This window comes from Sphingobium sp. AP49 (assembly GCF_000281715.2).
Taxonomy (GTDB): domain Bacteria; phylum Pseudomonadota; class Alphaproteobacteria; order Sphingomonadales; family Sphingomonadaceae; genus Sphingobium.
On record NZ_CP124576.1, the window covers coordinates 3,644,867 to 3,750,000 of the forward strand.

A 105,134-nucleotide genomic window follows, 5' to 3' on the forward strand; every position below is an offset into this window, starting at 1 on the left:
GAGGGATTGGAGATGCCGGCGCCGATACCGCGCAGGTTGATCGAGCCGCCGACCTGATTCTGCGATTCGGCGATGACCAGTTGCGGCACCTGCTGGCTGATCGCCTGGAAGCTGGTGGTGGCATAGCGTTCGATCTGGTCGGTCGAGAGGGCCGAGACGGCAACCGGCACATCGATCAGCCGTTCGTCGCGTTTGCGGGCGGTGACAATGATCTCGCCCGCCCCGGCATCGGTCACAGCCGTCGCAGGGACAGCATCCTGCGCATCGGCCGCCGGTATGGCGAACGGCAAGCCGATGGCAACAGTCGTCAAGATACGGCAGAGCAAGGCCTGCTTCATAACATCCTCCCTTATGTCGCAATCCGTCAGCACACAGCGGATGCAATCATCTTAGGCAGAGGATTATGGGAGGAAGGCACAGACCAAGCAAATCACCGAAAAGGCCATCCATGGCCATGAAAAGCCCAGGCAAGGGCTAGAACCGACCCGATGGTTACTTTCCATAACCGTAGAAAACCCCCGAGTTCAGGCGATTTTGCCTGAACTAACAAACATGATGTTGACTTCATGATGGCGGCGAAATTCAGCACATCGCTTTGACGATATTCACAACATACAGAAAAAGGGGCCGCCGGGCAGGCGACCCCTTTCCTATTCCGCCACAGCGCCCCGCGTGCGAGGGCGCTATGTCGTCCGATCAATCGGCCTTGTTCTGCAGGTTGACGGCGGCATATTTCCCGCGACGGTCAACTTCCAGCTCGAAATCAAGACGATCGCCCTCATTGAGGGCCGCCATACCGGCGCGCTCGACGGCACTGATATGCACGAAGGCATCGGGCTGGCCATCATCGCGCTGAATGAAGCCAAAGCCCTTCATCGCGTTGAAGAACTTGACCGTGCCGCTCGCGCGTTCACCGGTCAGTTGACGCTGCGGTCCACGCTCGGGGGCGCCACCAAAGCCACCAGCGCGCGGTTCGCGCGGTTCACGCGGCGGACCACGGTCGGTGACCGGAAGCGGTTCGCCATCGATCACCAGATCGGTTGCCGACACCTTGCCGCCACGATCGACCAGCGTGAAGCCAAGCGGCTGGCCTTCAGCCAGACCGGTCAGACCAGCCTGCTCGACCGCACTGATGTGCACGAACACATCTTCGCCGCCGTCTTCACGAACGATGAAGCCGAAGCCCTTCTGTCCATTGAAGAACTTGACGACACCCTTGCCTTCGCCAACGACCTGGGCGGGCATGCCGCGACCACCGCCGCCGCCGCCGCCAAAACCGCCGCCGCCGCCGAAGCCGCCGCGACCACCGCCGCCGCCGCCAAAGCCGCCGCGGTCACCGCCGCCGAAGCCGCCACGATCGCCGCCGAAGCCGCCACCGCCGCCGCCAAAGCCACCCCGGTCACCACCGAAACCACCACGATCGCCGCCGAAGCCACCACCGCCGAAGCCGCGGCTGCCCTGATCATAGAAATTATCGTCGCCGAAACCGTCGCGCTTGTCCTTGCCGCGCCCGCCGCGGCGCCCTCTGTCAAAACTCATGCCCTGTTAGTCACTTTCGCTTCGCCCCAAGACACACGGACACAACATGTCGGGCGAATGACATGCACAATCCACCGCAAAGTCGCGGTTTGGGAATCACTATATCAACTTTTCCGGGCAGCGCGAATGATTTTACATATCAGCCCAAAAGGAGCCCCCACGCCCCGTTGCAAAGGCGATACCAGCCAAAGCGTCGATTGCGGTATCCCCCGTTTGCCCATAGAGGGAAGAGCATGACCGTTCATTTTCATGAAGAAGACCTGCCCGAAGGCGTATTGGCCCCCGGCCCGATCGCCGTCGACACCGAAACCATGGGGCTGATCACGCCCCGCGATCGCCTGTGCGTCGTCCAGATCAGCGATGGCAAGGGCGACGAGCATCTGGTGCGCTTCAATCCGGGCAGCGACTATGCCGCCCCCAATCTGAAGGCGGTGCTGGCGGACCCGGCGCGAATCAAGCTCTATCATTTCGGCCGCTTCGACATCGCCGCCCTGCGCCATTATCTGGGCGTGGTGGCAGCCCCGGTCTATTGCACCAAGATCGCGTCCAAGCTGGTCCGCACCTATACCGACCGTCACGGCCTGAAGGAACTGGTCCGCGAATTGCTGGGCCAGGACATCAGCAAGCAGCAACAGTCCAGCGACTGGGGCGGCCCCGTCCTGTCGGACGCACAGAAGGACTATGCGGCGTCGGACGTCCGCTATCTCCATGCGCTGAAGGCGGAACTGGACAAGCGCCTGGTGCGTGAAGGCCGTATGGAACTGGCCCAGGCCTGCTTCGACTTCCTGCCGCATCGCGCCGAACTCGACCTGGCCGGCTGGCCCGAGATCGACATCTTCTCGCACATGTAAGGGCGGAACCACAGGCAGCATGTCCATCCAGGCCGATCAGCAACGCCATGCGCGCCACCATTGGGCGCGTCCGGGCGGCCGCCATGACCGGCTGGTGCGTACGCTCAAAAATTATCTGCCCGTGGCGGTCGGCGCGCTGACCGCCCTGCTTGCGACCGCCCCCTTCACCGGCGGCGACAAGGTCAGCTTCGTGCTCGACAAGAACAAGGTCGAAGTGGCGAAGGAACGGATGCGCGTATCCGAAGCGCTGTATCGCGGCCAGGACAGCAAGGGACAGCCCTTTTCCCTGCGCGCCGGTTCGGCGGTCCAGAAGAGCTCACGCGAACCGATCGTCGACCTGCGCGACATGTCCGCGCGCATCCTGTTGACCGAAGGCCCCGCCGTGCTGAATGCGCAGAAGGGGCGCTACGACATGGCGACGGAGCGAGTCGCGATCGTCGGGCCGGTCCAGTTTGAAGCCGCGGGCGGCTATCGCCTGGTCACCCGCGATGTCGGCATAGACCTGCAGACCCGACGAATGAAAAGCGCCGGCCGGGTCGACGGACGCATTCCGATCGGTACGTTCAGCGGGGATCATCTGGAAGCGGACATGAATGCCCGCACGGTCACGCTCAACGGCCGGGCGAGCTTGCGCATCGAGCAAAATGGCCTCAAAGGGCAGAACTGATGAAACGCACCCTCATCCTGCTGTCGACCGTCGCGCTGGGCGCGACCGGCCTCTTCATTGCCGGCGCGGACGCGCAGGTGTTCAAAAATCATGACAGCAATGCGCCCGTCAACTTCACCGCCGACCGAATCGAGGTGCAGGATCGCGCCGATCGCGTCGTGGTGTCGGGCAATGTCGAGGTGACGCAGGCCGGCATGACGCTGAACGCGGCCCGCATGACCGTTGCCTACAAGCAGCAGCCGAACGCCGCTGCGAACACGGGCAACGGCGTGGAGGTCCAACGCATCGACGCTTCGGGCAATGTCGTCATCACCAAGGCCGACCAGACCGCCCGCGGCAATGTCGCCATCTACGACCTCAACAGCCGCCTGATTACCATGCTGGGCAATGTGTCGCTGACCCAGGGCGTGAACCGCCTGACCGGCGGACGACTGGTGATGGATCTCAACAGCGGACGCACGACTGTCGATGGCCGGGCCACCGGTGGTACGGCAGGAACAGCGACCAGCCCGAGCGGCCGCGTATCAGGCACCTTCTCCGTTCCCCAGCGCAAGGGCAACTGAACCAGCAGCGATACGGATCTGCCTGCTATTTCCCTGGAAAAAGCAGGGTGAAGACCATCCGGATGCCCCATTCGGGACCGCCCGCCGGTGCTTGCGCATAATATTTTCCGCCCAGGCCGACCTGCACGCGCTGGCTGCCGATCTTGGTCAGTTGCGATACGGCGACATTGACCGGCACCAGCCAGTTCTTCCCCTTCCAGTCATAGCTGGTTTCGGTGTTCAGGCTGAACGTCGTCGCATGCTTGGTGGTATAGCTGTAGAAGGGCTGCAGGAATGTAGCGCTGACATCCGACCGGTTGTCCTTGCCGGCAATCGACCAGATATGATTGGCCAGGATGCCGACCGTGTTGGGACCGATCTGCTTCAGCAGCAGGCCGGTCGGCCCCGCCCCCCATTTGCCGCCGCCGATATAGCGATCCGTCGCCGTCGGATAGAGGATCGCAGGCCCGACACCCCAAATGATGCCGCTCGACTTCTTGGGCGAAAAGAAGAAGCTCTGGGTCGTATCGCCAAGGCCGAAGGCATCGGTGCCCGGCCCCTGGAAGCTGTTCTGTGTCACCACCGGCAGGATGGTCCGGATGATGACGTTCCAGTTGTCCCCGACACCGACCGGAATGACGGGCTGGATGTTGAGCGTCGATTTGATGCCATCATTCCCTGCACCAAAGTCGAGATTTTCCTGAAAGGGTACGCTGATCAGCGAAGCCACCGGATTGGAGAGCTGCTGGGCCAGGTCCTGCTCCCCGCCACCGGCGGGTGGCGGGCCGGGCGCGATTGGCTGTACAGGCGCATCCGAAGCCTGCGCGTGCGCCACCTGAGGCAGCGCCAATATGGCCGTCATGGCCGATGCAACCATCAGGGACTGGCGCCCCCGAACGGCGATTGGATGCTTCCCCTTGACCATCGCGTACAATCCTCCAACTGGCGCAGCCAGTATGTCGGTGGAGGTCTGCACTGCCAATGGCGGCATTTCGGTAGATGCGGTGGGGACGATTACCTAGGTTCCAGCGATCCAGCCGTCAGGGACGCTCGTCCCAGCGCAGCAGGCGCACCGTGCCATCCGCGTCGACCGCCAGCTCGCCAAAGGCCCCGGTCCGCAATTTCAGCGATGCCGGGGACAGGCCCAGCGCCAACAGGGCAAAGCGCGCGGCACCGTTGCTGGTGACCAGCAGGTCCGTGCCCGATCCACCCCGACCGAACCAGGCATGCCAGGCCGCGATGCGTGCCGGACCGTCCACGACCCAGCCATCGGGCACGATGCCGCGCGCATCCCAATCCGCAATCGCGGCCGCACCGATCCGTGCGGTGACGGCGGCTTCGGGCTGCCCTTCATCCGGGCCGTGATCGATCTCGTCCAACCATGCCAATATGCCATCCGACGGTTGCCCCAGTGCGGCGGCAATAGGCTGCGCCGTCTGTCGGGCACGCTGTAATGGGCCGGAAAAAAGGCGAATCCCGATCAGCCCCTGGCCCGCAAACCATGCGCCCAGTCGCCTGGCCTGGACCACGCCGCTCTCCACCAGCGGGATGTCGGTCCCGGCACCGATCCGGCACGCCTGCGCGCTGTCGACGAACGTATTGCCGTGGCGGATGACGAAGATGCGGCGCGTCATGGCAGCAGCGGCGTGGGATCGCCATGGGCGGCGATCAGCGCTTCGACCCTGGTGATATCGGCTTCCGTATCGATCCCCGAACTGTCGAAGCGCGGCGGATCCACCGGCACCGTCAGGATCGGGATGCCCAGCTCCAGCAGCCGCAACTGCTCCAGCCCCTCCAATTGCTCCAGTGCCGTGGGCGCCGCCGCCTCAAACCGGGCGAGCGCATCAAAGGCATAGCCATAGAGGCCGACATGGCGCCATATCGGCGAACGCGGCTGCGTCGCGCGCAACCGCTGTTCGTCGCGAATGGCCGGAATGATCGTCTTGGAAAACCAGAGCGCTTGCCCGTCGGATGCACGGGCGCACGTCGTTCCACTAAATGGCGAGCGACATTTATGGTCACGCAGCGCATCGAGCGCGGGCCAGTCGAGCGCGATCACCGGCGTGGCGACCTGCGCGCCCGATACCAGCGCAGCGATGACGGCCGCCAGCGCACCTGCCGGCTGGAACGGCGAATCGCCCTGAAGATTGACGACGAAGCGCGGCGGCACCGGACAGGCGCGCGCAGCGGCCAGGGCACGTCCCGATCCGGTCGCAATCGCGCTGTCGGTCATCACCGCCGCGCACCCCGCTTGCCGGGCATGGTCGGCAATCTCGTCATCGTCGGTGGCGACCACCAGATCGACATCGCCCTGCCCGCCGATCGCCGCGCGCGCCATGGCAATCGTTCGATGCAGCAGCGTCCGCCCCGCGATCAGGCGCAGCGGCTTGCGCGGCAGGCGGGACGACCCCGCCCGCGCGGGAATGACGACCAATATGTTCAGGCGACCCCGGCGTGCAGCAAATCGTGCATGTGCAACGCGCCCAGCAGCCGCTCCTTGTCGCATACGAACAACAGCGTGATGTTGCGCTCGTGCATGATGCGCAAGGCTTCCGATGCCAGTTCGTCGGGGCCGACGGACTGAGGCGTGACCGTCATGAAGCGGCCCACCGCGTCGGTCAGATTCTGCTTGCCGGTGACGGCACGACGCAAATCGCCATCGGTGAAGGCACCGATCAACTGGCCCGCATGATCGACGACCGCCGTGCCGCCCAGTCGGGCGCGGGTCATTTCGATCGTGGCGTCAAGAAGCGAAGCATTCTCGTGCACCTTGGGGACATCATCCCCGGCCGACATCAGCTCACGCACCTTGACCAGTTGCGCACCCAACCGGCCATTGGGATGAAATTTATGGAAATCGTCAGCCGAAAAGCCCCGCATTTCCATCAGCGACATCGCCAGCGCATCGCCAAAGGCCATCTGCAACGTGGTCGAGGTGGTCGGCGCCAGCATGTTGGGACAGGCTTCGCGCACGGCGGGCATCATGATGCAGATATCCGCCGCCTCCGCGACGGTGCTGTGCGCCTGTGCCGTCATCCCCAGCAGGGGAATGGCGAAGCGCTTGCAATAATGGATGATCGGCCCCAGCTCAGTCGATTCGCCCGAATGCGACAACATCAGCACGACATCGTCCGGCGTCACCATGCCAAGGTCGCCATGCCCCGCGTCGGCCGGATGCAGGAACAAGGCCGGCGTACCGGTAGAGGTCAACGTTGCCGTCATCTTGCGCGCGACAATGCCGCTCTTGCCGATGCCGGTCACGATCACGCGCCCGCGAACATTCATGATGACGCCGACCAGGCGCAGGAAGTTAGCCGTAAATTCCCGATCGGCGAATTTGGCTTCGAGAATATTGAGCCCCCGCGCGGCCAGGGACAGGCTGCTGCAAGCCGTCTCCACAATACGCCCACCGGAGCCGAACGGTACGATCTTTGAAACTGTCGACACGCATTTGCCCTTTTTTCCGCGCATCGCTGCCGGCATGCTCCGGCTGACGTACGCGGCGTCGCTGCACCCTATAAGGCGCAACGTCCATCCCTTGTTCCGCGACCCCGCCGATTTCGCAACCAGCACCACTAAACTGTCTACGCCGTTTCAGGCACTTATGGCAATCCATTTCGCAATTGCGGAACCGGCTTTCCACCCGTGCGCGCGCGCCAAATTTTCCCGGATGCGCGACGAGACGCCTATTTTTAGCGATGAATTGCGGAACCTTTTCCCAGCGCCTGACGCCGCGCGAGATCAAAACAGGCGATGATAGTCACGATACCAGGATACGAATCGGGGAACCCCCGACTCGATGCTTGTCACCGGGGCAAAACCAATATCCTGGGCAATGGCACTGATGTCGGCAAAGGTCGCGGAGACGTCGCCCGGCTGCATCGGCTGGAAATCGATCTGCGCCTTGCGACCGATCGCCTCTTCCAGCACGGCAATCAGGTGCATCAACTCTTCGGGTCGGTTGTTGCCGATATTGTAGAGCCGGTGCGGACTGCGGCTTCCCCCCGCCTTGGTCGCGCCATCATCGACCGGCGGCGCATCCAGGCACCCGATCACGCCCGCGACTATATCGTCGATGAACGTGAAGTCACGCTGCATCCGGCCATGGTTGAACACCGGGATGGGTTCTCCGGCCAGGATTTTCTGGGTGAATATCCACATCGCCATGTCCGGCCGGCCCCAGGGGCCGTAGACGGTGAAGAAACGCAGGCCCGTCATCGGAATGCGGAACAGATGGGCATAGGTCTCGCTCATCAGCTCATCCGCGCGCTTGGTGGCAGCATAAAGCGAGACGGGATGGTCAGCCCGATCCTCGACCCGGAAAGGCAGCACATCATTGCCGCCATAGACCGACGAGGAAGAGGCATAGACCAGGTGCCGCACCCTGCGTTCGCGCGCCAGTTCCAGCATATTGACATGGCCCGCCAGATTTGACCGGACATAGGCCTGCGGGTTGATGAGCGAATAGCGCACGCCTGCCTGAGCGCCGAGATGGACGATCGCCTCGATCCCATGGTCGGCCAGGACCGCCTTCAACGCATCCATGTCGGCAAAATCCAGCTCTGCGAAGGTAAAGAGCTTGCCGTGACGTTGTGCCAGCGCATCGATCCGGTCGCGCTTGAGCGAGACCTGATAATAGTCGTTGAGATTGTCGATGCCGATGATCGCCCGGCCGTCTGCCAGAAGGCGGTCGGCCACAGCCATTCCGATGAAACCGGCCACACCGGTAATCAGGATCGTCACGCGTTCATACTCCATGATCGGGCGAACCGGTCCTTCGCCCCGTTCGTCCCGAGGGACGGTCAAGGCTGCGCCCCTGCCAGTTCACAGACAATCCACCGCATGATGTAAAGCACTTTCCCCTGCGGCGGGTTATGTGCATCATCCCATGCGACCAAATGCTTAGGCATTCCCTAATCTTTCCTGTCTAAGGCGAGCCGATGGACATGGCATCGCACCCGTCTCCCCTGACTGCGCCGGGCGCCCTGATTCTGGAGGGGCAGCGCGCACGTTGGGCTGCGCTGGCAAATGCGTGTGCCGAACCCAACGCCTTCTATGCCGTCGACATGCTGGGCGCGGCGATCGACCATCTGGCGGTGAGCGGCACGGTGCGCGTGATCGAGGCACAGGCCGATGGACAGTTGATCGGCCTGCTTCCGGTGACCATCTCCGCCCGCCATGGACGGCTGCCGATCGGATGCGTGTCCAACTGGATGCACGAACATTGCTTCTTCGGTGCGCCGCTCATTCGCCGGGGCCAGGAAATGGCGGCCTGGCGCGGCCTGCTGGCGCAACTGGACGAGGCGGACTGGGCGCCCAATTTCCTGCACCTGCGCGGCCTGGACGCGGCGGGCGTCAATGCCGCCGTGCTGGAGGCCCTGTGCGTCGAGGACCGGCGTGGCCGGCGTGAGGTGCATCGTTTCGATCGCGCCATGCTACGCTCCCCCCTGAGCGCCGACGCCTATTGGGAAACCCATGTCCGCGCCAAGAAGCGCAAGGAAATCAGGCGCCTGCAGAAACGCCTTGCCGAACTGGGCACGATCAGCCAGCGCGTGCTGCGCGACGGCGGGGAATTGTCGCGCTGGTGCACCGACTTTCTGGAACTGGAAGCGTCGGGCTGGAAGGGGCGGGAAGGCACTGCCCTGTCCTGCAGGCCGGCCGAGGCGGCTTTTTTCCGCGCCGCATGCGCCGCCGCCTGCGATGCTGGCCGGCTGCATTTCCTGCGGATCGACCTCGACCAGCGGCCGATCGCCATGCTGGTCAACTTCCGGCACGGGGAAGGCGCCTTTTCCTTCAAGATCGCGTTTGACGAGACGATGGGCCGCTTTTCCCCCGGCGTGCTGATCGAGATCGCCAATCTTCAGGCGGTGCAGGACGATCCGGCGATCAGCTGGATGGACAGTTGCGCCGCCGCCGACCATCCGATGATCGACAGCCTGTGGGCTGAACGACGCAGTATCGTGCAATATCGTATCGCGCTACGCGGCCAGGGCGCCGCGCGCTGGCGGCGCGCGACGGCCTTTGCGCTTGCCAACGGGATCGAACAGATCGCCAGCCGCATGAAAGGACAGGGATGACCGTGCACAGCCCGATCGCATCGACGGACATGCAGCCGATTTTCGCCGAGCGCGCCCGCGCCGCCTTCGCCTCCGCCTATCCAGACCAGCCGGTGAAGCTGGAGCATGGCCTGGTCGGCCATCCGCTGTTGACGCTGGACGGCCTGGCCGCCCTGGCCGAACGGATGCCGGCGGAGCGGGTCGAATATAATCTGGGCAAGCTGCCGCTGGGCCTGCGGCCCGAAGATACGCCATCCAATGGCCTGACGCTGGGCGAAACGATCCGCACGATCGAAACCAATGGCAGCTGGGCGGTGCTCAAGAATGTCGAGCAGGACCAGGCCTATGCCGTGCTGCTGGACGCGGCGCTGGCCGAGTTGGAACCGGCCGTTCTGCGCAGCACCGGCCCCATGCTGAACCGGGAAGCCTTTATCTTCCTGACCTCGCCCGACAGCATCACGCCGTTCCATATGGACCCTGAGCATAATATCCTGCTGCAGATCATGGGGACAAAGACGATGACCGTCTTTCCGGCCCGCGACGAAGAGCTGGTGCCCGCGCAGAAGAGCGAGGCATTCCACGGCGGCGGCCACCGCAACCTGGTCTGGCAGGATGGATTCCGCGCGCGCGGCACCCCCTTTGCACTCGTGCCGGGCGATGCCGTCCATGTGCCCGTCAAGGCGCCGCATTTCGTCGAAAACGGACCGGCGGTCTCCATCAGCCTGTCGGTCACCTGGCGATCGGACCGCAGCGTCGCGGAAGGCGAACTCCACAGTTTCAACGCCTTGCTGCGCAAACGCGGCCTGCCGACCGGCCCGGTAAGCGAACGCCCCGAAGAACAGGGCGTCCGTCGTTTCGTCTACAGGGTCATGCGGAAGCTGGGCGCTTAAGCAGCGCGCGCAACAGAGCCTCCGCCTCAAGCCGGGGACTGAAGCGTTCGATATGCCACCATTCCAGCGCCTCCTCGCGCGTGGCGAGGCTCTGCTTGTAACGATCCTTCCCCGCGAGAAGGGAATAGAGGGCCAGGCCCCGATCGGCATAATGGCCCACCGCCGCCGCGTGACAGAGCAGACCCGGCTTGTCCTTGGTGGTACGCGGTGCGGCAAAGGCCGACTGATAGTTCATCGCCTGCCCGTCCTGCACGAAATTGACGAGGAGGCCCACCACCCCGCCCCCATCCGTAAACCGCAGCAGTTCAACCGCGCCCGAAGCCATGCCCCGTGCCGCTATGGTGCTTACGAACCGGCGAAACCCATCGTCATCCCAGGCATTGTCCGCATGGCGCCCCGCGTTGAGCGCCGCCATCGCGTCGAGCCAGGGGGCGATATCATCCAGCCCCCCGACTGTTATGTCGGGCAGCGGACCGCCATGATCCTTCATCGCGCGCCGAATCTGGCTGCGGGTATTGGCACTGAGTAGCGAGAGATAATCGCCCTGCGCATCGCGCACGGCGGCCAGATCGACCTGATAGACGGGCGCGGCATCGACACGCTGCTTGCGACGGGCCGGCAGACCGAGCAGCGGCGAGCCGGGTACCACGCCACTGATCCGCAGCACCCGCCAATCCCGGCGGCGCTGCAGAGCGTCCAACGCGGCGGCAGCCGCCGCCCCTTCCTGGCCGCGCCTTGCCAGCAGGCCGTTATATTCGACATAGGGTCGATCTGCGCCCGGATCGCCCGACTGGTTGAGGCTGAGCGTGGCGACCGCCCCCAAAAGACGCGGGCGCAGCCTGTGGCCGACCAGCGCCAGCGCCACATCCTGCCCCGCATCATCGGTTATCGCCAGCAATTCCGGGTGCACACCATAGCTGTCGAGCCAGGCCCCGACCCATGTCCAGCGCAGGAAGAAGGATGCGTCCGAACGCCCCTCCAGCGCCTGCCAGCGAGCAGCCAGGGCCGCCCTGTCGGGCAGCCGGTGAAATTGCGCAGAGAGCCCCATTGCCAATCCTTGTGGCAGAGCGCCGCCTGGGGTCAAGCGGTTGCCGCGTCAGGCATGCAGACGCCGGGCCGGATCGACGGTGCCATCGGCGCGCACGCCGGCGCGCGCCAGATCACGGCCCATGCGCCCGGTCAGGAAGCGGTACCACATCACGAAATCAGCCCGCAGCGACCAGAATGGATAGCGGAAGGTGGCTGGCCGATTATGCTCGATCAGCATATGGCCGAGCCAGGCGAAGCCATAGCCCGCCACCGGCACGGCCGCCGCCAACCACCAGTGCCCGGAAAAAGGGGCAACAACGGCCAGCAGGACGACCATGCTGGTGCCCGCATAGTGCATGGCACGCGTCCCGGCGCGCGCATGTTCCTGCAGATAATAGGGCCAGAATTCCCGGAAACGGGTAAAGGGCGCCACGGTCATCCTCTCTGTTTGGGATAGTCTAGCCCGGGCTTGCAGACCTGTTAAGCACGATGCGTCAAACCGTTCGCCGCTTCGGGGCGAAGAGGAAATAATCATAAGCGGCGCGTGCCGCCTCCGCCATGATCCGGTCGCGCGACACATGGCCCCTGCTGTCTTTCATCACAAAGACCGTGATGGCAAATCGGCGCCCGTCCGGCAGGTTGATGATACCGACATCATTGCCGATACCGTTGAGCGATCCGGTCTTGTGCGCAATCGCGGTACCGGGCGGCAACATGCCGGCCAGACGGGCCTTGCCGGTCTGGCAATGGCCCATGATGGTGAAGAGCAACTGGGTGCTTTCCGGTTTCAGCGCCCGGCCCGCCTCATAGGCGGCGAGCAGCGCCGTCATCGCCAGCGGGGTCGCCGTATCGCGCGGATCGAGCATGAAATCCATGTTCGGCAAATCGCGCACGTCGCGCTGCTGGATCAGGGGATCGGCCCGGCGAGCGGCATCCGCATTCTGACGGAATGTGCCGGTCAGCGGATGGATACCCATGGCGCGATAGAGAAGATGCGCGGTGTCGCTGTCGACGCGCAGGCCATGCACGCCCAGCGCTGCAACCCAGTCATTGACCGCCTGTGGCCCGCCCGCGCGCGCGACCAGCACATCGGTCGCATTATTGTCGCTGCGCGTCAGCATCAGATCCAGCAGCTGGCTGACCGGCAGAGTGCTCCCCGGCCGCGAGAACATCCACGCAATGCCGCCTTCGCTGGCCAGTGCCGGGTCCAGCGCAAGCCGGTCGTCCAGACGCAGGCTGCCCGCGTCGACCAGCGACAGGATCTTGCCGGCCACCGCAACCTTATAGGCGCTGGCCATGGGAAACAGCGTATCGCCGTTACGCGCCTGAATCTCGCCGGTCTGCAGGTCCATCGCCGCGATGCCGACGGTACCATCCGACAAGGCGGCGAAACGATCAAACTCCGCCAGGAGATGCGCCTCCGCCGTCAACTGTACCGGCGGCCGCGGCGGCGGACCAAAGGCATCGGCACTGGGCAGAGGGGCCAGGAACAGGCCAAGGGCAGCGGCGATGACGCTCATGTCACGATAGGTCGGCATGGGGGTTTCTCTCGCCGATCACCCGTCGGTAGGCAAGATGTTTGATCGCAATTCCATCCACTTCACCGCGCATCGGGCTGGGCGGTTGACGCCTCCGGCCGGCCGGTTCATCACCGCCAGCCATGAGCAATATCATCAAGCTGCACGAAAGCTGGCGCACCCCGCTGCTCGACCAGTTCGCAAGCCCCCACATGCAAGGACTGAAGCATTTCCTCGAGCAGGAGAAGGCGAGCGGCAAGCATATCTTTCCCAAGGGTAGCGAATATTTCCGCGCACTCGACCTGACCCCGCTCGACGAGGTCAAGGTCGTGATATTGGGCCAGGACCCCTATCATGGCGAAGGTCAGGCCCATGGCCTGTGCTTTTCGGTGCAGCCTGGCGTGCGTACGCCCCCATCGCTGGTCAATATCTATAAGGAAATGGAGGCGGACCTCGGCCTGCCCCGCCCGCGCCACGGCTTTCTGGAGCATTGGGCGCGACAGGGGGTTTTGCTGCTCAACAGCGTGCTGACGGTCGAAATGGGCCGGGCCGCATCGCATCAGGGCAAGGGTTGGGAAATATTCACCGATGCCGTCGTGCGTCTGGTGGCCCAGAAGGAGGAGCCGGTCGTTTTCCTGTTGTGGGGCGCCTATGCGCAACGCAAGGCCGGCTTCGTCGATGCGCAACGGCATCTGGTGCTCAAGGCGGCCCACCCTTCCCCGCTGTCCGCGCATAACGGCTTCCTGGGGTGCCGCCATTTCTCTCAGGCCAATGATTTCCTGACGGCGAAGGGGCGTGGAGCAATCGACTGGCGCCTGCCGGAGCAAGTCGATTGAGCGGGCCGGCCGTCGCCCTGTTATATCAGGCATTGCCACCGCCCGTCATCGATGGACTGCGCAAGGATGCCAAGCCTGGCGGCTATTCGGACGGCGGCGCCGATATCGGCTTTGCCCTGTCGCGCCATGGCGTGCGCGTGGTCACGCCCACCCCCTCCCCCGACCCGTCGCTGCCACTGCAATGGGTCTTTCCCGACACGGCTGAAGGCATTGCCGCCGCGATGGCAGCAGGCGCCGACACCGTCTGGGCCAATACCGTGCTGTTCGAGGGGCATCCGATCGCGGCGGTCCTCGGCAAGGTTGCGATCGTCGGTCAGACGCCGACGGCGACCCAACAATATGACGACAAGTTCGCGACCAACCGCATGCTGGAACAGGCCGGCCTGCCCGTGGCACGCGGCTTCCTGGTCGCGGACAGGGCCAGCGATGGGGTCTTCCCATTGGCGGATGTCGCAGCCGCCCTGCTGGACCATGGCCTTCCCTTCCCGCTGATCGTCAAACCCGTGCGCGGGCGCGGCAGCCAGGGCGTGACGCTGGTCCATGACCTTGCCATGCTGCACGTTGCGGCGCGCAGCCTGCTGGACCGGGCGACCTTCGGCAATGTGCTGATGATCGAGGAATATCTGGATGGGGAGGAAATGACCGTCACGGTCATGCCCCCTGCCTCTCCCCGGCCTGCGGGGACCGTGGGATCAGGCCATTGGCCATTGCGGCCTGTGCTGCGGTTCAATCAGCATGACGGCGTCGCGCCCTATAATGGCGATGTCGCGGTCGTGGAAAACAGCATTGCGATCACCGCAGATCGGCTGCACGCGCCGGCGGTTCAGGCGATGCTGGACGCCTGCGTCCAGGCCGCCCAGCTGGTGCAATCGCGCGCGGCGATCCGGATCGATTGCCGCGCGGGCACGGACGGCCGGTTCAAGCTGTTCGACCTCAACATGAAGCCGAACATGACCGGCCCCGGCCGACCGGGCCGCGACAATCAGGATTGCCTGTCCGCCATCGCCGCCCGTGCCGAGGGATGGCAATATGCCGACCTGTTGCGATCCATGCTGGCGGCCGCCTGGCGATAGGCGCGCGGCAGCCAGTCATCCCGCAATAAGCGAGGCCCGGTCCTGCTTGCGCAGGCCGGGCCTCATTCCCTCTCCAAACCGATTAGGGGCGATCAGCCGTCGTAGTCGCCGCCGATATTCTGGTTACGCGGCGGCGCGGCGGCGGTCAGGCGCAGAGCCTCTGCCGACTGCGCGATCGAGCCGATCTCATCCGGGGTGTCGTCATCATCGATCTGCACCTTCTGCAGCGAGGCGACGACCGAATCATGCAGATCAGCCGGCAGAACGGTTTCTTCGGCGATTTCGCGCAGAGCGACGACCGGGTTCTTATCGCGATCGCGGTCGAGCGTCAGCTCTGCGCCGCCGGAAATTTCACGCGCGCGCTGAGCGGCGAGCAGAACGAGATCGAAACGGTTGGTAACCTTGTCGACGCAATCTTCGACGGTGACACGGGCCAAACGGGCCTCCTGAAAAATCAATAGGGAATCTTGATTTCGCCGCCTAGCAGCGTCGATCTGGCGAGTCAATGAAAAGCCCATAAAGCCATGGCAAGCCAGCGCGAATCGCGGCATGAACAGGGCATGGCGACACGACAGCATGAAGCCCCGGCCAGACCGATCACCGTGACGCTTGATGGCAACGAACTGACGGTGATCGAAGAGGCTGCGGCCCTGCGCGTGACATTGATCGACCTGATCGACGGCGCGCGCGCCAGCGTGAAGCTCTATTATTATATTTTCGCGGATGACGAGAGCGGGCGACTGGTGTGCGAGCGGCTGGTTGCTGCGCGCGCACGCGGCGTCGCCGTGACCGTGATGATCGACGCCTTCGGGTCGAGCGACACTCCCGACAGCCTGTTTGCCCCGCTGGTTGCTGCGGGTGGGCGGTTCGCCCGGTTCGGTACCAGGCGATCGACACGCTACCTGATCCGCAACCATCAGAAGATTGCCCTGGCCGACGATGCTCGGCTGCTGATCGGCGGCTTCAATGTCGAAAACGGCTATTTCGGCATCCCGGCGGACGATTGCTGGCGCGACCTGGGGCTGTTGATAGCCGGCCCGCAGGCCAAGGCGATGGCACACTGGTACGGTCAGCTATGGCGCTGGGTATCGAGCAAGGGCCAGCGTTTCCGCAGTTTAAGAGCAATGGTGCGGCATTGGCATCCGTCCGCCCAGCATGGCCCGGCCGAACCGTTCCGCTGGCTGATCGGCGGCCCGACCCGACGCCTGAGCCCCTGGGCACAGGTGGTGAAACATGATCTGGAACAGGCGCAGCGGCTCGACATGGTCGAAGCCTATTTCTCGCCGGGCCGCGGCATGTTGAAGCGGATCGCGCGGGCCGCACGACGCGGCGGCGCCCGCATCATCCTGCCCGCCCTGTCGGACAATGGTGCGACCGTGGCGGCAGCCCGGCTGCTCTACGGCCCGCTGCTCACGCGCGGTACCGACATCCTGGAATATCAGCCCTGCAAGTTGCACATGAAGCTGATCATCATCGACAACGCAGTCTATATCGGATCAGCCAATTTCGACATGCGCAGCCTGTTCCTCAACCTGGAACTGATGCTGCGGGTGGAAGACCAGGCCTTTGCCGAGGCGATGCGGGACTTTGTCGGACGCTGCGCACGTGACAGCCGTCAAATCACGCTGGAAGAGCATCGCGCCAGCCGGACCCTGCTGACGCTGACCAAGCAATGGATCAGCTATCTGCTGGTCGGCGTGCTCGACTATACCGTGACCCGCCGATTGAACTTTCGCAATCCGGACGCCGACTGAAAAAAAGCGCCTCTTTCCAGCCTGAGCGTCCCGTCCAGACTGAAAAAGACCTGGACATAAGGCCGGTCCATCCAAGCAGGGGAGGCAGATTAAGTTTACATATGACCCGGAGCATGATTCCCTGCCTCGGACGAGAGAGGTCGAATGCGGGACAGCCTGATCAGTCTGGACGAAAATCAGCGGGCATGCCTGCGACTGGTCGCGCAAGGTTATACGTCCAAGCAGATTGCGCAGCGCATGTCGCTGACGCCGGGCACCGTGGATCAATATGTCTATCGCGCCACCGTCGCCCTAGGCGCCAGGGACCGCCGCGAAGCAGCCCGCATGCTGGCCGAGGCCGAGAAAGCGGGCACATTAAACCTATTTGAATTAAAACCGGACCGGCTTGTCGAGAACGGCGACGATGCGGAAAAGGGGGCATCGGCTCAATCGAGCCCGATCCTGGACGATCCTGACCAGGCCGGCGGATCAAGGCGATACATCGCCCGAGTTCGCAGGCTTATCACGAACATCCTGGCCACCATCGGGGGAGAACCGCATGGGCTGAACGAATGGCAGGTCCTGATCGCAATCTTCAGGGTTGCGCTCTGGGCAGGGGGAACCCTGGCAGCGCTGATTACCATCGGCTACTGGCTGAACCATCTCTTCCGCTGATGTTCTTTCCGAACAGTCCAAATCGCATGATGGGCCGGCAAGGGCGGCCCAGGGGAGCATAGACATGTCCAACGCACGTCGGGCGGAACGCGCCGCGAAGAATGAATTGCAGCTTTCGGACGATGCATTTTTCAATCTCAGCGGCCAGGTCCGCGACGCCTATGTCAAGCTGGACGACATGCTGTCGCACACGCTGCGGATGAGCGCAGACATGATCGACACCGCCCGGACGATCGGCCTGGCGCCGGAACAGGGCCAAAAACTGTTCCAGCGTTTTCATGGCTGCCTCGACACCATGATGCAAAGCCGCGAACAGTTGCTCGGCGCCCATCTGGAAGCGACCCGCATTCGCATGCGGACCAACCAGGCCGAACGCGCGGACGGCTGCTACGGCCCCTGGAACGCGCTCGACGATGGCCAGGGTGACGCCCTGCGCCTCGTCGCCTGACCGGACCGCAGCCTCAACCGGATCATAATTCAGCACCATGGAAATCTATCTCGCCTATTCCGTCGCGCTGTTGGCGACATCCATCTTCGTCGTCCGTCATGGCGGACCAGCGGGGCGATGGAGTGTGGCGGGCATATGGGCCGGGTTCATCCTGGCCCAGACTGCGGTGCTGACGGTCCGTCCAGAGGCTGCGCTTATCCGGACGATACTCGCCATCGAATGCGCCTCGCTACTGCTCAAGATCATCATTGCGCTACGCAGCACTCGTCGCTGGCCCATCATCATTGCCGCGCTTCAGTTGAACGTGACGGCCGTCCAGCTCGCGGTCATCCTCTCACCAGCCTATCTGACCAAATTCTTCTACGCCATGTCTACGGTGTGGGCGATTCCGGTTCTGATGGTGATGGCGATGGGCACGCAACTGGACAGAAAACAGGCGTTTCCCGCCTGAAAACAGGATGTTCCGATGCAGGAAATATCGTCGCCCCACCCCAATCTGCTGACCGACCGGGAGAGCCGGCTGTGAAGATGAATCCGAAACGGCGAGAGCCGCTGACACCGCCCGCCACGACGAACAGCGCCTGTCCGCTCCATGCGTCCGGCCAGGGTGAGCCCGGAAGCGACGGCACGCGCGCGCCCCTTCCCGAGATTATCGAAGAACCTGTGGTCACCGCTGCGGATTTCGTGCGCGGCTTTTCCGAATGCCGCGACCTGGCCACCAAGGTGCCGGTCTACGTCACCCATCATGGCCGCCCTACCCATGTCCTGCTGAGCGTCGACGCATTCCGCACGCTCAGGGAGACCTCTGCCCATTCCGGTCAGAAAAGCACCAACGAACGGCTCTATGCCCTGGCCGACTGGGTCGATCAGGCGGTCATCATCTGCGATCAGGATATGCGCGTGGTTTTCGTCAACCGGGTCGCGCGTGCCATTTCCAGGCGGGTGAACGGCGACATGGCGGGCCATTTGCTGACCGTCGCGCTGCCCGAAATCACGGGCAGCCTGATGGAGGTGCACATCCGCCGCACCATCACCGGCGGAGAACCGAGCGCAGCGGATATCCCGTCGCCCTTCGCCGACGGCGCCTGGCTGCGCCTGCAAAGCTTCCCGCTGGGCCACTCCACGGTCGTGATGTTTCGCGACATTACCGAAGACGTCCAGCGCCATCGCATGGCAGATGCCAAGGCGGCCCTGATCGACGCCATGACGGCGCAAGGCGATATCGGCTATGTCCGACTGTCTCCACGCGGCGCGATCGAGAAGATCGGTGCCGCATTTTCGGACATTGTGTGCCTGCCAGGCGAACGACTGACCGGCATATTGATGGCCGACCTCATCATCACCGGCCAGCGGGCAGCGTTTCGTGAGTCCCTGGAACAGGCCATGCAAGGCCAGGGCGCGCAGTGCATCAACGCCAGTTTCTTGAACAATCGCGGCGAAATCGTGCCGGCCAAGATATCGATCGTGCCGTTGCAGGGCGCTTACGGAATGGAGGGGGCCGTGATCCTGACCACCCTGCTGGATAGCCCGGGGACGTCCGCCCTGGGCGCAGCCTGATCCGACGATGTAGTCGCACAACGTCCGGCCGGGATTTTTGAGGAGGTAGCCCAGCAGGGCTTCCTCCTCCCTTGCCCGGCCCCGCCCCTTTCTGCACAGTCGCGCCGCCCGTTCGGGCCGATAAAGGGGGCGCCGCCCGGCGCCATGCAAGCAGAACAAGGAAACATCATGCCATCCCGCTACGCCAGAGCCGCTCTTTCAACCGTCGCGCTGATCGCCGTCGGCAGCGCATCGCTGCATGCCGCCACCCCGGCCGACACGCAGGCCCGTAGCGGCGAAGCGGCCTTCCGCGCGCTTTACAAGGAACTGGTCGAAACCGATTCCAGCTGGCCCGAGGGCAGTTGCACCGTCGCGGCCGAGCAAATCGCCGCACGACTGAAATCGGGCGGCTATGCCGATAGCGATGTCGCCCTGGTGGTTGACCCAACCCATCCCAAGGAAGGCAATCTCACCGCCATCCTGCGCGGCTCGGATGCCAAGCTCCCCGCCCTGCTGCTGCTCGCCCATATCGATGTCGTCGCGGCCAAGCGCGCCGACTGGACCCGTGACCCGTTCACCCTGGTCGAGGAAGGCGGCTATTTCTACGGCCGGGGCACGTCCGACGACAAGGCGATGGCCGCCAGCTTCGCCGACGCCATGATCCGCTTCAAGCAGGAAGGCTATAAGCCCAAGCGCACGATCAAGCTGGCGCTGACCTGTGGCGAGGAGACCGAAAAAGCGCTGAACGGCGTCGAATATCTGCTGAAGACCAAGCCCGAGGCGATGGCAGCCGGATGGGCGCTCAATGAAGGCGGCGGCGGATCGCTGGACGAGACGGGCAAGCCGGTCAGCCATGGCGTGCAGGCGGGCGAGAAAGTCTATCAAGACTTCACCTTCACTGCGACCGCGCCGGGTGGCCACAGCTCGCGCCAGGAGCCGCATTTCAATGCGATCGGCTGGATGGCCCAGGCCCTGGCCCATGTGAACGCCTATGATTTCCCGGTGAACCTGACCCCGGCGGCCAAGGCCTATTTCGGCGCGTCGGCGCCGCTCTATCCCAAGCTGTCGCAGCCGATGGCGGCGGTCGGCGCGGGCAAGGCGACCGAGGCGGACTATGCCGCCATTTCGGCCGCCAATCCGAGCTGGAACGCAACCCTGCGCACCACCTGCATCCCGACGCTGATCAATGGCGGCCATGCCCCCAATGCCCAGCCCCAGTCGGTGACGGCCAACGTCAATTGCCGCATCATCCCGGGTGAGGATGTTGAAGCGATCCGCGCGAAGCTGGCCGAAGTGGCGGGCGACGAAAAGGTCAAGGTGACGCTGGCCGATCCGCCGCAGCCCAAATCATCGGCGCCGCAGCTGACGCCACAGATCATGGCGCCGATCGAGGCGCTGACCAAGGAAATGTGGCCGGGCGTGCCGGTGATCCCGCGGCTGGCCACCGGGGCGACCGACGGGCGCTTCACCAATGCGGCGGGCATCCCCACCTATGGCGTGTCGGGCATGTTCGCCGACCCCGACGGTCAGGGCGTCCATGGCCTGAATGAACGCATCCGGGTCAAGTCGCTGCTCGACGGCCGCGCCTTCCTCTATCGACTGACCAAGGCCTATACGCAGTAAATGGGAAAAGGGCTGGCCCGGAGGAACCGGGCCAGCCCTGCCTCTGGGTCAGCGGCCGTTACCGGCCAGAACCCGGACCTCGCCCACCGGATAGCCCTTCTCGGCCATTTCCTTGGCATAATCGCCCCGGGCATCGGCCAGTTCGGTCCGATATTCTTCCCAGGCGTCGCGATTATCCTCCGCATCGCTGGAATGGCGCAGATCCTTGGTCAGTTCCTTGCGCGCCTCGGCCAGATCGGTCTGGTAGTTGAACCAGTAATCATTCTCGACGCCGGCGATCGGCGCCTGATAGGCTAGCTGGCTCTCGACGCTGGCCAGCTGTTCCTCATAGCTGACGGGTCCTTCGCCCAGGGCTGGCCCTCGCGGTTGGGGCTGCGCCATGGCGGCCAGCGGAGGCATGCCAAGCATGGCGACGGCGGTCAGAAGCTTCGAACGGTTCATGAGTTCTTCTCCTCTTTCCTCATCGAACATGGGCGTTCAACGCCCGACCGGGCCGCCTTTGCGCCTGAACGGATGTGCAGAATGGATGAAGTGAGGCAGGCGCACGATGGTGCGCGACCGCATCCGGCGAGGCTGCATCGTCATCCACCCCCTTCTCGCAGCTTGCAGCGCGATCAGCGGATGATCAGGTAGAAGGACACCGGGGCGCTGCCGCCATTCACAAGCTCGATGGCATAACGGTCGGTGAATAAAGGCAACCAGGCGCAATCGACCTGCGGCGCGCCGACGGCCTTGTCGCACAGGGTACCGCCCGCCCCATCGCGGACACGGATCGACAGCAGGCCCGGCGCTCCGCCGGCAACGGCAACCGAGATGCGCGCACTTTGCCCGGCCAGGAACAATTGGCGCAGGTTGAAACGACCGCCAGCGGCAAGTGAACTGCGCCGATAGGCCGGCCCCAAGGCACGCCCCCGATAGGCCAGTGCGCTCACGACCCCATTGCGGTGTGCTTCCATCATCCATAGCGCTGCCAGATCGTCCTGGCCTTCGGCCGGCACGGCGCCAAGGGTTTGCAGCATCTGCGCCGCCTGGAGCAGTGCGACATAATCCCCCGACGCCCGGGCGACATCCCCCTCCTCCAGGGTCCGCAGCAAGGCATCGGCCGGCGGGGCGCTCATCGCCGGAATATGGCAGCACAGACACAGCATCAAAAATAGGGGCGCAAGCAGCCTAGACATCCATCTCCTCCGGCTGGACCACAAAGCGGGCACCGGGCCGCGCATCGTCCACATGAATGATCAGCCCATGCCGTTCCGCGATCGCCCGCGCCAGCGCCAGTCCAAGCCCGTGGCCACCGCCTGGCGTCGCATCGAGCCGCACATAGCGCTCGAACACATGTTCGCGCGCATCGGCGGGAATGCCACGGCCATTATCCTGAACGACGATAGAGGGGCCGGGATCCAGGCTGAGCAGGACGGCGCCGCCGCGCGGGACATATTTGAACGCATTGTCGAGCAGATTGGACAGCAGGCGCGTGATCTGCATGGGATCTGCGCGGAGCAACACGCCGGGCGCGATCCGGGCGTTGAAGGCGATGCCCAGTTCCTCCGCGCTGGCGCGATAGAGATCGGCGAGATTTTCGACCACATCGCTGAGGTCGACATCGGCAAGGCCTCGCAAATCGCCACGCATCGCCTGGGTGCCGGCAATGTCGAGCAGCGAATCGAGCAGGCGAACCACGCCGCGCAGTTCATCGCGCGATCGCCCCAGCGTGCGCAGCAGGCTTTCGTCGTCGGTCCGCTCCATCGCCTTGAGGATGCGGGTGTCGAGATGCATGAGCGGCGTGCGGATCTCATGGGCGGTCTGGTCTGAAACCGCGCGTTGGGCATCCATGAGCCGCTCGACCTGATCCAGCATGGCATTGGTGTTGGCGGCCAGTTCCCCCAGTTCGTCGCCCTCCTCTGGCCCAGGCGCGCGCGCTGCGATCCGCCCGGCTCGAACGGCCCCGAAGGCTGCGTTCACCCCCTCCACCCGCCGCCGCAAGCGGCGCGCCGCGAAATGACCGGCGGCCAGGCTGAGCAACGCGACGATCGCGCCTGCCACCGCGAAAGCGCCCAGCAGGCGCCGTTGCAAGGCGCGCCCGCGATGATCGCTGCGCCCGACGATCAGCCTGGCATCAGCGCCAAGCTGGGTGGCACGCGCAAACATGCGATCACCGTCGGGCAAGCGGATCAGTCGCGCCTCCGACACTTCGGATGCGAGCGCGGGCCAATGGGCGATATTGCCGGCTATCCGCCGGCCGGCAGCGTCGGCGAACAGATAATAGGCCCGCTCGCTGTCGCCACGCTCCATCGCCAGCCGATCCAATATCCGCGCCTTCAGTTCCTCTTCGCCGCCGCTGACATAGATATCCGCCAGCCCAGCCAGATCCGTATCGACCTCCCGGCCCAGCATCATGCGGCCATCGGTGTCGACGATCTTCTGCACGACCAGGAACAGGGCCAGGGTGGAAATGAGGCTGACCAACAACGCGGAAAGCGTCACTCGGCCAAAGACCGACCGAAACAGGTCAACGCTAGCCATGGGTAGCGATCAATCGATAGCCGGTGCCCCATACGGTTTCGAGGACCGCGCTATCGAACCCTTCCTCCAGCTTGCGGCGCAGGCGACCGACATTGACGTCGACGACATTGGTCTGGGGATCGAAACTCAGTTTCCAGACATGGCGCAACAGCATTTCGCGCGTCACGACCTCGCCGGCATGTTCCATCAGGAAGCGAAACAGCGCAAATTCCTTGGGGGACAAGGGGACATGGCGGCCGCGGCGATGGGCCGTGCGCGCCTTCACATGGCATTCCAGGTCACCAAACAACAAGATCGCATCCTGTCGCCGCTGGCCAGCGCGGCGACGCAGCGCCCGCACGCGCGCGACCAGTTCGTTCGGCTCGAACGGCTTCGCCATATAGTCGTCGACGCCGCTTTCCAGTCCTTCGACCCGATGTTCGCTCCGGCCCAGCGCAGACAGCATGAGCACCGGCGCACCGATACCAGCCACGCGCATCCGGGTAACGACATCCAAGCCTGAAAGATGCGGCAACATGCGGTCGAGAATAACGACGTCATAGCGTCCAGAGCCGGCGCGTCTCAGCCCCTCCGCGCCGTCGTCGACCGCATCGACCGCCATATCGGCCCCGGCAAGGATCTCGACGATGTTCGCGCGCGCTGCCGGATCATCTTCCACCAACAATACCGAAATCGGGTCATCCTGCGCCATCATTGCCCCTTCGCGTTACAGATAACGAAAACGGCCGCCAGTGACAAAGCCTGTTAGGGCGGTCACTGGCGGCCGTCGGGGAAGCAGCCTATCGTGCGGAAGAATTTATATCTTCAGGCCGGCGCGCAGCATCAATGCGCCGATGATGAGCAGATAGACGCCGAAGATCTTCTTGAGCGGACCTGCCGGCAGGCTATGGGCGGCGGCCACGCCGAGCGGCGCGGTCAGCATCGACATGGAGGCGATGGCAAAAGTGGCGGGGATATTGATGTAGCCCAGCGACCCCCAGGGCAGCCCGCCTTCCTTGAGACCGATGATGGCGAAGCCGATGGTGGTGGGGATGGCGATCAGCGTACCGATACCCGAAGCGGTGGCGATGGCGCGGTGGATGGTGCGGCCGCACAGGGTCATGACCATGATGGCGATGGTGCCGCCGCCGATGCCGAGCAGCGAGGAGAAGGTGCCAAGCCCGCCGGCAATGCCGACCCGCAGGATGCCCGATGGCATATGGTCGCTCAGCACCTTGCCGCTGACCTTGGGCAGCAGGAAGTTGAGCGACATGAGGATGACGCCGCCGCCGAAGATCATCTTGAGCGTGGTGCCATCGACATGGCTGGCCAGCATCACGCCCGCGCCGCAGCCCAGGACGATCCAGGGCGCCCACGTCTTGAGCACTTCAAATTCGACAGCCCCGCGCTTGGCATGGGCCAGCAGCGAGCGGATCGATGTGACGATGATGGTCGCGGCCGACGTGCCGATCGCGACATGGGCGATGGCATCCTTGGTCCCGCCCAGCAGCGGCAGCACGACGAGGAGAGCAGGCACGACGACGAAGCCGCCGCCGATGCCGAAGATGCCGGCGGCAAAGCCGGCGAGTAGACCGGCCGCCAGCATGGCGACCAGCGGCACGAGCCAGGTCATGACATCACCGGACATCAGCACGCCCCCTTCTGCAGTGCGCAACAGGCGCGCAGGATGAAGCGATCGCCTTTGCGGATCAAGGCGGTGAATGTGGGGAAATCGACCATGATGTTAAGCCATGCCTCTCTTCGGCGGAACCAGGATGCATGGGGGGCATGTGGTCATGTCCCCCTGCCCGACTAGACGAACGAGGTCCCGGAACCCGCAAGAGAATCCACCCCGATTATTTGACGATCGGGAAACAATGGCATGCGATGCGGCGGCATCCGGGGCAAAATAAAAGGACGCCAGCCCCGCAAGGGAGGGCTGACGTCCTTTTGTCCGGCGGCTGTCGGGGGCGCCGGAAAACAGGGGCGGCGCGATCAGGCGATCGCGTCTTCCGCCGGGGTGTAGGGCAGGTCCAGATCCTCGGCGACGGCGCGATAGGTCACCTTGCCATCCCAGATATTGAGGCCGGCGAGCAGGTGCGGATCGCGACGCAGCGCGTCCTTCCAGCCCAGTTCGGCGATGCGCAGCGCATGCGGCAGGGTCACGTTGTTGAGCGCATAGGTGCTGGTGCGGGCGACCGCGCCGGGCATGTTGGCGACGCAATAATGGACGATGCCGTCGATGATGTAGGTCGGGTCGGCATGAGTGGTGGCGTGGCTGGTTTCAAAACAGCCCCCCTGGTCGATCGCGACATCGACCAGCACCGCGCCCTTCTTCATGGTCTTGAGCATGTCGGCGCTGACCAGCTTGGGCGCGGCCGCGCCCGGGATCAGTACCGCGCCGATCACCAGGTCGGCCTCGGCCACGCATTCGGCGAGGTTCGCGCGGTTCGAGAAACGGGTCTTGGCCCGCGCCTCGAAATACATGCCCAGCTTTTCGAGCACTTCGGGATTGCGGTCGAGGATGGTGACGTCGGCGCCCAGGCCGGCCGCCATCTGCGCCGCGTTGAAACCGACGACACCGCCGCCGATCACCACGACCTTGGCCGGCAGCACGCCCGGCACGCCGCCCAGCAGCACGCCCCGGCCGCCATGCGCCTTTTCCAGCGCGGTGGCGCCCGCCTGGATCGACATGCGCCCTGCAACCTGGCTCATCGGCTTCAGCAGCGGCAGGCCGCCGCTGGCGTCGGTCACGGTTTCATAGGCGATGCAGGTCGCACCGCTGGCGATCAGGTCGCGGGTCTGCTCGGGATCAGGCGCGAGGTGGAGATAGGTGTAGAGGATCTGGCCGGGGCGCAGCATCGCGCGCTCGACGGGCTGGGGCTCCTTCACCTTCACGATCATCTCGGCGCGTGCAAACACCTCGGCCGCAGTGGCGATGATGGTGGCGCCGGCCCGCTCATAAAGCGCATCATGCGCGCCAATGCCCTCACCCGCGCCGGTCTCGACCAGAACCGCATGGCCGTGGGCCGTCAGTTCATGGACGCTCTCGGGGGTCAGGCCGACGCGATATTCGTGATTCTTGATTTCCTTGACGGTGCCGACGATCATGAGACGCTCTCCATTATTGCGGCGGGGTAGTCTGGCCTGAAAGGACAATGCAGCCCTGCCGGTTGTGGCGCCATCATATCGCGAAGCGCGCGGCGATTGTTCCCTGATTTGCGCTTGCGATCGCCCGCATCCAGGACAATATATCGAGAAATCCAATTTTACCGGGATAACATTGCATGGATCGGTTCGACATCGCGTTGCTGGAGGCGCTGCAAAGCGATTCCCGCCGGTCGATGAGCGAACTGGGCGAACAGATCGGCCTCTCCTCCTCCGCCTGCCATCGCCGCATCCGCACACTGGAAGAGGCGGGCATGATCGAAGGCTATGCCGCGCGACTCAGCCCCGCCGCCCTGGGGATCACCCTTCAGGCGTTCGTCGAGATTTCGCTGACCAGCCAGAGCCGCGAGGCGATGGAACGGTTCGAGGCGGCGGTGGCCGATTTCCCCGAAATATTGGAATGCCATCTGATGGCGGGCCAGGCCGATTATCTGCTGCGGGTCGCCGCCGCCGACCTCAAGGGCTTTGACGCCGTCCATCGCGACTGCCTCGCCCGCCTGCCCGGCGTATCGGCGATCCGCACCAGCTTCGCCATCCGCCGCATCCGCGACTGGCGTGGATACCGGCTGCGCGACCTTCCCCTTTGATCTTTGGCCCCTTTAGGGCGCCCGACGCACCGGCACCGGCGCGTTGCACAAATCGACGCCACCCGCCGGCCGGTCGTAGAAATCATCCTTCCGGTTGGCGCGCAGGCGCAGATAGTCGGCAAAGCTGGCCGAGGTCGTATCCATCACCTGGAAATGCGGCTGCTCCGCCTGCGGCAGATCGCTTGCCAGACGCACCGAGATGATCGGCAGCTTGCGCTCGGCCTCGGTGTAGAAGCCCAGCTCGCCGCTGCCGCGCGGCAGGCTGGTGAGCGCCGACATGCCCTCGACGATGCGACCGACGACGGCGATATTGCGATCGAGCTGGCGCGGCGCCTGGCCGATCACGGTGTAGAGTTCCGCGCCGGTGCCCGCGTCCGGCGACATGTTGCGGCCGACCCCGATCATGCCATAGCAATGCGGCAGCCAGGCCCCCGCTCCCTCCCCCGACCCGTCCATCGCCACCGGCCAGCCATCGACGAAGCCGGTCGCGGGCGCATAGGGATCAGGATAAGGCAAGCGCGTCAGGCGCGCCTTCATCGCGCCAAGCGGCTGCACATAGTCGGCCGGACTGGTCGGTGCGAGCCCGCCGGGTAAAGGCTTTTTCTCGGTCGCGTCGCCCCATTGCACGACGTAATTCTCCTGCACCCGGTTGATGCTGGTGCCGTCCCACCAATGGGCCGTCGCGAGCGTGCGGATATTGGCGACATGATGCGGCCCGAACTGCGGCGCCAGCTGGATCACCAGCTTTTTGCCGCCCTCGATCGTCATCACCAGCAGATCCTGCGCCGGGATCGCGTGCCAGGCATTCGCCGGCGCCTGCGCCACCACCGCGCCAGGCGTCGCCGGCGGATCGGCCGCCTGGGCGGCGAGGGGCAGGATGGCGATCAGGGGCGCGAGCAGCGCGGCGCGGATACGAAGGGTCATGAGGCGATCAAACAGTCGCTGCGCAAGAAAGTAAAGCATCCCCTTGCCTAGTACGTTGTCGCGCGATAGGGAGCCGCCTCCAGTGCATGCGGAGCGGTGGCCGAGTGGTCGAAGGCGCTCGCCTGGAAAGTGAGTATACGTCAAAAGCGTATCGAGGGTTCGAATCCCTCCCGCTCCGCCAGACCCCTGTTCCCGGGGTCTCAAAAATCCACCGATACAGCTTTTCTTCATTTGTCCGATGCCCAGGCGCAGGCCGGCATTTGGCGAGCCTATTCACGCCGCACCGGCGTTCACTCACCGGTTCTCGTGCCCACGCTGCGGGACCCCTGGGGCGGCAATCGATTGCGCATGCGCCGCCCAAATAGGTCCATGAAAGCATCGATCTTCGCCCCCCTTCGCGCATGAAAGACAAGATCGCGCCGTAGCGCGGCGGACGACCGAACTTGCAAGCCGAGCCCATGTGTACTAAATGGTACACTTCGCCACAACGGCGACGATCCGGTGACTGAGCGTTCTCGTCTACTGCAGAGCGACACTCTCCGACGAATAAGCGATGAAGGAGGTGCCGCGTGTCGGGCACGAAAATGCACGGCCAGCCGCTGATTCGCGGTTGGCTATTTCTGTTGGGGGCGATCATCCTCGCCGCTGGACTGTTTTTCGCGATCGGCGGCGCGAAACTCGCCAGCCTCGGCGGCAGCTTCTATTTCCTGATTGCAGGCGTCGGGCTGATGGCATCGGGCCTGCTCATCGCCCTGCGCCGAGCCGTCGGCGCCCTGCTCTTCGGCATGATCTTCCTGATCACGCTTGGCTGGGCTTTATGGGAAGTCGGCTTCAGCTTCTGGCCGCTCATCTCCCGCCTGCTGGCGATGAGCGTCGGTGCGACAGTCGTTGCGCTGTCCTATCCGCTGCTGCGGCGCCGGAATGGTTCGGCGCCCGCCTGGTGGCCGGCGTTGCTGATGGCGGCGCTGGTCGGCCTCGGCTCGGCGGCCGGCGCGGCCGGCATGTTCATGGTCCATCCGACCGTGCCCTTTGCCGGGCAGGTGGCATCGCTGGTGCCGGTCGATCCGGCACGCGAGCAGAAGGACTGGACCGCCTATGGCAATAGTCCGGGCGGCAGCCGCTTCGTCGCGCTCGACCAGATCACCCGCGACAATGTGAGCAAGCTCAAGGTCGCCTGGACCTATCGCACCGGTGACGTCGCGCAGAGCGACGGCAATGGCGCGGAGGACCAGAATACCCCGCTGCAGGTTGGCGATACGCTGTTCATCTGCACCCCGCATAACAATGTCATCGCGCTCGACGCCGATACGGGCCGCGAGAAGTGGAAGACACTGATCAATGCCAAGGCGTCAGTCTGGATGCGCTGCCGGGGCCTTGCCTATTTCGACGCCCATGCGCCGATCCAGCAGCCCAGCCTGCCCGGCGCGACACCGGTGACCGCCGTGACGGTGCCGACGGGTGCAGCCTGCCAGCGCCGCATCCTGATGAACACCATCAATGCCGAACTGATCGCGCTGGACGCCGACACCGGCAAGTTTTGCGCCGATTTCGGCACCAACGGCCGGGTCGACCTGAAGGCCGGGCTCGGCAATGCGCCCGATCCCCAATATCAGCTGACCTCCGCGCCGACGCTGGCCGGCACGACCGTCGTGGTCGGCGGCCGCGTTGCCGACAATGTCCAGGTCGACATGCCCGGCGGCGTGATGCGCGGCTTCGACGTCATTACGGGCAAGCTGCGCTGGGCCTTCGATCCGGGCAATCCGGCGATCACCGGCACCCCGCCGGCGGGCAAGACCTATGCCCGCTCGACCCCCAATGTCTGGGCCGCCATGTCCTATGATCCGGCGTCGAACACCGTGTTCATGCCGGTGGGCAGCGCTTCGGTCGATCTCTATGGCGTGACCCGCAGCGCGCTCGATCACACATATGGTGCGTCGATGCTGGCGCTCGATGCCACCACCGGCCGCGAGAAATGGCATTTCCAGACGGTCCATAACGATCTGTGGGACTTCGACCTGCCGATGCAGCCAAGCTTCGTCGACTTCCCGGTCGATGCCGCGCGCAAGGTGCCCGCGCTGGTCTTCGGCACCAAGGCGGGGCAAGTCTATGTGCTCGACCGCGCCACCGGCAAGCCGCTCACCGACGTCAAGGAAGTGCCGGTCAAGCCCGCGAACATCCCGGGCGAACCCTATTCGCTGACCCAGCCCAAGTCGCTGGGCATGCCGCAGATCGGCGTGGGTCCGTTGACCGAGGCCGACATGTGGGGCGCCACCCCGTTCGACCAGTTGCTCTGCCGCATCGCCTTCAAGGGTATGCGCTATGAGGGGCTGTACACCGCGCCGGGCACCGACAAGTCGCTGAGCTTCCCCGGATCGCTCGGCGGCATGAACTGGGGCGGCATCTCGACCGATCCGACCAGCGGCACGATCTTCGTCAACGACATGCGCCTTGGCCTGTGGGTGCAGATGTTCCCGCAGACCGCGGCGCAGAAGGGCCAGTCGGGCAGCGCGGGCGAAGCGGTCAATACCGGCATGGGCAGCGTTCCGCTGAAGGGTACGCCCTATTCGGTGGTGAAGGATCGCTTCCTGTCGGCGCTGGGCATTCCCTGTCAGGCGCCGCCCTATGGCACGCTGACCGCGATTGACCTCAAGACCCGGGCCATCAAATGGCAGGTGCCGGTGGGCACGGTGCGCGACACCGGGCCGATGGGCATCCGCATGGGCCTGCCGATCCCGATCGGCATGCCGACGCTGGGCGGTACGCTGGCGACGCAGGGCGGTCTGGTCTTCATCGCCGGGACGCAGGACTTCTACCTGCGCGCCTTCAACGCGGCGACCGGCGCGGAAGTCTGGAAGGCCCGTCTGCCAGTCGGCAGCCAGGGCGGCCCGATGAGCTACAAGTCGCCCAAAAGCGGCAAGCAATATGTGGTCGTGACGGCGGGCGGCGCGCGCCAGTCGCCTGATCGAGGCGATTATGTGATCGCCTACACGCTGCGCTGAACCATGGGCGGGGCGGCCCAGCGCCGCTCCGCCTGTCTATCGTCATCATTCATGTCACCGCGCGCAGCATCGCGGCGCGGAAGGGAGGGGCTTTGGCCCATAATCTTCATCTTCATGCCCGCCTGACGCTGGCGGGATTGCTGAGCCTGCTGCCGGTCGCGGGTGCCCATGCGCAGGAGGCCACGCCGGAAAAGGCGGTGGCGGCCCCGCGCGAGACGCTGACCGGCGACTGGGGCGGGCTGCGCACGCGGCTGAAGCAGGCGGGCGTCACCGTCCGCGCGGACTATGTCGGCGAGGCCTTTGCCGCAGTCGACGGCGGCCAGCGGCGCGGCAGCGCCTACACCCAGCAATTGCGCGCCAGCCTCGATTTCGACATGGATCGGATCGCCGGCCTGTCCGGCGGCATCGTGCATGTCACGATCAACGACCGGCGCGGCGTCGGCCTTTCTTCCGACATCGTCGGCAATCGCCTGCCGATCCAGGAGGCAGCCGGCGGCAATTATACCCGCCTGTCGGAATTCAGCTACGAACAGAATATCGACAATGGCCGGCTCAACCTGCGCCTGGGCTATTTTGCCATGGGCAATGATCTGGGCGGGATGATCCTGGGCTGCAATTTCGTCAATGCGGCCTTCTGTGCCCATCCGCTATCGGAATCGGGCAATAGCGGCTGGTATAATTATCCCAATGCCCGCTGGGGCGCGGCGGTGCGCTATCGCATCCGGCCGGATCTGGCGCTGCGCACCGGCGTCTATCAGGTCAATCCGCGCCTCAACGATCCCGACAATGCCTTCCGCCCCTTTGCCGGCGGGACGACCGGCGTGCTGTTGCCGCTGGAACTGGAATATGATCCCGGCATCGCGCCGGGCAGCCATGTGCTGCCTGGTCATTACAAGATCGGCGGCTATTATGACACGTCACGCGCCGCCCGGCGCGGCGAGCAGGGCATGCTGCGGGGGCGCTATGGCGTCTATGCGCTGGCCGACCAGATGATCCTGCGCGATGGGACCGGCAATCGCGGCCTTTCCGTCTTCGCCCAATTCACCGCCAATCCGGAGGCGTCGGCCCAGATCACCCACTGGTATGCGGCCGGACTGGTCAAGACCGGCACCTTTGCCGGCCGGGACGCCGACAGCATCTCGATCGGCCTCGTCCATGCGCAGGTCAATCCGCGCCTGCGCCGCGCGGCGGCCGATGCGCAGACTATTCCCGGCGGCTATGCCGCGCTGCCGGTGGGCGAGACCGCGATCGAGATGAGCTATGGCATCCAGTTGCGCCGCTGGCTCAGCATCCGGCCGGATGTGCAATATATTCTCGATCCCGGCGCCTTTTCCTATCGCCGCACCAATGATGCGCTGGCGCTGGGCGGCCAGGTCAAGATGCAGTTCTGATCCCGCCCATGACCTTGCCCCAACCCCTAGGGATCGGCCCGGCAATAGCGCAGCACATTGTCGATCACCTGCATCCGGCGCCGGTCGGCGGCCGCCTCGCTGGTCATGTCGACGCCGAAGATCGCACTGAAACTGTGGCGGTTGGACACGAAGTAGAAGGCAAGAGCGCTGATCGTCATATGCAGGTCGACCGCGTCCAGCCCCGGGCGGAAGCTGCCATCCGCAACACCGCGATCGATCAGCGCCTGGGTCTTGGGCAGGACGATCTCGTTGCGCCCCTGCGAAATCTCGCCGACATGCGGGCCGCCCCGGATATTCTCGTCCATCACCAGCCGCACCAGTTCGGGGTGGTGGAAATGATAGTCGAAGGTGAGCGCAGTCAATCGTTCGAGCGCGGCGAGCGGGGCCAGGTCGTCCAGTTCGGCATCCAGCTCGGCCGATCTTATGCCGCGATAGGCCTCGGTCAGCACTGCGCGATACAGCCCGTCCTTGTTGCCGAAATGATAATAGATCATCCGCTTCGACGTCGCGGTCGCCGCCGCGATCTCGTCCACCCGCGCGCCGGCATAGCCTTTTTCCGCGAAATGCTGGGTGGCGATCGCGATGATGTCGCGCCGGTTGCGTTCGGTGAAATTCTGCTTGTCCACGCCTCGCTTTGCGACGCCGGGCGCCCTATTGCAATGCACAACCGGCGCGCCGGAACCCGCTCCGCCGGCTTGTCGATCGAGGAGGAATGCGCGTGATCCCCGACAAGAAGATCCAGATCGTCATAGTCGGCGGCGGTGCTGCCGGCCTCGAACTCGCGCGCAAGCTCGGCGCCCGCTACGGCCGCAAGCGGCATGACATCATCCTGATCGATCGCAATCGCACCCATATCTGGAAACCGCTGCTGCACGAGGTCGCGACCGGATCGCTCGACGCCAGCCTGGATGAGGTCGGCTATCGCAGCCACTGCCACCGCTGGGGCTATCGCTATCTCTATGGCACGCTGCAGGGCATCGATCGGGCCGCGCGGCGGGTCCATATCGCGCCGGTGTTCGATCCCAAGGGGCGCGAGGTGGTGAGCGCCCATTCGGTCCGGTACGACTATCTGGTGCTGGCCTATGGGTCGGTCACCAATGATTTCGGAACGCCGGGCGTCGCCGACAATTGCCTGTTCCTCGACAGCCGCGCCCAGGCCGACAGCTTCCGCGACCAGTTGCTCGACCATTGCCTGCGCGTGTCGCGCGCCATGTCGGCCGACCCCGCGTCGGATGCGCGGGTGCGGATCGCGATCGTCGGGGGCGGCGCCACCGGGGTGGAACTGGCGGCCGAACTCTATAATGCCGCCGATGCGCTGGGCTATTATGGGCTGGAGGTGTTCGATCGCCAGCGGCTCGACGTCACCCTGCTGGAGGCCGGGCCACGCATCCTGCCGGCCTTGCCCGACCGGCTGGCCGACGCCGCGCGGGAGGAACTGGAGGTGCTGGGGGTCAAGGTACGCGCCGGCATCGCCGTCACCGCCTCCACGCCGCAGGGAATGGAGACGAAGGATGGCGGCTTCGTTCCCGCCGATCTTCAGGTCTGGGCCGCCGGGGTCAAGGCGGCGGCGATCCGTGATGGCCTCGATGGGCTGGAACAGTCCCGCGCCGGCCAGGTGATCGTGCGCCCGACGCTGCAGAGCCTGGCCGACGACCGTGTCTTCGCGATGGGCGATTGCGCCTCCTACACGCCGCAGGGTGCCGACCGGCCAATCCCGCCACGGGCACAGGCCGCGCATCAGATGGCGGACACCGTCTTCTCCAATCTCGGCCGGCTGATGGCCGGTCGCCCGCTCAAGAGCTTCGTCTACAAGGACCATGGTTCACTGGTGTCGCTCAGCCGCTATTCAACGGTCGGATCGCTGATGGGCAAGCTGGTCGGCGGACGCATGGCGGTGGAAGGGCGGCTGGCCCGCTTTGTCTACATGTCGCTCTATCGCATGCACCTGATGGCCGTACATGGCTGGATTCGTGGCCCTGCCCTGATTTTGGTGAGCCATATCAATCGTTTCGTGCGACCGCGCCTGAAACTCCATTGAAAGGTGCGGCGGGGGGGCACCGCAGGATATCCCCCCGCCGCTTTAGGCCGTCAGCAGTCTCTCAGTTCACCTTGGCCAGTGCCGCATTCATCCGCTTGGCGGCGAACGGCGGCAGCTTGACCGCCTTGGCCGCCGTCACATCGGCCGCCGTCGGCTTGCCCACCTGGACCAGCGCCACCATGCCCATCGAATAATGGGGCATGCACTTGATGCCATAGAGGCCCGGCTTGCTGACGGTCAGCACCGCTTCCTTGTTCATCGCCCCCTTCATCGGGGTCGCGCCGGCCGGCAACATGGTGGAAATCGTCTCGGCATTATGGCTGGGGTCGGTCGGCTTGAAATGGATCACATCGCCCGGTGCCGCTTTCACGAAGGACGGCTCGAACACCATCGCGCCATCGGCGCCCTTGTTCTTCATATGGACGGTGATGTCCTTGGCCGCGGCCGGCATCGCGCCGGCCATGGCCAGGCCGCCGATGATCGCCAGCGCCGAACGATGAAGCATATATTCTCTCCCGGAAAATCACTTGTTTGGGTTGGTCCCTCAACCTGCAACTTGCCGGAAAACAGAGGGCAAACAATTGACCTTTGGTCCTATCGCCCCTCCGGCTTGCTGGGACTGAGATCCCGGCCCAGATCGCGCCAGCCGTCCGTCCCCTCGGCCAGCCACCAAATATTGCGATAGCCCATCGCCCGCAGCCGTCGCGCCGCATTCCAGCCCATCCAGCAATCCGCGCGGCAGAAGGTGATGATCATCCGGCTACGGTCTCCGCCGCTCAGCCGCGCGATCCCACGCGCGAACCAGTCCGCAATATCCGGCATCGGCGCGCCCCGCCCGCTCTCGGGAAACCAGTGGGCGCCGGGGATGCTCTCATGCGGCTGCGCCAGTTGCCAGCGTCCGTCCGCCTCGCGATGGCCGCCCTCGGCCGGCAGCACGTCGATCAGAATCATGTCGATATCCGGCCGCAGCGCGGCGATCGCGGCCGGCGCGATCCTGCCCACGCCCTCGGGCGGGCGATGCACGGGGCTGCGATAATGGGCGATGCGATAGCCCGCCGCGTCGAACAGGCCGGCCTCCTGCGCCTGCGTCACGCCCGGCACTAGCAGCGCTGCCATCAGCCCGATCCTTGCCCGCATCCCTTCGCTCCCGACGCCACGACCCAAGGTGCAATGGTAGCCACTTTCGCCCGGCGCTAGGCATGGACTTTGGGAGAAGAGGATGAACAGGCGCAAGATCCTGACAGCCATGACCGCGTCCTGCCTGCTGGCGACCGGTCACATCGCGGTCGCACATCCACCCTACCCCGCCGATCCGCTGCACTCGCCGATGTGGACCGCCCATGCGCAGACCATCTTCGGCGACGATCCGGTCCGCTTCGATCCGCGCGTGAAGGTGAATTATCCCGCGATCGCGGAAAATCAGCGCAGCTTCCCGGTCGCGCTCGACGCGCGCGGCCTCGGCCCCGTCAGGCGCATGCTGATCCTGGCCGATCTCAACCCGATCCCGATCGCCATCGACTATCGGCCCGACGGCGCCGAACCTTATGTCGCCACCCGCATCAAGCTCGACCAGCGCACCCCGGTGCGCGGCGCGGTGCAACTGGCCGACGGCCAATGGCTGGTCAGCGGCGGCTGGGTCGATGCCGCGGGCGGTGGCTGCTCTGCCCCGCCGGTCAGCCGGGTGAAGGGCGACTGGGCACAGCATCTGGGCGAGATGCGGGGCGAAGCCTGGCCGATGGCCGACGGCGCCAGCCGGCTGCGCATCACCTTCCGCCATCCGATGGACACCGGCTTCGTCGCCAATATCCCGACCTATCATATCGAACAGATGCGCGTGACCGGCCCTGACGGCCGGCTGCTCGGCGAGATGGAGATATGGGCCGCCGTGGCCGAAGACCCCGCCATCACCCTGATGCCCCGCGCCAATCCCGGCGACACGCTCTCCATCGCCGCGCGCGACACCAATGGCCGCGCCTATCTCGCCAAGGTGACGGTCGCCCGCCAGTCGCCCCTGCCCGGCACCAGCGGCGCGACCGGCCGATGATGCTCAGCCGCCGACAGGCGCTGGCCGGCATGACCGGCGCCCTCCCCCTGCTGACCGGCGCCGCACCCGACGACTATCGCATCGATCCGCAGCCGGTCGCCGATGGGCTGTGGATGATCCATGGCGCCGACGAACAGATGCTGTTCGCCAATGGCGGCGCGATCGCCAATATCGCGATCATCGCCACCCCGGCCGGGACACTGCTGGTCGATGCCGGCCCCTCGATCCGCTATGGCCGCATGCTCAGGAAAATGGCCGAGACGCTGACCGGCCAGCCGGTCGTGCGGGTCTATGTCACCCATCTTCATCCCGACCATGGCATGGGCATCGCCGCCTTCGATCCCGCCATCGTCGCCGCCCTGCCCGGCACCATAACCGACATGGAACGGGACGGGCGCGGCTTTTCCGATGCGCTCTATCGCCTGCTCGGCGACTGGATGCGCGGTACCGACCTTGTTCTGCCGGGGCGGCGGATCGACCAGCCGGCGGAGGATTTCGGCGGCCGCCGCCTGCAACTGCTGTCGCTCGCCGGTCACAGCAATGCTGATCTCGCCCTGCTCGACGAACGCACCGGAACGCTGATCGCGGGCGACCTGCTCTTCCTCGACCGCGCGCCGAGCACCCCGACCGCGAACCTCGCCCGCTGGCGCGAAAGCCTGGATGCGCTCGCCAGATTGCCGCACAAGGCGGCGATCCCCGGCCATGGCCCGTTCGACCCCGCCGGCACCCGCGCCATCGCCCAGACCCGCGACTGGCTCGACTGGCTCGATGCGACGCTGCGCACCGCCGTTCAGTCCGGCCTCGACATGGTGGAGGCCGGCACCCTCCCCATCCCCGCGCGCTTCGCCACCATCGCCGCAGCCCGCTACGAACTCCAGCGCAGCGTCGCGCACCTCTATCCCGCGCTGGAGGCCGAACTACTGCCCCGGGTGGATGTCCCGGAGGGGTGAGGCCGAAAGGCGTGGGAGAGTGAGGGGCTTCAGAATGTCGCCTTCACCCCGGCATACCAGCGGCGCGGCGCACCGGCGCCATAGGCCCTGGGATCGCTGGCGCCCGGTGCCTCGTCCAGTTCGATCTCATCCACTTCGGTAAAGGTGCCGAAGGTCGCATAATGGCGGTCGAACAGGTTGCGGACCTCGCCGAACAGGGTGACGCCGGGGATGATGTCGATGCCGGCGCGGATATTGGCGATCAGATAGCCGGGCACCTTGGCATTCTGGTTCGCCTCGTCGCCGACCAGATATTGGCCGGATCGGGCGATCAGGTCGCCGCCGACCGACCAACGGCGCTGACCGCCCAAGGTGCCGGCATAATCCAGCGTCAGGGTCGCACTATGGCGAGGGATACCGGGCAGACGATCGCCCTTGCGAACGTCGATCGTGCCATCGTCATTCGCCTCCGGGTTGGCCGGACTGCTCAGTGTCAGCGCGCTGCGATAGGTGGCGTCCGTGAAGGCATAGCTGAGGCCCGCGCTGAAACCGCCCCGCGCCGCCTTGACCGATGCCTCGACACCCTGGCGCCGGGTCTTGCCGATATTCTGGAAATAGGCCCGGCCGCGAATGTCCGACGCAATATATTGGATGTCGTCATGATTGCCGGTGCGATAGGCGGAGACCAGCCAGTCGGCGGTCCAGCCACCGACGGCGAAGCGACCCGAACCGCCCGCTTCCCAGCTTTTCGCCACCACCTGTTTCAGCGGCGGATCGGCGATGAAGAAATTGGTGAGGCTGCAGGGCGCATTCTCGTCGGCGCAGGACAGTTCGGCCGGGGTCGGCGCGCGGTTGGTCTCGGCATAGCCGACGCGCAGCGACAGTCCGTCCGAAACCCGATAATCCAGCTCCGCGCCGGGGTTCAGCCGCTGGAAATTGTGCCGCCCGTTCAGCGCCGTGCCGATCTGGTCGACCAGCTCGATCCGCGCATGATTCCAGCGCAGCCCCAGTTCCGCCGTCAGCCCCGGCGCCAGCGGCAACCGGTCCTGCACGAAGACGCCCCAATAGTCGCTATGCGCGACCAGCCCGACCGGCGCGATCGCGCCATCCGGCTGGACGATGATCGCCCCCAGCCCCTCGACGCTGCGCTCGTCCGTCATCGCGCCCAGTTCGGTCGATGTATCGAACCGGGTGCGGCTCGTGTCGTAGCTCATGCCGATCGCAAAATGATTGGTCCCGCCCATCAGTGCGCGATCGTCGATCAACTGCGCCAGCGCGCCCATCGCATCGGTCCGCGTCCGCCCCCGGTTGAGTACGCCATAGCCCTCGCCACCCAGGCTGTCGGCAATGGCATTGCCGTTCGCGTCGGTCAGGACCGCCTGCGCCTCATCGTCGTCATCATCGCCGCCCACCGTCTCCAGGCAGAGCAGCCCGGCGGCGTCCTCCTCCTCGCATCCCTCGATATCGGCGGCATCGCCATTGACCGTGCGCAAGGTCAGTCGCTGGGCATAGAGCGTTCCCTCGATCCGGGTCGTGTCGGACAGAGCGACCCAGGGGTGCAAGCTGATCCGACCATAGTGGCTGCGGCTATTGTCGGGCCAGGTGAAGACGGCGCGCCGGTCCGCCGCCAGCAGCTCGACCGGCGACACGCCATTGCCGGTCAGGTCGGTCTTTGCCCCGACCAGCTTCATGTGGAGTCCGCCCTTCTCGGTATCGAAGCCAAGGTCGGCATAGCCATTATAGAGATGCGACGGGCTATGATCGCGCCAGCCATCGTCATGACTATATTGGAAGGCACCGAAGGCGCTGAAATTGCCGCGCGCGAAGCCGCCGGCGATGCTCGCCTCGGCATAGCCGAAACGGCCGCCGGTCATGCTCGCCTCCAGCCCCGGATCGCTGCGCCCGTCCTTCGTTTCCAGCAGGATCGCCCCGCCCAGCGCATTGAGGCCATAGACCGGACTGGCATCGAGCAGGCTCAGCTTGCGGATCGCCGCCTCGGGAATCAGATCGAACTGGACGGTATCACCGAACGGCTGGTTGAAGCGGGCGCCATCCATATAGACGGCGAGCCCCTGCGATTGTCCTTGCAGCGGCGAGGCGACGAAGCCGCGATAGACGAGATTGGGCTGCCAGGGATTATTCTGCGCATCCTGCAGCGTGATGCCGGCGATATTGCGGGTCAGCGCGCCGAGCAGGTCGGGCGTGCCGCCGATGCCGATATCCCGGCCGGAAATGGACAGCGCATCATCGACATCGATCGCCCCGCCCGGCGCCGTCACGATGATCGTCTGCGCCGGACCAGCCTCCAGTTCCTCGGCCTGCGCCAATAGCGGCATCAGCGCCACGCCCGCCAGACCCGCGCAAAGCCAGCCCCTGCCCCGCATATCCAACTCCCATCTCTGTTTATGGAAAGGACGCTAGGGAGGGCTGGCCAGCGCCTCCATTATACCTTGGGTCGCATGCGATATTCAGGCGGTGACCCCGGCACGGCTACGCACCAGATCCGCGACCACGCTGGGGTCGGCCAGCGTGCTGACATCGCCCAGCGCCTGGGCCGACACCTCCCCCTCGGCGATCTTGCGCAATATGCGGCGCATGATCTTGCCCGATCGTGTCTTGGGCAGGCCCGGCGCGAACTGGATCACGTCGGGCGTGGCGATCGGGCCGATCTCGCTGCGCACCCATTGAGTCAGGGTCCGGCGCAACTCGTCGCTCGGCTGCTCGCCCACATTCAGCGTGACATAGGCATAAATGCCCTGCCCCTTGATGTCGTGCGGCATGCCGACCACCGCCGCCTCCGCCACGGTCGCATGCAGCACCAGCGCGCTCTCGACCTCGGCCGTGCCCATGCGATGGCCCGACACGTTGATGACATCGTCGACCCGGCCGGTGATCCAATAATAGCCGTCAGCGTCCCGGCGGGCGCCGTCGCCCGTGGTATATTTGCCGGGAAAGGTGGTGAAATAGGTCTGGAAGAAACGCTCATGATCGTTCCAGACGGTGCGCATCTGGCCGGGCCAGGACCGGGCGATCACCAGATTGCCTTCGCTCGCGCCATCCTGCACCACGCCATCGCCATCGACGATCTGCACCTCGACACCGGGCATGGGGAAGGTCGCACTGCCCGGCTTCAGGTCCGTGGCGCCCGGCATCGGCGCGATCATCGCGCCGCCGGTCTCGGTCTGCCACCAGGTGTCGATAATCGGGCAGCGCCCCTCGCCCGCCACGCCATGATACCAGCGCCAGGCCTCGGGATTGATCGGCTCGCCCACGCTGCCCAACAATTTGAGCGATGCGCGACTGGTCTTCGTGACATGATGGTCGCCCTCCTTCATCAGCGCGCGCAGCACGGTCGGCGCGGTGAACAGCGTATGGACCTGATGCCGGTCGACTACCTCCCAGATACGGCTCGGCGTCGGCCAGCTCGGCAAGCCTTCATACATCAGGGTCGTCGCGCCATTGGCCAGCGGACCATAGACGATATAGCTGTGCCCCGTGACCCAGCCGACATCGGCCGCGCACCACCAGACGTCACCCGGCCGATAGTCGAAGCAGAGCGCGTGGGTGAGACTGGCCCACAGCAGATAGCCGCCGCTCGAATGGACCACGCCCTTGGGCTTGCCGGTGGAGCCGGAGGTGTAGAGCAGGAACAGCGGGTCTTCCGCGTTCATCACCTCGGCCGGACAATCGGGTGCGACGCCGGCCATCGCCTCGTCATACCAGCTGTCGCGGCCCGCCTGCATCGCCACCGCCCCGCCGGTCGCCCGCACCACCAGCACGCGGCGCACGCTGGTGCAATGGTCGAGCGCCAGCGCCGCGTCGACATTGGCCTTGAGCGGTACGCGCTTGCCGCCGCGCCGGCCTTCGTCGGCAGTGACGACGATGCTGGAATCGCAATCGGTGATGCGACCCGCCAGCGCCTCGGGCGAAAAGCCGCCGAACACGACGCTGTGGATCGCGCCAATCCGCGCACAGGCGAGCAGTGCAACCGCCGCCTCCGGGATCATCGGCATATAGATGGTTATGCGGTCGCCCCGGCGCGCGCCGGCATCCTTGAGCACATTGGCGAAGCGGCAGACTTCGGCATGGAGTTCACGATAGGTCAGGCTGCGCGGGGCATCCGATGGATCATCGGGTTCCCAGAGGATCGCGGTGACATCGCCCCGCTCGGCCAGATGCCGGTCGAGACAATTGGCCGACACGTTGAGCGTGCCGTCGGCGAACCATTGGATACCGAAATCCGCTTCGTCGAAGCTGCTGTCCGACGCGCGGGTCGGCGGCGTGATCCAGTCCAGCCGCTGCGCCTGCTCCAGCCAATAGGCATCGCCGTGATCGAGCGAGCGGCGATAATCGGCGGCGCGGGCCGCCTGGTTCATGCGGGCATGGGCCGCCCAGTCGGCAGGTATCGGAAACAGGTCTTCGGACATGATGGCTCCCTTCATTGGCCGAACCGCACGCCGATCCAGAGCGTCCTGGGTGTCCCCAGGTCGATGGATCCGCCGGCATTGCGGGTGACGACATCCTCGTCGAACAGATTTTCAGCCCGCGCGACCAGGCTGATGCCATGGCCGATCGGCAGCCGGGCGATGGCGTCGAGCGTCAGCGCATCGGGCAGCACATCGCTCTGCAGATCATCCTCATATTGCTTGCCCACATAGCGCAGCGTGGCCGACAGCTCCGGCCCGGCTTTCGGCGCCCAGGCCAGGGTCGCGCTGGCCGAATGGCGCGGCACCTGCGCCGGGGCGAAGCCGTCGAACGTCATGCCCGGTGCATCCACCTTGCTGGGGCTATAGGCATAGGAAGCGAGCAGCGAGAAATCGGCCGGCAGTTGCGCGCTGGCGGTCAGTTCCACGCCCTTCGCCACGATCGCGTTCACATTCTGCCGCTTGCGGGTGACACTGTCGATGGTGACATTGGCGATCGCATCGTCGAGCCGGTTGTAGAAGAGCGTGGCGGACAGTTGCACGCCCGATGCCGGGGTCAGGTCGATGCCTCCCTCCACGCCTTTCAGCTTCTCGGGCTTCAAGGCTTCATTGGCCCGGGTGGTGATCGGAAAGACGACGAAGGGGCGATAAAGCTCGTTGAGCGTCGGCAAACGAAAGCCGCTATAGGCCGCCCCGCGCAGCGCCACCGCATCGCTGACATGGTAGAGCGCGCCTGCCCGGCCTGAGAACTCCCAGTCGGAGCGATTGGCGTAGGTGCTGTCCTGCGTCACCACGCCGACCGCACTGACCGCCTTGTAGAAGCCGTTGCGGATCGACCAGCGATCGGCCCGCACCCCGCCGGTCAGGACAAGATTCCCAATCGTCCAGTCATCCTCGGCAAAGGCGCCGGTCGTGATCTGGTCGCCGCCGGCATGGCGGCGCGATGTCAGCGGGTTGCTGGCGAGATTGGCGTTATAGGCATCCTCAAACATGTCGCCGGTGGCAAAGCGGGTGTCGACGCCGATGCGCAGCACATGGTCTTCGCCGACCGGCGGGCGCAGCTCGATCTTGCCGCCGATCCCGGTCGAGGGGGTGTTGCGCTGGTCGAGCGACTTGCGGAAGCTGGTGGAGGAGATGACGATGTTGGAGAAGTTGCGCGCCTGGAGATAGGCGAGCGCATCGACCTGCCAGCGACCGCGCGCAATATAGCGGATGCTGGCATCCTGGCCCTGGCTCATGCTGTCGGCGCCGGCAAAGCGCAGGGTGCGGTTGTCCTGGAACAGGGTGCCGCGAAACTGGATTTCCGAGGTCGCATCGATCGGCGCGACCGCGCGCAGATTGGTCGACCAGCTGTCATAGGCGGCGGGCACGGTGGCGGCGACGCGCTGGTCCCTGGGCGTGGTCTGGAAGCCGTCGCCCCGGTCCCAGCGGCCCGACAGCGACACATAACCACTGCCCAGGTCGGGCGCGATGCTGGCGGACAATTCGGTCGCGTCCTTGCTGCCATAGAAGGCGCTGGCGCCGAAGACCGGCATCTGCTCGCGGGTGGCGCTGGCCAGCTCGATCGTGCCGGCGACCGCGCCCGCGCCAAAGGCGCCACTCCCCCCGCCGCGCGTCACTCGCACCAGCGCCAGCCGGTCGGGCACCAAAGCCGAGAAAGGAATATAGCCGAAGAAGGGATCGGCGACCGGCACACCATCAAGCAGCACCAGGGTCCGGCTCGACGCATTGCCACCCAGTGCGCGCAGCGTGGCGCCCTGGTTCGAGGGATTGGACGCGCGGCTGTCGGACCGGCGGAACTGCTGGAAGCCCGCGACATCGGCCAGCACGCTCTCGATCCGCCCCGACGCCGCATCCCCCAGCCGATCCCGGTCGATCACCACCGAGCCATAGGCCGGCGTACCCGGCGGCAAGGACAGGCCGCTGCCCGTTACGATGATCGACGCGGCGGCCATCGCCTCGCCTGCGTCATCGGGTGTTTCCGCCTGCGCCGCGATGGGCGCCATAGCCATGCCGAGCGCGAGCCATTTTGTTCTGCGCATATATCCTCCCCTGCCGCCCCGTCATGCGAAGGGGCGGCATCCCTCGATAGGATGCCGCCCCTTGCCGGAACATTGGCCTTTGGGCCGATGGCCCTTCTCCCGTTCAGAAGAAGAGGATGGCGCCGGCTGCGATCGTGTCGCCCTGCGCCTCATTGCCATTATGCGCCTTGGACGTGCTGTGGATATATTCGCCGATCAGCGTCACCCAGCTGGTCAGGCCATAACGGCCCTGCCCGACCCAGCTGCTATTCTTGCGGATCAGCGTCGGGTTGGCGAGCGCATCAGCGGCATTGGCATAATGGAGATTGCTCTCGCCATAGCTGCCACCGACCGAGAATTTGCCGAAGGTCGCCAGCCCCTGAAGATAGAAGCCGTCGCTGTCACGCTTGTTGCCCACAGCATCCGTATCGAACAGGTTGAGCGCCGTCGTGCCCAGGCCCGAGCCATTATAATAATAGCCGGTGAGGACGATCGGGCCGTAGCCGATCTTGGCGCCGGTATCGAAGCCGCTGCCGGTATAGGAAATGCCATCGACGCGATTATGCCGCTGGGTGATACCCGACAGCCAGGCGCGGGCCGAAAAATCCCCGAACTTGCCGTCATAGACGATCTTGCCCTGGAAGCCGGGCGACTTGTTGCTTTCGCCCGGTCCGGTCAGCGATTCGAGCGGCTGGAACACGCCGACCGAGACCTGGAAGCCAGACAGGCTGGGCGAGGTGTACGTGATCTGCGGCTGGAAGTCGGTGTAGATATAGCCGATGCCGATGCGGCCGAGCGAAGTGTTGGACGGCGCGACATTGCCGCCGCTCGATCCGACCGACAGCAAAGTGATGTCGTTCAATATGCCTTCCGAGCCGAACAGGCCGATGTCGCGACCCAGCTTGAACTCGCCCAGCCCCGATCGGCCGATGGTCATATAGGTCTGGCGGAAATCGATGCCGGCGGTCTGTAGCGCCACCGGCCGGCCACCGGCATTGGCGCCGCCGCCAACCGAATAATCGGCACTGTTGATGCCGGGATACATGCCGAAATGGGCGCCGACGTCCCAGCCGCCCTGGTTGGTGGTGACGTCGAACTTCAGATAGCCGGGCAACAGGCCGTTGCGGATCGCCGAGCTATTGCCGCCAACCGGCACCACGCCGCCGACGACATCCGTGTTCGGCCCGGCCGCCTGGCCATTTTCATGGGTATAGAAACCGTTGACCGAGCCGGACATCTTGACCGTGACGTCGCCGACCTCAAACCCGACGCCGCTGTCGGCGACGCGTACCACGGGCTTGCCATCCGACGCGGCGGGCGCGGCGGCAGCGGCCGGCGCCGCGGCATCCTCCTTTGCCAGCTGGGCATATTCCTCGTCGGTGAGGATCCCCTTTTCATGCAGCCTTTTCAGCAGTTCGCTCGTCGTCCCGGCATTGGCCGGCGTTGCCCCTGCGACGAACAGCAACGCCATGGCGGCGCTGCCGAGGAATAGTCCCCGTGCCATCTCATCCTCCCTCTTGTGCGCCGGTCGTGCCGGCTGTCGGGAAGAGTGGGCGGCGGCGATGGCGGCCGAAATTGGACTTTGGTTCTCATCCCCTTGTCGCCGGCCGGGCTATACTTTGGGTCAGGGGGCGACGACGATGCCCCACGGCCCGGCGCCGACCGCCACCGTGCCGACGACCTTGCCGGCGGCCAGGTCGATCACCGAGACATTGTCCGAAAGGCCATTGGCGGCATAGGCCCGCGCGCCATCCGGGCTGACTGCGACATGCCAGACCCGCTTGCCGACCGGCACATAGGCGCGGACCTTGCGGGTCGCGACATCGACCAGCGCGACATGATTGGCGCGGCCCAGCGCCACCACGGCGGTCTTGCCGTCCGGCGTGAACCGGATGCCGCAGGGCAATAGCTGATAATCCTGCACGCCGGGGATAGCGAAATGCAGCGTCTCGACGATCCTGCGCGTAGCCGGATCGGCGATCTGCACCGTCCCGCCCATCTCCGCCGCGATCCACAGTTCTTTGCCGTCGGCGGTGAATTCGACATGGCGCGGGCGCTGATCGGTTTCGGTCGCATCGACCATCGTCTTGGTCGACAGGTCGATCCAGTTGACGACGCCGTCATCCTCCGAAGTCACCACCACCCATTTGCCGTCCGGGCTTTGCGCCACACCCTCGGGCTCCTTGCCAACATCGACCTGAAAGGCGACCTTGCGGCTGTCGATGTCGATCGCGGTCAGCGCGGCATTATCCTCATTGGCGACGAACAAGGTCCGGCCATCGCGCGAGAGGAAAAATTGCTCGGGATCCTGGCCCGATGGCAGGTCGGCGACGACCTTGCCGGTCGCGCGGTCGATCATCTGCACCGCATGGTCGTTGCTGGCACAGAGCAATATATATTTGCCGTCCTTCGTCACGGTAATGCCGCGCGGCCGTCCGCCCACCGGCCAGGTCGCGACCGTCTGCATCGTGGCGGCATCGATCACGCTGATGCTGTTGCCGCGCTCGTTGGAGACATAGAGCGTCTCGGCCCGAACGGACGGGATCGCCACCATAAGCGCAAGCCCTGCCACCACATGCTTCATCATGCCCGCATCCTCTCATCCTTTTGGCCTGATAGCGGATTAGCCCCCGGCCCGTCCCGGCGGGATTGTACCAATGGCCAATGGGGGCCGGTCCCACCCTTCCCTACAGTCGGCAGCGACAGGGAAGGCAAGCGGCAACACAGGCCGCAGCACAGACGAGGATTTGGGATGAGGAACTTCGGACGGATCGCATTGTTCGGCGCGGCCTGCCTGGCGGGCGGATCGATCACATCGGCCCTGATGGCGCATGGCAACGTCACGCCGCAGGCGGTCGACACGTCGGCCCTGCCGGAAATCGGCGCCGACTGGCTGCAGCATAATCCCTATCGCGGCAATGCGACGGCGGCGAAGATCGGCGAATCCGCCTATGGTCAGAATTGCGCCCGCTGCCACGGTCTGGACGCGGAGAGCGGCGGCATCGCGCCGGACCTGCGCTATCTGGAGGTCGGCGATACCGGCGACGAATGGTATATCCAGCGCTTCCAGCATGGCTCCAGCCATGACGGCAAGGTCTATATGCCGCCGATGGGCGAGGTTCTGGGACAGAAGGCCGGATGGGCGATCCGCGCCTGGCTCGAAACCAAGCATCAGGAGTGATCGTAATGGATCGCCGCGCCTTTCTGAGCAGCGTGGCGGCTGCCGCGTTAGTGGGATATGTTTCGCGTGGGCAGGTGGCAAGGGCCGCCCCGCTCGGCAAGGTCAGGGACCTGGGTGTCCTTCGGGTCGCAGTCTACAAGGACAACCGCCCCTGGTCCTGGCGCAAGGACGGCAAGCTGATCGGGATCGACGTCGACCTGGCCCAGGCGCTGGCCAAGGGCTTGGGCGTGCGCGCCGACATTGCCGAACTGGTCGCGGACGAAAGCGCCGACGACGACCTGCGCAACGGGGTGTGGAAGGGCGGCCTTCTGGGCTTCCAGCCGGCCGACATCATGCTGCACGTGCCGTTCGACCGCAGCTTTGCCGCGCGCAACGATCAGGTCGCGATCATCGCGCCCTATTATCGCGAAAGCTTTCAGTTCGCGGCAGTGAAGGGCGAGATCGACGTCAATGCGCCGCCGATCCAATATCGCGGCAAGCGGCTGGCGGTCGAGATCGATTCCATTCCCGATTTCTATCTGATCGGCACATTCGGCGGCATATTGGCCAGGGATGTCGTCCATTTTCCGGGCGGGACGGAAGCCGTCACCGCGCTGACCGACGGCCGGGCCGATGGCGTACTCGCCAGCCGGGCGCAGATCGAGGCGGTGCTGCACGACAGCGGCGCCACCAACATCGTCCGCCGCACCAGCCCCCTGCCCGCCTTTACCTCAGCCGGGTGGGATATCGGCATGGCGGTGAAGGAGAATAGCCGGAACCTGGGCGATGCGGTCGAGACCATCCTGGCCGACATGACGCAATCGGGCGCGCTCAAGGCGATCTTCGAGCGCCATGGCGTCGCCTATGCGCCGGCCGTCGCGGCGGGCTGACCGGGCGACCCAAGGTCCAATTGGCACGGCCGCCGCGCACCATAATGTGCTGCATCGACGGCGTTGATCACGCCGGAAAACAAGGGAGGATGACTATGACGGGACGTTTCACGCGTTCGTTCCTGGGGGTGGCAGCGATCGCGCTGGTCGCCGGCGCCGCGCCGCTGCTGGCGGCCGATCCCGCCAGCGGGCCAACCGATGCCGACCTGATGAACGATGCCGCATCGACTGGCGACGTGCTGACCTATGGCATGGGGCCGCAGGCGCAGCGCTTCAGCACGCTCAACCAGATCAACACCAACACCGTCAGCAAGCTGGTGCCCGCTTTCGCCTCGTCGCTGGGTGGCGAGAAGCAGCGCGGCCAGGAGTCCCAGCCGCTAGTCTATGACGGCACCATCTATGTCACCGGTTCCTATTCGCGGCTCTATGCCTTCGACTCCCGCACCGGCGAGGAGAAATGGGAATATAATGCCCGCCTGCCCGACGACATCATGCCCTGCTGCGACGTCGTCAATCGCGGTGCGGCGATCCATGGCGACAAGATCATCTTCGCCACGCTCGATGCGCGACTGGTGGCGCTCAATCGCCATACCGGCAAGGTCGTGTGGAACAAGCAGATCGCGGATTACAAGGCCGGCTACAGCGCGACCGCTGCGCCGCTGATCGTCAAGGGTATGGTCATCACCGGCAATTCGGGCGGCGAGTTCGGCATCGTCGGCGCGGTCGAGGCGCGCGACGTGGATACCGGCGAGCTGATCTGGCACCGCCCGGTGATCGAAGGCAATATGGGCACCTTGCGCGGCAAGGATAATGGCATCACCGGCAAGCTCAATGCGACCTGGCAGGGCGATCTCTACAAGACCGGCGGCGGCGCGACCTGGCTGGGTGGCACCTATGATCCGGAAACCAACCTTCTCTATTTCGGCACCGGCAACCCGGCCCCCTGGAACAGCCATCTGCGGCCCGGCGACAATCTCTACACCGCGTCGACGCTGGCGATCGATCCCGAAACCGGCGTAATCAAATGGCATTACCAGACCACCCCGCACGACGGCTGGGATTTCGACGGGGTCAACGAGTTCATCCCGTTCGACGCGACGATCAACGGCAAGCCGATGAAGCTGGGCGCCAAGGCGGATCGCAATGGCTATTTCTTCGTGCTCGACCGGACCAACGGCAAGTTCGTCAGCGCCAACCGCTTCGTCATGCAGACCACCTGGGCCAGCGGCTATGACAAGAATGGCAAGCCGATCGTGATCCCGGCCGGTCGCCCCGGCGCGCCGAGCGCGACCGAGAAGGGCAGCACCGTCTTCTCCTCGCCCAGTTTCTTGGGGGGAAAGAACTGGATGCCGATGGCCTATAGCAAGGACACCGGCCTGTTCTACATCCCGTCCAACGACTGGGGCATGGACATCTGGAACGAGCCGATCGCCTACAAGAAGGGCGCCGCCTATCTGGGCGCGGGCTTCACCATCAAGCCGATCGCCGAGGATCATATCGGCGCGCTGCGGGCGATGGACCCCAAGACCGGCAAGATCGTGTGGGAATATAAGAACAAGGCGCCGCTATGGGGCGGCGTGCTGTCGACCGCCGGCAATCTGGTCTTCACCGGCACGCCCGAAGGCTATCTGAAGGCCTTCGACGCCAAGACCGGCAAGGAGCTGTGGAAGTTCCAGACTGGGTCGGGCGTGGTCGGATCGCCAGTCACCTGGGAGCAGGATGGCGAGCAATATGTCGCCGTCATGTCCGGCTGGGGCGGCGCGGTGCCGCTGTGGGGTGGCGAAGTGGCCAAGTCCTTCAAGGACATCAATCAGGGCGGTTCGCTCTGGGTGTTCAAGCTGGCCAAATAAGGAGGCGAGGACGATGATCGTCATGGGGCGCGGACAGACTATGCACGGCGGAAATCGCGGGCAATTTGCCGCGCCCCCGCCTATGATCCATCATCATGGCCAGGGGGCGGACATGCAGGTCGAAGACAATAACGCGATGATGGAAAGGGTGCTGATCGTCGACGACCACCCGCTGGTGCGCGACGGGCTGCGCAGCGTGATCGCGGTCAGTTTCGACGGGTGCGAGATTTTCGAGGCGGCCAGCCTGGAGGAAGCGCTGGCGACGCTGGAGAAACAGTCCAATTTCGACCTGGTGCTGCTGGACCTCAATATTCCCGACGTGAAGCGGCTCGATGGCCTGAAACTGCTGCGCAGTCGCCACCCGATCCTGCCGGTGGTGATGGTGTCGGGCGCGTTCGACCGGGCGATCGTGCGCGAAGCGCTGGGCGCAGGCGCCGCCGGTTTCATCCCCAAGTCGATGAAGCGCAGCGCGATCGTCGATGCGCTGCACCGGGTGGTGTCAGGCGAAATCTACATGCCCGACGCGATCGACGAGGCGCCACAGGAAAGCGCCGAGGAAGCCGATATCCTGACCCGGATCAGCAGCCTGACGCCGCAGCAGCGGATCGTGCTGACCCATCTGGTCCATGGCCGGCTGAACAAGCAGATCGCCCATGACCTCAGCGTATCGATGACCACGGTCAAGGCGCATGTCTCCGCGATCCTGCAGAAGCTCAACGTCTTCAGCCGGACCCAGGCGGTGATCCTGGCAAACCGGGTGCATTTCGATGGCGACAATTGAGCGCGAAAATAGGAAATCCCGCGCTTAACTTCGCATATTTCCCGCACATTTCGACATTTTCGTATAAATGTTGGAAATTATGTTTCGAGCCCTGGGCACCGCACTGACACTGCTGCAAACCCTGATTTCTGCTATCATGAAATCGGATTGTAGGACAGAAAGCGCGGCCTGGCTGTGCGGGCCGCTGCCCGCGCCTTTCCCGGCATCATCCGTCAACCCCGAGCCGACGCTGGCAAGCTGGAATTCGGCGCTGGCTCTTCAGGCCAGCATGGTCCGCAGCAGCGCGCGCAGTTGGGCGGGCTTTACCGGCTTGTTGAGCAGGGGGATATTGGCGGCGGCGAGCTGGATCTTGAGCGGTTCGCCGCGATCGGCCGAGATCATGACGGCGGGTATGCGGACGCCGAAATGATCGTGCAGGCGGGTGATGACCGTATCGCCGGTTTCCCCGTCCTTGAGATGATAGTCGACCAAGATGATGTCGGGCCGGCGGTCATCGGCGAACAGGGCAGCGGCCTGGTCATAGCCGTCGGCGGTGACGACGCTGCACCCCCAACCGGTGAGCAGGGTGCGCATGCCGGACTGGATCTGCTTTTCATTGTCGACCACCAGCACCGACAGGTCGCGCATCGACCGGTCGCGGGTCGGCTGGCCGGTATCGCCATCCTCCTCGCGCTGAGGCTGGCCGAGCGGCAGGGCGATCGAGAAGGTCGCCCCCTGCCCCGGCTGCGAACGCAGGGTGATGGGGTGGCCGAGCATGTCGCTGGCGCGCTTGACGATGGCGAGGCCCAGCCCCTTGCCCTGGCTGCGGGTGTCGAGCCGGCGAAATTCCTCGAAGATCAACGCCTGCTGCTCGGGCGCGATACCAGGGCCACTGTCGGTCACGCTGATCTCCACCCGGTCGTCATGCTGGATGCAGGCGACCGAAACCGTCCCGCGCGGCGTGTAGCGGATGGCGTTGGAGATGAAATTCTGGAGAATGCGGCGCAGCAGGCGCAGGTCGGTCTCGACCCAAAGCGGTTGCGCCTCGATCCGGAAGGCAAGCCCGGCCGATCGGGCCATGGGGGCGAATTCGACATTGAGGGTCTGGAGCAACCGGTCGATGCGGAACGGGCCGATTTCCGGCTGGATGGCGCCGGCATCCAGGCGCGAAATTTCCAGCAGCGCCTCCAGCAGATCCTCGACCGAGTCGAGCGCGGTCGAGGTCTGGTTGACCAGCGCGCGGGTCGGCAGCGCCAGCCGCCGATCGCCCAGCGCCGCGACGAACAGGCGCGCGGCATTGAGCGGCTGGAGCAGGTCATGGCTGGCGGCGGCAAGGAAGCGGGTCTTGGACAGGTTCGCCTTTTCCGCGATGATCTTGGCATCGATCAGCGCCGCCTCGATCGCGCGACGCTCGGCCACTTCGCCTTCCAGCTTGCGGTTGAGGTCGACCAGTTCGCCGGTGCGTTCCGACACGCGCCGTTCCAGCGTTTCGGCGGTTTCCTGAAGGCTGGCCTGGGCGCGCAGCATGTCGGTGACGTCGGTGAAGCCGAACACCTGACCGCCATCGGCCATGGCGTTGCTGCGCAATTCAAAATGCCGGTCCCCGGCGGTGCAGAGGCAGACCATCGCCTGCTGGTCCGCGCCGCCACCGCGCCAGTCGAGACAGCCCTGATCGTCCATCGCCAGCGTCTCACGGCACCAGCGTTGCAAGTCGGCATGGCTACCCAATGCGCCGGCAAAATTTTCCGGCAGGGCCAGCAACCGGCGCAGGGCATCGTTCCAGGCGGCCAGTTGCCCGCTGCCGTCGAACACGCAGACCCCTTCCGACAGATTGTCTAGCGTCGATTGCAGCACGACATTGCGTTCGGCCAGTTCGCGGGCGCGAGCGCGGGCATCCTCCGCCTTCGCCTCGGTAATGTCGGTATAGATGCCGACGATGCCGCCCTCGCTGGTGCGCAGCTCGTTGATCTGGATCCAACGGCCATCGGCCAGCCGCTGGACCTGGCCGCCATCGGCGATGCCATGCTTGGCCAGACGATCGGACACCCAGCGATCGGGCGCGACCTGTGCCCCGGCCGGCCCTTGGCTATGCGCGGCTATGCGGGCGATGTCCTGGAACGTCAGCGGCTCGTCCAGATGCTCGGCCACCTGCGGCCAGAAGCCGAGATAGGCTTCATTATAGAGGATCAGCCGATCTTCGGCATCGAACAGCACAAAGCCCTCGTTGATCGACTCGATCGCGTCGCGCAGGCGCATCCGCGCGGCGTCGGCCCGGGCATGGGCGTCGCCCAGATCGGCATTGGCCTTGGCGAGGCGGCCCAGCGCATCCTCCAGTTGCAGCGTCCGGTCGCGCACCTTGGACTCAAGCGAAATGGCGGTTTCAAACATGGAAAAGGCATTGGCCGACATATCGGTCGAGCGTTCGACCCGATCCATCAGCGCACCGTTGATCTTGCGCAGCTTGCGCACCTCCTCGCGCAGCGCATCCAGTTCCGCGTCAGGTTCAAGGGAGGCGCGCAGGTCGCTCATGTGCCGATCGCGAGGCCGCTGAAGGTCTGGTTGACGTGCAGGGCATGATATTGCTCGCCATAGGTGTTGAAGCCGATGACGCGGTTGCGGGCATAGAGGGCCGACACATCGCGCGCGATTTGCCGCTGTTCCGCGTCGATGCGGTTCAGAACGCAATCGAAGGCGATGATCCGATCAATCTCTCCCACACGGGCATGCAGATCGGCAAAAAGCTGCTGCATGCCGGCGATCCGATCCACTGGCTCGCCGATATTGAGGACAATCCCTTCGTCGATCGCGCAATAGAAGGTCAGGCTGCCATCCGGGTTGGCGCTCTGGATCGAGCGGACATGATATTCGCCGCCAGCCCGGACCATCGGCGGATGCGCCGCGAAAAATTCCATTCCCAGTTCCTCGCCGGCATGCCCGGCCAGGCGCAGATATTCGGCGGCGGCCGGCTCGGCATTGATTTCGGTCACGATGCGTTCGTGCGGGATCGCGCCGGTAATCACCATCTTGGCCGCGCCGGGTTGATAATGCTGCGCCTTGAAGACGTGCATCGGCCGGGTCGAGGAGAGGATCGCCACCACGGCGGCGCGGGCATGGAAACGGCCGCCGTCGAAAATCGCGGTCTGACGAAAGGCGAGATCGTCACCCGACGATCCGCCGATCAGCGGAATGTCGCCCAGCGCATCCTGGATGGTCATGGTCAGCAGTTCCTCTCGATGCGAAAGGCCATCGACCAGGAAGAGCGCGACATGATTGACAACACCGCCAAGCCCGCGGCTGTCGCGATCCGCCCGCGCGGCAAGGGCGCGCACCATTTCCCGCGCGGCAACGGGATCGAAATTGTCGATGTCATCAAAACAGTGCGAGGTCATGCAGAAATCACCGGCGGGAAAGCCGATCATGGTCAGGCTGTCATGGTCATAGCCCGCATCCGTCAATTCACCCGAGCTGGTGCAGCCGATCACGATGGCGCCCTCGCTATGGCGATTGATCGCTCGGGCCAGTTTTTCCCGATCATAATGATGGGCACAAAAGACCACGGCACCGGCCAGCGGTTCGTCTCCCAGCCGGTCCGCCAGTTCGGCCATCGCCTCGAATGGATCAGCCGCGTGAGAGGATGCAAATCCTATCCCGGCCTTTACCCCTGCGCCTGTCGCCATAGTCTCTCCCCATCGCCCATTTTCTTATGCTTTAGGGCAATATCATGTAGCGGCTTCCTCCGGCCTGTCACGCGAAACAAGCCGGCTTTTAGCGCCGTGGATCAGGCGGAAAACCAGCAATGCGACGAATGGCATGGCAAGGCCCAGCAGCAGCGTCGCGGATAGGCGCGGCCACTGCTTTTCCACCGCTTTCAGTGGATAGGACAAAAGGCCCAGCGCATAATAGCTGACTGCAACGGTCGAGAGCCCTTCGACCAGTTGCTGGAGCTGAAGCTGCATTCGCACGCTGCGGTTCATCGAGGCGAGCAGGCGGCCATTCTGGTTCTCGATATGGGTCTCGATCCGGGTGCGCAGCAGCGCGGTGAACTGTGCCGCACGACCGTTGAGCAACGCGAGCCTATCGGTCAGCGCCGCGCAGGTGCGCACCGCCGGCCACAGCCGCCGTTCCGTGAAGTCGGCGAGCGAACGATGCCCGGCGATCGGCACGACATCCAGTTCAGCGAGGCGGCTGGCGACGATCCGGCCATAGGCGGCGGTCGCGCTCATCCGGTAAGCACAGCCGCTGTCGATCGACAGGAGGTCGGCCGATAAATGGGTCAACCGGTCGAGCAGCGCATCGTCGCACACATCCCCCGCTGCCAGCGTCCGGCCGACCGCTTCCAGCGCCAGTTCCAGCCGATCGAGATCGGCCCAGGCGGCGCGCGCGGGCGGCAGGCCCAGCAGTGCCAGATTGCGATAATTGCCCAGTTCCTGCAGCCGCTGGACGCAGCGGGCGAGGTCGCCGGGCAGCAGGCCGTTGGCGGCCACCACCATCCGGCCATAGCCATCGTCATGGATGCGGAAATCGGTCCAGATGCGCGCGCCGCCCCCGACATGGCAGGTGACGAGCTGGCCGGCAGGAAAACCGGCACTGGCCACCAGCGCTACGGCGGCGCCCTCATCCGCGACGATCGCCAGCCGCACGGCGCGGATCACCGCGCCCGGCAGATATTCGGCCCAGGCGATCGCCGCACGGGCGTCCGCCGCGTCGGGGAAGTCCCACCCGACCGGGTCGCTACCGCCACGCACCAGGGTGACCGTGCTGGCTTCGCTATGCTGTTCCCAGTGGAGATGGATATCGGCGCCCAGCCGGGTTTCGCGATGGCGACTATCATGGCCGGAGCGCAGATCGCCGGGCATGGCGGGTAAGGCCGCCGCCTCTACCACGCGCGCGTCCGCATCGAGCAGGCGGACAAGCTGGATCATCCGCGCCGGGACCGTCAGCGCAGGCTCGCGGCGCAACTGCATCTCGCCCACCACCTGCGGGCGCAGCGGATGTTCGGTGAAGCGTCGCTCAGCCGCCACGCGCCGGCTCTCCAGCGGCTTCCAGCAGATCGGCCTCCGCATCCGTGAAGACGCGCGAGCGGACGATGAAGCGCTGCCCCTGCGGGCTTTCGAGCGACATGCCGGCGCCCCGCCCCGGCACGACATCGATCGTCACCTGGGTATGGCGCCAATATTCGAACTGGGCTGCGCCGATCCACACCGGCACATCGCCCGCGACATGGCCCAGCAGCACGTCCTGCGGTCCGACCCGAAACTCGCCGCGCGGGAAACACATCGGCGCCGAACCGTCGCAGCAGCCGCCCGACTGGTGGAACATCAGCGGACCATGCTGGCCGGTCAGGCACGCGATCAGCATCTCGGCGGCCGGAGTGGCCAGGATGCGGGCGGGAAGATCAATCATGCTCTCCTCCTCAACGATCGAGGGCTGGCGAAACCAAAGCTGGCGGGCATCCGGGGGAGGATGCCCGCCAAAGGTGCGGAGCGCCAAGAAAGGAGAGAGAAGGGGCGCTCCGCTGTGGAACCGTCAGAAGAAGCCCAGCGCCTTGGGGCTGTAGCTGACCAGCAGATTCTTGGTCTGCTGATAATGGTCCAGCATCATCTTGTGGTTTTCGCGACCGATGCCCGACTGCTTGTAGCCGCCAAAGGCCGCATGGGCCGGATAGGCATGGTAGCAGTTGGTCCAGACGCGGCCGGCCTGAATGCCGCGACCCATGCGATAGGCGCGGCTGCCGTCCCGGGTCCAAACGCCCGCACCCAGGCCGTAGAGCGTGTCATTGGCGATAGCGAGCGCCTCCGCTTCGTCCTTGAAGGTGGTGACGGCCAGCACCGGGCCGAAAATCTCCTCCTGGAAGATCCGCATCTTGTTATGGCCCTTCAGCACGGTGGGCGTCACATAGAAGCCTTCAGCCAGTTCGCCCTCATGCACCGCACGCTCGCCGCCGGTCAGCACTTCCGCGCCCTCTTCCTTGCCGATCGCGATGTAGGAGAGGATTTTTTCAAGCTGGTCGTTCGACGCCTGGGCGCCGATCATCGTCGCGGGATCAAGCGGGCTGCCCTGCTTGATCGCCTTCACCCGGGCGATCGCCCGTTCGATGAACTTCTCGTAGATCGATTCCTGGATCAGCGCGCGGCTGGGGCAGGTGCAGACCTCGCCCTGGTTGAGCGCGAACATGGCGAAGCCTTCCAGGCATTTGTCGAAATAATCGTCGTCGGCATCCATCACATCCTCGAAGAAGATGTTGGGCGACTTGCCACCCAGCTCCAGCGTGACCGGGATCAGGTTTTCCGACGCATATTGCATGATCAGGCGGCCGGTCGTGGTCTCGCCGGTGAAGGCGATCTTGCTGATGCGCTTGTTCGACGCGAGCGGCTTGCCCGCCTCCACGCCGAAGCCATTGACGACGTTCAGCACGCCGGCGGGCAGCAGGTCGCCGATCACTTCGAGCAGCACCAGGATCGACATCGGCGTCTGTTCGGCGGGCTTGAGCACGATGCAGTTACCCGCCGCCAGGGCAGGCGCCAGCTTCCACACCGCCATCAGGATCGGGAAATTCCAGGGGATGATCTGGCCCACCACGCCCAGCGGCTCGTGGAAATGATAGGCGATGGTGTCATGGTCGATCTCGCTGATCGACCCTTCCTGCGCGCGGGCACAGCCGGCGAAATAGCGGAAATGATCGATCGCGAGCGGGATGTCGGCATGGGTGGTCTCGCGGATCGGCTTGCCGTTGTCGATCGTCTCGGCGAGCGCGATCAGGTCAAGATTGGCCTCCATCCGGTCGGCCATCTTGAGCAGGATGTTGGACCGATCGGTCGACGACATCCTGCCCCAGGCATCCTTCGCGGCATGGGCGGCGTCGAGCGCGACCTCGATATCCTCCGCCGTGCCGCGCGCCACCTGGCACACGACCTGGCCGGTGACGGGCGAGATATTGTCGAAATATTGGCCCTTGGCCGGTGCCGTCCACTGCCCGCCGATATAATTGTCGTAGCGGTCGCGGATCAGGGTCTGGCCGGCGAATTTCTCCAGCGCCTGTTGCAGCATCATCTTGTCTCCTGGGTCGATTATGGCATCTCAAACTCGGGAGACAGGATGGCAAACTAGGGGAACCGTGCAATTGGACCTTAGGACAGCTTGCATCCCGTGAAGGCCTGCCATGGCGTGCTGGCAAGCGGGCGGGGTCAAGGCCCGGAAATTCAGCCTGGCGCGGCGATCCAACAAGAAAGCGCGCCAAGCCCCTGCTTGCACCGCGCCGTCCGCATGATATCGTCGGGCATGGACACCGATCCCAACTTTGAGCGCGAACTGGCCGAGATCGCCCATCCGCAACCGACTGAGATAGAGGCGGAACGACGCCTCGATGCCGCCGAGCGCGGAAGCCAAATCTGGTTCCTTTTTGCTGGCTTTGTCTGCCTGTTCGGCTTTGCGATTTTTCTGCTGGTCACCAGCTGACCAGGCCAGGCGACGGCAGAACTTATTCCGGCGGTACGGAAACATATACCCTCCCCTCCCCCGAATTATGGAATGACGATGACAACGCTATCCCATGGCGACGGCCCTTGGCCGACACCATAAGGGCGGCAATAGGGGAGGTTATTCGTGAACACAGATTTCCATATTTTCCGCTTGCTCGCGGGCGTCAGCATGGTGAGCATTGCCGGCATGGCCATGGCACAGGACGCGATCCCGGCCGGTCCATCCGCCGCCAGCCAGGCCGAAGCCACCGCCGCCCAGCCTAGCGCCGCCGACATCGTCGTGACCGGCTCGCGCATCATCCGCAATGGATCGGCGAGCCCGACCCCGCTGACAACGGTTTCGACCGACACTCTGGCAGCGGCAGCCCCGGCCGGCACCATTTCCGACGCGCTCAACAACCTCCCTGTCTTCTCGGGATCGCGCAACCAGTTCAGCAATCCCGGCTCCAACGCCACCGGCGTGCAGGGCGGCAATGGCGCCGCCAATGTGCTGAACCTGCGCAACCTGGGCTCCTATCGCACGCTGGTGCTGTTCGACGGCCACCGCATTCCGCCGACGCTCTACAACTCCACGGTCGATGTCGACCTGATCCCGCAGGAGCTGATCAGCCGGGTCGACGTGGTCACCGGCGGCGTGTCCGCCGTCTATGGTTCGGACGCGGTGTCGGGCGTGGTCAATTATGTCCTCAACCGCAATTTCGACGGATTTCGCGCCCATGCCGAAGCCGGTATCTCGCAACGGGGCGACGCCGCGACCCGCGACATCGGTGGCGCCTTCGGCTTCAAGGTCGGCGAGCGCGGCCATTTCGAGGCGAGCGTCCAGCATCGCGAATATGACGGCATCCTCAACCGCGCCTATGACCGCAGCTGGGACAATCTGGCCGCGATGCAGGGCGCCGGGACCGACGCCAATCCCTATTATCTGGCGACCGACGTGCGCCTGGCCACCTACACCTTTGGCGGCTACATCACCAATGGCGCCCAGCGCGGCAAAAGGTTCGATGACAATGGCAACATCGTGCCCTTCGTCGCGGGCACGGCGTCGGGTTCCTCCTGCTGCCAGATCGGCGGCGACGGCGCCTATCAGAACAGCTCCATGTCCTCGCCTTCGCGCGGCACCCAGGCCTTTGCCCGGTTCGACTATGAGCTGACCGACGACATCCATGTCTATGCCCAGGGCGCGGCCAACATCAAGAAGAACACTAGCTATACCGGCTGGAACCAGCTGACCGGCCTGACCATCAGCAGCAGCAACGCCTTCCTGTCGCCGGCCGCGCAGGCCGCCCTGGCCGGTGCCGGCACCTTCACCATGAACGAGATATTGAGCGGCGCGCCCCGCATCGAGGCATCGTCCAAGACCAATCAATATTATGGCAATGTCGGCATCGAAGGGTCGCTGGCGGACTTCAAGTGGAACGCCACCTACACCCATGGCTATTCGCGGCTGCAGACCACGGTCGACAATATGCCCAACAACCAGAAGCTGGCGGCCGCGCTGGACGCGGTGGTCAGCCCGACGACCGGCCAGATCGTCTGTCAGGCGTCGCTGACCAATCCGTCCGCCTATGGCGATTGCGTGCCGCTCAATCTGTTCGGCGCGAACTCCGCCAGTTCGGCGGCACTCGACTATGTGCTGGGCAAGGCGGTCTTCATCACCCACACGATCCAGGATTCCGCCGACGTGTCGATCAGCGGTCCGGTGTTCGACACCTGGGCCGGTCCGGTGAATGTCGCGCTGTCGGGCGAATGGCGCAAGCAGCGCTTCAATGCGGCGAGCAGCGTGCTGCCGACCGACCTCGCCGACTGCACCGGCCTGCGTTACAATTGCACCAGCGCCACCGTGCTCTATCCGACCACCTTCCCCAACAGCGACACCGTGTCGCAGAGCGTGAAGGAAGCCGCGATCGAGGTCGAGGTGCCGTTGCTGAAGGACGTCGCCTTCGCCAAGTCGCTGACGCTGAACGGCGCGGCCCGCTATACCGACTATAGCACCAGCGGCCATTACACGACCTGGAAGGTCGGCGGCGTCTGGGAAGTGAACGACCAGATCAAGTTGCGCGGCACGGCGTCGCGCGATATCCGGGCACCCACTCTCTATGATCTCTACCAGCCGGTCACGACGGTCTATGGCAATTATACCGACACGACCAAGACGCCGAACGTCACCGCCTATCTGCCCTCGATCAACATGGGCAATCCGAACCTTACCGCAGAAGTGGGCAAGACCTATACCGCCGGCATCGTGCTGAAGCCCGACTTCGTGCCGGGGCTGACGCTGACGGCCGACTATTATCATACCGTCGTCAGCAACGCGATTTCGGTGATCCAGGGCTTCAACGCCGCCGTGCAGAAGGGCTGCGTCGACAGTGGCGGATCGTCGATCTACTGCTCGCTGATCCAGCGCGATGCCGCCGGCAATGCGACGGCCTATTATATCCAACCCTATAATATCGCGAAGGTGAAGACCTGGGGCATCGATGGCGAGGCCGACTATGCCACCCATATCGGCGATCATCCGCTCAACCTGCGCCTGATGGTCAATTATCAGCCGCATATCTATTATGAGCAGCCCGGTATTCCGACCATCGACCAGGGCGGCGCCGGCTGGGGCCTCAACGGCCTGATGCCCAGCCCCAGCGTGACGCTGGCCGGCTTCATCAACTTCAAGCCGAGCGACACCGTGTCGATCGACCTGTTCGAGCGTTATCGCAACAAGTTCCGCCGCAGCGGCGTCGCGTCCCATGTCTTCGCCGACGGCCAGGAATATGTGAAGGATTTCGCGACCACCAACTTGACGCTGACGCTCAATACCGGGGCGGGCTGGAAGATGGCGGACAGCGCGCTCTATTTCAGCGTGACCAACCTGTTCGACGCCAAGCCACCGCTCAGCGGCTATTATAGCGGCACGACATCGGCCGGCGCATCCTATGAATTTTCCGATGACCCGACCGGCCGTGCCTTCATGATCGGCTTCCGCATCAAGGGCTGATCGGGCGATGCTCTCCTCCCTGAAGCGCTTTTCCGTCATCGCAGCGCCCGCGCTGGCTCTTATCGGGAGCCAGCCGGGGTCGGCGCAGGAAAGCGCAGCGATCCGCACCGGCTTCGTCCATATCGCGGCCGGTGTGCCGGGGGCCTATTACGAACCCGCCACCCCCGGCCCCAAGGCCGGGACCGCGGTGCTTATCATGCACTCATCGGCCGATTATCTCAGCTTTTCGGGCTGCAGCGAATTGTCGAAACGCGGCTATCGCGTGCTGTGCGCCAACAACAGCACGAGCAAGTCGGGCGTGTCGAATGACGGTGCGCTCGACCAGGTGCTGCTGGAGATCAAGGCGGCGGTCACCTGGCTGCGCCAGCAACCCGGCATCCACCATGTGGTGCTGCTTGGCCATAGCGGCGGCGGCACGATCATGAGTGCCTATCAATATATCGCGGAAAGCGGGGTCAAGGCCTGCCAGGCACCCGAGAAAATCTGGAAATGCCCCGATACGCTGGCCGGGCTGCCGGCGGCGGATGGCCTGATGCTGGTCGATTCCAACTGGGGCCTGGCCGCGATGACGCTGTTCAGCATCGATCCCGCGGTGAAGGACGAGTCTGGTGGCATGGCGCTCGACCCGTCACTCGACATGTATAATCCGGCCAATGGGTTTCGACCGGCAGGCTCGACCTATACTGCGGCGTTCACCCGCACCTTCCTGCAGGCCGAGGGGCATCGGAACAATGCGGTGATCGCCAGGGCGCTGACGGCGCAGGCGGCTATCGAGGCGGGTCAAGGCCCCTACGCCGACGACGCCAGTTTCGTCGTACCCGGTGCGATCCTGCTCGGCAGCAACAACAAGCTCTTCTCGCAGGATGTCAGCCTGATGGCACATACACGGCAGGCCTGGCCGCTGGTGCATGCCGACGGCAGCATCACCAACCAGATCGTCCACACCGTTCGCGTGCCGGAAAATCAGCGCAACCAGTCGCCCTCCTTCCTGCGCGGCGCGCTCAAGACCAGCGTGCGCAATTTCCTCAACAGCTATGCGATCCGCACGACGCCCGACTTTGGCTATGGTGCCGACGGCGTACAGGGCATCGAATGGACATCCAGCTATGCCAGCCCGCCCGGCAATGTGCAGGGCGTGTCGAGACCGCTGCTGGTGCTGGGCATGACCGGCCATTGGGAATTTCTCGCCGGCGAGACCATCTATAATCTGGCCAAGAGCAGGGACAAGTCGCTCGCCTTCATCGAGGGGGCGACCCATCTTTATACGACCTGCACCAAATGCGAGCCTCGCCCCGGTGCGTTCGGCGATACGCTCAAGACCACCTATGACACCATCGATGGCTGGCTTGCCCGGTCGGACCGGTTCGCTACCAAAGCGCCGTGAGAGGAAGATACATTATCATGAAACCGGGACGCCCGATCGCCGCCCTGACCAGCCTTGCGGCGGTCACCTTTGCCCTCGCCGCCATGGCCCAGCCGATGCCGACGAGCATTGGCCATGACCGCCAGGTCCTGATCGCCGCGCTCGGGCCGACCCAGGCACGGCTGCAGGTCACGAGTCCCTCCTTCATCGACGGCGGCGAGATTCCGATCGCCAATACCCAATATGGGGAAAACCGCTTCCCGGGTGTCGAATGGAGTGCCGGCCCCAGGGGTACCCGCGCCTATGTCGTCGTGATGCAGGGTGAACTGAACAGCGCGGACCCGACGGCAGGCACCAGCATCCAGCTGACGCTCTACAACCTGTCGGCCCAGACGTTGCGCCTGCCGGCCGGCATGACTGTGCCGCCTGCCGGCAGCCACTATGGCCCCAATGTCCATGGAGAAGCCGCGCCCTATGCCGGCCCCCATGCCCATGATGCCAATCGCCATGCCTATCACATCCAGATATTCGCGCTGGACCGACCGTTGGCATTCGCGGCCGCGCCCGACATGGAAGCGCTGAAACAGGCGATGCGCGGCCATGTCCTGGCTGCCGGCGAACTGGTCGGCCATACCGCCAAGCCGGCAACGACGCCCGGGCCGGTCAGGATCGAGACGGGCTTGGTGACCGGCGTTGCTGGCCGGGACGCATCGATCGCCGTGTTCAAAGGCATTCCCTATGCCGCGCCGCCGACCGGTGACCTGCGCTGGCGCCCGCCCGCCGCGCCGATCCCCTGGAATGGGGTGCGCGATGCCAATAAATTCGGTCCCGCCTGCCCCCAACCGGGGGGCGAGATGGCGCGCGGCCTGCCCCAGAGCGAGGATTGCCTGTCGCTCAACATCTGGACCGGCGCATCCCTTGGCGGCAACGAGAAGCGGCCCGTCTATGTCTGGATCTATGGCGGCGGCTTCATCGGCGGCACCGGGGCCAGCCCAGAATTTGACGGCGAAGCCCTGGCTCGCCAGGGCGTGGTGGTCGTCACATTCAACTATCGCGTAGGTGTGCTGGGCTTTCTGGCGACCCCAGAACTCACCCGCGAATCCGGCCACGCCGCATCGGGCAATTATGGCCTTCTCGACGACATAGCCGCGCTGCAATGGGTCCAGCGCAACATTGCCGCCTTTGGCGGCGATCCGGCGAAGGTCACGATCGGTGGGCAATCGGCCGGCGCCGGATCGGTCGGCTTCCTGTCGATGTCGCCGCTGGCCAAAGGCCTGTTCCGCGCTGGCATCGCCCAGAGCCACGCCCGCTATCCACGCGACACGGAATTGCGCTATCTGTCGGTATCCTGGCGGCCGCTCAAAAATGCCGAACAGGCCGGGACGGACTATGCGATGGCCCATGGCGCGCGCACGCTCGCCCAATTGCGCGCCATGCCCTGGGAAAAGCTGATCGAAGGCAGCAACGGCGTCGATACTGCGGTCGAAACCGGCAGCAGCGGCAAACCGCCGCTGTTCCGCCCCGTGGTCGATGGCTGGGTCATCCCCGACACTTATGCCAACACCTATGCCAAGCGGACGCAGAACAAGGTGACCTTCGTTGCCGGCAATAACCGGGACGAAACCGGCGCCGTTCCCGAAACCGCGTTCGACGCGCTGCGTGCCCGCACGACACCGCCGCGCGCAGGCATGCCGCAGACCAGCGTGACCCTGGCGGATTATGTCGCGGCGGCAAAGCGCCGCTTTGGTCCTCTCGCGGCCGACTATCTGAAACTGTACCCCGCCCGCAACGACCAGGAAGCGGCGTTGCAGAACAATGCCGCAGCCCGCGACAATTCGCGGGTTTCGACCTGGCTGTGGGGCACATTGTGGACGCAGGGCGACGACAAGCCGGTCTATAGCTATTTCTGGACCCATGCCCCGCCCGGCCCCGACCATGACATGCGTGGTGCCTTCCACGGGTCGGAAATTCCCTATGCGTTCAACAGCCTGGATGCCGTGGATCGGCCCTGGACCGAAGCGGATCGCAAGATCGCGACGATCATGTCGGGCTATTGGGCGAACATCATCAAGCATGGCGACCCCAATGGCGCAAACTTGCCGGAATGGCCCCGGTACGACCCTGCCCTTCCGCGCGTGATGGAACTGGGCGATGATTTCGGTCCGATCCCGGTGGCAGATCCCGCCAAGATCAACTTCTGGAAGCGCTTCTATGCGACGCAGGAGGCATGGTAACATGGCGGCGCGCGCCAAGATCATGAGCGGAGCGCTGCTGCTGTCCTTCGCATCGACGGCCAGCGTGGCGCAGGACCAGACGGCACCGGCGTCAACTGCCGTGCCTTCGCTCGCAGCGACGATCGCAGCCATGCCGAAGAACCTGCCACGGGCGAAAGGGCCGTCGCTGGCGGCGGCCATCGCAGCGGCACAGGCCGCCCAGCAGGCCTGTGCCGCACGTCATGTCCCGGTCAGCGTGCTGATCGCCGACATGGTGGGGGCACCGGTGGTGTTGCTGTCGGGCGATGGTGCCGGCGTTCGTTCGCAACTGATCGCCCGCACCAAGGCCCGGATCGTTGCTCGCTATGGCGTGGCATCGGGCGATGTCGAAATCCGGGCGCAATCCGATCCGGTACTGGTCGCAGAGGCGGCCGCCGATCCCGACATCGGCGTGCTGCGCGGCGGCGGCTTTCCGGTCATGCGCAATGGCGAGCGGATCGCCATCGTCGCGGTATCGGGCGGATCGCTCGGCGGGGCCAAGGGCCTTGACGAAGACTGTGCGCAGGTGGCCGTCCATCGGCTGGAAGCGCCATGACACCCGCCGTTTGAGAAGGATGACCGCGTGACAGAGGTGACCGGCGCCGAAGCCGCCGTGCGGATGCTGCAGTTGCACGATGTGCGCCACATATTCGGCCTGTGCGGTGACACCAGCCTGCCCTTCTACGACGCGCTCGCCCGGCTGGACCATGGCATGACCCATGTGCTGACCCGCGACGAGCGCAGCGCCGCCTATATGGCCGACGCCTATGCGCGGGTGACGGGGCGCGTGGGCGTGTGCGAGGGGCCGAGCGGCGGCGGCGCCACTTACATATTGCCCGGCGTGGTCGAGGCGAACGAGTCCTCGGTCGCCCTGCTCTCCATCACCTCCGACGTGCCGGTGACGGCGCGTGGCCGATATCCGCTGACCGCGCTGGATCAGAAGGCGTTGTTCGCGCCGCTTACCAAATGGAATGCGGTGGCGGACCATGTGTCGCAGATCCCGATGCTGCTGCGCACCGCATTCCGCGCGGCGACCACCGGGCGGCCCGGCGCCACCCATATCGGCCTGCCCTATGACCTGCAGAAGCAGAGCCTGGACGCCGCCGACCTGTGGGCGAACGGCGCCCATGGCCATTTTCCCGCCTTTCGCACCGGTCCCGATCCCGATGCGGTGGAGGCCTGTGCCGAAGCGATCCTGGCGGCCCGGCGCCCTGCCTTCATCTGCGGCGGCGGGGTCGTCATCTCGGGTGCCTGTGCCGAACTGGCGGCGCTCGCGCTGCTGCTCGACGCGCCGGTCGCCTCGACCGTCAGCGGCCATGGCGTGATCGCCGACGATCATCCGCTGGCGGTGGGCGTGGTCGGCGCCAATGGCGGCACCGACGCCACGCGCGATGTGATCGCGGCGGCCGACCTGGTCATCTTCCTCGGCTGTCGGGCCGGGTCGACCACCACCGAACATGGCACCACCCCGGCGCGCGGCGTGCCGATCGTCCATATCGACATCGACCCGATGGTGGTCGGCGCCAATTATCCGATCGTCGCCGGCATGGTCGGCGATGCGCGGCTGTGCCTCGTCGCGCTTCACCGCGCGATCGCCGCGCGGCTGGAGGGCCGCGCCCGCAGCAGCGACATGGCCGCGCGTCTGGCCGCCATGCGTACGGCGAAGCGCGCTGGCTTCGAGACGCTGGCCGCCTCGACCGATCGGCCGATCCGCCCCGAACGGGTGCTGGCCGCGATCCAGAAGGCGCTGCCGCGCGAGGGCATCGTCGTCGCCGATCCGGGCACGCCCTGTCCCTATTTTTCCGGCTATTTCGATTTCAACAGCAGCGGCCGCCGCTTCATCACCAACCGGGCGCATGGCGCGCTAGGCTTTTCGTTGCCGGCCGCGATCGGCGCTGCTCATGGCGCGCCCGATGCCAAGGTGGTGGCGGTGATGGGCGACGGCAGCTTCGGCTTTGCCGTGGGCGAGCTGGAGACGGTGAAGCGGCTCAACCTGCCGATCACCTTCGTCGTCTTCTCCAACGCCGCCTATGGCTGGATCAAGGCGAGCCAGAAGAGCGGCTATGACGCGCGCTATTTCTCGGTCGACTTCACCCGATCCGACCATGCCCGCATCGCCGAGGCCTTCGGCCTCAAGAGCTGGACCGTCCATGACCCGGCCGATCTGGACGCGGTGATGGCCGCCGCCATCGCCCATGACGGCCCCAGCCTGGTCGACGTGATCGCCCAGCCGCTGGAAGAATCGGCCGTGCCGGTGAGCCGCTGGATGGGGTGAGACGGCGGGTGCACACCCGGCCCTTTGGCGGGTATCGGCGACGCGACAGTGGGATTTCCCACCGAAGTTCACAGTGTCGTGGGGCGATTGCCCCGCCTTTGCGCCTGCCACGCGCCGATGACGCCCCTGTCCCGCACCTGTGCCGCGTCTCGACGGGGGAAGTCGGCGCGCCTGATCCGCGTTCGCGACGCACCGGCGACGCGACATCGAAGCGACAGGGACGCGCCTGGTATGCGCCAGTGGCTGGGGAGGAAACGGCGGGAAATTCATTCCTGGGGTGGATCAGGAAACGGCCGAGTAGGAAAGCGGGATGCCGGGTCAAGCCCGGCATGACGAATGCCTATAAGGGCGACTATCGACCATCTCCCGTCATTGCGAGCGTAGCGAAGCAATCCATCTCGCGCCGGTGGATTGCTTCGCTACGCTCGCAATGACGATGTCCGGCTTTGACGGCTAACGACCAGAATAGGTCACTAGATTATTGACATCCGCATCCCGAAACCTGCCGCTCATTGGGATGACAAGTCGAACGCTGAATAACCAAATATGGCGGAAACGGGCCGTTGCCCGATCTTACTTTGGTAGACCCGACCATGTAAATGCTAGACCTGATCGGCGTCGGACGATCTCGGCGAAGACCCCAACCGCAGCGATGATGATGAGGCCGGTCAGCCCCACGTCGCCAATGTGGCGACTGTGAGAAAGCTGCCAAGCTTGATAGACAAACAATAACGCGGCTGCAAATAGCTGGAACCATCGAATGGCCACATATAGGCGTCGCCCGAGTTTGCGCTGGCTGGAGTGCACGACCATCTGCCTTGATTACTTCACATGCGGAGCGTCCGCAATTGGGCAATTGTTGCCGGTTAATTTTTCGTCGCGTAGCGTCAGCTAGCGCTATTTATTTCCTTCAAACCAGACCGTCTCAAATCCACCCAACTCCGCCATCACACCTCCTCCTAGAAATCCGTGGCCCGGCCGGCTTCCTCCCAGGCGTTGATTTCGGCCTGGACGCGCTTCAGTTTTTGGGTGGCGAGGGCCAGGGCGTCGGGGCCGGCGAAGAGGCGCGCGGGGGGATTGGGGGTGGCGATGAGCTGCATCAGCAGCGCCGCCGCCTTGTCCGGATCGCCCGGCTGCTTGCCGCTTCTGGCCAGGCGGAAGGCACGTTGCGGGTCCATGATCGGGTCATAATCGGCGATCGTACGCGGTGAGCGCTCCAGCGAGCGGCCGGCCCAGTCGGTGCGGAACTGGCCCGGCGCGAAGGCGGTGACCATGATGCCGAGCGGCCGCACTTCCTTGCCCAGCGCCTCCGATATCCCCTCCAGCGCGAATTTCGCGCCGCAATAGAAGGAGACACCGGTGAGGCCGGTGCTGCCCGCCATCGAGGTCACATTGACGATATGGCCGCGCTGGCGGGCGCGCATGCCGGGCAGCATCGCCTGCATCAGCGCGACCGGCCCGACGACATTGACGTCGAGCTGGCGGCGCAGCGCATCGAGCGGCGATTCCTCCAGTGATCCTTCATGGCCGAAGCCGGCATTGTTGATGAGTATATCGATCGGTCCGGCCAGCGCCTCCGCCTGCGCCACGATGCCGGGCATGGCGTCGACATCGTTGAGGTCGAGGACAAGGGCGGGCGCGCCGGTGGCGGCGGTGAAGGCCGCTGCACCGGCCTTGCTGCGCACCGTGCCCACGACTTGATGCCCCGCCGCCAGCGCCGCGCGGGCGAAGGCCGCCCCCAGCCCCGACCCGACCCCGGTGATCAGCAGCGTCCGGCCGCCCGCCCCTTCGCTCATCTCCTGCCCCTCAGGCGCCCAGCGAAGCGGTCATGTCGTTGAACAGGCTGTCGACCGACATTTTCTCGGCGATGAACTTCTGCTCATAGGCCCAGTCGATCGCGAGCTGGATATTCTTGCGATTGGCCTCCAGCCCGACCGGCGGATAGCTGGCGGGCAGGTCCGCCTCGACCAGCGCCCGGCTTTCCACCAGCATGCGATAGATTTCGCGCACGGCGTCCGGCCGGGTCCGGGTCAGTTCCTCATGCACGACGAACATATGGTTGATGCACACCGCGCCGGTGCGCGAGAACCACTTTTTCGCCGCCTCGAACGGGTCGGGGACGAGATACTCGACGCGCGGATCCTTGGGCAGGTCGACGCCCTGCAAGGTTGCCGCCAGTTCGCCGTCGAGCATCATCTGGCCAATATCGGAGCCCTTGGGCAGCCGTTCGCAATTGGCCGGATCGCTATATTCCAGCAGATGGCCGTCATTGACCGTGCACCAGGTCACCTTGTCGAGATCGACGCCATATTCATGCTTCAATATGCCGCGGATCCACAGCCCCGTGGTCTGGGTATAGCTGCGCACGCCGACCCGTTTGCCCTCGATATCCTTGGGGTGAAGCACGCCGAAATCGCGGTTGTAGCCGGCGCAATGATGCTGGAAGCGGCCATTGACCGGGATCGGCAGCGCGACCCAGGGCTTGCCGAAGGCCCTGGCCTGGAGCAGCGTGACGATCGCCAGTTCACCGCAATCATAGGCGTTTTCGCGCAGCATCGCCTTGAAGCCATTATGCGCCTGCGGGGGGCCGCAATAATCGAGCGTGACGATGTCTGACGAGACCCGGCCGTCGCGCATCGCGGCGGTCACGGGGTAGTCGGCCAGGTTGGTCCTGAGCGTGGTGGTGGCGGTGGTCGCCATTATGCCTCTCCTAATAGAGCTTCACTTCGATGAGGGAGGGTCCGGGCTCCTGCGCGCTGCGGACCATGGCCTGATACAGGCCCTCGGCACTGTCGACCTGCACGCCGGGCACGCCCATGGACTTGGCCATCGCCACCCAGTCGATCGTCGGCCGGTCGATATCGATCATCGCCATCGCCTGCGGCCCCGGCGTGCCGGCGCCCATATTGGCATATTCGGCCTTGAGGATCGCATATTGGTTGTTGGCGAAGATGATCGTGGTGACGGGCAGGCCCTCGCGCGCCTGGGTCCAGAGCGACTGGATCGTGTACATGGCGCTGCCATCGCCAACCATGCAGACGGTGCGACGGTCAGGACAGGCGAGCGCAGCGCCGGTGGCGACCGGCGTACCATAGCCGATGGAGCCGCCCATATTGTTGATGAGGTCATGGGGCCGCGCGCCCATGGTGTAGCCCATCGTCTCGCGCCCGGTGGTCAGCGATTCATCGACCAGGATCGCATGATCGGGCAAGGCGGCGGCGAGCGCATAGGCGATGCTCTGCGGATTGAGCGCGCCGCTGGGCGGGGCCGTTTCGATCCGCTGCTGCAGGATCGGCGCGGCGGTGCCCAGCCCCAGCGCATCGACCAGCATCTCGAACGCCAGCGTGCTGTCCTCGTCCGCGGCGCAGAGTTCATGGACGATCGTGCCCGGGGCCTTCAGCAGGCTGGGCTTGTCGGGATAGCTGAAGAAGGCGACCGGTTCCCTGGTCTCGACCGTGATGAGATGCTTGAAGCCCTGGAGGAAGGCGGCGCCCTGCGGCACGGCATAGGGGATGCGTTCCAGCGGCACGCGGCCCGCGCCGCGCTCGATCCGGGCGGTGAAGAATTGGGTGCCCAAGCGACAGCCGGTGCTGGCCGCGACCTGCCCCGCCAGTTCCAGCGCCCGGCCACGCGTGCCCTTGTTGGCGAGGATGATGAGCGCCGGTTCGCCCGAGCGCAGCACCTGCGCGATCGCATCGATCCGCGCGCCGTCGGGCGCCTTACGCGCGGGCGTGATCGGCGCGGGGGTGATCGCCTGGCCCGCATCCTTCCAGGCGGTGTCGCCCGGCAGGATCAGGGTCGCGATTTGCCCGGGATGTTCCGACGCCTTGGCCACCGCCGTCACCGTGTCCCAGGCGATCGAGGTGGAGGATTCGGCGCGGCGCACCCAATGGCTCAAGGGCCGGGCCAGCCCCTCGATATCCGATGTCAGCGGCGGATCATATTTGAGGTGACTGGCCGAATGTTCGCCGACGATATTGACCATCGCCGAACTGGCGCGCTTGGCATTGTGGATGTTGGACAGGCCGTTGGCGAGGCCCGGGCCAAGGTGCAGCAGGGTCGATGCCGGCTTGTCCTTCATCCGATACCAGCCGTCGGCCGCGCCGGTGCAGACGCCCTCATACAGGCAGAGCACGCTCTTCATCCGCGGATTTTCCAGCGCGGACAGGAAGTGCATTTCCGATGTGCCGGGGTTGGCGAAACAAATATCCACGCCTTGGTCGACCAGGGTCGTCACCAGGCTCTCTGCGCCGTTCATCTACCTATCCCATTCTCATGATCTTGGGGGAGCATTCCATTCCGCCGCGCGCGCCCGCCAATCGAAAAGCCGCCTGCGGCGATAGCTTCGGCGCCGGTCGATGACCGGCAGCCGACCGCCTTTCCCGGAGCCTCATGCCCCGGGGTTGGTGTGTCTCACGGTGTCGAAGATTGGACTTAGGCCGAAACTGCCAAATGGCGTGGAGAGGGGATTCTGCCCTTCTCCAGCGTCATGCTGAACTTGTTTCAGCATCCATTATGCCCAACAGGCCGATGGTCCGCTGGGAGGAATGGACCCTGAAACAAGTTCAGGGTGACAATGATGTATAGGGCAATTTCTGGTCACTTGCGGACCGTCCAAATTTGTCCACCTGCTTAGTAGCCCGCCAGTTCGCGACCCTGACCGACCACGCCATAGCTGCGGCTGGGCGCGGACATCAGGAACTTGTAGCCCTCGCCCAGCAGGCGCTCGACATTCTTGGCATTGGTGTGCGGGTTGCCGACCGCGACCTTGTGCTTATGGCAGGTCTCGACGATCCGGCGCATCGCATCGAGCACCTCGGGATGCTCGTACTGGCGGGGATAGCCGAGCGCCTGGCTGAGGTCGCCCTCGCCGATCAGCACCAGGCCGATGCCCGGCACGTTGGCCAGGATATCGTCGAGATTGTCGATCGCCTCGGGGCTTTCGCACATCATGCCGACCAGCAATTCGCCATGCGGGGCGAGTGGCCAAACGTCGGCCTTCGCATAATAGTCCGGCTGCGACAGGCCCCAATAGCGCGCCGCCGTCGCCGGGCCATCGCCGCGAATGCCCTTGGGTTCGTAGAGGGCCGCGCCCTTGGGCTTGGCATAGCGGCAGGAGGCGACCGCGTTCCACGCCTGCTCGACGGTCGAGACATGGGGGGTGATGACGCCATAGACGCCCCGGTCCAGCACCTGCTTGGCCTGAAACTGGTTCATTTCCGCGCCATTGGCAGGGATGCGCGCCAGCGGCGTGACCGAGGGCGCGACCGATCCGCTTTCGGCGATCTTCTTGCGGTTGAGCATGTACTGGAGCGCGTCGCCCAGGCCCCCGACATCATAGGGGTTATGCTCCATCTCGAAGACGATGCCGTCATAGGGGGCGTCGGTCATTTCCTGGGCGGTCAGCTTGTCGACCTTGGAAAAGGCGGCGAAGGCGGGCTTGCCCTGTTCCCAGGCGCGGATCACGCCGTTGAGGCGATTGTCGGTCATCTCAGATCATTCCTTCATGCCCGCCAATGCGGCCGGGCGATCTTGTATCAGGGTGTCAGGATCAGGCGCTCGCCGGGCTCCAATACATGAAGCCCATGCCCTCGCCGGTGCCCGCCGCCGTGCGCAGGCAGGGGACATAGTCGACCAGCGTCATCTGGGTGTTGGATTCCTGCATCGCGACCAGCACCGAGCAATAGAGCTTCACCTCCGACGTGCCCGACTGGTAGGATCGGTTGTCGATCCCCTCCAGCGTGTCGAAATCATAGCTGCCCAGCGCATCGATGAAGACCTTGTCGAGGTCCGGGTCGCAGACGAAATGGGTGAGCCCGCCCGAGGCGATGATGGCGACGCGGGCATCGCTCTTCCACGCCTTCACCGCATCGACCAGCGCCTTGCCGAACTGCAGGCTGCGCTTCATCGAGGGCTGGGTCGGCTCGTAGAAGGTGTTCATCAGGATCGGCACATTGGGCGGCACATTGTCGCCCATGATCTGGCGATAGACGAAGCCATAGGCGTGCGGCACGACCGGCTTTTCCGGCAGCGGCTTCATCCACACATTGTCGGGCCAGGTCATGAGGTCAGTGAGGTCGAAACCGTCGGCCTGAAGGCTCACCAGCAGATGCTGCGCCAGTTCGGGATGGCCCGGATAGGTCACGTCATGATCGGGGGCATAGACCGCGCGCTGGGGCGGGCCGTTGTAGATTTCCGCGCCCGAATAGATGGCGATCGACGGCGTCATGTCGACGAAGATCTCCTTCTGGTCCTTGCCCATGATGATGACCACATCGACATTGGCGCGGTCATAGGCGGCCTTCATTTCGGCAAGGGCAGCAGTGCAGCGCTTGGAACGCGCGGTGCGCTCCTCGATCGTCAGCAGCGCCTCGAACCCTTCATCCTTCCGCTCTGCCTCCAGCTCGGGATAGGTCCAGGTGCGGTTGCGATACCAGAGCTTGGGATTGTTGCGGTCCCGCTCGCCATTGGTCAGCCAGTCCTCGGGCGCCTGGCCCAGCATACCGCTGTGCGGCACGCACATGCCGAAAACGATTTCAGCCATTTATTCCTCCTGCCCTGCGGGCGATAATCATGCCGGCGACGAAGCCGGAAAAGTCGATGGATGGGGTCAGGCAGCCGGGGCCGCCTCCGGGATCTTGGGCGCCCATTGCGGGCGGAGCAGCAGCCAGGTGGTCAGCGCGCCGATCACCAGGAAGACGAAGATGACCTGCATCGGCAGGGCGTAGCCGCCGCTGACATGGAGCAGCCAGCCCGACAGGATCGGCGCGACGATGCCGGCCAGGCTGGTCGCAACCTGCTGCACGCCGGTCACCAGACCGACGGCCGGTGCCGGGATCAGGGTCAGGCGGCAGAGCGCGAGATTGTTTGCGGTGGCAAGGCCGAGGCCCGACAAGGAGGCGACGTTCCAGAACAGCGCCCATTGCAGCGACTGGGTCTGCGCGCCGAGCAACACGGTGCAGGCGAGGACGAAGCCGGAAATGACGAACGCCTTGCGCACGAACACCGGGTCGCCGCCGCGCGCGATCAGCCGGTCCGCGCTCCAGCCCGCCACCAGCGCGACAATGGCGATGCCGGCGAAGCTGAAGAAGGAATAAAGACCCATCTTCTCAAGGCTGAGCCCGCGCTGCTCGACCAGATAGGCCGGCATCCAGGTCATGCAGTAGAAGGTGAAATAATTGTAGCAGAAGTTGACGACCAGCGTGCCCCAGACGAGCGGGCTGGCCATGATCGTGCCGAAGGACACGGCCGACGCCTTGCGCTTCACCTCGACCATGTCGCCGGCCTTGGGCAGGTCGTTCTTCACCATCGCCATCCAGGGCAGCAGCCAGATCGCGCCGGCAAGGCCGGTGATGACGAACATCGCCCGCCAGTCGAACGCCAGGATCAGCCAGGCCGCGACCGGAGCACCGATCGCCGGGCCGAACTTGTTGCCCAGCATGTAGAAGCCGACGGCGGTGCCGCTCTGCCCTTCCTTGAAATTGTTGCGGATCCAGCGATAGCTGGCCGGCACCACGACGGCTTCTGCCGCGCCGACGATCAGGCGCATGATGATGAGGCCCGCGAGCGTGGTCACAAGGCCCGTTGCCGCCGAGGCGGCGCACCAGAGCACGAAGCAGATCGTATAGGGCGTCTTCACGCCATAGCGGTCGACGATCCAGCCCATCGGTATCTGCAACAGCGCATAGGACCAGAAGAAGGCGGAATTGACCCAGCCGCGATCGACGTCGGTCAGCTGGAAATGCGTCTTGAACGAGGGCACGGCCAGCGCCGAGGATATGCTGGTGCGATCGACGAAGGCAATCAGCGCGCCGATCGCCAGCAGCGCCAAGATCGCCCAGTTGCTGGCCGACGCGCGCACCGGCCTGGCCGGGGCTTCGATATTGGTCGGACTGTCGATGATGTTTGACATGGCCATCCCGCCTCTCCTGTTCTTCTCTTTGCGACCCGGTCAGTCGGCCAGTCGGGGATAGAGCGACTGTGCCGTCTTCGCGAAGATCCAGCTGCGGTCCTCATCCGACAGGCAGGACAGGCGATCCTGCGCCGTCGCCTTGATGTCCGCCAGCGTCCCTTCGGACGTCGGATAGTTGGAGCCCCAGGCGAGACGCTGCGCGCCGAAGGCTTCGACCAGCTTGGGGAAGAAGCTTTCCGGGCTGGCCGCGCCCTTCTGGACGTCGCCCATGATACGCGGGGTCAGCTTGAGATAGATGGATTCGATCGGCGCAATGTCGAACAGACTCTGCGCGGCGGCATAGGGCGCGCCATCGGTGACGTCGGGCCGGCCGAGATGGTCTAGGATGATCGGCACATGGGGGAAGCGCCTGGCCAGCGCAACCACGGCGGGCAGGCCGACCGGGCCGGTCTGGATGCACATGGTGAGCCCGAGGTCGCCGAGCAGTTCCCAGGCCGGGTAGGCGCGCGCATCATCCAGTTCGCTGGGGTCGAATTCCTTGGTGCTGCCGCCGGTGAAGACGCGCAGGCCGGCCAGGCCCCGGTCCACCCACTGACGGATGGTCGCCACCGCGTCGGGCGCCAGCACATCGACCGAACCGACCGCGATCAGCCGGTCGGGATGGGCGTTGCAGGCATCGACGACATAGCTGTTGTCGAAGCCATAGGTGGTCGAGGAATGGACCACCGCCGCCTTGTCGACGCCGGCCGCATCCATCTGCGCGATCAGCGTGTCGACCGTGCTCGGCCGTTCCTGCGACCAGTCGGAGCGCTTGCCGAACAGCGGCGCGGGCGGGTAGCGCCCTTCATCGTCCGAAATGACATGGGGGTGGATGTCGACATAATTGGATGCCATCGGCTTCACGCTTTCTCTCCGGCGAGGATCATCGCCATCTTGTTGTCTGCTTTGTCAGTTGCCTGCCCGATTGTGCCGGGCGGGGCTGCGGCGAACAGTCGATAGTCCGCCGCAGCCCATAATTTCCGTGTTTCAGAGACCTCTGCTCTTCAGCAGCGCGTCGAGGCGCGGATAGACGCGGCGGGCATTGCCCTCGAAGATCTTCGCTTTGTCGGCGGCGTCCAGCGGCAGGGCGTCGACATATTTCTTGGTGTCGTCGAAATATTCGCCGGTGTTGGGATCGCGTCCGCGCACCGCGCCGATCATTTCCGACCCGAACAACACGTTATCGGTCGGGATCACCTTGGTCAGCAATTCCACGCCGGGCAGGTGATAGACGCAGGTGTCGAAGAAGATATTGTCGAGCAGCCCTTCGAGCGGGCGATCGACCATCTCCAGGCTCATGCCGCGATAGCGCCCCCAATGATAGGGCACCGCGCCGCCGCCATGCGGAATGACCAGACGCAGGGTCGGAAAATCCTTGAACAGGTCGGACTGCAATATCTGCATGAAGACCGAGGTGTCGGCGTTGAGATAATGGGCGCCGGTGCCGTGGAAATTGGGATTGCAGGAGGCAGCGACATGCACCATGCCCGGCACGTCGAGGTCGCACATCGCCTCGAACAGCGGATACCATTCGCGGTCGGTAAAGGGCTTGCCGGTCCAGTAGCCACCGGTCGGGTCCGGGTTCACATTGACGCCGACGAAACCCAGTTCCTCGACGCAGCGGCGCAGTTCGGGAATGCTGTTGGCCGGCGGCGCACCGGGCGACTGCGGCAACTGGCAGACCGGCACGAAATTGTCGGGATACAGCTCCGTCACCCGCTTCACATTGTCGTTCGACACGCGCGCCCATTCCAGGCTGGTGCGTTCATTGCCCAGATGATGGCTCATCAGGCCTGCGATCGGCGAGAAAAGGGTGAGGTCGCTGCCGCGTTCCTGCTGCAGCTTCAATTGGCCGCCCTCGATCCCCTCGCGGATCTGGTCGTCGGTCAGGATCGCGCCTTCTTCCGGCTTGGGCGCGTTGACCGGGTCATTGGCATAGTCGACCTGCTTGGCGCGCCAGTCGCGGAATGACTTGGGAACCGTGGTGAAATGCCCGTGGCAATCGATGATCATGATGTCGCTCTCTGTGCGATGAAGGTCAGGCGGGCTGGAAGGCCGGGGCCGTTTCGGGATCGACGAACAATTCGTCCATCGTCATGCGGCGCGGGGTCAGCCCCTGGTCGAAGGCGGTCTTTTCCAGCGCCTCGATCGTCGCGCGGTTCGCCTCTATGCCATAGGGCAGCGGGTCGGGACCGACGATCTGCTGGAGTGCGCGATATTTGTCGGCGCCGGCGCCGGTGGCCTCGCCGGAATTGAGCTTGGCGACCCAGTCGTCCTTGGCGCGAGTGAAGGCGTCGTTCAGCGAGCGGGCGACCCAGGGATGCTGCTCCAGCACCGCATCCTTGACGACGATCGTGCCGTGCATCGGATAGACTTTGGTGCGGGCATAATAGTCCGCTTCCAGCTCGGCCGCATTGGGAAAGAGGTCGGGATAATTGGCCTCCACCTCCTGCCAGCCGTCGGTCGGCGCGCCGGTGCGGCCGATGCCCGCCGCCGCATCGAAGCCGGCGACGATATCGCCGCGCGCCATCATGTCGGCCAGGCTGTCGCCGGCGGCGACATGGCGGACATTGGCGGGCAGCTGCAATTCCTGCACATGCTCCTCGTCATCCACCCACCAGATGATCTTGTTGTTGTCGACGCCGAATTCGTCGATCAGCACCTGGCGCGTCCAGACGCCGGTGGTCACCGAATAGGCGCGCACGCCGCAGGGCTTTCCTTCCAGATCCTTGGGGCTGACGATGCCCGCATCGGGGCGCACCAGCAGGCCCGAATGGTGGAAGCGGCGCACGACGAAGATCGGCAGCGCCTTGAACTTCTTTCCATAGGCGCGGGCGATGATGTAGGTGGTCGGCGCGATTTCGCAGACATCGAATTCCAGTTCGCGCACCATCCGGCGGAAGGCGCCGATCTGCGGCTTCACCGTCACGAATTCGGCATCCACCCCCTCGATCTCGATCGATCCGTCGCGGATCGCCGCGGTATGCGGATGCTCCGCAATGGCAATCTTCAGATGCAGTTTGTCGCCCACTCTACACTCTCCTGTCGGCCTGGTCCGCGAACCGGTGCCCATCAAGCCCGGTCCGCCTGTTCGGCCGCAAAAAGCTGTTCGCCGGCCCTTTAGTCAACGCACCCGCCAGCGAACCAAATGGACGCGGCGCACAACTTATAGGCCCGGTGCGCCCAGCCCCACCCTCCAGTGATAAGTTTTGCGCTGCCATCGGCTTATATGGCGATTGGTTTCCTGCTTCATGGCGATAGGTTTTGCGCCGTGTGCGATTGATTTCATGCTGCCCGGCAGCCGTCACCGTCGCAGGAGACAACGTTATCATTCGAGAAGAATTAATATCTATCACTATGTATTATATATGTTTTTTATGGACAATCATGATGCTCGCGCCGCCATGACAGAGCGTCCGGACCAGCCGCCCAAGCCTTTCATTCCCAGGTGATCGCCATTGCCTCGCCAATAAATGTTCGGATAGAAATCGAGGGCGAGAGGATAAGAAATGAGCAAGCAGGATAGTGCCGCCCGAGCGGCAGCGATCAGTTTCCGGCAGTTGCGTCTGTTCGCCGCGATCGGCGATCTGAAGAGCGTCCGCCGCGCCTCCGAAGAGTGCAGCCTGTCCCAGCCCGCCGTGACCCAGGCGCTCGCCAAGCTGGAGGAGCAGATCGGGTCCGTGCTGGTCGACCGGCGCGCCAGCGGCAGCTATCTCAATGAGCTGGGCGACCTGTTCCATGCCCGCATCCGCCGCTTCTTCGAGCAGGCCGAACAGGCGATCATGGAAGCGGGCGCCGCCGATACCAAGGTTGCGGCGCGGGCGATCATGAACCGCTTCACCCGGTCGCAGATCCGTACCGTGGTCGGCGCGATCGAGCATGGATCGTTCGACCGGGCGTCCGAGTCCGTCGGCATCTCCTCCGCCTCGCTGCAGCGCGCGGCCCGCGACCTGGAAAGCAACCTTGGCGTCTCGCTCTTCTACCGCACCGCCGCCGGCGTGCTGGTCAGCCCCTTGGGTAGCCAGTTCGGCCGCCGCATGAAGCTGGCGCTGCAGGAGATCGAATGGGGGATCGAGGAACTGGAAGCGGCCCAGGGCGGATCGACCCGGCAGATGGTGATCGGCGCCATGCCCTTTGGCGGCAGCGTGCTGCTCGCATCGGTGCTTGACGATTTCCTGCGGCTCCACCCCCATGCCGACATCCGCATCATGAACGAGAGCGCGGCGGAAATGGCCAAGAGCCTGCGCGCGGGCGATGTCGATTTCGTGATCGGCCTGCTGCCCGAACTGGAATCGGGCGAGGTGATCCGCGAACCGCTGGCCCGTACGCCCTATTCGGTGGTCGCCCGGCGCGGCCATCCGCTCACACGCCTCGGCAAGGTATCGATCGAGGATCTGCGCGCCTATGACTGGGTGACGGGGACGGATGGGTCGAGCCGGCGCGCCTGTTTCGAGCGGATCTTCGCCGATGGCCCGGCGCCGCAGACCTCGATCGCCACCTGCGCCCTGCCGGTGATCCGCCACCTGCTCAAGCGCAGCGACCGGCTGACCCTGATGACAAGCTATGAGCTGGAGCATGAGGATAGTCTGCGCGCCGTGCTCTATGGCCCTATAACGCCGGTGCCATCGCTGGGCATCACCATGCGCGCCAGTTGGCTGCCGACGCGGATGCACCAGGATTTCATCAACCTGATCCGTGCCCATGTCAGCGCGCCGCGGCCGCATCTGCGCGACGTCGGCTGACGGATTTCGATCAGGATGCGGGCAGGTTCGATCGCTGCCCGCGCCCCGCAGCCGTCACAGAGGATGGAATCCATTCCATCGGAGGTGACATCATATGGTTGAAACGATCCAGCAACTGGTCGAGGTGGCGACGCCCGACGGCATCTGCCCAGTCCATCTGCACCGGCCCGTCGGCGAGGGCGCATGGCCGCTTGCCATCCTCTACATGGACGGCCCCGGCATCCGCCCGGCGGTGCAGGAAATGGCGGCACGACTGGCGGCGGCGGGCTATGTCGTCGCCCTGCCCGATCTCTTCTATCGCGCCGGCCCCTATCCGCCGGTCGATCCGAAGATCGTCTTCACCGATCCGGACCTGCGCGCAGCGCATCGCGACACCTATATGGCCACCGCGACGCCGAAAAATGTCATGAAGGATACCCAGGCGCTGCTGGATGCGCTGGCCGACCAGATCGACATCCTGCCCGGCGCGGTCGGTGTGGTTGGCTATTGCATGGGCGGGAGGCTGGCGCTGATCGCCGCCGGCACCTTCCCTGACAAGATCGCCGTCGCCGCATCCTATCATGGCGGGGGCCTCGCCAATGACACGCCGTCCAGCCCGCATCTGCTGGCGCCGCAGATGCAGGCGAAAATCTATGTCGCCGGCGCGATCGAGGACGCGAATTTCCCCGACGAGATGAAGGCGCGTCTGGAAGAGGCACTGACGCAGGCGGGGGTCGATCACCGAGTCGAGACCTATCCCGCGCGTCATGGCTGGGTGCCGCGCGATACGGCGGTGCATGATCCGGTCGAGGCCGAGCATCATTGGCAGACGCTGGTCCCGCTGTTCGACGGCGTGCTGAAAGCCGGCTGACACGAAAAAGGGGAGCGAACCAACGGTCCGCTCCCCCGTCCCCGCCCCGGAGAAGGTTCAGAGATATTTGTTGTCGATGAACAGCGGCATGGAATCCTCCCACTTGCTGTCGGTCAGCATCTTCTTGTCGCTGCCATCGGCGTTCATCACGTAGATCTGGCCATATTGCTGAAACGTATTGTCGTAGAGCGCGGCCTCGTCGCGGAAGCCGTGCGCCGACCCGCTCCACATGATCCGGCCGTCCGGCGACCAGACCGCATGGCCGTCGCTTTCCAGCCCGTGGGTCAGTTGCTGCAGGTCCGACCCGTCGGGTGCGATGGTGCAGATCTGGAAGGTGGTGCCATTCACTTTCCGCGTGAAGACGATGCGCTTGCCGTCGGGCGACCAGCCGGGAAGATTGTCCAGCTCGGTCGTGAGCACGCGAATCTTGCCGGTGTCGAGATTGAGGACGCGCAACCCCTTTTCATCGTCGCCCCAGACGCGAAAGACGATTTCCTTGCCGTCCGCCGAGTAGCTGGGGAAGCCGGAATGGACGCGGCCATCGGTCAGCGCTTCATAGCTGCTGCCATCGGCCTTGACCCGCATCAGGGTTGCCTTGGCATAGGAGCGTTCGGCGAACCAGGTGCCCATGCCGAAGGCGATCCATTCGCCATCGGGCGACCAGGCCGGCTGGAAGGCGCCCGACAGCCCCTTCTTCACCATTTCCGGGTTCAGCCCCTTGTTCGACGCATCGAAGACGACGCGGCGGTCGCTGCCGTCCGGCTTCATCGAGACGATCGAGCTGTTGCCGAGCTGCTTTTCGGTGAAGGCCAGCATCCCCTGGCGCGAGAGGATCGGGAACACGTCCATATGGCGATATTCATAGTCCGCGTCCCAGCCATAGAGCGGCTTGAGCAGCGGCCGGACCGGGCGGAAGGCGACGACTTCGTAAAAGACCGACTTGCCGTCGGCCGACCAGCGCGGTGAGCGCAGGCCCGCGCGCTTGAAGCCGGGACGGCCCGATGTATAGGCGATCCCCTCTTCCGGCCCGCCCTTCATCAGATAGCCGATCTCGTCATTGGACAGGAAATGCGGCGCAACCTTCAGCCCCGCGCTGTTGGTATGTTCGATGCGTGCGCCGGTGGCGACGTCGACCGAGACGATCTGCGATTCCACCCGGCCGATCCATTCGGGACGGCGCGCGCCCCACGTCGCTTCGGTGGTGAGTTCATAGAAGGCGATCCGCTTGCCATCCGGCGACCAGGCCGGCGAGCCCAGGCACCAGCCCTTGCGGCTGGCGACCTGGCGGAAGCCGGTGCCGTCGGCGCGGATCACATAGATGCTGAGTTCCTGCGTATGTTCCCAGCCGCGCCCGTCATCATGGCCGCGCCAGCTGGTGTCGCGATCGCTGGAAAAGGCGATCCACTTGCCATCGGGCGACCAGGCGGGACGGAAATAGCAGTCGGGGCTGTCGGCCTTGCCGCGCACATCGCCGATGCCGGTCAGTTGCTTCATCGCGCCGGACTTGACGTCCATCACCCAGATATTGGCGCGATAGCCGTTGCGGGTCGACACGAAGGCGAGCGTGCGCCCATCGGGCGACAGCACGCCGGCATCGTCCATCGACGATCCCTGCGCCAGCTGGCGAATGCCGCTGCCGTCCGGCAGGGCGATGAACAGGTCCGACTGGCCGTCGCCATTGCGTTCGGAGGTGAAGATGATGCGATCGCCCTTGGGCGAGAGGGTGACGTTGTAGTCATAAGCCGCATCCGCCAGCAGCTTGCGCTCGCCCGCGCCATCGGCGCCGGCGGTGTAGAGCGCGGACTGGGACGGGGCGATGCGGTTCATCAGCAGCACGCCCTTCTTGCCCGGCGCGGCCTTCGCAATGCCGACCTGGCTGAGCAGGACGCTGGCAGGCACGGCTGCCATAAACTCTCGACGGTTCACTTCTCTCTCTCCCAGGAACGCCGGTACGCGCTCGCCCTTTTTTGCCTGTGCAGCGGCGCGGCCCATCTGGCCGATATCGTCCTGTTAGTCGAAGCGACCGACGTACGCATGCGGCGGATCGCAGAAATTATCGGGCGCTGTCGACTGCCTATAACCCATCGCGCCGCAGCTTGATTAATCCGCTCAATCACCAAAGGGCGACGCGATGGAACGGGCTGCAACAGAGCATTGTGCAGCCGCCTGCCGCGCAGCATTAGAATTGGGAGGAGGATATATGCGCAAGAGCGGCACAACCGCCGGAGCCCGTCGTCTGGCTCTGCTGGCAAGCACCGGAATTTTCATCCTGACCTGCGGGTCGGCCATCGCGCAGGACAGCGCGCCACAAGGCACCGCCACCGACGGCGCGATCAGCGACATCATCGTCACCGCCCAGAAGCGATCGGAAAATGCGCAGAATGTGCCGATCGCCATCACCGCGCTCGACAATAGCCAGTTGAGCGCGGCCGGTGTCTCCAGCACCGCCGATCTCAAGTCGACCGTCCCCGCCTTGAACGTCACCACCGCGACCGGCGGCATCGGCCTGCCGCGCATCCGCGGCATCGGCGCCACCGGCCAGGGACCGGGCATCGAGAACCCGGTCGCCGTCTATGTCGACGGAGTCTATTATGGCGCGTCCTTCGGCATCCTCCAGTCGATGTTCGATACCGAGCAGGTGGCGGTGCTGAAGGGGCCGCAGGGCACGCTGTTCGGCCGCAATGCGACCGGCGGCCTGATCCAGATCACCACCATGGGGCCGAGCTACGACCTGACCGGCAAGGCGGAGATCGGTTACGACAATTACGACACGATCCACGCGGCGGGCTATGTCTCGTCGGGCATCACCGACAAGATCGCCTTCAGCCTGGCCGGCCAATATGAGAATCGCCAGAGCGGCTATGGCAAGAATCTCTACACCGGCAATGATGTGCAGGCCGGCAGGAATTGGGGCGTGCGCGGCAAGCTCTTGTGGGAACCGACCGAGGACACGAAGGTGACGCTTGCGGCCGACGCCAATGGCCGCAATGCCAGCGAGCCAGCCTTCCGCAATTTCGACCTCAATGCGCTGGGCCAGAATGTGACGCAGCAGATCATCGATCTGGGCGGCGACCCCGACCATGACATCTATTCCGATGTCGATCCGCACATGCAGACCCGCGCCTGGGGATCCAGCCTGACGGTCGAGCAGGATTTCGGCGGCGCTTCGCTGAAAAGCATCACCGCCTACCGCAAGTCGACCTTCGACTATTATTTCGATCCCGATGGCACGACATTGAAGCGCATCGTCATCGACAACAGCCAGTTCGACAAGCAGTTCACCCAGGAGTTGAACCTGGTGTCGGAAGCGGGCGGCCCGTTCAAATGGGTGCTGGGCGGCTTCTACATGCATGGCAAGGCGGGCAATGATCCGGCCCGCACCACCGGCCTCTTCACCTTTGGCGGCAACGGCTATAGCGACAATATCAATTACCAGACGCTCGACAGCTTCGCCGGCTTTGCCGAGGGCACCTACAGCTTCGGCGCCAGCACCAACTTGACCGCCGGCCTGCGCTACACCAGCGACAAGCGCGAGCTCAACGCCTATACCGTGTCCTATAACGGCAATACGAAAGTGACGACGACCTCACCCACGGTGGAGGAAAGCGCAACCTTCAACAAGCTGACCTGGCGCCTGTCACTCGACCATCGCTTCTCGCCCGAGCTGCTGGCCTATGCCAGCTATAATCGCGGCTTCCGCAGCGGCGCCTATATTCCGCAGGCGACGCCGATCGTGCTGCTGCAGCCCGATGTCGTCGACGCCTATGAAATCGGCATCAAGTCCGACCTGTTCGACCGCAAGGTGCGGCTGAACATCGCCGGCTATTATTATGACGAACAGAATATCCAGGTTCAGCAGGTCATTTCCGGCGTCAACAGCGCCTATAATGCCGATGGCGCCCATATCTATGGCATCGATGCCGACTTCACCTGGCGCGTGACCCAGAATTTCCGCCTGTTCGGCGGCGTCAACTATACCCATGCGCGCTATACCGGCTTCACCAATGCGATCCTGAGCCAGCCCTTCCCGCTGCCTGCGGACTTCACGCTGGTCAAGAATCCGGCGACCAATCCGACCTTCAACCAGATCATTGCGCCGGGACAGACGACGCCGCAGGCCTGTCAGGGAACGCTGAGCCCGCTCAACACGACCTTGGGCGGCAATTGCCTCTATATCGGCGATGCGTCGGGCAACAAGTTGCAGAACACCCCGACCTTCACCGCCAGTGTCGGCGGGTCGCTCGATATTCCGACCGGTTTCGGCAAGTTCACGCTGGCGGGCAATTTCTACCATAATAGCGGCTTCGTCGGCACGCCGGACGAGCGGGTGAAGCAGAAGGCCTATGACACGGTCGACGCTTCGCTGACCTGGTGGACGAAGGACGATCATCTGTTCATCCGCCTGTGGGGCAAGAACCTGACCGACGCCGATTATCATACCCAGATCGGCGGCACGAACAGCGGCGACAATGGCACCAATGCCGCCCCGCGCACCTACGGCCTGACTGCCGGCTTCGATTTCTGATCCGATCCCCCGTTGGCAGCAGGGCCACGGCATCCGACGGGATGCCATGGCCATAAGCCACATTCAAGCGAGGCGTACCATGGCGAGGCAGTTGGCGGAGAGCGTGTCGCATCCGGGGTGCCAGGACGAAAATGCTGCCGCTTCGAGAAGAACCGCTCAAGGCGCATATCAGTTCATGCCTGCCCTGAATCAGAGTTTGGGAATCAGGGTTTGGCACGATTTGAAAGGGGCCAGGGCCGAAGGCCGCTGCCGATCTCGTCCACACGCGATCATGTTACTGGCAACGCATTCATACGTCTGCGGACAGTGCATGAATGGGCAATAGGGCTGCGCCAAAGGTGATGGGCGAGCCATGAAGGCCGGATATCTGTATCGGTGGCCGTGAGACCAACGGCGTAGCGCGACGGAAAGGTGAACTGGATGCCGTTATCCATCAGAACAGTGTGGATCGTGTAGGGCACAGCGGCGATCAGCGCGACGAGGAATGCGGAAGCCGATGTTCTGCCGGTCTTGGTTACAAGTTGGACAAAAGCGAACTTGCTGGTCCTGTCGATCGCCACATAGAGATAGAGCTTGCCTTCGGCGGTACGCACTTCGGCAATGTCGATGTGGCAATAGCCGATAGGGTAGGACTTGAACTTCCGCTTCGGCTCCTTGTCGCCCGTCACCTCTGGCAACCGGCTGATGCCATGCCGTTGCAGACAGCGATGCAGGGATGAGCGCGTCAGATGCGGGATCGTTGCTTGCAAGGCGTAGAGGCAATCATCGAGCGGCAGGAGCGTGTGCCGGCGGAAGGCGACGATGATCGCCTCCTCCTCAACGGAAAGCGTCGTGGAATGCGCCTCCTTCGGCCCGGTCGGCAGATCTTTGACTGCTGTACGCCTCTTCCACTTCGCCACGGTCTTCTGGTTGATTCCGTAGCGCTTGGCCAGAACCCTCAGGCTCTCTTGACTATGTTGTATCGCTCGACGGACCGCCTCTTTCGTGCGGGCGTTCCCGTGAAGAATCTGGCCCATAGTGCATCCTTCCATCCCTGGCTGAACAATGCACCATCAAATGCCGGGACTAAACACCTAGAACTTCAACCGGAAAAATCCGGGCAGGCGAGAAAATATTCCTTCGCCGCCCGGCGACGAAAACGGGCGGCTTTAGCCCCTTATGGCCCAGTCACAATAACGATGGCTTGGTAGTCACCGGAGGGAACAGAGGAATAGTTGAAATTGACTGCCCCGAAGAACGGGCGAGCCGATGCGCCGTAAAGGGCACCGGAAGCCGAACCTGCACGATATGCCTGCAAGGGCGAGCCGTCGCTAACCGATACGTTGCCAGTCGTACGGCCCGATCCGAAATAAAGATACATAGGCCCGCTTGCTGTCGATGACGAACTAATCGGACGCGTACTCAACCCGGAAGCATTCTGTGCCGATGTCGTGACAACAATACCAGAAGTGCTTCCTTGAAATGTAATTATGGATAAAACGCTATCAAATGATCCGGTCATATTGATAATAACGGAACCAGAAGAAATATCTGATGGCGTCAGTATCTTAGCGATGATCGAACCACTCCAATTCGTTCCCGATTTTTTATCGATCAGGTTCCATCCAGACGGAGCTCCCGAAATATCCCACCCTCCCGCGATGAAAATTATCGCCAGATCTCCAGCAACCGAGCCGCTTGGCCACGAGACCGTGTAATTGGATGCGCTAGCGGCTTGAATGCCTGTCCCTCTCACGACGGGCAAGGCGCCGCCTCCGCCGCCGCCTGCGCCATTTGCTGCCGCAGTTATCCGACCTTTCGCATCCACTATGATATCAGCGTTCGTATAATGCCCTGGCGATACACCACTATTGGACAAGGTTGTTTCGGTACCGCCAACCGTTTTTACATCACCTGTAAGATCGCCAGATGTTACCGATCCCGAACCTGAAAAAATTGTGATCGAGCCAGGAATGGGAGTTCCGGTGGTCGTTACCGCGCTCTCAGTGCAATTCGCAATCGCATTGAAATTATCCATAATCTTGGTCGCATCAGCCACTTGCCCATTGGAAATCGCATTGGGCACCGAGCAGGGAGCTGCAAGCGCAGCCCCAGCCCACATCGACATAGTTGTGGTTGTGATAGACAATATCTTTACAAAGTCATTGATCATCGTTCCACCCCTCTTTGAATAATGTGACTTATGCGTGCTCAATTTAATATTTTGTTATGGAATAATTTATGTGACCATTATCCATAGTAATATTGATTGACAGATCTACAGTCGAAGCAATGTAATTTCTCAGATCATCCCAGCCGAATTTCAGGCCACCTTGTATTGCCAGAAAAGCGAGCTGATCGAGTGCAGCCTCACAGCTGTTTGCGTGGATCGTACTTATGGAACCGGGATGCCCTGTATTGACCGCACGCAAAAAGGTGATGGCCTCACGCCCTCTTATTTCGCCCAAAATAATTCGGTCGGGCCGCATTCTCAGGGAAGCAATCAGGAGATCGTCCGCATCGATGTCCGACTCCCGCAGTTCGCTACGCGGCGCAACAAGACCGACCGCATTGGGATGGCGAATATGGAGTTCGGGTGCGTCTTCAATGAAAATCAGGCGCTCATTACGAGGAATCTCTCCAATAAGAGTATTCAGTAATGTCGTCTTGCCCGAAGATGTTCCTCCCGAGATCAATATCGTTTTTCGCGCCTTGACCGCTTGCCGCAGAAGTTCAGCGATGTCTTCCGTCCCAGAAACCTCGATGCCGTTACTATTTTCCAGAGAGATCGGAGAGCCCTCCATTTCCCGCGGCTTGAGATCCTCCAACTTGATCGACCGTACGATTTGCCGTCGGATCGATATGGCGATGTCACGGCGGGTCGCCGGGGGAACAGCAATCTGGATACGCTCGCCGGTCGGCAAGGATGCCGCCAGAAGAGGATGTTCCCGGCTAATCGCCTGAGAACTCCAGGCAGCTATCTGTCGTGCGAGGCGCAGCAAGGTTTCACTAGAGAGCTCGGGGACTTCATGACGCTCGGGCGCTCCGCCATTCACTTCCAGCCACAGTTCACCGGGTCGATTGATGTAAATGTCGCTCACGTCTTCGCGCGAAAGAAAAGGGGTCAGCAGCGACAGATAGCCACTCAGGTAGATCGATCTCTCCGCTACAGTCATGGGCTGACCGTGCTGAAATCGAGATCGCGGCTGACGAACACCGAAACGCTGCTCCCATGGCGAACTTTCAATGTCGGTTGAATCTTCTCTGACTGGATCGTGGCAACACCTTGCAAACTGCCCGGCAGGGCCACCACGACAGAGTCCCTGGAGGCGCTTTGGGTCGCCAATTGAACACCGATGCTGAGCGCGGACTGCAGAATGGCACCGCTGAAACGCTCAAGAAAGTGGCTATCAACCTTGCCTTGTACCCCGGCACGACCCAAGGGATCGGCTGCCGGTGAATCGAGGTTGATCATGGCTCCGTCAGACCGCATCAAACGCTGCCATTGGATCAGTGCCCGCTTCTGTCCAGCAACGAGATCGGCCTTATATTCTCCGACCAGCCTGCTTCCGCGGGGGATGAGTATCTCGGTACCGTCAAACCCAAATATGTCGCGCGATACAATGGCACGCGCAAAGCCGGCCCGCGTGGAATCAAGTGCTGTCTCCAAAACCGCCTGGATCACTGTCCCTTTCGGAATCGTCGTCGAGGGGTTTTGAAAGCGGGTCGCCGTCACTCTTTCCGACGGAGTTCCAGCATCAGGTCCGCCTGTGGAACTTACCGGCCTTCCGGTAGCCGAATTGAAAACGACCGTGGGCGAAGCAATATTGTCCGCGGCCGCAAAATGGTCATCCGAAACTCGGGGGGTGGTCATTGCGGAAGGCGAGGAAAAAATCTGGACAGGCGGAGCATAGGTCACCGGGGCAGGATGGCGTCGCGATGCAGAACCCTCCTGAAAAGCTGGTAAACCGGCTGGAATAAAAGGCGTGGGCCGTCGCGCCGCCATCGCCAAGGCCCCATCGTAAAGCTGAGGGATGTCGAGCGGTGGAGGCGAAGCAATAAGATCGCTGGAAGCGCCTGTGGGAACCGTCAAATCAGCAAGCTGCGATGAGGCACGCCGGCCTTCCAAGGCATAGAAGAGGAATCCGCCCCCCAAAATTGCAACGCCGACAAACAACAGGACATTTCTGTCGGTCGAACGGGCCGCGACGACCGGACGAATGTCGGCACGCCCAGGAGGGGCTTCCATATCCTCAGTTGCCATGACGAGGGGAGCCCTTCACCTGGCGAATGGCAAAAACCGCCGATCGGTCAATCCGGAAGACCAGTTTGGGATATACGCGGTCAACCGTGAAAATATCATCGCGCATATAGCCATCGACCATTTCTTCCTTGCCCAACGAATCGATGGCAAACACGGCAGGAATGAGTTGTCCTTCGTCCCATGTAATATAGGTTCGCAGACCATCATCACCGATGGTTTGCGGTCTCAATGCTTTGCTACCGGACACTTTGTAGGCCGTCAGATCTCCCGATTTCGGGGTGCCGGGCGAGACCGAAGGAGCGAGACGAGGCAGTTCAATCCGAACCAGATAAGGAACATCGGTTTCGAAAGTGGGCGCCAACGTAAAATCATAGCGCCGCAGATCAGTCTCGACCTCCATTCCCGTTTGTGAAAGTCCGCGAAGTTGGCGCAAGGAAAGACCATCCGCTGTGTTTGCCACGCGCACCTGATAGTCGCCAGGACGGTCTAGCGTGATCTTTTGTATATGCTCACCGCTTGGCAGCATGATCAGAATATCGCCTCCCAGCATTGTTCTAAGCGTCATGGGGCGATCCGGCGCGAACTGAACGATCTGCATGCGGGGATCAACTTGCATTGCCGTTTGGGCGCGCGCCATCATCGGCGTTATGGCCACGAGAAAGGCGAGCACGGCTACTTTCATGGCCAAGCCTGCCGCACGGCAGGCTCCCAAGTCATCGTCTCAGAAACCGCTTGGGTCTCATTCGTCACCGAGGCGGGATTTGTGGGAACGTCCGGCACAGGGGCGATTGGAATTTCAGCGTCGCGCCGATAGCGTGCCACCTGGAAACCTAAGGGGTTGGCCAAGCGATCCGCCGCACTCATATTGCCCGCCGAATAACGATATTTGATGACGGCAGCCCATGGTGTTGGCGCGCGCGCTCGTCCGCCTGGATCCGTTCGGGTCGTGACGAACCGGACCAGCGCGCTATCGTCACTCAACGAGGAAATGCTCCGAATTTCGACCTGGACAAGGGCTTTGCGGGGCAGCGTCGCAAGTGGGCTAGACGGGTTCGAGGCCCGTACTGCTGCCATATATCGATTGCGGGCATCGCCCTCGGACCACAGGGCGACCTTGCGATAATCGTCGCGCAAACTGTCGATGTCGAAACTTTCGCGCGCGATGACATATTGCGCCAGAAACGAGCGCGTAAGCGCTGCATCGGCCGTTATGCTCTGCCGATCAAGTGGCTTGAGTTCCTGTACGAAGCCAGTCTGCCGATCAACCAGCAACGTGTAAGGGACGACGGTCTTCAACGGCGTGAGCGTGATTAAGGCAATGGCTTCGAACAGCGCGATAGTCGATGCGACGCCCGCCACAATCCAGGCGGCTCGCAACGAGATGAAGCGCCCGCGTTCCCTGTCTGCAGCCCAGCTTTCCGCCTCGCGATAATAGGCAGCGCGTTCCAGATTGGGTTCAGCATTCATGCTTTATTGTCTCTCAATCGAGCAGACTCCGATGTACGGAGCGGTGCCCGACCTTCTCTCATGGCCTCGACAGTTCGATGCCCGGGCGCTGCCGACAAAGTAAAAGCGCCAATGCCTTGGGCTGGCCGAACGGAATCACTATCTCCCGAGGCTGTTGATCGGGTCGAAAGACGTTGTTCGCGACGAAGCGAATTCGAGACTGTATCGGCAGTTATTTGGGCACGCGATGCCGCATGAACATCGGACAGGGCGATCGACAGTGGGGACTGCACGCTCTGGTTGATGACGACAGCGTCAGCTGGACGGGCAAAGGTCAGATTGATCTGTGGGGGATGAAAGATGAACCGCATGAACAGCAGCATCAAACCCAGGCTGATTCCGGAAAAAGCCAGACTCAGCACAAACAGCTCCGTCGGAGCTGAGGGCGTCAGTGTTCCGCCTTGGCGATCGGTAATGACGGACTGAACCCAGGGTTCGAAAAGAGCGATTTCGACAGCTTGCACGAGCCATTGCACAAGCGTTCCCATGGCACAAAACACGAGGCCTCTCGTCCAGCCCATGAAAATTGAACTTGTGCCATGGAAGAGGAGAAGACCTGCCATGAGCGGCGCAATGGCCAATAACAGGCCGGCGCCCAGCCGAAATATCCCGAAAGGCAGCAGGGTGCCCACCAGATAGGCCGCTCTCCCCATCCCTAATGAAAACTGATCGGCAAGGGCTATGCCCTTGAACGAATCGCCCAGCTCATTTCCCGAGGCCACGCCCCCTGTCAGCCTGCCCGTGCCATAGCTCGTCATGACGACAATGGCATCATCGACTGCCTGCAATCGCGCGATCATCGCATCAGGCTGAGCGACCAGACCGGTCGACAGGCCGACGGTTTGCGCAATCTCGAATGGCCCACGCATCAGCAGGTCGAAACCAACGATCCGCCAAGAGGGCCAGCTGGTCGCCAGCGTCAGCACAATCCCGACCTTGAGCGCCGCGCCGACAATGGCAGGCCAACTCACGAACTGACCGAGAAGCAGCTTCAGACCGTAAAGAGCAATGAAAATGGTCAGAACTATGCTCAGGGCAGAGTTGATCGGAGACCCCGCATCAGCAAGCGCGCCATAGCCATAGCTTCCAATGACCTGGGCCTGGCAATCGATGAATGCCAGCGTGCCGGACAGAAAGCCGGAGCCCGTAGAGATCGTGGCACAGGCCATGCTAAGCGCGCTCCAACAGTCGGCTCATCCAATTGTCCGGGTCATGGTCCGGTTCGGTCGTCAATTCGTCGAAAAGACGTACGGTGGCTTCCCGGCCCGACAATATGGTCAGCAGATCCTGCTCGCCGGCCAGATTGAGGCGAGCCACGACGCTATCGTTGCCGCGCTTGATGAGGAAGCAGTGCGCTTTATCGGGCAAGGTTCTGACCAATTCGAACTCATGTTCCGTGAGACCGAAGCCGTCCATATAATCTTCCGGTCGCGCCTTCGGATTGATCATGAAAATCTGGGTCGCTGCCTGTTCGACGATGGCACTCGCGATACGGCTTTCCAGCGCGTCCTGCGCGCTCTGCGTGGCAAAGCCAACGATCCCGTTACGCTTGCGGATGGTCTTTTCCCAATCCTTGATCCGCCGCACGAAAATATCATCATCCAAGGCTTTCCAGCCCTCATCGACGACAATGATTGCAGGCGTACCGTCGAGACGCTCCTCCACCCGGTGGAAGAGATAAGACAAGGCCGGTGTCCGGGTCACGGGATGATCGAGAATGGCGGTCATATCGAACCCGATAATACTCGCTTCGAGGTCCGTCAGGTCCGCTTCATTGTCAAACAACCAGGCATGCTCACCCTCACCCCACCAGGGACGCAATCGAGCATAAAGGTCCTGCGGATGGGGTTTGGCGTAACCGCGGAACATTTCGACCAGATAGCGTAGCCGACGATGGACGACCCCCTGCGTGAAATTGGCGTCGATCGCATCCTTGATCATGTCGATCTCGGCAACATCAGTACCTCCGGCAAGCATCGCCAGCCAGTCGATCAGGAATTGCCGATTAACCGGATTATCCTCCATCTGAAGAGGATTGAGTCCTGCGAGCACGCCCGGCCTCAATCGATCATATTGCCCGCCGATTGCCCGGATGAACAACTCCGCACCGCGATCCTTGTCGAAAAAGACAATGCGAGGCGCAAATTTGCGAGCTTGCGCAAGCAAGAAGTTGAGAACCACCGTCTTGCCTGAGCCGGATGGACCGATGACGGTGAAGTTACCCAGATCATTTTGATGAAAATTGAAGAAATAAGGACCGGCAGCCGTCGTCTCGAAAACCGTTACCGCATCGCCCCAATGATTTCCATACGATTGACCCACCGGAAAATTATGCAGGCTCGCCAGGCCCGCAAAGTTGCTGGTCGACACCAGTGCCCGGCGTACAATATATTTGAAATTACCAGGGAACTGCGCCCAGAAAGCTGGTTCCAGTGCGATATCCTCGCGCACGGCGACAATGCCTAGTTCTGCGAGAACGGCTTTTACTTCGGCAACCTGCGCGTCGAGCGTCGAGAAGTCGGTCGCATGGACCTTGATGCTGCTATGGTGCTCGCCAAAGCCTGCCCGCCCGCTCGCCACATCATCTTTGGCTCGCGCTAGGTCGTCGCGCAGGGAAATGCCTTCATCCTCGGTCGAACGCATACGGCGCAACGCAAGATTCATGCGGCCGAGGGCTTCACCACGTTCCACAAAGGCGAAGGATTGTGTGACGGTCATCTCGAAGGGCATGCGATGCAGCTGATCGAACATGCCCGGCATGCTGTGCGCGGGATAATCCTTGATTGAAATGATCGCCCCGAACATGCGCGGGTTTGCGCCCGATCCAGCCAGTTCGAACGCCTCCTGCCCAAAGCTCACCCGGCGGGAGGGGAGGTGATGTCCGATATCTCCATAGGGCAGTGCGACTTTCTGGGCGTCGCTATTGTAAAGCTGGGACAAAAATTCCAAGGGTTCGGAATAGGAGATGCCGTTTTCGTCATAGGCCGTCAGCAGCCGGGGGCCATAATTTCCAAGAGAGGCGACTATCGCCTCGCGGGCCGTATCCAGCGCTCGCTTCTCCGATGCGAACAGGGCTGTCCGCTCGACCAAACTCTTGGCGGCGAGCCCCCTGATCCGTTCGAGAACGCCGATTTTACCTTTGAGCGGACGTCTGACGATGGTCAGGAACAGGTCGTTGACGAACATCTGGCGCGACGCGAGCTTTGAACGCCAGCGATCGTCCAACTCCTGCGAGAAGGCGTCGGGGAAATGCGCATCCAAAGAGAGCTGCGCCTGTCGCCTGACGAGGTGGTGATACACAGCAAAGCGCGAAGACCCGAGCGTGCGCAGCATGGCGTCCCGCAGCGCGGCGCGGTAATTGAGTTCGTCGGTGTCGGCCGTCTCGAACAGCAGGCCGTCGATCTTGATGACCTGCATGAGCAGGCCATCGCGCGTCTCTATCGTGACGTCATCGACGTGTCGCGCGTAGGGAAGATGGGTCCCCGCCCCCTTCTCACGTGCCACGACACGGGGATCGCGGGTCAGGGGCGGTAGGAGTTGCATCCCCACAACCTGTAATTCTTGATCCGCGGGCAGAGGCTGACGCGCGCAATCCACAAATCGAAGAAGCGTGGCTCACGCAAGCACAGCAACACGCCGCAGGCATGTAGCAAAGCAGCGATAACGATCGACCAAAATGATTTGAACAGCAGGAACAGTTCAGCCGCGACGACCATATTGATCACGAAATAGCTGTAAGTAACGCCCGCGAACATTTGCGGCCGTGTGAGCGCGATGAAGACGGTTTCCTGTTTAAGAGATGACATGACCCATCAACCGCCTGCGCTAGCGCGAATGCCGCCGACGATGCTCGCGGCGCCGAAGAGGATGAAGCATCCAAGGATAACCACTGCGCCATGACGCCAGTTGATCCTGCCCGTCAGCATCATGAAACCGACCGACGCTACAGCGACCACCGCCGCCACTGTCGCAAAGGTTCCCATCAATGTTCCCTGGAGCCAGCTGACCGCTCCAATGATGGGACCCGCGCCTTCGGGATCTTGCGCCATTTGCGCAAAAGCGGGCGAGCCGCAGCACCCAAAAAGAGCCAGGCAATATGCTGAAAATCTTGTTAAGTGCTTCAAAATCCAAGCCCCCCTTGGTTGAATTCGATGAGTCGATCCTTGGCATAGAGTCCGCCACAGAGCCACAGGATATTTCGATGAAAATGGTTCAGGATGGAATTGGCGGACGACTTGGTCTGGCCTAGGTTCGCGACATGAATGACGCATCCATATATGCCGATGGCCACAGCCTTGAAGCAGCGGCCCTGTGGATACAGGGACTGATTCTAGGGCAAGTCGGAACCAGCATTGCAGTGCTCGCTATCGCCATCATCGGCCTCAACATGCTGCGAGGCACGCTTTCAGCGCGAGATGGGGTTCGCTCCCTGCTGGGATGCTTCATTCTATTCGGCGCTCCTGCCATCGCGCATGGGGTGATGGGTACTCTACCGCGCTCAACGGGACCGGAAGTCATTGTGCCGCTGCAACCTCCTGTTCCATCGCTACATAAGGAAAAACAATCCTCACCTTCAATTAATCCGTTCGATCCCTACGCTGGCCAATCGGCACCTTAGAACGATCGACGAAGCAGTAAGTACAGCAACTATTACAATTACGAATGCCGGAGAGAAACTGAAACATCGTCAGCAACGATGAATCCATCTAACCCAAAATTTGCTAACAGATCAATTCGATAACCATCATCTGTCTTAGATATCTCAACCTTAGAGAGAACATTTTGATGGTTCCAATCATTCAGATTAATTTGAGAAATTCCACCAATACGAAAAACGACAACAACCTCCTTTTCACGATTATATACGTCGCTGCCACTAATTGGCACAGAACTTCTCCAGCAGATCAATGAAAAAAATGAAGCTTCAGGGTCTCTTCGGAGAATAATTTCCTCGACTTCAGAGTCATGAAAGTTCGGCATATAACCAAACCACTCCACAATTTTTTCCGTACCGGGAATATTGATTATATCGCTCATGATATACTCACCATATTATACCCAAGCCATTTCAGGGTTTAACTGGTCGGCCAGGACCGCGTATCGGTTTCCCATTAGGGCCTCGCGTCCAGTCATGCTCATGCGGCACGCCTTGGCCATGATCATGATCATAATCAGTGTCTTTCACTGGCCAACCATCATCGCCATATTCTCGCTCCTGTCCACTCCCTGGATTCTTGTATTTTGATCCTGGCTTACCTCTATTAGGCGTTTTGCTTGGCCGCTCTCCTTGGTTGGTGAAGATGGGAGCTTGGTCGGGGATAGGGCATTGGTTAGCGGACTGCGGTGGACCAAAAAACCTCCTCCACAATTCCTTTGCCCCTTCTCGACAAAGGTCTGAGAACCGAGCGCATAAATGGATTGCGGTAGGGGCCCGACCGCTTGGATCGACCAGGTTAATGGGATTGTTCTCAGCATAGGCATATACGTTTTGGCCGCCTTCCAGCCCGATAGTGTCAGCCTGGATATATCGACCTGTGGTGGGATCGAAGTCCCGATAGCGGTTGTAGTAGAGGTCAGCGAGCACCTTGCTCTGCCCCGGAAAGCCGGGTGCCAGATAGTCGTTGGGCGTGGTCGCGAGCGCGCCGGATGCATCCGTCGTGACCAGCGGCACGCCCAGATGATTGCCATGCACCCAGTTGAGCTGAACGATGCCTGAGCTGCCCGGCGTTGCTACTGCCAGCGGCGCATAACCCTCAACACCATCATCCCCGCCGAAGGGCGTATTGTCATTGGCCACGTGCGGCTGCGACCAGATGAACTCCGCCTTCACATCTGCCGCTGAAGCCCCATATTCCCCCAGCACGCGCCCGTCCGGGTCATAGACGAAACGCCGCGTACCCGTGCCGGACGTCATCGTTACCCGGTCATCTAGCCCGTTATAGGCAAAATCGAGCGCGCCCACGTCTGTACGGCTGTAGCCCGTCAGACGGCCATAGCCGTCATAGCTTGTGCTCGCGCTGATGCTGCCGGGGCGACTTTCCGAGGCAGTGTTGCCTCGCCCGTCATAACCGATCGTCCGCGTTCCTGCCGCATTCGTCACCGACGACAGCCGGTTGGTTCCCGTTGCATAGGCATAGCTGGTGGTTCCCGCCGTCCCGGTTGACGGCATCGACGTCTGCACCAACCGGTCATTGGCGTCATAGCCAAAGACCACCGGCCCCGCCGAACTCAGCTGATCGGTGATCGAGCTGATATTATCATTGAGGTCATAGCCATAGCCCAGCCAGGACAGGCTGGTCCCATCGCTCATGCGGTACAGCCTGCGCGAGGCGAGCCGCCCGTCATTGCCCCAGTCATTCGCCGCCGCCAGCCCATTGCCAAGCTGCATGGCCTTCACCGCACCGAACGGTTCATAGGCGTAGCTGGCAGCCACCTGCGTCCATGAGGACACCGAGGCCGAAGCCTTGCTCTCGACAAGGTTCACGCGACCCTTGCCGTCATAGCCATAATGCACGATCCGCCCGGACGGATAGGTGATCTGGGTAACCCGGTCGCCAAGATCATAGGCATAGACAAGTTGCGCGCTGCCCGTGCCGATCGCCTGCTGGCGCGCCAGCAGATTGCCCCGGTGATCATATTTGAACTGCGTGGTTCCCGAACCATCCACAATCTGACCGACATGGCCGATATCATAGGAACCCGCCAAACCGCCGGTATCCCAACTATAGGTCACGATCTCGGACGAGGGCCGCCCCTGCGGCACTTTTTGCGTGAGCCGACCCATATAGTCGCGAGTAAAGTCGATGACCTGGCCACGCCCGTCACTCGACTTGATCAACGCACCAGCGGCATCATACCAATAGGTGCTCGTGCCGCGGTCAGGGGACACTTCCTGGATCGCATCGCCAAAACCATTGCGAACGAACTGGGTGGTGACCGATACTGCATCGGTGAAGCTGACGAGATTGTCGCGCGCGTCATAACCCTGGGATGTTGTCCCACTGTCCGGCGCAACAGCAGATACCAGCCGGTCCAGCGCATCGAAGGCCTGGGTCGCAGCATTGCCGTTTGGGGTTTTGGTCTGGACGATATTGCCGACCTTGTCGTAACCCCAACGCGCCGTTCGCCCAAGCCCAGTCGTCTGGCTGAGCATTCGGCCGAGTTCATCGAAGGTCCTTGTGATCCGGCGCGATAAGGTGGCGTCGCTTCGCTTTACCGTCTCGGACGCCACATTATTCATCGCATCATATGTATAGTCCCGACGCTCGCCATTGGCTGCGCGCAGGGCAATCACGCGACCTGCTGCATCATAATCCATCAGCAGCGTCTCGGTCGATGGCAGCGTCAGCCCTGTCATCCGGCCCGCAGCGTCATAAGCGAAGGTCGTAACCGCGTCCTGCGCGCTATCCGTCGGATGCTTTACCCGGACAGTCAAAACCCGGCCCAGACCATCATAAGTGAAGGCGGTGATGATGCCATTGGGATCGGTCATCGTGCCCGGTCGGCCATTGGCATCATAGCTGGCATAGCTGGTGACCTGCCCCAGCGGATTGGTCATCGTCTGAAGATTGCCCTGCGCATCATAGGCGAAGGTCGTCAGATCGTCATGCCCCTGAGCGTCAGCGGCCAGCGGGCCATTTACAGACAGCAGGCGGCCGTTGCTATCCCAGCCATAGCTGTAGGTGCGGGTCCGACCATTGGTCGGATAGGGCACCGTCTGGCTTGTCGTGTCAGTCAGCGTCAATGCACTAAGCTGGCCGGTAGCGGTGTAGCTGCGCGTTTCCGCCAGCCCAGGTCGCACGATGCTGGCCGGCAGATTGTAGGTAGAATCCCAGCTTGTCGTTGTCGTTCGCTGGCTTGTGGCCCCGCTGCCCTCGACCGTGGTGGTCGGGCGGCCTTGCGCGTCCCGGACAAATGTCGTCAGACGGCCTTCTTCGTCGGTCTGACTCGCGATGAACGTGTTCGTACCATAGGTAAGCAAACTGGTGCTTGCGGGACTGTTTGCGCTCGCTTCTCCATCGATTTGCGAGAGACGAAAATCACCAGGCCCCGTAGCGAAGCTGGAAAAACGATATGTGGAGGCCTTGCCGAGAGCATTGATTACCCTGCGCGTCAACGTGCTCCCGTTCTGGCCGAATTCAACCGCGTAGCGATCGGAACCCTCTCCGCCCTGAGTCAAGACGGCATGCCCTCTTGCATCATAGGCATAAGTGGCGACGCGATTGTTCAGATTGTCGAGAATACCGGTCACATGCCCCGGAAAGCGACTATCCTCGTACAAGTAAGTGGTTGAATCGAGAACCGCTGCGCTGGCGCTCAACCGTTCAGCCTTGATCAGGCGCTGGATCATCGATGTCGAAGGTGCGCTGGTCGCAGGGGCCGGATCGTAGCTGTAACGAAGCGAGGTGCCATCAGGCAGCGAAATCGACGATATGGCCAAAGGATATGGCAGCGATCCCGCAGGCGGTGATGCCAGGGACGTGGTATAAAAATTATACCAGGCTACATTCGCCGTACGGCCGAAACTGTCGGTGATCGATGCAAGACTGCTGTCGCTGTTATAGGCGTATGTCCAAGCGTAGCCGCCCCGTGTCGCTTTGGATGTCGGCCAACCCCTGTTGTAGCCACCGCCATTAGGACCGACCCGCGTCTGTAGAATCCAGACATTGTCGTCTTGATCCGTCAGTTTCCAGCTGCTCGATGACGTCTTGATATCGGCAAGATTACTCGGCAGCGTCCCAATATATTCCAGCTTCAGATCCGTAGGCGCATTAGCGGTACCGACTGACGGGTCCGAAACCCATTGCCCGCTCGATTGCAAGACAAAGCCATAACCCGCGCCGTCGGGCGCGAGGAGCGCGACCTTGGCATTAGGCGACGAAGGCGATCCCGAAAAAGCTCCCAATTGAATTTCGTAGCTGAAATCGAAATTCCAGCCGCCAGCCAAGCCCCTCGGCAGGGATTGGGGCAAAGCTACGCCATCGATAGGGCGACCGACCTGAAAGCTGCGATAGTGCCTGCCTATCCGGAACAATCCATCGCTGGTCTCAAAGTCTGATGCAGTGATGACCTTGGCGCCTGAGGACAATATTATCGGATTGCCGACTATGGGATTGGGGTGCCCACCATTGTCACAGTTGCACGGCTTCTTTTCCAGGAGCAGTTCATTGTTGTTGCGGCAATGGCCATCCACCGTTGGCGTGTAGCCAGATGCGCAATGAAATTCTACATATACGGGCAGGATGGTCCCACAGCTCCCGATACCTCCACCGGTTTCGGCTGGACAAAGATATTGGAAGGTCGTCCACCTACACCCTTGTACGGTCCAGTTTCCGTCACCCGGCGACGCACCTATAAAGCGGCTACTAGGCCCGCGATAAATCGACCATTGCGCCCTGCAGGCTTCATCTGCCGTCGCCCATGCGCCGTTAGGTCCAGCGGGGGACACCCAACCCACAACGCCTTCGCCAAATTGAGCCCGAACTGGTTGGAATTGACTCGAAAGGAAAAGAACGCACAGCGCGAGAACGAGTTGACGCGAGAACGTAAGCGCTTGCCGAGCGCAGGAAATAACTTGCATGCCCCCTCCCCCTTGATTGCTCACGCTTATTTACGACGCATGTAGTCGATTATGGATTGGTCCAATTGAAACAGCCAAAAGGGCTGCTTCCCCAAACCGCTCCAGAAGATGGCACCCCGACGGTGACTTCCGATGTCCGGTTACCATTCTTGTCGTAGGCGTATGTGACACATAATGAACTGCCAGAAGTCAGCAACATGAGGCTGGCAGCAATCTGGCTATTGATAGTTATCAAGCCATTCGCCTGAGCAGGAACGGAGAAAAAGCCGAGACAAAGGCCGACAACTGCCATCCTGCGCCGATTTCTGGCTCTTAAATTGAGCATCGAAAACCTCCTGAAGATCGAAGACAAAATAAAGACGTGATCACGAGGTCCGAGATTCGCCTTAGCCGCCAGGGCAGTTGTATAGCGCCAAGTCATGATCACCCCGTTCGGCGCAATCATCAGAACCGCAAGGATGGGTTTCATATTTTAACGAGTCAATCAAGCCGGCTTGCATCGAAAATCAAGGTTTCATGCCTATATTTCAATTAATTATATTTGAAATACCTTCAGTTTCCATCTATCTCCAGGGAAGTCAGCGCGCGCGGTGCCATAGTCGGGCATGAACAGCGTGTCGCCGTCGAACGCCGCGTCATCAATCCGGTAGGCGACATCCGCCAGAATGTGGCCCGAGACGTGCAGCACCTCCACCTCCAAATCACCGATAGCGAAGCGGTCGCCAAGCGGCTGCTCCTCCTATTCAGCTTGCTCATGAACGGGGGGTGGGCCTGTCGATGCTACGCAAGCGGCACACCGCTGAAGCACGAGATGATCGACTGACACGCGATAGTGCCGCGACGCTACTGCCTCGACTGGTTCCGATCGGGCTGGGTGTCGGCGTTGCTGCCGGGTTCGGCTTAGGCCGCGAACCCATAAATTGCCACCGCGGAGCGTAGGGCATCGCGGCGGCGAGTGCATCGTGCCATAGGCATCTAATGTCGTCGTCCGCAGCCTCCATAGTCGAAGAATTGCAGACCGCGTTTCCTGCGATACGGCGAGGACGGTTTGTACCGATGGTGAATAGCGTCCAAGGTGATGAGCCGTTGCAAATCGAAGTGGATTTCGCTGACAAGGATGACTGGACCCAACTGATCTCCGAGTGGTTGGATGCGGTGCCGGATGGGCTTGCGTCTGCACTCAGCTTCCTCAGTGATGAAGCTATCCGTTTCTACATTCCTGCCTTTCTTGCAGCAGACCTAGCCGGCGCGTTGCATCGGGTCGATCCGACTTTCGCACTCGTTCATGGCTTTGATGACATGTCGCGCGGCCAAAGGATTTGGCCTCGAGAAGATGAAACGTGGACTGACTTCGCGCGCGCTCGATGGGATAATCTCACGCAAGATCAAGCTAATGCCATAGTCCACTACCTTGAATGGCGGGTTGAGCAGGACGGTCTGGACATAGAGTATAACGTCGTCGAGGCGCTGGCAGCCTATTGGTATCCGCGGGCAGCGGGTCTTCAGCCGGCCCTTTCCAAATCCCGAGAAAGCTGATTCAGCATCGGCATGAGCCGATATGATCTTACCGACTTCGAATGGCGCCACCCGAGGCTTTGGCCGCAGCAAGGTGGCGAGGCCAGCAGCCGGATCATGGGTGGCCCAGCCCTGCGGGATGGCAAAGAGATAGACTTGGCTCACATGCTGGCGCAGCCGACGGCTGATATCGAGGGCACCGCGCGCCTCGACCGCCCGCAACATCGTCAGCACATCGCCCGCAGTGATGCCCTTGAGATCGCGCTGCCCGAGCGACGGGAACACGTCGCGCTCCAGACGCGACAATATGCCTGCCGCATGCCCCGGCTCCAGCCCGCTCGCCCGATTGCCATGCCAGGCCCGCGCAGCCGCCTCAAAGCTGGTCACAGGCGAGGGAGCCTTGGGACCGGGATCCCGGCCCCGCGCAAGGGCAAGTTTGGCCTCAGCGCGGCGCAGCCGCGCCTCTGCCAAAGTAACCTCCGGGTAGCGCCCGAACGAGAGCAGTTTCTCCTTGCCGTCGAACCGATATTTCATGCGCCAGAGGCGCGAGCCAGTCGGACGGACAAGCAGATAGAGGCCGCTGCCATCGCCGAGCTTGTAATCCTTCGATCGCCGGCTGGCGTAGCGAACCTCGAGTTCCTTGAGCGGCATAGGGGGCATCTCCTGCTGGGCACAGGCAAAACACCCCCAAAAGCAAATCGACGTCCTGGCATCAGGCGCGATCCGATGGGCGGCGCTGCATCCCCAAGAAACGGCGCAAATTCGCCGCGGGAAGACATAAAAAAACCGCCCCGGGATGATCCGAGACGGCTTGGTCTGTTGGTGTGTGGTTGCGGGAGTAGGATTTGAACCTACGACCTTCAGGTTATGAGCCTGACGAGCTACCGGGCTGCTCCATCCCGCGACACTGGGCGTTTTTTTGGTGCCCTGATATGCAAAAAGGGCGGCTTTGTGGGCCGCCCTGCTTTGCAATTATGAATGGGTTTTTATCCGTAGTCATGCGCGTGCTTCAATGCCTGGCGACGCCCTACTCTTCCAGTGCTTGAGCAATAGTACCATCGGCGCAGACTGGTTTCACGGCCGAGTTCGGGATGGGATCGGGTGGGTCACAGACGCTATGGTCACCAAGCAATGAAGCAGGCGCATAACTGCGGTTTTTTAATCGATACCGTGCACAGTTCACTTTCACTTGGGAAAGTGAACATCAAGAGCTTTGATTTGTATGTTCGTATATCTGGGCTGGCTTAAAACCATTCCGTCAACGGACGCTGCTGTTTCCAGCATTGTCGTTGATGGTGGGACTCTTAAGCGCGAACAGAGCAATTAGGACTGGTTAGCTCCATGCGTTACCGCACTTCCACATCCAGCCTATCAACGTCGTGGTCTACGACGGCTCGATGAAATCTTATCTTGAGGGAGGCTTCCCGCTTAGATGCTTTCAGCGGTTATCCCGTCCATACATAGCTACCCTGCTGCGCCACTGGCGTGACGACAGGTACACCAGAGGTATGTTCAACCCGGTCCTCTCGTACTAGGGTCAACTCCTCTCAAATTTCGACGCCCACGGCAGATAGGGACCAAACTGTCTCGCGACGTTCTGAACCCAGCTCACGTACCACTTTAATTGGCGAACAGCCAAACCCTTGGGACCTGCTCCAGCCCCAGGATGTGATGAGCCGACATCGAGGTGCCAAACGATTCCGTCGATATGAGCTCTTGGGAATCATCAGCCTGTTATCCCCGGCGTACCTTTTATCCGTTGAGCGATGGCCCTTCCACGAGGGACCACCGGATCACTATGACCGACTTTCGTCTCTGCTCGACTTGTCAGTCTCGCAGTCAGGCGGGCTTATGCCATTGCACTCTAACAGACGGTTTCCAACCGTCCTGAGCCCACCATCGCGCGCCTCCGTTACTCTTTAGGAGGCGACCGCCCCAGTCAAACTACCCGCCACAGAGGGTCCCTGCACCGGATAACGGTGCGAGGTTAGACATCAGAAAACAACAGGGTGGTATTTCACCTATGGCTCCACGACAACTGGCGTCATCGCTTCAAAGCCTCCCACCTATGCTACACAGTTCTTTCCTAATGCCACTCTGAAGCTGCAGTAAAGGTGCACGGGGTCTTTCCGTCTAACCGCGGGTACTCCGCATCTTCACGGAGAATTCAATTTCGCTGAGCATATCCTGGAGACAGTGGGGAAGTCGTTACGCCATTCGTGCAGGTCGGAACTTACCCGACAAGGAATTTCGCTACCTTAGGACCGTTATAGTTACGGCCGCCGTTTACCTGGGCTTCAATTCAGAGCTTGCACTCCTCCTCTTAACCTTCAGGCACCGGGCAGGCGTCAGGCCCTATACGTCGTCTTGAAGCCGACTTAGCAGAGCCCTGTGTTTTTGCTAAACAGTCGCTACCCCCTGGCCTGTGCCCCCCACAAGTGCTTGCGCATATGTGGGGCCTCCTTCTTCCGAAGGTACGGAGGCAATTTGCCGAGTTCCTTCAGGATACTTCTCTCAAACGCCTTGGTATACTCTACCATTCCACCTGTGTCGGTTTAGGGTACGGTCTATACGGTGGGGCTATTTCCTGGGACCCCTTCACTGCCCGGAGCAATCCAATAAGCCCGAACAATTTACGGCATCCGTCACACACCACCAGGCCCACGAATATTAACGTGGTTCCCATCGACTACCCCCTTCGGGCTCGTCTTAGGGGCCGGCTTACCCTGCTCAGATTAGCTTTAAGCAGGAACCCTTGGAATTTCGGCGACAGTGCATCTCACACTGTTAATCGCTACTCATGTCTGCATTCGCACTTCCGATACCTCCACGACCCATTACCAGATCGCTTCAACGGCCTACGGAACGCTCCGCTACCGCGTGATCCAAAGGATCACACCCTAAGCTTCGGTGCACGTCTTGAGCCCCGTTACATCTTCGCCGCAGGATCTCTTATTTAGACCAGTGAGCTGTTACGCTTTCTTTAAAGGATGGCTGCTTCTAAGCCAACCTCCTGGTTGTTTTGGAAATCCCACATGCTTTCCCACTTAGACGTGACTTGGGGACCTTAGCTGTAGGTTAGGGCTGTTTCCCTTTTGACGACGGACCTTAGCACCCGCCGTCTGTCTGCCGAACTAGACTC

Annotated in this window: 87 protein-coding genes, 2 tRNA genes, 2 rRNA genes and 2 pseudogenes (2 of these 93 running past the window's edge); 34 read left to right on the top strand and 59 right to left on the bottom strand. The window is 63.2% G+C overall.

Features of this window, described 5'->3' with window-relative positions:
* Positions 1–338: the 5' portion of a TonB-dependent receptor gene (locus PMI04_RS17450; RefSeq protein WP_007713703.1), read on the bottom strand. It extends 2,071 nt beyond the left edge of the window; the window shows 338 of its 2,409 coding nt (coding positions 1–338); the start codon lies at positions 336–338; its stop codon lies off the left edge, out of view.
* A 358-nt stretch (positions 339–696) separates the two neighbouring features.
* The gene (locus PMI04_RS17455; RefSeq protein WP_283184811.1) at positions 697–1,539 is read right to left on the bottom strand and encodes a cold-shock protein; all 843 of its coding nucleotides are present in this window, start codon (positions 1,537–1,539) and stop codon (positions 697–699) included.
* Between the two features lie 233 nt (positions 1,540–1,772).
* Here PMI04_RS17455 and PMI04_RS17460 point away from each other — a divergent pair, with 233 nt between their 5' ends.
* Genes PMI04_RS17460 through PMI04_RS17470 form a run of 3 tightly spaced genes read left to right on the top strand, consistent with a single transcriptional unit; the run spans position 1,773 to position 3,620 of the window.
* A complete protein-coding gene (locus tag PMI04_RS17460; protein ID WP_007708509.1) occupies positions 1,773–2,390 on the top strand; it encodes a ribonuclease D in 618 nt (205 codons plus the stop codon).
* 19 nt (positions 2,391–2,409) lie between these two features.
* The gene (locus PMI04_RS17465; protein WP_007708510.1) at positions 2,410–3,057 is read left to right on the top strand and encodes a hypothetical protein; all 648 of its coding nucleotides are present in this window, start codon (positions 2,410–2,412) and stop codon (positions 3,055–3,057) included.
* Complete coding sequence (locus PMI04_RS17470) at positions 3,057–3,620, top strand: LptA/OstA family protein (RefSeq protein WP_007708511.1); 564 nt, start codon at positions 3,057–3,059, stop codon at positions 3,618–3,620. The genes PMI04_RS17465 and PMI04_RS17470 overlap by 1 nt, the downstream gene beginning before the upstream one ends.
* 25 nt (positions 3,621–3,645) lie before the next feature.
* Here the strand turns inward: PMI04_RS17470 and PMI04_RS17475 are convergent, their stop codons facing one another.
* From PMI04_RS17475 to PMI04_RS17495, 5 genes are all read right to left on the bottom strand, one after another.
* Entirely contained in the window at positions 3,646–4,476 is an 831-nt protein-coding gene (locus PMI04_RS17475; RefSeq protein WP_037486084.1) for a hypothetical protein, read from the bottom strand.
* A 163-nt stretch (positions 4,477–4,639) separates the two neighbouring features.
* Positions 4,640–5,233 carry a histidine phosphatase family protein gene (locus tag PMI04_RS17480; RefSeq protein WP_007708513.1) on the bottom strand — a complete coding sequence of 198 codons (594 nt, stop codon included), beginning with the start codon at positions 5,231–5,233 and terminating at the stop codon, positions 4,640–4,642.
* A complete protein-coding gene (gene kdsB, locus PMI04_RS17485) occupies positions 5,230–6,033 on the bottom strand; it encodes a 3-deoxy-manno-octulosonate cytidylyltransferase (RefSeq protein ID WP_007708514.1) in 804 nt (267 codons plus the stop codon). The genes PMI04_RS17480 and kdsB overlap by 4 nt, the downstream gene beginning before the upstream one ends.
* A 5-nt stretch (positions 6,034–6,038) precedes the next feature.
* Positions 6,039–7,046: a KpsF/GutQ family sugar-phosphate isomerase gene (locus PMI04_RS17490; protein WP_007708516.1), complete on the bottom strand. Its 1,008-nt coding sequence runs from the start codon at positions 7,044–7,046 to the stop codon at positions 6,039–6,041.
* A 294-nt stretch (positions 7,047–7,340) separates the two neighbouring features.
* Positions 7,341–8,342, bottom strand: a complete 1,002-nt coding sequence (locus PMI04_RS17495) for an NAD-dependent epimerase/dehydratase family protein (RefSeq protein WP_007708518.1) — start codon at positions 8,340–8,342, stop codon at positions 7,341–7,343.
* A gap of 197 nt (positions 8,343–8,539) precedes the next feature.
* Here PMI04_RS17495 and PMI04_RS17500 point away from each other — a divergent pair, with 197 nt between their 5' ends.
* Positions 8,540–9,676 (top strand): GNAT family N-acetyltransferase, encoded by a 1,137-nt coding sequence (locus tag PMI04_RS17500; RefSeq protein ID WP_007708520.1) that lies wholly within the window; start codon positions 8,540–8,542, stop codon positions 9,674–9,676.
* Positions 9,673–10,545: a cupin-like domain-containing protein gene (locus tag PMI04_RS17505; protein WP_007708522.1), complete on the top strand. Its 873-nt coding sequence runs from the start codon at positions 9,673–9,675 to the stop codon at positions 10,543–10,545. Before PMI04_RS17500 ends, PMI04_RS17505 begins: the two co-directional genes overlap by 4 nt.
* Here the strand turns inward: PMI04_RS17505 and PMI04_RS17510 are convergent.
* From PMI04_RS17510 to bla, 3 genes are all read right to left on the bottom strand, one after another.
* Positions 10,523–11,593, bottom strand: a complete 1,071-nt coding sequence (locus tag PMI04_RS17510; RefSeq protein ID WP_007708523.1) for a GNAT family N-acetyltransferase — start codon at positions 11,591–11,593, stop codon at positions 10,523–10,525. The genes PMI04_RS17505 and PMI04_RS17510 overlap by 23 nt on opposite strands.
* 48 nt (positions 11,594–11,641) lie before the next feature.
* Positions 11,642–12,007, bottom strand: coding sequence for a DUF962 domain-containing protein (locus tag PMI04_RS17515; protein WP_007708524.1), 366 nt, complete (start codon positions 12,005–12,007; stop codon positions 11,642–11,644).
* A 61-nt stretch (positions 12,008–12,068) separates the two neighbouring features.
* Positions 12,069–13,112 carry a class A beta-lactamase gene (gene bla / locus PMI04_RS17520; RefSeq protein WP_007708525.1) on the bottom strand — a complete coding sequence of 348 codons (1,044 nt, stop codon included), beginning with the start codon at positions 13,110–13,112 and terminating at the stop codon, positions 12,069–12,071.
* A gap of 122 nt (positions 13,113–13,234) precedes the next feature.
* Between bla and ung the strand changes: the two genes are divergently transcribed.
* On the top strand, positions 13,235–13,927 hold the full coding sequence (gene ung, locus PMI04_RS17525; RefSeq protein WP_007708526.1) for a uracil-DNA glycosylase: 693 nt from the start codon (positions 13,235–13,237) through the stop codon (positions 13,925–13,927).
* Positions 13,924–15,000, top strand: coding sequence for a biotin carboxylase (locus PMI04_RS17530; protein ID WP_007708527.1), 1,077 nt, complete (start codon positions 13,924–13,926; stop codon positions 14,998–15,000). The genes ung and PMI04_RS17530 overlap by 4 nt, the downstream gene beginning before the upstream one ends.
* Positions 15,001–15,092: 92 nt before the next feature.
* Here PMI04_RS17530 and rpoZ read toward each other — a convergent pair whose 3' ends face one another.
* Positions 15,093–15,437: a DNA-directed RNA polymerase subunit omega gene (gene rpoZ, locus PMI04_RS17535; RefSeq protein WP_007708529.1), complete on the bottom strand. Its 345-nt coding sequence runs from the start codon at positions 15,435–15,437 to the stop codon at positions 15,093–15,095.
* Between the two features lie 87 nt (positions 15,438–15,524).
* Between rpoZ and PMI04_RS17540 the strand changes: the two genes are divergently transcribed.
* The 6 genes from PMI04_RS17540 (at position 15,525) to PMI04_RS17565 (ending at position 21,015) form a co-directional block, all read left to right on the top strand.
* Positions 15,525–16,754, top strand: coding sequence for a phosphatidylserine/phosphatidylglycerophosphate/cardiolipin synthase family protein (locus tag PMI04_RS17540; protein ID WP_007708531.1), 1,230 nt, complete (start codon positions 15,525–15,527; stop codon positions 16,752–16,754).
* A 144-nt stretch (positions 16,755–16,898) separates the two neighbouring features.
* On the top strand, positions 16,899–17,408 hold the full coding sequence (locus PMI04_RS17545; protein WP_007708533.1) for a helix-turn-helix transcriptional regulator: 510 nt from the start codon (positions 16,899–16,901) through the stop codon (positions 17,406–17,408).
* A gap of 64 nt (positions 17,409–17,472) precedes the next feature.
* Positions 17,473–17,856 carry a hypothetical protein gene (locus PMI04_RS17550; protein WP_007708534.1) on the top strand — a complete coding sequence of 128 codons (384 nt, stop codon included), beginning with the start codon at positions 17,473–17,475 and terminating at the stop codon, positions 17,854–17,856.
* A 37-nt stretch (positions 17,857–17,893) separates the two neighbouring features.
* Complete coding sequence (locus tag PMI04_RS17555) at positions 17,894–18,307, top strand: hypothetical protein (RefSeq protein ID WP_007708535.1); 414 nt, start codon at positions 17,894–17,896, stop codon at positions 18,305–18,307.
* Positions 18,308–18,384: 77 nt separating this feature from the next.
* Positions 18,385–19,413 carry a PAS domain-containing protein gene (locus PMI04_RS17560; RefSeq protein ID WP_081491001.1) on the top strand — a complete coding sequence of 343 codons (1,029 nt, stop codon included), beginning with the start codon at positions 18,385–18,387 and terminating at the stop codon, positions 19,411–19,413.
* Positions 19,414–19,581: 168 nt separating this feature from the next.
* A complete protein-coding gene (locus PMI04_RS17565) occupies positions 19,582–21,015 on the top strand; it encodes a M20/M25/M40 family metallo-hydrolase (protein ID WP_007708537.1) in 1,434 nt (477 codons plus the stop codon).
* Positions 21,016–21,063: 48 nt separating this feature from the next.
* On the opposite strand, the gene PMI04_RS17570 is transcribed toward PMI04_RS17565, so the two are convergent.
* The 6 genes from PMI04_RS17570 to ald all read right to left on the bottom strand — a co-directional run bounded on the left by PMI04_RS17570 (position 21,064) and on the right by ald (position 26,628).
* Positions 21,064–21,456, bottom strand: a complete 393-nt coding sequence (locus tag PMI04_RS17570) for a hypothetical protein (RefSeq protein ID WP_007708538.1) — start codon at positions 21,454–21,456, stop codon at positions 21,064–21,066.
* A 173-nt stretch (positions 21,457–21,629) separates the two neighbouring features.
* A complete protein-coding gene (locus PMI04_RS17575) occupies positions 21,630–22,193 on the bottom strand; it encodes a hypothetical protein (protein WP_007708540.1) in 564 nt (187 codons plus the stop codon).
* Entirely contained in the window at positions 22,186–23,538 is a 1,353-nt protein-coding gene (locus tag PMI04_RS17580; protein ID WP_007708544.1) for a HAMP domain-containing sensor histidine kinase, read from the bottom strand. Before PMI04_RS17580 ends, PMI04_RS17575 begins: the two co-directional genes overlap by 8 nt.
* Positions 23,531–24,229 carry a response regulator transcription factor gene (locus PMI04_RS17585; RefSeq protein WP_007708545.1) on the bottom strand — a complete coding sequence of 233 codons (699 nt, stop codon included), beginning with the start codon at positions 24,227–24,229 and terminating at the stop codon, positions 23,531–23,533. The genes PMI04_RS17580 and PMI04_RS17585 overlap by 8 nt, the downstream gene beginning before the upstream one ends.
* Before the next feature lie 105 nt (positions 24,230–24,334).
* Positions 24,335–25,165: a sulfite exporter TauE/SafE family protein gene (locus PMI04_RS17590; protein ID WP_007713543.1), complete on the bottom strand. Its 831-nt coding sequence runs from the start codon at positions 25,163–25,165 to the stop codon at positions 24,335–24,337.
* A 347-nt stretch (positions 25,166–25,512) separates the two neighbouring features.
* A complete protein-coding gene (gene ald / locus PMI04_RS17595) occupies positions 25,513–26,628 on the bottom strand; it encodes an alanine dehydrogenase (protein ID WP_283184812.1) in 1,116 nt (371 codons plus the stop codon).
* A gap of 176 nt (positions 26,629–26,804) precedes the next feature.
* Here ald and PMI04_RS17600 point away from each other — a divergent pair, with 176 nt between their 5' ends.
* Positions 26,805–27,272 carry an Lrp/AsnC family transcriptional regulator gene (locus PMI04_RS17600; RefSeq protein ID WP_007713549.1) on the top strand — a complete coding sequence of 156 codons (468 nt, stop codon included), beginning with the start codon at positions 26,805–26,807 and terminating at the stop codon, positions 27,270–27,272.
* A gap of 12 nt (positions 27,273–27,284) precedes the next feature.
* Here the strand turns inward: PMI04_RS17600 and PMI04_RS17605 are convergent, their stop codons facing one another.
* Entirely contained in the window at positions 27,285–28,196 is a 912-nt protein-coding gene (locus PMI04_RS17605; RefSeq protein WP_037487102.1) for a peptidylprolyl isomerase, read from the bottom strand.
* 90 nt (positions 28,197–28,286) lie between these two features.
* Here PMI04_RS17605 and PMI04_RS17610 point away from each other — a divergent pair.
* The 3 genes from PMI04_RS17610 to PMI04_RS17620 all read left to right on the top strand — a co-directional run bounded on the left by PMI04_RS17610 (position 28,287) and on the right by PMI04_RS17620 (position 32,586).
* Positions 28,287–28,377 (top strand) — tRNA-Ser (locus tag PMI04_RS17610).
* 403 nt (positions 28,378–28,780) lie between these two features.
* Positions 28,781–31,195: a membrane-bound PQQ-dependent dehydrogenase, glucose/quinate/shikimate family gene (locus tag PMI04_RS17615; RefSeq protein WP_037487105.1), complete on the top strand. Its 2,415-nt coding sequence runs from the start codon at positions 28,781–28,783 to the stop codon at positions 31,193–31,195.
* 92 nt (positions 31,196–31,287) lie between these two features.
* The gene (locus PMI04_RS17620; RefSeq protein ID WP_007713558.1) at positions 31,288–32,586 is read left to right on the top strand and encodes a carbohydrate porin; all 1,299 of its coding nucleotides are present in this window, start codon (positions 31,288–31,290) and stop codon (positions 32,584–32,586) included.
* Between the two features lie 26 nt (positions 32,587–32,612).
* Here PMI04_RS17620 and PMI04_RS17625 read toward each other — a convergent pair whose 3' ends face one another.
* Positions 32,613–33,233 carry a TetR/AcrR family transcriptional regulator gene (locus PMI04_RS17625; RefSeq protein WP_007713562.1) on the bottom strand — a complete coding sequence of 207 codons (621 nt, stop codon included), beginning with the start codon at positions 33,231–33,233 and terminating at the stop codon, positions 32,613–32,615.
* An 86-nt stretch (positions 33,234–33,319) separates the two neighbouring features.
* Here PMI04_RS17625 and PMI04_RS17630 point away from each other — a divergent pair, with 86 nt between their 5' ends.
* The gene (locus PMI04_RS17630) at positions 33,320–34,645 is read left to right on the top strand and encodes an NAD(P)/FAD-dependent oxidoreductase (RefSeq protein WP_037487107.1); all 1,326 of its coding nucleotides are present in this window, start codon (positions 33,320–33,322) and stop codon (positions 34,643–34,645) included.
* Between the two features lie 61 nt (positions 34,646–34,706).
* Here PMI04_RS17630 and PMI04_RS17635 read toward each other — a convergent pair whose 3' ends face one another.
* Together PMI04_RS17635 and PMI04_RS17640 are read right to left on the bottom strand one after the other, a co-directional pair.
* On the bottom strand, positions 34,707–35,150 hold the full coding sequence (locus PMI04_RS17635; RefSeq protein WP_007713568.1) for a pseudoazurin: 444 nt from the start codon (positions 35,148–35,150) through the stop codon (positions 34,707–34,709).
* An 89-nt stretch (positions 35,151–35,239) separates the two neighbouring features.
* Positions 35,240–35,761 carry a rhodanese-like domain-containing protein gene (locus tag PMI04_RS17640; protein WP_007713571.1) on the bottom strand — a complete coding sequence of 174 codons (522 nt, stop codon included), beginning with the start codon at positions 35,759–35,761 and terminating at the stop codon, positions 35,240–35,242.
* Between the two features lie 103 nt (positions 35,762–35,864).
* Here PMI04_RS17640 and PMI04_RS17645 point away from each other — a divergent pair, with 103 nt between their 5' ends.
* Both PMI04_RS17645 and PMI04_RS17650 read left to right on the top strand, forming a co-directional pair.
* The gene (locus PMI04_RS17645) at positions 35,865–36,689 is read left to right on the top strand and encodes a quinoprotein dehydrogenase-associated SoxYZ-like carrier (RefSeq protein WP_007713574.1); all 825 of its coding nucleotides are present in this window, start codon (positions 35,865–35,867) and stop codon (positions 36,687–36,689) included.
* Positions 36,686–37,639 carry a quinoprotein relay system zinc metallohydrolase 1 gene (locus PMI04_RS17650; protein ID WP_007713576.1) on the top strand — a complete coding sequence of 318 codons (954 nt, stop codon included), beginning with the start codon at positions 36,686–36,688 and terminating at the stop codon, positions 37,637–37,639. The genes PMI04_RS17645 and PMI04_RS17650 overlap by 4 nt, the downstream gene beginning before the upstream one ends.
* 29 nt (positions 37,640–37,668) lie before the next feature.
* Here the strand turns inward: PMI04_RS17650 and PMI04_RS17655 are convergent, their stop codons facing one another.
* The 5 genes from PMI04_RS17655 to PMI04_RS17675 all read right to left on the bottom strand — a co-directional run bounded on the left by PMI04_RS17655 (position 37,669) and on the right by PMI04_RS17675 (position 46,650).
* Positions 37,669–40,002, bottom strand: a complete 2,334-nt coding sequence (locus tag PMI04_RS17655; protein WP_007713580.1) for a TonB-dependent receptor — start codon at positions 40,000–40,002, stop codon at positions 37,669–37,671.
* An 84-nt stretch (positions 40,003–40,086) separates the two neighbouring features.
* Positions 40,087–42,045 carry an acetate--CoA ligase gene (gene acs / locus PMI04_RS17660; protein ID WP_007713583.1) on the bottom strand — a complete coding sequence of 653 codons (1,959 nt, stop codon included), beginning with the start codon at positions 42,043–42,045 and terminating at the stop codon, positions 40,087–40,089.
* Between the two features lie 11 nt (positions 42,046–42,056).
* On the bottom strand, positions 42,057–44,084 hold the full coding sequence (locus tag PMI04_RS17665) for a TonB-dependent receptor (RefSeq protein ID WP_007713586.1): 2,028 nt from the start codon (positions 44,082–44,084) through the stop codon (positions 42,057–42,059).
* Positions 44,085–44,187: 103 nt separating this feature from the next.
* Complete coding sequence (locus PMI04_RS17670) at positions 44,188–45,567, bottom strand: porin (protein ID WP_007713589.1); 1,380 nt, start codon at positions 45,565–45,567, stop codon at positions 44,188–44,190.
* Positions 45,568–45,687: 120 nt separating this feature from the next.
* On the bottom strand, positions 45,688–46,650 hold the full coding sequence (locus PMI04_RS17675; protein WP_007713592.1) for a PQQ-dependent catabolism-associated beta-propeller protein: 963 nt from the start codon (positions 46,648–46,650) through the stop codon (positions 45,688–45,690).
* 165 nt (positions 46,651–46,815) lie between these two features.
* On the opposite strand from PMI04_RS17675, the gene pedF reads away from it, so the two are divergent.
* The 4 genes from pedF (at position 46,816) to PMI04_RS17695 (ending at position 50,744) form a co-directional block, all read left to right on the top strand.
* Positions 46,816–47,244: a cytochrome c-550 PedF gene (gene pedF / locus PMI04_RS17680; protein ID WP_007713595.1), complete on the top strand. Its 429-nt coding sequence runs from the start codon at positions 46,816–46,818 to the stop codon at positions 47,242–47,244.
* A 5-nt stretch (positions 47,245–47,249) separates the two neighbouring features.
* Positions 47,250–48,113, top strand: a complete 864-nt coding sequence (locus tag PMI04_RS17685; protein ID WP_007713600.1) for a transporter substrate-binding domain-containing protein — start codon at positions 47,250–47,252, stop codon at positions 48,111–48,113.
* Between the two features lie 95 nt (positions 48,114–48,208).
* A complete protein-coding gene (locus tag PMI04_RS17690; protein ID WP_007713603.1) occupies positions 48,209–49,963 on the top strand; it encodes a methanol/ethanol family PQQ-dependent dehydrogenase in 1,755 nt (584 codons plus the stop codon).
* 13 nt (positions 49,964–49,976) lie between these two features.
* Positions 49,977–50,744, top strand: coding sequence for a response regulator transcription factor (locus PMI04_RS17695; RefSeq protein WP_007713606.1), 768 nt, complete (start codon positions 49,977–49,979; stop codon positions 50,742–50,744).
* 258 nt (positions 50,745–51,002) lie between these two features.
* Here the strand turns inward: PMI04_RS17695 and PMI04_RS17700 are convergent, their stop codons facing one another.
* The 5 genes from PMI04_RS17700 to adh all read right to left on the bottom strand — a co-directional run bounded on the left by PMI04_RS17700 (position 51,003) and on the right by adh (position 57,770).
* The gene (locus PMI04_RS17700) at positions 51,003–53,252 is read right to left on the bottom strand and encodes a NahK/ErcS family hybrid sensor histidine kinase/response regulator (protein ID WP_007713608.1); all 2,250 of its coding nucleotides are present in this window, start codon (positions 53,250–53,252) and stop codon (positions 51,003–51,005) included.
* Positions 53,249–54,400, bottom strand: a complete 1,152-nt coding sequence (locus tag PMI04_RS17705; protein WP_007713611.1) for an FIST N-terminal domain-containing protein — start codon at positions 54,398–54,400, stop codon at positions 53,249–53,251. The genes PMI04_RS17700 and PMI04_RS17705 overlap by 4 nt, the downstream gene beginning before the upstream one ends.
* A 42-nt stretch (positions 54,401–54,442) precedes the next feature.
* Positions 54,443–55,744 (bottom strand): DUF3422 domain-containing protein, encoded by a 1,302-nt coding sequence (locus PMI04_RS17710; protein ID WP_007713613.1) that lies wholly within the window; start codon positions 55,742–55,744, stop codon positions 54,443–54,445.
* Positions 55,734–56,126 (bottom strand): DUF779 domain-containing protein, encoded by a 393-nt coding sequence (locus tag PMI04_RS17715; RefSeq protein ID WP_007713618.1) that lies wholly within the window; start codon positions 56,124–56,126, stop codon positions 55,734–55,736. Before PMI04_RS17715 ends, PMI04_RS17710 begins: the two co-directional genes overlap by 11 nt.
* 123 nt (positions 56,127–56,249) lie before the next feature.
* A complete protein-coding gene (gene adh / locus PMI04_RS17720; protein ID WP_037487115.1) occupies positions 56,250–57,770 on the bottom strand; it encodes an aldehyde dehydrogenase in 1,521 nt (506 codons plus the stop codon).
* Between the two features lie 231 nt (positions 57,771–58,001).
* On the opposite strand from adh, the gene PMI04_RS17725 reads away from it, so the two are divergent.
* The 6 genes from PMI04_RS17725 (at position 58,002) to PMI04_RS17750 (ending at position 67,080) form a co-directional block, all read left to right on the top strand.
* Complete coding sequence (locus tag PMI04_RS17725; RefSeq protein ID WP_157178185.1) at positions 58,002–58,178, top strand: hypothetical protein; 177 nt, start codon at positions 58,002–58,004, stop codon at positions 58,176–58,178.
* 147 nt (positions 58,179–58,325) lie between these two features.
* Positions 58,326–61,190 (top strand): TonB-dependent receptor, encoded by a 2,865-nt coding sequence (locus tag PMI04_RS17730; protein WP_007713624.1) that lies wholly within the window; start codon positions 58,326–58,328, stop codon positions 61,188–61,190.
* A gap of 7 nt (positions 61,191–61,197) precedes the next feature.
* A complete protein-coding gene (locus tag PMI04_RS17735; protein ID WP_007713626.1) occupies positions 61,198–62,574 on the top strand; it encodes an alpha/beta hydrolase in 1,377 nt (458 codons plus the stop codon).
* Positions 62,575–62,591: 17 nt separating this feature from the next.
* Positions 62,592–64,787: a carboxylesterase family protein gene (locus tag PMI04_RS17740; protein ID WP_007713628.1), complete on the top strand. Its 2,196-nt coding sequence runs from the start codon at positions 62,592–62,594 to the stop codon at positions 64,785–64,787.
* Between the two features lies 1 nt (position 64,788).
* Positions 64,789–65,361 (top strand): heme-binding protein, encoded by a 573-nt coding sequence (locus PMI04_RS17745; protein WP_283184813.1) that lies wholly within the window; start codon positions 64,789–64,791, stop codon positions 65,359–65,361.
* Between the two features lie 27 nt (positions 65,362–65,388).
* Positions 65,389–67,080, top strand: coding sequence for a thiamine pyrophosphate-binding protein (locus tag PMI04_RS17750; protein WP_007715239.1), 1,692 nt, complete (start codon positions 65,389–65,391; stop codon positions 67,078–67,080).
* Positions 67,081–68,039: 959 nt separating this feature from the next.
* Here the strand turns inward: PMI04_RS17750 and PMI04_RS17755 are convergent.
* The 9 genes from PMI04_RS17755 to PMI04_RS17795 form a co-directional block, all read right to left on the bottom strand.
* On the bottom strand, positions 68,040–68,876 hold the full coding sequence (locus PMI04_RS17755) for an oxidoreductase (protein WP_007711887.1): 837 nt from the start codon (positions 68,874–68,876) through the stop codon (positions 68,040–68,042).
* Positions 68,877–68,886: 10 nt separating this feature from the next.
* Complete coding sequence (locus tag PMI04_RS17760) at positions 68,887–69,780, bottom strand: phosphate ABC transporter substrate-binding protein (RefSeq protein WP_007711889.1); 894 nt, start codon at positions 69,778–69,780, stop codon at positions 68,887–68,889.
* 10 nt (positions 69,781–69,790) lie between these two features.
* A complete protein-coding gene (locus PMI04_RS17765) occupies positions 69,791–71,338 on the bottom strand; it encodes an acetolactate synthase large subunit (protein ID WP_007711891.1) in 1,548 nt (515 codons plus the stop codon).
* 374 nt (positions 71,339–71,712) lie between these two features.
* Positions 71,713–72,570, bottom strand: coding sequence for an aldolase/citrate lyase family protein (locus tag PMI04_RS17770; protein ID WP_007711893.1), 858 nt, complete (start codon positions 72,568–72,570; stop codon positions 71,713–71,715).
* A 61-nt stretch (positions 72,571–72,631) separates the two neighbouring features.
* The gene (locus tag PMI04_RS17775) at positions 72,632–73,624 is read right to left on the bottom strand and encodes a protocatechuate 4,5-dioxygenase subunit beta (RefSeq protein ID WP_007711895.1); all 993 of its coding nucleotides are present in this window, start codon (positions 73,622–73,624) and stop codon (positions 72,632–72,634) included.
* Between the two features lie 66 nt (positions 73,625–73,690).
* Positions 73,691–74,998 (bottom strand): MFS transporter, encoded by a 1,308-nt coding sequence (locus PMI04_RS17780; protein WP_007711896.1) that lies wholly within the window; start codon positions 74,996–74,998, stop codon positions 73,691–73,693.
* Between the two features lie 33 nt (positions 74,999–75,031).
* Complete coding sequence (locus PMI04_RS17785) at positions 75,032–75,886, bottom strand: amidohydrolase family protein (RefSeq protein ID WP_037486762.1); 855 nt, start codon at positions 75,884–75,886, stop codon at positions 75,032–75,034.
* A gap of 132 nt (positions 75,887–76,018) precedes the next feature.
* Positions 76,019–77,044, bottom strand: a complete 1,026-nt coding sequence (locus PMI04_RS17790; RefSeq protein ID WP_007711900.1) for an amidohydrolase family protein — start codon at positions 77,042–77,044, stop codon at positions 76,019–76,021.
* Between the two features lie 25 nt (positions 77,045–77,069).
* A complete protein-coding gene (locus tag PMI04_RS17795; protein ID WP_007711904.1) occupies positions 77,070–78,062 on the bottom strand; it encodes a PhnD/SsuA/transferrin family substrate-binding protein in 993 nt (330 codons plus the stop codon).
* A gap of 478 nt (positions 78,063–78,540) precedes the next feature.
* Here PMI04_RS17795 and PMI04_RS17800 point away from each other — a divergent pair, with 478 nt between their 5' ends.
* Both PMI04_RS17800 and PMI04_RS17805 read left to right on the top strand, forming a co-directional pair.
* The gene (locus tag PMI04_RS17800) at positions 78,541–79,773 is read left to right on the top strand and encodes a LysR substrate-binding domain-containing protein (RefSeq protein WP_007711908.1); all 1,233 of its coding nucleotides are present in this window, start codon (positions 78,541–78,543) and stop codon (positions 79,771–79,773) included.
* Positions 79,774–79,867: 94 nt separating this feature from the next.
* A complete protein-coding gene (locus PMI04_RS17805) occupies positions 79,868–80,623 on the top strand; it encodes a dienelactone hydrolase family protein (protein ID WP_007711912.1) in 756 nt (251 codons plus the stop codon).
* A 57-nt stretch (positions 80,624–80,680) separates the two neighbouring features.
* On the opposite strand, the gene PMI04_RS17810 is transcribed toward PMI04_RS17805, so the two are convergent.
* Positions 80,681–82,531, bottom strand: a complete 1,851-nt coding sequence (locus PMI04_RS17810) for a PD40 domain-containing protein (protein ID WP_157178154.1) — start codon at positions 82,529–82,531, stop codon at positions 80,681–80,683.
* Between the two features lie 292 nt (positions 82,532–82,823).
* Here PMI04_RS17810 and PMI04_RS17815 point away from each other — a divergent pair, with 292 nt between their 5' ends.
* Complete coding sequence (locus PMI04_RS17815; RefSeq protein ID WP_007711917.1) at positions 82,824–85,148, top strand: TonB-dependent receptor; 2,325 nt, start codon at positions 82,824–82,826, stop codon at positions 85,146–85,148.
* A gap of 410 nt (positions 85,149–85,558) precedes the next feature.
* Here the strand turns inward: PMI04_RS17815 and PMI04_RS17820 are convergent.
* The 10 genes and pseudogenes from PMI04_RS17820 to PMI04_RS17865 form a co-directional block, all read right to left on the bottom strand.
* A pseudogene (locus tag PMI04_RS17820) lies at positions 85,559–86,164 on the bottom strand (DDE-type integrase/transposase/recombinase); the annotation flags it as partial.
* A 140-nt stretch (positions 86,165–86,304) separates the two neighbouring features.
* Positions 86,305–87,300 (bottom strand): hypothetical protein, encoded by a 996-nt coding sequence (locus PMI04_RS17825; RefSeq protein WP_007711921.1) that lies wholly within the window; start codon positions 87,298–87,300, stop codon positions 86,305–86,307.
* Positions 87,301–87,343: 43 nt separating this feature from the next.
* Complete coding sequence (gene virB11, locus PMI04_RS17830) at positions 87,344–88,303, bottom strand: P-type DNA transfer ATPase VirB11 (RefSeq protein ID WP_007711922.1); 960 nt, start codon at positions 88,301–88,303, stop codon at positions 87,344–87,346.
* Positions 88,300–89,391, bottom strand: a complete 1,092-nt coding sequence (locus PMI04_RS17835; RefSeq protein WP_007711924.1) for a TrbI/VirB10 family protein — start codon at positions 89,389–89,391, stop codon at positions 88,300–88,302. The genes virB11 and PMI04_RS17835 overlap by 4 nt, the downstream gene beginning before the upstream one ends.
* Positions 89,381–90,073, bottom strand: coding sequence for a TrbG/VirB9 family P-type conjugative transfer protein (locus PMI04_RS17840; RefSeq protein WP_007711925.1), 693 nt, complete (start codon positions 90,071–90,073; stop codon positions 89,381–89,383). Before PMI04_RS17840 ends, PMI04_RS17835 begins: the two co-directional genes overlap by 11 nt.
* A complete protein-coding gene (locus PMI04_RS17845; RefSeq protein WP_007711926.1) occupies positions 90,070–90,858 on the bottom strand; it encodes a VirB8/TrbF family protein in 789 nt (262 codons plus the stop codon). Before PMI04_RS17845 ends, PMI04_RS17840 begins: the two co-directional genes overlap by 4 nt.
* Positions 90,855–92,066, bottom strand: a complete 1,212-nt coding sequence (locus PMI04_RS17850; RefSeq protein ID WP_007711927.1) for a type IV secretion system protein — start codon at positions 92,064–92,066, stop codon at positions 90,855–90,857. Before PMI04_RS17850 ends, PMI04_RS17845 begins: the two co-directional genes overlap by 4 nt.
* Position 92,067: 1 nt before the next feature.
* On the bottom strand, positions 92,068–94,440 hold the full coding sequence (locus PMI04_RS17855; protein ID WP_007711928.1) for a VirB4 family type IV secretion/conjugal transfer ATPase: 2,373 nt from the start codon (positions 94,438–94,440) through the stop codon (positions 92,068–92,070).
* Positions 94,419–94,703: a type IV secretion system protein VirB3 gene (locus PMI04_RS17860; protein ID WP_007711929.1), complete on the bottom strand. Its 285-nt coding sequence runs from the start codon at positions 94,701–94,703 to the stop codon at positions 94,419–94,421. Before PMI04_RS17860 ends, PMI04_RS17855 begins: the two co-directional genes overlap by 22 nt.
* 6 nt (positions 94,704–94,709) lie before the next feature.
* Complete coding sequence (locus PMI04_RS17865; protein ID WP_052028088.1) at positions 94,710–95,021, bottom strand: TrbC/VirB2 family protein; 312 nt, start codon at positions 95,019–95,021, stop codon at positions 94,710–94,712.
* A gap of 134 nt (positions 95,022–95,155) precedes the next feature.
* Here PMI04_RS17865 and PMI04_RS17870 point away from each other — a divergent pair, with 134 nt between their 5' ends.
* The gene (locus PMI04_RS17870; RefSeq protein ID WP_081491027.1) at positions 95,156–95,515 is read left to right on the top strand and encodes a TrbC/VirB2 family protein; all 360 of its coding nucleotides are present in this window, start codon (positions 95,156–95,158) and stop codon (positions 95,513–95,515) included.
* A 38-nt stretch (positions 95,516–95,553) separates the two neighbouring features.
* On the opposite strand, the gene PMI04_RS17875 is transcribed toward PMI04_RS17870, so the two are convergent.
* The 8 genes and pseudogenes from PMI04_RS17875 to PMI04_RS17910 form a co-directional block, all read right to left on the bottom strand.
* Positions 95,554–95,934: an Imm50 family immunity protein gene (locus PMI04_RS17875; protein ID WP_081491028.1), complete on the bottom strand. Its 381-nt coding sequence runs from the start codon at positions 95,932–95,934 to the stop codon at positions 95,554–95,556.
* A 31-nt stretch (positions 95,935–95,965) separates the two neighbouring features.
* On the bottom strand, positions 95,966–100,477 hold the full coding sequence (locus PMI04_RS17880; protein ID WP_238535946.1) for an RHS repeat-associated core domain-containing protein: 4,512 nt from the start codon (positions 100,475–100,477) through the stop codon (positions 95,966–95,968).
* A 49-nt stretch (positions 100,478–100,526) separates the two neighbouring features.
* Complete coding sequence (locus tag PMI04_RS17885; protein WP_157178155.1) at positions 100,527–100,946, bottom strand: hypothetical protein; 420 nt, start codon at positions 100,944–100,946, stop codon at positions 100,527–100,529.
* A gap of 99 nt (positions 100,947–101,045) precedes the next feature.
* Positions 101,046–101,201, bottom strand: a pseudogene (locus tag PMI04_RS17890) (MBL fold metallo-hydrolase); the annotation flags it as partial.
* 515 nt (positions 101,202–101,716) lie between these two features.
* A complete protein-coding gene (locus PMI04_RS17895) occupies positions 101,717–102,643 on the bottom strand; it encodes an integrase arm-type DNA-binding domain-containing protein (protein ID WP_283184814.1) in 927 nt (308 codons plus the stop codon).
* Positions 102,644–102,819: 176 nt separating this feature from the next.
* Positions 102,820–102,896, bottom strand: a tRNA-Met gene (locus PMI04_RS17900).
* A gap of 110 nt (positions 102,897–103,006) precedes the next feature.
* A 5S ribosomal RNA gene (gene rrf, locus PMI04_RS17905) occupies positions 103,007–103,121 on the bottom strand.
* Positions 103,122–103,296: 175 nt separating this feature from the next.
* A 23S ribosomal RNA gene (locus PMI04_RS17910) occupies positions 103,297–105,134 on the bottom strand (it continues 956 nt past the right edge of the window).

What these genes read in the sequence shown, in the direction of transcription:
- PMI04_RS17510 (WP_007708523.1), bottom strand. Translation starts at nt 11,593, where the DNA reads ATGGGGCTCTCTGCGCAATTTCACCGGCTGCCCGACAGGGCGGCCCTG.
- PMI04_RS17825 (WP_007711921.1), bottom strand. Translation starts at nt 87,300, where the DNA reads ATGATCAATGACTTTGTAAAGATATTGTCTATCACAACCACAACTATG.
- PMI04_RS17760 (WP_007711889.1), bottom strand. Translation starts at nt 69,780, where the DNA reads ATGGCGACCACCGCCACCACCACGCTCAGGACCAACCTGGCCGACTAC.
- virB11 (WP_007711922.1), bottom strand. Translation starts at nt 88,303, where the DNA reads ATGACTGTAGCGGAGAGATCGATCTACCTGAGTGGCTATCTGTCGCTG.
- PMI04_RS17590 (WP_007713543.1), bottom strand. Translation starts at nt 25,165, where the DNA reads ATGTCCGGTGATGTCATGACCTGGCTCGTGCCGCTGGTCGCCATGCTG.
- PMI04_RS17840 (WP_007711925.1), bottom strand. Translation starts at nt 90,073, where the DNA reads ATGAAAGTAGCCGTGCTCGCCTTTCTCGTGGCCATAACGCCGATGATG.
- PMI04_RS17895 (WP_283184814.1), bottom strand. Translation starts at nt 102,643, where the DNA reads ATGCCGCTCAAGGAACTCGAGGTTCGCTACGCCAGCCGGCGATCGAAG.
- PMI04_RS17805 (WP_007711912.1), top strand. Translation starts at nt 79,868, where the DNA reads ATGGTTGAAACGATCCAGCAACTGGTCGAGGTGGCGACGCCCGACGGC.
- adh (WP_037487115.1), bottom strand. Translation starts at nt 57,770, where the DNA reads ATGCTGCAACAGGCGCTGGAGAAATTCGCCGGCCAGACCCTGATCCGC.
- PMI04_RS17745 (WP_283184813.1), top strand. Translation starts at nt 64,789, where the DNA reads ATGGCGGCGCGCGCCAAGATCATGAGCGGAGCGCTGCTGCTGTCCTTC.
- PMI04_RS17725 (WP_157178185.1), top strand. Translation starts at nt 58,002, where the DNA reads ATGGACACCGATCCCAACTTTGAGCGCGAACTGGCCGAGATCGCCCAT.
- PMI04_RS17615 (WP_037487105.1), top strand. Translation starts at nt 28,781, where the DNA reads ATGCACGGCCAGCCGCTGATTCGCGGTTGGCTATTTCTGTTGGGGGCG.
- PMI04_RS17655 (WP_007713580.1), bottom strand. Translation starts at nt 40,002, where the DNA reads ATGCGGGGCAGGGGCTGGCTTTGCGCGGGTCTGGCGGGCGTGGCGCTG.
- PMI04_RS17815 (WP_007711917.1), top strand. Translation starts at nt 82,824, where the DNA reads ATGCGCAAGAGCGGCACAACCGCCGGAGCCCGTCGTCTGGCTCTGCTG.
- PMI04_RS17775 (WP_007711895.1), bottom strand. Translation starts at nt 73,624, where the DNA reads ATGGCTGAAATCGTTTTCGGCATGTGCGTGCCGCACAGCGGTATGCTG.
- PMI04_RS17675 (WP_007713592.1), bottom strand. Translation starts at nt 46,650, where the DNA reads ATGATGAAGCATGTGGTGGCAGGGCTTGCGCTTATGGTGGCGATCCCG.
- PMI04_RS17770 (WP_007711893.1), bottom strand. Translation starts at nt 72,570, where the DNA reads ATGACCGACAATCGCCTCAACGGCGTGATCCGCGCCTGGGAACAGGGC.
- PMI04_RS17575 (WP_007708540.1), bottom strand. Translation starts at nt 22,193, where the DNA reads ATGTCTAGGCTGCTTGCGCCCCTATTTTTGATGCTGTGTCTGTGCTGC.
- ald (WP_283184812.1), bottom strand. Translation starts at nt 26,628, where the DNA reads ATGATCGTCGGCACCGTCAAGGAAATCAAGAATCACGAATATCGCGTC.
- PMI04_RS17875 (WP_081491028.1), bottom strand. Translation starts at nt 95,934, where the DNA reads ATGAGCGATATAATCAATATTCCCGGTACGGAAAAAATTGTGGAGTGG.
- PMI04_RS17850 (WP_007711927.1), bottom strand. Translation starts at nt 92,066, where the DNA reads ATGGCCTGTGCCACGATCTCTACGGGCTCCGGCTTTCTGTCCGGCACG.
- PMI04_RS17550 (WP_007708534.1), top strand. Translation starts at nt 17,473, where the DNA reads ATGTCCAACGCACGTCGGGCGGAACGCGCCGCGAAGAATGAATTGCAG.
- PMI04_RS17635 (WP_007713568.1), bottom strand. Translation starts at nt 35,150, where the DNA reads ATGCTTCATCGTTCGGCGCTGGCGATCATCGGCGGCCTGGCCATGGCC.
- PMI04_RS17470 (WP_007708511.1), top strand. Translation starts at nt 3,057, where the DNA reads ATGAAACGCACCCTCATCCTGCTGTCGACCGTCGCGCTGGGCGCGACC.
- PMI04_RS17540 (WP_007708531.1), top strand. Translation starts at nt 15,525, where the DNA reads ATGGCAAGCCAGCGCGAATCGCGGCATGAACAGGGCATGGCGACACGA.
- PMI04_RS17580 (WP_007708544.1), bottom strand. Translation starts at nt 23,538, where the DNA reads ATGGCTAGCGTTGACCTGTTTCGGTCGGTCTTTGGCCGAGTGACGCTT.
- PMI04_RS17500 (WP_007708520.1), top strand. Translation starts at nt 8,540, where the DNA reads ATGGACATGGCATCGCACCCGTCTCCCCTGACTGCGCCGGGCGCCCTG.
- PMI04_RS17475 (WP_037486084.1), bottom strand. Translation starts at nt 4,476, where the DNA reads ATGGTTGCATCGGCCATGACGGCCATATTGGCGCTGCCTCAGGTGGCG.
- PMI04_RS17465 (WP_007708510.1), top strand. Translation starts at nt 2,410, where the DNA reads ATGTCCATCCAGGCCGATCAGCAACGCCATGCGCGCCACCATTGGGCG.
- ung (WP_007708526.1), top strand. Translation starts at nt 13,235, where the DNA reads ATGAGCAATATCATCAAGCTGCACGAAAGCTGGCGCACCCCGCTGCTC.
- PMI04_RS17565 (WP_007708537.1), top strand. Translation starts at nt 19,582, where the DNA reads ATGCCATCCCGCTACGCCAGAGCCGCTCTTTCAACCGTCGCGCTGATC.
- PMI04_RS17455 (WP_283184811.1), bottom strand. Translation starts at nt 1,539, where the DNA reads ATGAGTTTTGACAGAGGGCGCCGCGGCGGGCGCGGCAAGGACAAGCGC.
- PMI04_RS17545 (WP_007708533.1), top strand. Translation starts at nt 16,899, where the DNA reads ATGCGGGACAGCCTGATCAGTCTGGACGAAAATCAGCGGGCATGCCTG.
- PMI04_RS17695 (WP_007713606.1), top strand. Translation starts at nt 49,977, where the DNA reads ATGATCGTCATGGGGCGCGGACAGACTATGCACGGCGGAAATCGCGGG.
- PMI04_RS17560 (WP_081491001.1), top strand. Translation starts at nt 18,385, where the DNA reads ATGAATCCGAAACGGCGAGAGCCGCTGACACCGCCCGCCACGACGAAC.
- PMI04_RS17585 (WP_007708545.1), bottom strand. Translation starts at nt 24,229, where the DNA reads ATGGCGCAGGATGACCCGATTTCGGTATTGTTGGTGGAAGATGATCCG.
- PMI04_RS17630 (WP_037487107.1), top strand. Translation starts at nt 33,320, where the DNA reads ATGCGCGTGATCCCCGACAAGAAGATCCAGATCGTCATAGTCGGCGGC.
- PMI04_RS17885 (WP_157178155.1), bottom strand. Translation starts at nt 100,946, where the DNA reads ATGAAACCCATCCTTGCGGTTCTGATGATTGCGCCGAACGGGGTGATC.
- PMI04_RS17715 (WP_007713618.1), bottom strand. Translation starts at nt 56,126, where the DNA reads ATGATTGATCTTCCCGCCCGCATCCTGGCCACTCCGGCCGCCGAGATG.
- acs (WP_007713583.1), bottom strand. Translation starts at nt 42,045, where the DNA reads ATGTCCGAAGACCTGTTTCCGATACCTGCCGACTGGGCGGCCCATGCC.
- PMI04_RS17705 (WP_007713611.1), bottom strand. Translation starts at nt 54,400, where the DNA reads ATGGCGACAGGCGCAGGGGTAAAGGCCGGGATAGGATTTGCATCCTCT.
- PMI04_RS17665 (WP_007713586.1), bottom strand. Translation starts at nt 44,084, where the DNA reads ATGCGCAGAACAAAATGGCTCGCGCTCGGCATGGCTATGGCGCCCATC.
- PMI04_RS17785 (WP_037486762.1), bottom strand. Translation starts at nt 75,886, where the DNA reads ATGGCATCCAATTATGTCGACATCCACCCCCATGTCATTTCGGACGAT.
- PMI04_RS17755 (WP_007711887.1), bottom strand. Translation starts at nt 68,876, where the DNA reads ATGAGCGAAGGGGCGGGCGGCCGGACGCTGCTGATCACCGGGGTCGGG.
- PMI04_RS17690 (WP_007713603.1), top strand. Translation starts at nt 48,209, where the DNA reads ATGACGGGACGTTTCACGCGTTCGTTCCTGGGGGTGGCAGCGATCGCG.
- PMI04_RS17790 (WP_007711900.1), bottom strand. Translation starts at nt 77,044, where the DNA reads ATGATCATCGATTGCCACGGGCATTTCACCACGGTTCCCAAGTCATTC.
- PMI04_RS17505 (WP_007708522.1), top strand. Translation starts at nt 9,673, where the DNA reads ATGACCGTGCACAGCCCGATCGCATCGACGGACATGCAGCCGATTTTC.
- PMI04_RS17600 (WP_007713549.1), top strand. Translation starts at nt 26,805, where the DNA reads ATGGATCGGTTCGACATCGCGTTGCTGGAGGCGCTGCAAAGCGATTCC.
- PMI04_RS17460 (WP_007708509.1), top strand. Translation starts at nt 1,773, where the DNA reads ATGACCGTTCATTTTCATGAAGAAGACCTGCCCGAAGGCGTATTGGCC.
- PMI04_RS17835 (WP_007711924.1), bottom strand. Translation starts at nt 89,391, where the DNA reads ATGGCAACTGAGGATATGGAAGCCCCTCCTGGGCGTGCCGACATTCGT.
- PMI04_RS17855 (WP_007711928.1), bottom strand. Translation starts at nt 94,440, where the DNA reads ATGCAACTCCTACCGCCCCTGACCCGCGATCCCCGTGTCGTGGCACGT.
- PMI04_RS17685 (WP_007713600.1), top strand. Translation starts at nt 47,250, where the DNA reads ATGGATCGCCGCGCCTTTCTGAGCAGCGTGGCGGCTGCCGCGTTAGTG.
- PMI04_RS17765 (WP_007711891.1), bottom strand. Translation starts at nt 71,338, where the DNA reads ATGAACGGCGCAGAGAGCCTGGTGACGACCCTGGTCGACCAAGGCGTG.
- PMI04_RS17780 (WP_007711896.1), bottom strand. Translation starts at nt 74,998, where the DNA reads ATGGCCATGTCAAACATCATCGACAGTCCGACCAATATCGAAGCCCCG.
- pedF (WP_007713595.1), top strand. Translation starts at nt 46,816, where the DNA reads ATGAGGAACTTCGGACGGATCGCATTGTTCGGCGCGGCCTGCCTGGCG.
- PMI04_RS17880 (WP_238535946.1), bottom strand. Translation starts at nt 100,477, where the DNA reads ATGCAAGTTATTTCCTGCGCTCGGCAAGCGCTTACGTTCTCGCGTCAA.
- PMI04_RS17870 (WP_081491027.1), top strand. Translation starts at nt 95,156, where the DNA reads ATGAATGACGCATCCATATATGCCGATGGCCACAGCCTTGAAGCAGCG.
- PMI04_RS17735 (WP_007713626.1), top strand. Translation starts at nt 61,198, where the DNA reads ATGCTCTCCTCCCTGAAGCGCTTTTCCGTCATCGCAGCGCCCGCGCTG.
- PMI04_RS17570 (WP_007708538.1), bottom strand. Translation starts at nt 21,456, where the DNA reads ATGAACCGTTCGAAGCTTCTGACCGCCGTCGCCATGCTTGGCATGCCT.
- PMI04_RS17605 (WP_037487102.1), bottom strand. Translation starts at nt 28,196, where the DNA reads ATGACCCTTCGTATCCGCGCCGCGCTGCTCGCGCCCCTGATCGCCATC.
- PMI04_RS17670 (WP_007713589.1), bottom strand. Translation starts at nt 45,567, where the DNA reads ATGGCACGGGGACTATTCCTCGGCAGCGCCGCCATGGCGTTGCTGTTC.
- PMI04_RS17800 (WP_007711908.1), top strand. Translation starts at nt 78,541, where the DNA reads ATGAGCAAGCAGGATAGTGCCGCCCGAGCGGCAGCGATCAGTTTCCGG.
- bla (WP_007708525.1), bottom strand. Translation starts at nt 13,112, where the DNA reads ATGCCGACCTATCGTGACATGAGCGTCATCGCCGCTGCCCTTGGCCTG.
- PMI04_RS17480 (WP_007708513.1), bottom strand. Translation starts at nt 5,233, where the DNA reads ATGACGCGCCGCATCTTCGTCATCCGCCACGGCAATACGTTCGTCGAC.
- PMI04_RS17860 (WP_007711929.1), bottom strand. Translation starts at nt 94,703, where the DNA reads ATGTCATCTCTTAAACAGGAAACCGTCTTCATCGCGCTCACACGGCCG.
- PMI04_RS17740 (WP_007713628.1), top strand. Translation starts at nt 62,592, where the DNA reads ATGAAACCGGGACGCCCGATCGCCGCCCTGACCAGCCTTGCGGCGGTC.
- PMI04_RS17845 (WP_007711926.1), bottom strand. Translation starts at nt 90,858, where the DNA reads ATGAATGCTGAACCCAATCTGGAACGCGCTGCCTATTATCGCGAGGCG.
- PMI04_RS17555 (WP_007708535.1), top strand. Translation starts at nt 17,894, where the DNA reads ATGGAAATCTATCTCGCCTATTCCGTCGCGCTGTTGGCGACATCCATC.
- PMI04_RS17810 (WP_157178154.1), bottom strand. Translation starts at nt 82,531, where the DNA reads ATGGCAGCCGTGCCTGCCAGCGTCCTGCTCAGCCAGGTCGGCATTGCG.
- PMI04_RS17650 (WP_007713576.1), top strand. Translation starts at nt 36,686, where the DNA reads ATGATGCTCAGCCGCCGACAGGCGCTGGCCGGCATGACCGGCGCCCTC.
- PMI04_RS17700 (WP_007713608.1), bottom strand. Translation starts at nt 53,252, where the DNA reads ATGAGCGACCTGCGCGCCTCCCTTGAACCTGACGCGGAACTGGATGCG.
- PMI04_RS17640 (WP_007713571.1), bottom strand. Translation starts at nt 35,761, where the DNA reads ATGGCAGCGCTGCTAGTGCCGGGCGTGACGCAGGCGCAGGAGGCCGGC.
- PMI04_RS17645 (WP_007713574.1), top strand. Translation starts at nt 35,865, where the DNA reads ATGAACAGGCGCAAGATCCTGACAGCCATGACCGCGTCCTGCCTGCTG.